This is a genomic window from Paenibacillus sp. FSL R7-277 (assembly GCF_000517965.1).
In the GTDB taxonomy this organism is placed as follows: domain Bacteria; phylum Bacillota; class Bacilli; order Paenibacillales; family Paenibacillaceae; genus Paenibacillus_AQ; species Paenibacillus_AQ silagei.
Genome location: NZ_ASPX01000002.1, coordinates 1 through 115,343, shown reverse-complemented (window position 1 = coordinate 115,343; position 115,343 = coordinate 1). Strand labels below are relative to the sequence as shown.

Below are 115,343 nucleotides of genomic sequence, written 5' to 3'. Positions count from 1 at the left end.
GTTGCAGGCACTTCAATAGGAATACCGGCTTGCAGTGCCGCCTGTCTGGCAGGATTCTGGCCCTCGCCCGCCTGTAGAACATTGCCCAGATAGATTTGCTCCACTAACGCAGGCTCTACATGGCTTTGCTGAAGGCAGGCCGTCATCACGTTCGCTCCTAATTCTGTAGCACTCAGTGTCGAAAGTCCGTTGTTAAATGAACCAACTGCAGTCCGTAAGGGACTTACCAATGCAACTCTGTTCACAAAATCTCACATTCCTTTCTGATTGTAGTGGACTTACGTGCGGGTATGATCACGATGTATGAGAGAGTATGCGTTACGGCTTAGATCGGCTTAATCAGCTTGATTAGCTTAGTCAGCTTAGTCAGCTTAGTCAGCTTAGTCAGCTTAGTCAGCTTAGTCAGCTTAGTCAGCTTGATTAGCTTAGCCGCCTTGATCGCCTTCCTCCATTCGAATATTTGGTATTTATTTACATATTCAGTGTAAGCCTAAACGCCAGTTTCCTCAACACTCAAAAATATACATAATTTTACATACAAATAGCTCTAGGCCCTTGTACACTCCCCAACGAGGTCATGCTATCATTTCCTTTGAAATTCTGGTTATTAATGGTTATTTCAGAAAAACGAATGAAAACATACCAAAAGAGTTCACACAAGCGGAAACAGCTTTGCCGTCCTTTTAAAGGACGGTACTGTTTCAGCGAGAAATAGAAGGATAATTTAAAACGTGAAACATATAAATTCTTCTATTTAAAAAAACGCCTCCGACCCTTACTTGGGTCTGGAGGCGTTATCCGTAGCTATTCAGATCCTTAGAACACCCGCTTCTTATCCTTCTCCTCAATCAAAATCTGCACCGATTCCTTGAACCGGATCGCAATCTCGTCGCTCATACAGTAGTAGACACAAGATTTGTTTGAATGAAATCATCACCAAGAATAACGGTTGTCCGTGAGTGAATTTGAGGTGTTAAAACATTTCTTATCTTTAACATTCACGTACAAGATTGAGCTTAGAGAGTTAAACCCACTTTATAAATTGGAATATAGAGTAAACTCCATCAATAAAAAAAATTTCCCCATATCAATATGTTTGTTTGAATTATAATTATGATTTCAGCATGGGAAAGGTATTTGTTGAAAATAGCGAAACAGCGTATCGATTCATTTACTCCTGTTCTTCAGTGGAAGATATAATTTTTTCAGTCCTGCATTATTTGGTGTTGTTTGAATATAAGTTTTGGAAATGCAATCATTGCGGCAATTATTTTGCCACGCAAACCTTGAAACAAAAAGACTGCAAAAGGAAAAGCCCATACAAGGAGTATGAGCATCTGGATTGCGAACGGACAGTTAGAAATATTAAGCAAAAATGTGTTCGACGTCAGGGGCATATATACGATCGTTTAAAAGATTTTTATAAAGAGAGGGTATCTGGGAAGTTTTCTAATGAATACGAATTATATAAGAGAGCAGTTGATGATTATTCATCCGTGGAAATCTTTTCGTGCTCGAACAGTTTTTGAGCAATAATAACGTAAAGAAAAAATGGTATACAGAAGAGAATAGAGTAAAGCCAACACTCAATAATAGGCGTACAACTCAATCCGAGTAATACGCCTTTATCTTCATACCTACCATAGCTTTGAAGAACTGAAGAGACCAGTTAATACTTACATCCATTTTTACAATTACGATCGTTTGCAGGCAAAACTAAACGCCATCTTTTCCATGGAAAACAGGACGAAGACCGCGTAATTGATATTTTTATTTATTGTACTGTCTACTTGATGGGGTGCAATTCACAACCCATAACGTCTCCTTTTATTTTTTCGCTTTCGCCGCTCCTATGACAATAATTGGCGGTACAGCCTCCGGCTTCTCACGCCATTCATTGTCATTCATCTACGTCGTCCTTGGCAAGAAAAAAAACACCCTTTTCCCGACAAGGAAACTCGGCAACAGTAAGGCTTGTCGAAAATAAAACGATACCCCACTGTGTCCAGCCTGGAGGCACATTAAAATGCACCTACATCCTTCGTCTTATACGGTCAATTATATCGTGAACAAAATATGTTATTTGCTCTCTAAAAACTATGACTAATATTATAATAGTTATTATAAATAAAGAAATACCTATTATCCATATTATATTATTGTTTTGATTAGGATCGGTAATATTAATCTTAAATATAAAATGATACGGTAAAGCTTTATTTACACTTGCAGGATCAACAAATAGAATATTTAAGTTTGTTGATCCTATTTTTATTGTATCTATGTTACGATATAAAGTTGAAGCGACTGTTTCATTATCTATGTATGTTATTGGTATTGTAGTTATATCCAAAATTTTTCCAATTTGCTCACTTGAGGAGTATACAAAAGGTATAATATCATTGCCACGTATAAAAACATACTTATATGGCTCCCTAGACAGAGGAATATCTATTGTATCTCCATCCTTATAAATCATCTTTTTGCCACTTTGATCTTTTAACGGATTCCCATTATCATCTTGAAACTCCACATAATAGATATCTTTAGACTCTTTGATAGACTTATCAATTGTATATGTAACAGGTTTTTTAATGTAAGATGGAATTCTTGAGTTCAAGTTCACAAATGCCTTATAATCTTTCAGAGTTTTGACTCCTAATACTTGAATAGTATTTAGAATATCGTATATATCATATATAGGATTATCTGGATTTATTGCTTCCCTTAGTTCAATAGTATCTGGTGAATTGTCTTTTAGAACATTTTTTTGCCATGTTTGAAATCCCACTGTCTTATTATCAGCTTCACTTTGATTTTTTTCAATAGAATTGTTGAATATTATAATCCCTATAATAATCATAATAAATGGAATAAAACCCAAAATTTCTTTATAATTATTCCTTAAATAATTCACACCCACACCTACTTTTTTTATTTATGGATCGGAGATACTTTTAACTACGCAATATAATAAATTCGGTTCCCAAATAAATATTTACATATCCGATAATACACCTTAAAAGCCACTGTTTCATATATACATTGCCTTAATTGAGAGTTTCTTATCACATTTGAAGAGTAGAAACTCTCTATCCTTATGATATACGAAATATTGAGGCACAAAGTAAACTAGACAAGCTGACGCCAGCTTGCAACTTAGGGCTTTTTCCAATGTCTACTAATTGGGGACTTGACCAATTACTATGGGACGGGTCAATTTTAAGGAAACGCGCTCAGTTTGGGTCTTTACCTGTATAATGGAAATAGAGGTTTTAGCGTTTGGCAAGGTAGCATTCCACTAGAATGGTGAAAAGTGTCACTCTTTTATAATGATTTTCAAATTAATCCCGTTTTCTTCCTTCGTGTAGATAATCGTATCAATAAATTCACGCAAAATATCACCCCAGAACATAAAAGACCGCTCTCTATAGTAGAGAACGGTCTTTTAAATGTACTATAATTCTTGCTCAGAACACCCGCTTCTTATCCTTCTCCTCAATCAAGATCTGCACCGATTCCTTGAACCGGATCGCATGAATGATCTCCCGCTCGCGCAGGAACTTGAGGCTGTCTTGCAGATCCACATCGTCGGTCATGTCAATCAGCCACTGGTATGTAGCCCGGGCCTTCTCCTCGGCGGCGATATCCTCATACAGATCCGCGATTGGATCTCCCTTCGCAGCGATGTAGGCAGCTGTGAACGGAACACCGGCAGAGTTGTTATAGAACAACGCATGATCCCGCTGCGCATAATTCGGACCTAAGCCTGCGGCTTCCAGCTCCTGCACCGAGGCGTCCTTGGTCAGCTTGTAGATCATGGTGGCAATCATTTCGAGGTGGGCAAATTCCTCAGTGGAAATATCCGTTAGTACACCAATTACCTTATCGGGTATAGCATACCGCTGGTTCATATAGCGCAGCGCCGCAGCCAGCTCGCCGTCCGCACCGCCGTATTGCTCCATCAGATACCGGGCCATCCGCACATCACATTTGCCGACACGCACCGGGTATTGCAGCTTTTTCTCATAGATCCACATTCGTGAACTTCCCCCTCCTTAAGGCTATTTCATTCCCGGCTTCATGTCTTAGACTTGCCAAGGCCAGGGACTCTCGCTCCATTGCCATGGAGCCTTGGAATAGGCGCGGCCGAAATTCTGCAGCGGTCCGTATAGCTCCTGGAACTGGTTCGCCAGCTTGGTGCGCTCATACGTCAGCTGATTGAACTGCTCAATCGCCTTCACATCCTGCGGATGAGTGTCCAGGTACAGATTCAGCTCTACGAGTGCAAAATCAAGTACCTGCAGCTGTTCCAGCATCTCGTAATAACGGGGCTCGCAAGGATTAGCTTCCATAGCCTACTTCCCTCCTTTGAACTTGGATTCATAAGGGCTGTATAGCGATGGCCATAACGTTCCATGCTTGAGCGCCTCCGGCAGGGAGAACTGCGGCAGATTCGGGGGCTGAAACGTGACGAATTGATTCGGCGGCACAACATACGTCTTGAACGGCACCGGCGGACAAGGATCAAACGGTCCCCTGTACGGTGTCCATACGCGATCCTGGGAGTTCAATGATCATTCCTCCTCGTAAGGTTTTGACGGCATGGCCTGATGGATGTCCAGATCTCTGATCGTTACCTTCGTAACTAACTTATGACAGTCCAAGGGTGGAAAAGAACAACTGCCCAATAAAATCGCCCTAAGCAACAAAAAAACAGGGACCCCAAAAGCCCTGCAAACCGGCTTCTGAAGTACCCTGCTCTATTTAAAAATACGAGTTACACTTCTGCTTACTCCTTCTCCTCTTCCACGGCTTCCGCATCCTCTTCGGACTCTGGCGGCGGCTCGCGGTGGATGTTGATCCGGGTGATCCGCAGCCGGGTGGATTCCTCCACCTCGAAGGTGACGTCCCCTACCACAACTTTCTTGCCCTTGGACGGATTGCCCTCCAGCTCCTTGAACAGCCAGCCGCCGATGGAATCCACCTCGTCATCCTCAATCACGACGCCTGTGAGATCGTTGACGTCTTCAATCAGCATCCGGCCCTCTACGGAGATGTAATCGCCGTTACGCTCTACGCTGGGGCGTTCATCCTCGAACTCGTCATGCAGATCGCCGACGATCTCCTCCAGAATCTCTTCAGCGGTCAGCAGCCCCGCCGTTCCGCCGTACTCGTCAACGACCAGCGTCAGCTGGGCCTTGTTCTTCTGCATCAGCCGCAGCGCATGGCTGATCTCCATCGATTCCGGCACGTTCAGAATCGGCCGGACCAGGGAAGCCAGATCATTCTGCTGCTCCGGCGGGGCGAACAGCAGATCCGTAATATGGATGAAGCCGATAATCCGGTCCTTGTCCTCGAAGGCCACCGGATAACGCGAATGCTTCGTTTCCGTAATGATCCGCATGTTCTCCTCCAGCGGAAGATTGCTGTACAGTACATCCATATCGGTACGCGGCAGCATCACCTCACGGGCCAGAAGGTCCGAGAATTCGAAGATGTTATCCATCAGCTTCATCTCATCCTGATCGATCACCCCGCTCTTCGCGCTCTGATTCATCAGAATGCGGATTTCCTCCTCCGAATGGGCAGCCTCGGCTTCACTGGCCGGCTCCACGCCGAACAATCTCAGCAAAGCGTTCGCTGACGCATTCAGCACCCAGATGAAGGGCAGAAACAGATTATAGAAGAACATCAGCGGAGCGGACAACAGCAGCGCTGAGCCTTCCGTTTTTTGAATAGCCAGAGATTTCGGTGCCAGTTCCCCCAGCACAATATGTAAAAAGGTAATAATCGAGAAGCCGATAATCACAGATACCGTTGAGATTAGCGTCTGGTCAGTAACACCGATCTGGTACATCAGGGGCTCCACCAGCAGCTCCGAGATCGCCGGTTCCCCGACCCAGCCGAGTCCAAGGGAAGCAAGTGTGATCCCGAACTGGGTGGCCGACAGATACGAATCCAGCCGCTTGTTGACCTTTAGCGCATATCCCGCCATTTTGTTCCCTTCGCTGACCAGCTGGGTCAGACGGGACTGTCTGACCTTGACCAGCGAGAATTCCGCCGCAACAAATACACCATTTAATAATACGAGCACCAGAACGAGCAAAAGATTAAGCACTAATCTTCCTATTTCAAATTCCGTATGCACTATAATAACGCCCCATTTCTACAAGGTGATCGCTTTTCTGGTTTTGAAATCGACCCCGGGATAATACATATCGGCCACGAGCAGGTTAGGCCCGCAGCAGCCTGCCGCATCGCAGTAACAATTCACTTGCTGATTCAAGGGATGCTTAGTCTGCCACTCGGTGAAAATGTCATCCAGCTTCGAGTCGCTGATATTGCCAAAGGCGGATATGTCGGCGAAGTCTGTTACAAAGACATCGCCCGTGAACAGGTTGACATTGACCCGGTTTCTTCCGTCCGGATCATTGCGCAGCGTTACATTCTTCTCGCTGCGCAGTCTGCTCAGCAGCTGCTGGTCTTCCTCCAGGAAGCTGCAGGCGAAGAACGGCAGCGTGCCGAACAGCATCCACATCTCCGTGTCACGATGGTCAAGGAGGGAATGAATAGCAATATTCATCTCCCGGAGCGAAAGCACAGGCAGCTTCGAGGCGAAGCTGGATGCGTACATCGGGTGTACCTCATGCCGTCTTGCCCCCATGTCCCCGATCAGCCGGTGAATCTCGGGAAGCTTGGTGTGTGTACGATAGTTGATCATCGACTCGGCAGAGATCAGCATTCCGTCGCTGCTCAGCCGGCGGGAATTCTCCAGCATCGTATCATACAGCCGGTAGGCGGCCTCCTTCGAGACCGGGTGCCCGCTGTTCGCGAAGCCCACCTCGTGGAAGTCATCTCCGTTCACATAATTGAACGAGATATGCATGACATCCAGGTAAGGGAGCAGCTGCTCATAACGGGAATACGGCATGGTCAGATTGGAGTTGATCTGCGAACGGATGCCCCGCGCCCGTGCATATTTCAGCAGCGGTACGATAGTATTCTCCACCGTCCCGGCACGGAACATCGGCTCCCCGCCCGTAATGCTGATAGTCTGCAGGTGCTCTACCTCGTCCAGACGCTTCAGCATCTTGGTTAAAGGCAGCAGCTCTCCCTCTTTCATCGTAAGACTGTCGCCGACGGCGCAATGCTCGCAGCGCATATTGCATAGATTCGTGACCGTCATCTCTACACTGGTCAGCACATGCTGCCCGTATTCACGGAGTGAAGTAATCGGATCCCACGGATCATACTCCGGCGACAGCTCTTTTACAGGGATTATAGATGATGGCTCTAATATACTCATTTATTAATGCTCCTTTAATGCTTATTCCTTATTATTAACCCAAAACAAAAGAAAAAGAACGATAACTTAAGCTATATCATACCACGACTACTCAAAAAAACAGCAAGGCGGAGAATACAGCTCCGCAATTCCTGCAGATACCCTATTCTCTCCTCGCTGCGCAGAACACCTATCCGGTACTTTTCACTACAGGTTCTCCCCCGTCTGTCACATCCACAATGACTACAGAGAGGGCTTTGCTGAGATCACGCTCATAGGGGGTAACCGTTTCGCCTTCGGGTCCATTCAGCACCCGGACAACAGGCCGATGTGGTGTGCTGGGGTCAATCTTGACCACCACACCGCTCTCGCCGGAGCTGAGCTTCACCGTAAGTCCCAGCGGATAGATGGCCACGCGGTCTCTGAATAACTCCAGTTGCTTCTGCTCATACAAAGTTCCTGAGCCGACATACAGCGCTTCTACCGCCTGATGGGGCAGCATGGCTTTTTTGTAAATCCGGTTGGAGGTCATCGCATCATAAGAATCGGCTACCCCCAGCCATTTCGCATATTCATGGATCTGCGGACCCGTCAGGCCGCGCGGATAGCCGGAGCCGTCAATCCGTTCATGATGCTGCAGGGCACAGTGGGCCGCCAGCAGAGGAATATTCGGCTCTTCCTTGAGAATGCGGTATCCGATCTCGGTATGCGCCTGCATATGGCGGAATTCCTCCTCGCTGAGCATACCGGGCTTCTGAACAATTTTGACAGGAATCTGCGTCTTGCCGATATCATGCAGCAGCGCACCAAGCCCAATGACCCGCAGCTCTTCTTTGCTGTAGCCGTGGGCAATCCCCAGAACCAGCGTATACAGGCATACGTTCAGGGAATGGACATACAGGTAGTTGTCAGCGGTGTGCATGTCAAGCAGCATGATCATCGGGTCCTCCTGCAGGGACATGTCATCAAGGATGGAATCCATCACCTTGGAGAACTTTTTATCCAGATGATAAAAGCCCTTGGTAATTCCCGAGGCGCCGGACATCTGCTGGAACTGGTTCCGTATGACCTTGAGCGCCTGATTGCGCGTCTCGTCCTGCAGCATTCCGGGGATCACTATATCCTCCGTGAGCGAATCCTCAATATAGATATAGCCGATATCGATTCTGGCGAGCCGCTTGATCAGGGAATCGGTAAGCTCCACTCCGTCCGCAAGCAGAACCAGCCCTTCATCATTATATATTTTTTTACCCAGCTTCATTCCGGCCTGAAGCCGATTGACGGATACTAGACGCACCTTGGCTCACTCCTGCCTTTAAACGGTAAAATTGCTTTTCTGTGATGCCAAGCTGAGAATCAACGCATAATAAACAGCCAGAAGACGGCTGCAAGGATAAAGCGGTAGATGGCAAAATGCGTCGGTCTGATCTTCTGGATCATTCTCATGAACAGAACTACCACCACATAAGCCACGATGAAGGAAATAATGAAGCCGATGACAAAATACCCGATCGTCTCACTCGTGAAATTCTTGTAGGAATCCAGCAGCTCATACCCCGAGGCCGCGCACATAATCGGAATCGCGATGAGGAAGGAGAAGTCGGCCGAGGCCTTGTAGCTCACTCCGCTCAGCATCCCCCCGGAAATGGTCGAGCCGGAACGGGAGAAGCCAGGCCAGAGGACGGAAATAATCTGGAACAGTCCGATCGAGAGTGCCTGCCCGTAGGACAGATCATCCAGATCATGCGCCGTCACGCGGATCTTGCGTTTGTTGACCCATTCGGCAATGATCATCAGAATACCGCCTGCGACCAGCGCCCAGAGGACGGTGGATGCCCCGAAGAGGCTTTTAATGAAGTCCCGGGCAAAAAAAGCTACAGCAAGCGCAGGCACAATGCCCAGCAGCACATGAATCAGGTTCAGACGGGCTGCCGGCATTACGCCCCCTCTGTCTCTGCGGCCGAATCCGAGCAGATCCACAATCCGCTGGCGGTAGACCAGTGCAATCGCCAGTATAGCCCCCAGTTGAATCACAATTTCATACGTCTTCATAATCGAATCCTGCTCGTTAAATCCCAGAAGCTTAGTCGTTAGAATCATGTGTCCCGTCGAAGAAACCGGAATGAACTCCGTGATTCCTTCCACAATTGCCAGAATAATGGCTGTAATTGTATCCATATTACTCCTCCTGATCTAGTCAATGAAACCTGGTACTGTGTTAACTATCAATTTAATAAAACATGGTGTGGATCATCAGGTGGATTGCCTCTCCCAGCGAACCGCTTCACACTCATCCAGACTCCCCGGCCGCTGCAGCTCCATCCGCAGCAGATCGCGGAGGAAATGAGGCAGCAAATATACCGCCTCCCGGCCATTGGCTATACTCTCGTAGCCTGTACGGAACGTAAACATATCCAGCGTGCCGACACTATATACCTTGGTATCCTCCAGCTGCTCCCCGCCGGCAAAAATCGCAATACCGTTATCATAAGGCATGACCCTTGGATCGTACAAGATTTTTAATCCGTCCACGGCCAGGGTGCCCAGCACCTCTCCGCGGAAGCCATATCCGTAGATGACTTTATTCCGGAACTCTGCCATCAGACTTTGTTCAAGTGCGGTGCGGATATCCTTGCCTGTCAGCTGTACAATACAAGGATTAATCGGAGAAGGACATAAGGCATGCAGCATGCCTGTGGTGATATTCCCTTCCGGCAGCGGGCCAAGCAGCTGGCCTGTATTCACGAGCGAGATGGGACTGCCTGTGAACTGGCGGACCGCCTGTGCCAGCAGGTTGCCAAACGGAGACTCCCCCTGCAGATCCAGCGGCAGCATGCGGTCGCTGATGGCAACCGTCTCCTCCAGGGCCTCACGCCCGCGCAGCAGATGGATCGCTGCCGCCGGAGCGATCAGCTCCTCCGTCAAGGCAGGATCAACTTCCGTGCAGCCTCCTTCGGCCAGGTGAAACGCTCCGTCCGGCTGTTCCCGCTCGAAGACCACCCGTCCGGCGTACCGGCCGAATTTGCCGGCTCCGCATACGGCTGTCCCGTTAATCATCTGCGGCTGCTCCAGCATATGGTGGGTGTGCCCGCCCAGAATGGCATGCACGCCCTCCAGGTTCTCTGCCAGCCTCTGGTCTGCGGGTAACCCCAGATGAGACAGAATGATCACGATATCCACCTGCGGGGCAAGCAGCTGAACCTGCTCGCGCAGCGCCTCTTCCGGGTCCAGCACATCCCAGCCGAGCAGGGAATAGAAGGAGGTGAACGCCGCCGTAGCACCGGTCAGTCCAATCTTGATGCCGTCCTTCTCCAGAACCGCGCGGCGCTGCATCCAGTGCGGCGGCTCACCGGTAGCGGACTCCAGGAAATTGCAGCATACCACAGGACACTGGATACCTGTAAATATGGCTGAGAGCATCTCCTTGGAGAAGGTGAGGCCTTCGTTATTGCCGATGGTGACTGCATCGTATCCGGTCAGATTCATAATGTCTATGTTGGCCTGTCCCATCGTGCCTTCCGTCTCTACAGCAGCGCGGTCCATATGATCGCCGATATCAAGCAGCAGCACCGGATCCTCGCCTGCCGCTGCCTTCATTGCGGATATCACTGCCGCAAGCGGACTCATCATTTCAAAGTGGCTATGTATATCATTGGTATGAATAATGGTTAATCTTTGCGGCCCAGGCTTCATAAGCTGGCTTCCCTCCCACTTGTACAGCCGTTTATAAAGTAAGCGGCAGGCTTGTTCAGTTCTAGAGTTAGCATAACATTTTCAGACCCAATATGGTATATTGTAATCATTATAAGCTGTCCTAAGCTAAGTCCAGAAAGGGTGAAGAAAGCATGCATATCTCCATCCGGCTGTTCGCCGGTCTGGCCGAAATCATCGGCTCCTCCACTCTGGTCTTCCACGCCCAGGAGTCCCCTTTGACAGCAGGCAGGCTGAAGGAACTCCTCTCCGCCTCCTATCCCGATGCCGCGCCGCAGATCAGCGTGTCTCTTGTAGCCGTTGATCAGGAATATGCGCCTGATGATACGGATATTACCGAAGGTTCAGAGGTGGCCTTCATTCCGCCCGTATCCGGCGGTTAACCGGACCGTTCCCCTTCCGCGAATCTGCATAGATACACAACAGGGTAGGACCAGCGGGTTGCACAATCTGCAAGCTACAATCAGTACTCTTACACCATTGAATATTGCGGACTTTGTTGCTATGCTGTAAAAAATTGCTATAGTAAGGTGGCCTAGTCATTGAGAGTACACGTGATGGATCTTAAACCGGGTGATCATCTGCGGATGGATACCTTCAGCTCCCGCGGGCTGCATGTACTCCCTAAGGGATCACGGCTGCAAATGGAGGAAATCGCCAAGCTGATACAGCACGGCGTGGATTATGTAGACATTGAAACGGTACAGGAAGAGCCCGCCCCTTCCAGCCGGACATCAATCATTCAGGCCGCAGCCAGCAGCTTCGATACCACGATTGACGGTTTTGAATCTCTATATATGGAAGCGCTCAGCAAAGGCAGCTTCAATCAGTCCGTAGTGGATGATATTCTGCAGCCGACCTTGTCCACGCTGGACAAACATAAGGACGTAGTGACACTCCTGCTGCTGCTGGACCGGGAAGATAACTATACCTACAATCATTCCCTGCAGGTAGGCATGCTCTCGTATTATCTTGCCTCGTGGCTCGGATATTCCAAGACAGAGTGCTACGAGATCGGGCGTGCGGGATACCTGATTGATATCGGCAAATGCCGCATCTCCCCCGCAATTCTGAATAAGCCTGGTAAGTTAACCCCTGATGAATACGAAGAGATCAAATTACATACGATTTACGGGTACGAAATCATACAGAACTCCATGAACGATCCTTTCACTGCTCTGGTTGCCCTGCAGCATCATGAACGCGAGGACGGCTCCGGCTATCCCAAGCAGCTGACCAAGACAGATATTCATCCTTACGCCCAGATCGCAGCCGTTGCGGATATTTACAGTGCCATGACCACTCACCGGGTCTATCAGTCCAAGCAGGAGCTGATTTCCGTTCTGCGTGAGATCAACTCCCTCAGCTTCGGGAAGCTGAACGGCAAACCGGTCCAGGCCTTCATCAATCACCTGATGCCTAACTTCATCGGCAAGCGCGTTCTGCTGAGCACCGGTGATATGGGTGTTATCGTGATGAACAACCCGCTGGATGTCTTCCGTCCGCTTGTACAGAGCGAAGGCAAGTTCCTTGACCTGTCCCGCGAACGCAAAATTGCCGTCGTTGAGATTTATATGGAGTAGAGAGATTTCCTCTACGCAAAATAAATCAAGCAGCCCCTCCTGCGTTACCGCAGAAGTGCTGCTTGAAGTTGAATACCAACAGAAGCCTCCCCCGGCCGGGGGAGGCTATCCTTTTATCGGATAAGTGTAAGCAGCAGCTCACCGCTAGGCACTTCTGTCCCTGTGCTCTTAAGCACATCAAGGTATTGTGCCGAGTTGGTGACAATCACAGGCGTGGCGGTTACAAATCCGGCTGCACGGATGGCTTCAAGGTCAAATTCAAGCAATAGCTGACCCTTGACTACCTTGTCGCCTTCCTGCACTTTTTTGGTAAAATGCTGACCCTTAAGCTTCACGGTATTGACACCGACATGAATCAGCAGCTCCGCACCGCCCTCCGAAGTGATGCCGATGGCATGTCCTGTCGGGAATACAGTAGTTACCGTTCCGTTCACAGGGCTGGTTAAGATGCCGGAAGAAGGCTCGATTACAATGCCCTTGCCCATGGCGCCGGAAGCAAAAGCTTCGTCAGGCAGGGTGTCAAGCGGTTGCAGCGTTCCTGCCAGCGGGCTTACAATCAGTTCTTTATCAATCAGCGTCGGTGTAGTCGTACCCGAGGTTGCACTTAAGTTAACCGATGCAGCAGCATCTGTCTCAGGCTCCTTGTAGCCAAACACCAGCACCAGTACAGCGGCCAGTACAAATGCTACCAGTATACCAATGACTACCCAGACAAATCCGGTACCGAAATAGGTCGGCAGAGCCAGCAGACCCGGCAGTGAGAAGGATAATGCTCTTGCGCCGCCTGTTGCAATAATTGCACCGCCGATAGCGCCGGAGATACACGCATAGATGAACGGTTTTTTGAGCTTCAGGGTAACTCCATAAATGGTTGGTTCAGTAATCCCGAAGACCGCAGATAGTGTAGAAGAACCGGCGAGTGCCTTAAGCTGCGGGTTCCGCGATTTCAGGAATACACCGAATACAGCCCCGGCCTGCGACAGAACGGCCGCACTGAGAATAGGCAGCATGGTATCCTGTCCCAGTGTAGCAATATTGCTGAGCATGATCGGTACGAAGCCCCAGTGTACACCGAAGATTACGAACACCTGCCAGAACGCCCCAGCTATGGCTCCGGCCACAAGCGGACTTAGATTGTAGAGCCAAGTATAACCGGAAGCGAGTCCCTCACTGATCATTGAACCTACAGGTCCGAAGGCCAGGAACGTAAGCGGAATAACAATGAGCAGTGCGAACATGGGAACAAGAATATTCCGCACGGACTCATGAATGAAGGAACGGAACCAGCGTTCCACATACGACTGCACCCATACCGCCAGAATAATCGGGATCACGCTGGAGGAATAATTGATCAGTACGATCTTGATCCCCAGGAAGTGCAGCGGGTCAGGTGAGCCTACAGCCGCAATGACTGCGGGATAGATCAAGGCTCCGGCTATGGCAATGGACACGAATTGATTTGCCTTGAATTTGCGCGCTGCCGTAACCGCCAGGAAGACAGGCAGGAAATAGAACACGCTGTCGGCAGCCGCATTGAGGATCATGTAAGTGCCGCTGGCAGCACTAATCCACTCCAGTGAAAGAATCAGGGCCAGCAAGCCCTTGAGAATCCCCGCCCCGGCCAGTGCACCCAGTATCGGCGAGAAAATACTTGAAATGATGTCCACCGCTTTACCCAGAACTCCGGTGCTTTCCGAGCTTTCGTCACTGCCGCTTTTCTCCGCATCCTGAAGCGAGGTTTCCTTCATAATCTGCTCGAATACCTGGCTGACATTGTTGCCGATGACCACCTGGAATTGCCCGCTGTTCTCAACCACTGTAATGACTCCCGGAGTCTTCTCCAGCGCTGCTTTATTGGCTTTGCTGTTATCCTTCAGCTTGAATCTTAAGCGTGTGGCACAATGGAAGACGGAATTCACATTCCCTTCTCCGCCAACGAGTGTGATAATTTGTTTGGATAAGTCTTTATTGCTCATTTGGGTTTGCTCCTTTTGAGATCTGTAATATAAGCATCGCTGCAGAGGCGAGTTGTGCCAGCCCTTCTATCTTTCCCCTCTGCAAACAAGAAAAACCTGAACTCAAGGCAAAAAAGGCGTAGAACACACGCTATTTTGCCATCAGCTCAGGTTTTGCCTGCATGACCAGTTACACCCTGACAGATGATATGAAAATATATGAAATATTGTAGTCTTACGTATGTTGCGTGTTACTCCAGGCTATTGCGTTCAGTTACACGCTGAATGTGAATCGTCAAATAGACATATTCATCCTTGCTGAGGCTCTGGCCATGGGATTTCTCCAGATATTCATTAATCTTGCCTACGCATTCGAAAGCCTTGACATAGGTTAGCCTCACCTGATTGTACAGGAACTCTTCCCCGCTGTTGTTGGTCTCCTTCTTCAGCACCCGCATGGAAAAATACTGCAGATGGGTCAGGAACCGCGAATAGTTAAGCGAGGTCTCGTCCAGCACAACCTTATAATGATAGGTAACGATGTTCAGGATATTCTGAACGATCTCCGTCATCTTGATCGTCGATCTTACCTCCGTGCCATCCATTCTGGCGTTGACCAGATGAAGGGCAATGAAGCCGGCTTCATCCTCACCGAGCGAGAGGCCGGTGGTCTGTTCAATCATCTTCAGGGCATCCAGCCCGATCCCGAATTCCTTCTGGTAAAAGCGCTTGATCTCAAACAGCATCGCATTCTTCAGCTGAATCCCCTTCTCAAAACGCTCCAGCGCGAAATGAATATGATCCGTCAGCGTCAGATAGAGATTATCGTTCAGCTCTGTGTGCAGCACTCCACTCGCGTAGGTGACGATGCCGCTGGCCAGCTCCAGGTGAGCTACCGGAATATCATTCAGCAGTTCAGTCAGCCGGGCAGTGAATTCATTCTCATTCAGCAGAAAAATCTTATCCACCTTGGCAGGATCCACATAATCACCCGCCACCTTATTGAAGGAAATTCCTCTGCCCATCACAATAACCTCCTTGCCCTTCTGGTTCTTGGTCAGGAGCACATTATTGTTCAACACCTTCTCGATAATCATCTCAATTTCACCTCCTGACGCATAGTTTGTACAAAAAAAGCCTAAGTTGATCCCAATATCATTCATAAAATGATACTCGCATCAGCTTAGGCATTGCCCGCGTTACCGGTCACAATCCTGTATTACTGTTATTGTAGCATAAATAAAAGCGATTTCAAGAACTTTTTTTATTCTAAAGATCTGAATATTCATATTAGGCTTCATTCCGGTTTGAAACCGTATTTCCAGGGTCACGCTAATAGAAGATAGTAATACAAGGAGGAGATATGATGCTTGCGGTTCATCAGCGCCTTGCCGAGCTGTACACCCTGAGTCTTAAGCGTCCGCTGGCTCCGGCGGAGCAAGACGAGCTTCAGCACTGCCTGCATGTTAACACCGTCTACTGCTGGGAAATGGCCCGCCTCCATATCGAAGCCCTGCTGGCAGCGGATACTCAAGATACCGGGTGGCAGCAGGAGATCAGTGCGCAGCTGCTGGAGGTCCGGGTAAGCGGGAAGCCGGGAAAACGGCCTTAACGGGAAGGAACTCTACGCTTCCCCTTATCATTCCAGACGCAAAAAAAACAGCAGCCCCTCCCCCACATCGGGGCCAGGCTGCTGCATGTGCTTCTATAAGAAGCGGAACTGTGCTTCTATTAATCCGTTATAAATACCGTCGTGCTTGGTCAGCTCGGCATGGTTGCCTTCTTCCTTGATCTCGCCGTGATCCAGCACCACGATCTTATCCGCATGGCGGATGGTCGAGAGGCGGTGGGCGACGATGAAGGAGGTCCGGCCCTGAAGCAGCAGCTTCAGCGCTTCCTGAATCTTGATCTCCGTCTCCGTATCAATGCTGGCGGTCGCTTCATCCAGAATCAGAATCCGCGGATCAGCCAGCAGCGCCCGGGCGAAGGACAGCAGCTGGCGCTGTCCCATGGACAGTGCGCTTCCCCGCTCCTCTACCTCGGTATCATAACCGGCAGGCAGCCTGACGATGAAATCATGGGCGTCTACAGCCTTAGCGGCCGCTTCAATCTCTTCGTCCGTGGCATCCAGCCGCCCGAAGCGGATGTTGTCGCGGATCGTTCCCGAGAAGATGAAGGTATCCTGCAAGACAATCCCGATCTGTTCGCGCAGACTCTGGAGTGTAACCTCGCGGATATCCCGTCCATCAATGGTGATGCCGCCGCTCTTGATATCATAGAACCGTCCGATCAGGTTGATGATCGTGCTTTTGCCGGAGCCGGTATGTCCTACGAGTGCAATGGATTGGCCTGCCTGGACATCCAGGTTAATGCCCTTGAGAGCCGCACGGCCCTTCTCATATTCAAACACAACATTATCGAAGTGAATATCTCCCTTAATCTTGGACAGCGGAGTTGCTCCCGGCTTATCCTGAACCGCAGGCTGTTCGTCGAGATATTCGAAGATCCGCTCGGAGGAGGCCATCGCCACCAGCAGCTGATTGTACATCTGTCCCAGCCGGTTGATCGGGTCCCAGAAGTTGCTGACATAACTGCTGAAGGCGACCAGGAAGCCGACCGTAAGTTCTCCCGACTGAATCAGGTAAGCCCCGAACCAGAAGAGAATCATCGTCCCGAAGCCGCCGGTGACTTCAATGATCGGACCGAATGCCTGGTTCATGGCTGAGGCCTTGTTCCAAGACTTCCGGCTGTCCATATTCATGGCATCGAAATAGTGCATGTTCTCTTCTTCCTGCGTGTAGGCCTGGGTGACGCGAATCCCCTGAATTGACTCATTCAGATGGGAGTTGATCCGCGAGTTCTTCATACGCACATCCTGCCAGGCAATACGGATTCTCTGCCGCAGCTTGGTCGAGATCAGGAACATAATGGGCACCGTAATCATCACGGCCAGCCCCAGCTTCCAGTTGATCAGCAGCAGAATTATCATAATGCCGAACAGCTGCACACAGTCAATCATTAGATTGACGACCCCGTTGGTGAACAAATCCTGCAGCGAGTTAATATCATTGGTCACCCGGACCAGGACTGATCCGGCCGGACGTTTATCAAAGAAGTTGAAGGACAGCTTCTGGATATGCCGGAACAGGTCCGAGCGCAGATCATAGATCACCCGCTGGCCGATCACATTCGTATATTTGATCCGGTATACACCCGCAATCCATTGAATCAGATACAGAATGATTACACTGGCTGTGAGCGTGTAGAGCAGCGTCAAGCTGGTGTTTCCGTCTTTTGGAGCAATCGCTTTATCAATCGCCATACTGGTCAGGAATGGAACCGTCAGCTTGGTAATCGTCCCCAGAATCATCATGATCGAGACCAGCGGCAGCATCTGCCTCGCATATGGCTTCATATAGCTGAATAAGCGGGTGAACTGCTTCCAGTCAAAAGCCTTGTCGATCACATCATCGTCTTTGTAGATAAAACGTTCTTCAAGCGTCTGTTCCTCTACTTTACTGTTGTCGGTATTTAATACGCCGTCAGCGGTCTGCTTGGAGGTCTCAAGACTCATGCCGGATCACCCGCCTCTCGCTTCATATCCCTGGCTAAATAATCGGCATACTGAATCCGGTACACATCCTGGTAAGGTCCCGGGACCGCGATCAATTCCTGATGGGTGCCCTGCTGGACCATTCTCCCTTCATTCATGACAATGATCTGATCGGCATGGCGCAGAGAGGAGATCCGGTGGGCAATAATCAAGGTGGTCCGTCCGCGCATAACCTCCTGGAACCCGGCCTGAATCTCATGCTCTGTCTCCATGTCCACCGCACTGGTGGCATCATCCAGAATAAGAATTCGCGGATTCTTGAGCAGTGCGCGGGCAATGGCAATCCGCTGCTTTTGGCCGCCCGAGAGACCCATTCCCCGCTCCCCGACTACCGTATCGTAGCCTTCCGGCATCTCCATAATGAAGTCATGCGCCTTCGCCAGCTCGGCGGCACGGATGATCTCATCCATGCTGACATTCTTCAGTCCATAAGAGATATTATTGCGGATCGATGAGGAGAACAGGAAGGTCTCCTGGAATACCGTCGCTATTTGCGAGCGCAGACTACGGACCTGGAACTCGCGGATATCCACGCCGTCGAGCTTGATACTCCCCTGATTCACATCATAAGCACGCATCATCAGCTGGGTAATCGTGGATTTACCAGACCCCGTTCCGCCAAGGAATCCAATTACCGCACCAGGCTCCGCATGGAAATGAATATCCTTGACTGCCGGCATTTTGTTGCCGTAAGCGAAGGTGACATGATCGAACTCCACCTCACCCTTCACTTCTGCCGCTGCAAGCTCGCGGGCATTCTCTTGATCCCGGACATCGATTGTCTGATTCAGCACTTCCAGCACACGTTCTCCAGAGGCCTTCGACTGGGTATAGTTGTTGATGTGGAACCCGAGTCCCCATACCGGGCCGATAATGTACCAGATCAGGCTGAAGAACGCAACCAGCTCACCCAGCGACATCTTCCCGTTGATAACCAGCGTACCGCCGACACCCAGCAGGATCGCTACACTGACCGAAGCCAGCAGCTCCATGAACGGGAAGAATTTACTCCACAGCTCGGCCGCAAAAATCTGATTATCTTTATAACGTTCATTACGGTGTGAGAATTTCTCAACTTCGTAGGCCTCTCTGGCAAACGATTTGACCGTTCTTACCCCGGTGACATTCTCCTGTACAGCCGTTGTCAGGGAACTTAACGCCAGGCGCATCTCCTGAAAGGCCGGATGAATCTTGGATTCAAATCTGAGTGCGACTACAGCCAGAAACGGCATTGTGATCAGAGTAACCAGCGTCAGCTGCCAATTGATGGTAAACATCATAATGGAGCCGAACAAAACCATGAAAAACACATTCAGCAGTTGGGCAAATCCGAAGCCAATGAACATCCGGATCGCTTCCAAATCCCCGGTCAGCCGGGACATCAGGTCACCTGTCTTCGCCGTATCATAATAACGGAAGGACAGAAATTGCAGCTTCTCATAGCAGGCATTGCGCAGCCGGTAGGCCAGGAAATTCCCCAGCCGTCCGCCGAAAAATCCATGGGAAAACTGCAGGCACGCCTTGACAATAATGACAGCAAGCACACTGAGAGCGAGTACGGGCACCTCAGTAAACTTTAGGGGAACAATAACATCATCGATCAATCTCCTTAACAAATTGGGGGTAATAAGCCCCACTGCAGTTGCGGCCGCCAAACATACAATCGACAGAATCAGATAGTGCAGCTTCTCCCGATAAAAGCCCCGCAGTTGCCTGAGAACATCCATATCTCTCCTCCTTAAAGCTTTACGAAGTAAAGCTGGCTCCGTAAGCATAAACTTAGCTTTACGAAGTAACCTGCTCCGTAAGCATAAACTTAGCTTTACGAAGTAACCTGCTCCGTAAGCAAAAACTTGGTCTCTAAATATCGCACCGTAAGCTAGCTTTTTTAGCGCTTCCAATTTAGTGACTTTAAGCAGTTTATCATCCCTAATTTAATGCGGCAAAGGGGAGAAACCACCGTTTTCCCTCTTTTTCCGGAATAAACCGGGCTTAAGCAGGGGCTAATGGACGCCCGTAGTTTTAAATGCTGCTATTTCCTCGCAAATACTGCTCAATTAAGATATAGCAAGATTCAACGATGCAAAGCAGCTTTTTGAAAGCCTAATAAAAGGTATTTTATGTTCCTATAAAACACAAAAGTGCCCACAGAGCTTTGACCAACCTGCATCAAAGTTCTGTGGACACTCACTGTATATCGCCTGGTTATTGAAAGAGGCAGCTAGTTACCCGATACTGCCTTCCATTTCGAATTTGATCAATCTGTTCATCTCGACCGCATATTCCATCGGCAGCTCTTTGGTGAACGGCTCGATAAAGCCCATAATAATCATCTGCGTGGCATCAGCTTCGGAGAGACCGCGGCTCATGAGGTAGAATAGCTGCTCCTCAGATACCTTGGAGACCGTCGCTTCGTGCTCAAGCACAATGTTATCGTTCATGATCTCATTGTAAGGAATCGTGTCCGAGGTGGACTCGTTATCCAGAATGAGCGTATCGCATTTGATATTGGATTTCGCGCCTTCTGCCTTGCGGCCGAAGGAAGCGAGTCCACGGTAAGTGACCTTGCCGCCGTGCTTGCTGATCGACTTGGATACGATGGTTGAGGTGGTATCCGGTGCCAAGTGGATCATTTTGGCGCCTGCATCCTGATGCTGATTCTTGCCCGCTACCGCGATGGACAATACAGAACCCTTGGCTCCACGGCCTTTAAGAACAACCGCAGGATATTTCATAGTCAGCTTGGAGCCGATGTTGCCATCTACCCATTCCATCGTAGCATTCTCTTCGGCAACCGCACGTTTGGTAACGAGGTTGTAGATGTTCGGTGCCCAGTTCTGAATGGTGGTATAACGGACACGGGCGTTCTTCATGCAGAGAATTTCAACCACTGCACTATGCAGAGAGTTCGTGCTGTAGATTGGGGCAGTACAGCCTTCAACGTAATGCACGAAGCTGTCTTCGTCTGCCAGAATCAAAGTACGCTCGAATTGTCCCATATTCTCGGAGTTGATGCGGAAGTAAGCCTGCAAAGGAACTTCACACTTCACACCCTTCGGAACATAGATGAAGCTGCCTCCTGACCAAACGGCACTGTTAAGTGCGGCGAACTTGTTGTCTGCAGGCGGAATGATTGTGCCGAAGAACTTCTTGAACAGCTCAGGATGATCACGCAGTGCGGAATCCGTATCTGTGAAGATCACACCCTGATCCTCCAGGTTCTGCTGCATGCTGTGATAGACTACCTCAGATTCATACTGTGCAGAGACACCGGCAAGGAACTTCTGCTCCGCTTCCGGAATTCCCAGCTTGTCGAAGGTCTCTTTGATCTCGGAAGGTACCTCCTCCCAAGTCTTGCCCTGCTTCTCGGAAGGTCTAACATAATATTGGATATCCTCGAAATCCAGATCATCCAGATTGCCGCCCCATTTCGGCATTGGCATCTTACGGAACTGCTCCAGGGATTTCAGCCGGAATTCCAGCATCCATTCCGGCTCGTTTTTGATTGCGGAGATTTCCCGGACGATTTCTTCCGTGAGTCCTTTACCAGACTGAAATATCGACTTGTGCTCGTCACGGAATCCGTACTGGTATTCCTCCATATCAGGCGCTTTCTTAGCCATGGTGTCAGCCTCCTTGTGTGTAATATTATTTTATAAGCTTCTTTGCGTATCTATGCCTTTGCGAAGCGCGTTCCAGGCCAGAGTGGCACATTTGATCCGCGCCGGAAATTTATTAACACCGGACAGGGCTTCAATATCTTCGTAGTCACCGAAATCTGCTTCCTCACCCTTCATTAGAGAGGAGAAGCTGTCGGCCATCTCAAGCGCATGCGCTATCGATTGGCCCTTGACCGCTTCCGTCATCATCGAAGCCGACGACATGCTGATTGAACAGCCTTCGCCGCTGAAACGGGCGTCCTGGACGACGCCATCCTCCACCTTAAGCTGAAGCGTAATGCGGTCGCCGCAGGTAGGGTTATTGAGCTCAATCTTAAGTGCGTCATCTTCAAATGAGCCGCGATTCCGGGGATTTTTGTAATGATCCATAATTACGCGTCTATATAAGTCATCCAAGTTCATAGCTGAAATACTCCTTTGCCTTAAGTAAGGCTTGAACCAGCGCATCTACATCCTGTTCATTGTTGTACAGGTAGAAGCTCGCCCGGGCGGTGGAGCTGACCTCCAGCCAGCGCATGAGCGGCTGGCAGCAATGATGCCCCGCGCGGACAGCCACGCCTTCTGCATCCAGCACGGTGGCCACATCATGCGGATGAACATCACCCAGGTTGAAGGTGACTACCCCCACCTGACGGTTGCGGGGACCATAGATCGTCAGATCACTGACCTCCGACAGCCGCTGCTCCGCATATGCTGCAAGCTGCATTTCGTGGCGGTGGATCTCATCCATCCCGACCTCCTGCAGGAAATCAATCGCTGCTCCTAAGCCGACGGCACCTGCAATAATCGGTGTTCCGCCTTCGAACTTCCACGGCAGCTCCTTCCAGGTAGACTCATACAGCCCGACATCATCGATCATCTCGCCGCCGAATTCAACCGGCTCCATAGCTTCCAGCAGCGCCTTCTTGCCGTAGAGAGCACCGATACCAGTAGGTGCAAGCATCTTGTGCCCGGACAAGGCGTAGAAATCGCAATCCAGGTCCTGCACATCCACCTTCAGATGCGGTGTGCTCTGTGCACCGTCCACCACAATTACTGCACCGTTCCGGTGGGCAATCGCTGCAAGCTCTTTGATAGGATGAGTAACGCCCATGACATTGGATACATACGCAATGGCTACGATCTTGGTCCGGGCAGTAATCGTCTGCTCGGCATCCTCCAGCGTGATCGTACCGTCCTTTTGCAGCGGCAGGAATTTCAGGGTAGCCCCGGTGTTCTTGGCCAGCTGCTGCCAGGGAATGAAATTGCTGTGATGCTCCATCTGGGTAATCACGATCTCATCCCCTTCCTTCAGGACGGAAGGACCGTAAGAGGAAGCTACAATATTGAGCGCGGTCGTTGTCCCGCGTGTGAAGATAATTTCCTTCACACTGCGGGCATTAATGAAGTTCTTCAGCTTCTCGCGGGCACCTTCATACGCATCGGTTGCCCGGCTCCCCAGGGTATGCACCCCGCGGTGTACGTTGGCATTATCCCATTCGTAGTAAGACTTGACCGCCTCAATGACCTGGCGCGGCTTCTGTGAAGTGGCCGCACTGTCCAGGTAGACCAACGGATGGCCGTTGATCTTCTGGTTCAGGATGGGAAATTGCTCCCGGATCTGACTGCTAATCATTGGCCTAACTTCCTTTCCACAAGAGATTGGAGCTGATTGCGCAGTCCCTCCAGTGGAATTTGCGATACAACAGGTGCAAGGAAGCCGTATATGATCAGTGTTTCTGCGTCATGCCGCGATAATCCCCGGGACATCAGGTAATAGACTTGCTCGTAATTGACCTGTCCTACGGAAGCGGCATGGCCTGCGGTTACATCATCTTCATCTATAAGGAGGATCGGGTTGGCGTCTCCGCGCGCTTTGGGGCTTAGCATCAAAACTTTCTCTGTCTGCTGTCCGTCAGCTCTGGTAGCACCCTTCTCAATCTTCGTAATTCCGTTAATAATCGAGGTTGCTGAATCCCGCATAACAGCACGCGTGATCATGTCACTTGGTGTATTTCTGCCGAAGTGCTGGGCTTGTGTAGTATAGCTCAGCTTCTGCGAACCGGAGCCTACAGCAATGACCTTCGCATCTGAGCTTGAGCCGTTGCCTTTAAGCACCGATTTGGTATCGCTGGCTGTATCTCCATAGTTCATCTCACCGATGATCCATTCAATGGTGCCGTCATTCTCCACAACGGCGCGGCGGTACGTCACATCCGTTGTATCCTGCCCCAGCTGATGTACGGTAGCGTATCTCACAGTGGCACCTGCACCTACGAATACTTCAACGGCTCCGTTATGCAGACCCGCTTCAGTCTTATCGGATACGTAGTTATCCACGTAGGTCAACGAACTGTTAGTATCGGCAACAATCAGAATATGCGGTACAAAGGCAGCTTCAGCGTCATCCGTGAGCAGAACCGCCTGCAGCGGAGTCTCGATGACAACATTCTTCGGAACATAGAGGAATACCCCGCCGTTCCATAGTGCTGCATGCAGTGCGGCGATGGAGTGCTCTTCCGGCAATACTGCCTTATGCAGATAACGCTGAACAAGGTCTCCATGCTCTCTGACTGCAGTCTGCAAATCGGTGAAAATAACACCTTGCGCAGCCAGCTCCGGAGCCAGGCGGGCATATACAGCCCCTGAATTCCGTTGAATAATCAGGCTGCCTTCCTCTTGTCCTTCAATCAGCCCGGCAATAGAAGCCGGTGCATCTTGAAGTGCCGCCAGCGCCTGGCTTGGCTTGTATTCCCCGTAGTTGTTGATATTCCAGCGGTCAATCCGTGTCTTCTCCAGCTTCGGCAGGTCAAGCCCTGCGGCAAGCTCCAGAGCCTTCAAACGGCTGTCCTTCAGCCAGCCCGGTTCGCCGCTGCTCTGCGATTGTGCGCCGAGCTGCTGTGCATCCACGGGAAGAATGGTTTGCGTCGTCATAAGTGATTTCCTCCTTCCAGCGTTTCTAAGCTTCTTGTCCTACAGTTTCGTCTTCAATGCCGAGCTCTTCCTTGATCCATTCGTAACCTTCTGCTTCCAGTTTCTGTGCCAGCTCAGGACCGCCGGATTTCACAATCCGTCCCTGCATCATGACATGCACATAGTCAGGTTTGATATAATTAAGCAACCGCTGATAGTGGGTAATAACAAGGAATCCGCGTTCCGGGCTGCGCATGGAGTTCACGCCATCAGCAACAATTTTGAGTGCGTCAATATCAAGGCCGGAGTCAATTTCGTCAAGAATGACGATCTTAGGGTCCAGCATCATCATTTGCAGAATCTCGTTACGCTTCTTCTCCCCGCCGGAGAAGCCTTCATTCAGATAACGGTGCAGGAATTCAGGGTTCATATCCAGTTCTTTCATCTTGGCTTCCATCTGGCGGATGAAGCGGATCAGTGAGATCTCACTGCCCTCTTCACGGCGCGAGTTAATCGCACTGCGCAGGAAGTCGGAGTTCGTCACTCCGCTGATTTCACTTGGATATTGCATCCCGAGGAACAACCCGGCGCGGGCGCGCTCATCCACTGCCATCTCCAGCAGATCTTCACCTTCGAGCAAGGCCGTACCTTCTGTAACCACATACTTGGGATGACCCATCAGAGCTGAGGCCAGCGTACTTTTACCAGTACCATTCGGTCCCATCACGGCGTGAATTTCTCCGCCCTTCATCTGAAGGTTAATCCCCTTCAGAATTTCTTTTCCTTCAATCGTCGCTTTCAGTCCCTCAATGACAAATTCTGCTGCCATAATTATTATTCCCTCCATTGATCGATTTGCGAAATCAGAAAGTTGTATTGTCACAGGTTAACCCTGATTACAAGCAATTAGATTTTATATCACATTATAATTATTATAAAGTGAATCAGGATGATTATCAATGATTCTCACTAATTTTATTACATCGGCCCTTTTTTATCAAATTAATTAATGGTTATCTTCACTGCGGGAATAGGAAAAACGGAATTTGAATACCGCTTATGTTCCCCCGCTTCAAGTACTGCGACGATCCGTTCCAGCGGACGAAGCCCGAAGGACTCACACTGCTTCCGGTCATAGACCCATTCCGGAATCCTGCGGCGCAACTGCCACCCTTCAGACCGGGCCAGCAGTTGAAAATTCTGTATCAGGCTGCACACCGCGGCATAATCCTCGTCCTGCTTGTGCGGGTCCGTCTCTTCTCTGGCTACGGCCAGCAGAAACGGCGGTGAAGGTGCCTCTTCAGAGAACTGCAGTTTGCCTGATGCCTCTGTCTTATCACCCGTCACATAGATGAACCGCCAAGGCTCCCGCATGCCGTCATTCGGTGCCCAGACCGCCTCGTTCAGCAGCCTAAGGACATTGTACGCGGAGAAAGGAGCGGCATCCTCAAGCTGGCGGCTGTCTTCCCCGATAATTGTCCATTTCCGTTCTGCCGGTGTTCTTTTTCGTCCTCGCGGCGCTTTGTCGAAGGAGCCGATTTCCAGTATCCCCGCAAACCGCTCTCCTTCACGCCAGCCGATGAGCTTATAGAACGATTCGCTCAGAATCAAGGGATCTGTGTACCACAGCATCCCCAGCCCCTGTTCCCAGCCCAGAAGCTGAACCGTTTGCATGATGCTGCAGACCGCCGCGTAATTCTCATCCCGCTCCCGCTCCGTGCCGGCGGACTCGGCGATGAAGATTACATGAGCGGGAGTACCCGTGATTTGTCTTCTTAAAAGATCTGTCATGCGGGCAGGAAGGAGCTTCCCGAGCCGGCCGCCCGTCACCTTCGCCATCATGGATTCAGCCAGCTCTTCACGGGACTCGGGAGTGCCGAAGTAAAGACAGCGCCAGTGCGGCGTATCTTCGGACTCGTATAAGCCAGCCGCCTCTTTTACCAAGGAAATAATCCGTTCTTGTTCAACCGGTGCAGCGCTGAATCTCCGTATGGTCCGCCGTTCCCTAACCGTTGTGGACACATCCTTCATCTTCATCCCCCCCAAAATATCGTTTGGCATTCAATAATTCATATTGTTTACCAGTTAACTATATTTTGAAAGAAATACGATGTCAATCTATATTATTAAATTTAATATCAGCAATTTATTATAAATAACTCGTCTGAATATTTAGTTTACACGTTAATAATTTTAAGTTAGAATAAAGGTACTTTGCAGAAAGGAGATGCTAAGCCCTATGCATTCCTCTGAAGGACTTAAGCGGCTGCTGTATGACCGTTTTCTCCACCTCTCCCATTTAGTTGAAGAGACTTTCGTAACCGAAATGGATGTATTTACGGATCTCACACGGAAGTACGGGATTACTCTCACTTCAACCAGCTTGACCAGTATTCATGTCATCGACTGCATTGGCAATAACGAGCCTGTCAACAGCACTACCATCGCGGAGAGCTTGAAATTGTCCAAGGCGAGCATCACTAAGATCAGCACCAAGCTTCTCCAGGATGGCTGCATTAAGCGGAGCCGGATGAATGACAACAAGAAAGAAATCTACTTCAGCCTTACTCCTAAAGGCAGACAGCTCTTTGAACTCCACGCCCGGATGCACAAGAACCTGGAGGAGAAATTCATTGAGAAAATGGGTGAATTCTCGGAACCGGAGCTGCAGGCTTCACTGAAATTCATTCAAATGATGATTGATGAGAATAGAATGCTCCCCCTGAATCTTAGTGAATTCGAGTAGAAAGGGCTACGCTGCCCTTTTAAAGGGGATCATGCGAAGCACATGAATCCTTATATTTTGAAAAATAAATAAAGCCTCCCTTCAGGGGAGACTTTATTCCTATATTCAAATCATTGTGCTATTTATCCCGCAATCAGCCCAGGAAAGCGCGCAGCATCCACTGGTTCTTCTCCAGATCCGTGCGGATCTTGATGAACAGGTCTGCCGTCGGCTGGTCGCTGATTTCTTCCGCCAGCTCGATGCCCTCTGTCAGTTCTTCCGCTACTGTAGCGAAATCTTCGATCAGCGCCTGAACCATACCGCGGGCATCTTCTTTGCCTGTGGCTTCCTGAATGGTAGCCAGTTCCAGATATTCTTTCATAGTTGCTGCAGGGCTGCCTTTGATGCTCAGCAAGCGCTCAGCTACCTCGTCCATTTTGAGTGTAATATCATCGTACAGCTCTTCGAACTTCACATGCAGGGCGAAGAACTGCTCCCCCTTCACATACCAGTGATAGTTATGCACTTTCACATACAATACGTTCAGGTTGGCAACCTGACGGTTCAGTACCTGTTCCAATGAAGCGGTGTTCACTTTGTTTGATGCTTTAGCCATGAGATGATCCCTTCCTTATCCATTAAATTTAGCCGGCTGCTTGTCCATTGTCCGGCCTTGCAGTTGTCTATTCTCCATTTACCCTTTTGCTTGGAGGGCGAAACAAGCCTGGCCCCGGACAAGCCCTCTTCCCCGCCGCTGGCTGCATGCTTGTGTCTTCACCCGTAGGATGAACCAAGCAAGCGCCGGTTATGCTAATTGATGCGGTTCAAGACAGAATAAAGTCAGCCAAGGGGCCGGGAAGCTCCTTGGCTGACTACACATTGCTATGTGCCTTACATCATTAGCAGCAGGGCCTCTGCACCGGACATGCCCGGAACGATTCCCAGCTTATCTGCTTCTATAGTTACGGACTCCAGCGGCGCGGCCAGCAGCTGTTGAAGCGTGCGCACCCCGACAGCCCTTGCCGCAATAATCTTCCGGTCGCTCAGCACCTCGTTCAGCAGTCCTATGTCCAGCGCCCCGCACATAATATATCCCTTGTCTGTGCTGATGCTGAGCAGCGTCGTTTTGGGCAGCCTCACCTCAACCCCCACCAGGACATGATCGCCCACCTGCATGGGCTCTATTGTTACCATCTGCAGCACCTCCTCCTTTCACATTCACGTTGTAGGTTATGCGTACGGTTCAGGCCACGTGTGGACGATTGTCCTAGTTCATGGAGAAATCGGAGGGTCAGAAGTCCTTATTTCTATACAGGAGGGTATATAATTTCCGCTTATTTAATGGTATAGTTTATACACTAATTTAAATTAAAGAAATCGTGATTAACGATTAAGCTGGGGGATTAATGGATAAGAAACTACAACACACCGACGGCAATTATCTTTTCAATGTCGACATCCTGATTAATGCCCGCACCAACCCGCTTGCGCTGCAGTTCCTGCTTGAAATGTTGAATTCAAGCGACAAAGTCACTGATTTCAACATTAACTCCGGGCTAGAGCTTGGAAGAGCCATTGATCATCTGCTGAAGTCCGCAAAAATGGCTCTGAAGAATGACAACTTCACACCTGCTCCGGTGCCAGTGAAATTGCCGGAGAAGCCGGCAGACCCTCAGGCAGCCAAGCCTGCGGAGAAGCCCGCAGCCAAGAAGCCTGCAGCAGCTCCGGCAGAAACTCCAGCAGATGTATTCGGCAAAATCAGACAGTACATTCAGAATAACCAGCTCGTCCGGCTGCGTGCGAACCGGCATGGCAAACAGGTATCCATGCCCTGCCGTATTCTGAACTTAGACGAAACGGAGAATTCGCTGAGTGTATACCATGTAGACGAGAAGCAGGTCTACACGTTCAAGCTTAATGAAATCGATGAATTTCTGTAAGAGAAAGAAGCACCAGCTCCGGGTTCCGGGGCGGGTGCTTCTTTCTCTTACGATTATTTTGGCGGATACGCAGCTCTTGCCGCACTTATTCACTTCTTGCGCGAGAAGGCCTCCAAGGCCAGGCAAATCCAGCCCGCAATGAAGCATACGCCTCCCAGCGGAGTGATTGCTCCGAGAACCTTGACACCGGAAATACTGAGGATGTACAAGCTGCCCGAGAACAGGACAACCCCGGCAACCATCAGCCGCCCTGCCCAGCGCAGACGGACACTTTCGCCCCACTGCCCAGCGGTAAGCCCGATAAGTATCAGGGCCAGCGCATGGAACATATGATACTGGACGCCCGTCTCGTACACCTGCAGATAGTGCTCACTGATTACAGGCTTCAGGATATGCGATCCGAACGCGCCGATGGCAACAGACAGCATACCCAGCAAGGCTCCCCAGCCCACCAATCTTCGTTGCATGGATATACAGCTCCTTCCCTGAGTTGAACTTCTCCTATCTTAACAATCAGCTTCGCCTTTTGCCAGCCGCATCATTCTGTAGCTTGTATTCCTGAGGACTTGCATTTAGAGCGCTGTTATGATGAAGTGGTAGTAATAACCTATTACACCCCAAGGAGTGCAGCCAAATGGACTATCATACACCTCCCAAATCGGACACCGCCGCAACCGAGCCTGCAAGATGGGGCTCTTCTGAACAAGACATGAACCCGGATTATGTATACCAGGAGAACAAACGCGACTATAAGCACTCGGGCCCCGGTATCGCTTCGTTCGTAATAGCTCTACTTACATTGGTCTGCTATGCCATTACCTTCGTGTATGTAGGAGCGCAAGCGTCTTCTCTGATGAATGAGCATAATAAACTGATTGCCGATTCGGCAGAAACGATTATGTATTTGGGCCTGACGATGCTGATCCTGGTCGCAGTGAATATCATCGGGGCGGTTACCGGTATTATCGGCCTGACCCTGCGCAGACGGCGCAAGGTTTTTGCTATTATCGGCACCATCATCAACGCCGGCTTCCTCCTTCTGTTCATGCTTCTGCTGTCCGTTGTTCTGGTGAATGCCGGAGCATCATGATAACTCGTGTACGCAAACACAGCATATCCCTTTGAACCGGGACATGCTGTGTTTTGTTGTGGAGCCTTATATACAGAGCTGGACGCTTAGATCTCGAACTCTTCGCTTGAATCGGACAGTCCGCCGTTCTGCACGCCAGAGCTGTTGGCTACCGCAAGCACGTATACCTTATACTTGGTGCCTTTGACAATCGGATTACCGTTAATATCTCTGGCTGCAGCCGCTATAGAGAGATTGCTTCCGTTAGGGACTGCTGATCTGTAGTATGAGGATTGCACGTTAAGAGCTTCTGCAGTGCCGAAGCTCTGCTTGGAAGGGACTACGAATACCCGGTATTCGGAAATATTCGACTCACGGGCAGACTTGGTGAAGTTAACCACAAGTTTGCCGTTATCCATGCCGTAGGTCACATTTGTCACGGAGGTGACTGGAAGCTTAGCCGATAAGGTAATGGCTGCCAATCCCTCCGATAATACATTAGCTCCCTGGTAGCTGCCGTTTCTGACAGTCAATACATATACCCGGTAGCTGATTCCCGGCTTGATGGCTGCGCCGCGTACGTCCTTGGCTGAGCTATCGAGCACCTGATTGGTGCTGTCCCCGGATGTACCTGCGGTTGTATAATTCCCCGCATTATTCGCATCCGACAAGCTGAAGCTGTTGTAATAATTCATAGGCACCACCAGAATCCGGTAATGGCTGATGTAGGATTCGTCTCCGGCATGATTGAACGATACTCTCAGATCACGGCCGTCTCCATAATCGTTCACATCACTCACACTCAGATTCGATATGGCACTGAGGCCGGAGGTATTCACCAGCGTAATCGCCGGAGAAGCAGCGGATACCACATTCGAACCCGAATTGTTCCAGTTGCCTGCCGCGAGCACATACACTTTGTAGCTGGTTCCGTTCCTGATCAGGGAACCGCGAACATCTCTGCTGGAAGAATTCAGGATCTGTTCGGTATAGGTTCCTGATGTGTTTACCGCCGTATAATTCGCACTGGATACGTTATTCGCATCATTTAAGCTGAAGCTGCTGTAATAATTCACAGGCACCACCAGAATGCGGTATTGGCTAATATTGGTCTCGTCTGTGGCATGGTTGAAGGTAACCTTCAAATCCCGCCCGTCATTATAATCATTCACATCGGTCACGTTCAGGTTGGATACCCCTGCATTGGCCAGTGTAAGGGCCGTTGAAGCAGGTGACAGCACATTATTCGCAGCATTGCTGCTGTCAACCGCCAGTACGTATACCCGGTAGCTGACACCCGTCTTGATCAGCGCTCCATCTGTATCTCTGGAGCCGGAGGAGAGGTTCAGGCTGATGTTGTTCCCCGTCTTGTTGATCTGCGTGTAATTGCTGCTGGAGACCGCATTGGCTCTGCCCAGGTCAAACACTGTGGAATTGGACGCTTTGACTACGAAGATCCGGTAAGAGCTTATCTTGCTCTCATCGGCCAGCTTGTTGAAGCTGACGGAGAGATCCCGGCCATCCCCGTAATCACTGGTATCCGTTGCCTGGACGGTGCCCAGTGCCGGAACTGCCTTGTTCTGCAAAGTAATAACGGCAGCTGCACTGGAGAGGGCACTGGTATTGTTGCCTTTGCCGACTGTCACTACATATACGCTATATCCCTGATTATTCTTAATCAGGTCACCATCGATCGTTCTGGCGGCAGCGTTCAGCTTCACAACAGGATTAGCTCCTGTTACCAGAGCAACGGAGTAGTTATTGGCACCTACTGCCAGTGCAGACGACAGGTTCAGTGAAGTACCGGTCTTGGCGACAAGCACTCGGTATTGATCCACCAGCGATTCGTCAGCCGCACGGTTGAAGCTGATCTGCAGATCCCGGCCGTCTCCATAATCACTGATATCCTGGGCGGTTACTCCCGATACCGGAGCCGCATTGCCGCCTACCGGAACCGGAGTGGTGATCGTGACAATCTGCGCAGCCGGATTCCAGCCCACCTCGCGGCCGAGCGCTTCACTTACGAAGCGGGTAGGCACCATTGTGCGGCCCTTCAGATTCTGGCCCGGCACATCCAGGCTGACTGCCTTGTTGTTGATGGTTGCGATCTTGGAGCCAATCTTCAGTACAATCGTTGTATCGTTCTGGGAAGCTGTTACTGTCTGTGTCTTCTGATTCCACTTGATGTCGGCATTGAAGGCTTCAAAGATAGCCCGCAGCGGAACCATGGTCCGTCCGTTCACCATTACCGGCGGCTGGTCTGTGGACAAGGTCACTCCATCAATAATAACTCTGATGGGTTTTGCTGCTGCCTGGGCCGGAGCCTGAAACAACATCGGGAACACCAATAATCCTGCTACAATCGAAATCCATAACTTTTTCACAAGCTCACCCTCCCGGATAGGAAAACAATCTCAATTTCTATCTCTTTGACGCAAGCCGGGCGGAAAAAGTTTCTCTCTGAACCGGTTACAAAAAAATAACCTTTGGAGCCGATTCCAAAGGCGGCAAAAAGAACTGCAATGGCGGATACCCATGGGGTATTCCGCCATTGCAGCCCGGGTTCGGGTTCAGGGCACTCTGCCGAATCAGTCCGCTTTGGCCAGACTGGACAATACCCGCTGAATCACGACAGGATCTTTTCCGACTATTTTTTCCACATAAGTAAATACTACAGGATCATCCATCTCAAGCCCTTCCGGCGCATCCGCTGTGCCTGCACCGAGTTCAAAGGCCGTCGGCCCTTCTTCTGTCACAATCTCCACGGAATGGGTATCCATCTGCCCGACATAAGTGCCTGAGCCCTGAATCTTCTCTGACTCTGCGGCTGCGGAAGGACCAGGCTTCAGCACCGGACTGGCGAGAGGTACCGCCGCTGTCTGTACAGGGATTCCCGATGAGCCTGCTGAGGACGATTCTCCGGGGGCTTCCGCAGGGCTGTTCCCGCCGCAAGCCGTCAGGGTGAGCATCAATGCAGCGATTGCTGTCATAGCGGGTAGCGTACGCTCTAGTCTCATGATGTGTACCTCCTCTGTTGGTTGTGTGCTGCTTACCTTACCTAAGGATTACCCCGCAAGCCGGGTAGTGTAAACTTGCCGTTACGGGCTGGGCATCAGCCGTACGCACAGAAGCGCCGGACTAATACAATAGATGAAGAGCCTTATTCAGCATTTGAAGGAGTGGTATCCCTTGAAAATCGATATCGGCTGCGGCCCTGGCAAAGAGTCCGGGTATCTGGGAATCGACCGCACACAGTACCCCGGAGTGGATATCGTCTGCGATATTTGCGAAGAAATCCCCCTGCCCGACAATACGGCTGAATTCGTTATGGCCAGCCGGGTGATGCCTTATGTGAACGATCTGTTTGCAGCGATGTCAGAGATTTATAGAATAAGCACGCACCAAGCGGTTGTGTGTATTCTCGCACCCTATGCCCATAGCTTCCCGCATGCCTCCAACCCTATGTTTAAGCAAAAGTTCGATGAGTATACCCCACGGTATTTCACCGGCCGCTTCTTCCAGCCCTATCAGAGCCCGCTGTGCCCGGAGATCCCGGATTATCCCGTGCCGCTGCCGCCGTTTGACTTCAGACTGCTGCGGATGGAGCTGTTCTATCAATATCCGTATGACGACAATCTGTATGATGCGGAAGAGCTCGAGGTTCTGAAGACGCTCCAGTCCAATGTCATTCACGAAATTATGTACCACTTCGCCGTCATTAAGCGGGAGATTACCGATGAGGAACTGGAGGCGATGAGCCGGAAGGTGCTGCCTGAACCACAGGCACTGCTAGAGCGCCGGCTTCGGCTGCAGGACAGGAAATATATGTTATAAAATTCGGGATGGACATACAAGATTGCCCAAAACGGAACATAGGTTAATACAACACAAGCAAGATGGCATATCGGCTCACACAGGAGCCGGTCTGCTTTTTTTTTTGAAAATAGAAGAATTTATTTGTTTCACATGATAACTTATCCTTCTATTTCTCGCTGAAACGGTACCGTCCTTTAAAAGGACGGCAAAGCCGTTTCCACTTGCTGTCAGAGATTCTATTCAAAAGGAGGTGAAAATTATTCCTCTAGTCGTTCGGTCTACGGTTAATGCAACAGGCGCCATCACTTTCACTGGCAACACGCTGGGACTAAGCCGCTCTGAAACTGCCGGTGTACCGGGTACACAGGACAGTATCGGAGGCTTCTCTACGATTAATACAGCTTCTGTATACGGCACCTATCCTTCTGGCACTACCAGTCTATATCAGAGCAACAGTTCAGCAGCCATTCTGGTTCTCCCTGCCGGAAGCACAGTTCTGTATGCCGAGCTGATCTGGGGCGGTTCCTATGTTAACGGTACCGTCAATCTCACTGCGGCAATCAACAACCCTGTATCCTTCACTACACCGCTAGGGAACACGGTCAGTGTAACCCCCGATTCAGCCACAGCCAATTCGGTGGATCTGGGCGGGGGTGCACTCGCATATGTCCGTTCCGCAAATGTCACCAGCACCATTCAAGCCTCCGGTGCCGGAACCTATGTCACTGGCGGTGTAGTCGGAACTATTGTAATTCCCGGAGATTCCACTGCCAACCATGCCGGCTGGACACTTGCTGTCATCTACCAGAATCCGTCGCTGCCCTTCCGCAACATGTCCCTGCGCGCAGGCGCTGTCCTTGTCCAAGCCTCCTCGGCCCCGGTGGTCACCACCATTACAGGCTTCGCCACACCTGTTACCGGCGCGCTGGGCGGACGCATCCAGTTCAGCGCCCAGGAAGGAGATGCCAACCGCTCGGGAGACCAGGCGCTTTTCGGCCCTACCTCCACCACTCAGGTCGCCCTCTCCGGGCCTAACAATTTTGCCAATAACTTCTTCGCTTCGCAGATTAACAATGATACCGGCAATCTGAATACGACCGGTACGTTCGGCACCCGCAACCAGACCAACGGCAGTCCAGGCTCTAACATTGTCGGCGGGCGGCAGGGCTGGGATATCACGAATGTGGATGTCTCTGCGCGCCTGGTCAATAACCAGTCCTCCGCACTCCTGACCTTAACTACTTCGGGCGATGCGTATGTCGTTAACGCCAACGGGCTGCAAATCGATATCAATGCACCTAAGATCTCTTTGACCAAAAGTGCAAATGTCGCCGGCACCATCGTTGGTGATCTGGTCACCTACACTGTAACGGTTAACAATACCGGTACCGCAAGCGCAGCCAGTGTTGTATTGTCAGACATCTTACCGGCAGGTCTTACTTTTGTCACAGGAAGCGTGGTGGTAGCCGGTGTTGCCAGGCCGACTTATGATATAACCTCCGGCATCCCGCTGGGTTCACTTACTCTGGGCACTTCCATAACGGTGACTTATCAAGCCAGGGTGACTTCCCTGCCGAATCCGCAATTTGTGCCCAACACGGCTAACGCTGCCTTCACCTTCCAGAGTGTAGCCGGAGGCCCGATTGTCAGCGGAGTCATTCCATCCAATACACAATCGCTGCCGGTATATTCTCCCGTTCTCGGCATTGTCAAAAGCGCCAATACGACCAACGCAACCGTCGGAGACCAGATTCTCTACACCCTGCAAATCTCCAACACCGGCAATATCGGCGCCACTACTACGCTCACGGATAACATTCCTGCCGGCAGCTCCTATATTCCGGGAAGCTTCACGGTAAACGGCACGCCTGTGGCGGGTAATCCCGCCGCCGGAATCGCCATCGGCACCATCGCGGCGGGAGGAAGCTCTACAGTCCAGTTCCGTGTACTGGTGAACAGTCTGCCTTCTCCCCCGCAGCTGGTGGACCAGGCTACAGCCGCCTATACCTTCCAGGTTCCTGACGGGCGGACCGTGAGCGGTACGGCTGCCTCCAATACGCTCACCATACCGGTCAGACTGCCGAATGTTGCCCTTGTCAAAAGCGCCAGCTTCCCGGATGTCTCCGTAGGCGATACCCTGCAGTATACGTCTGTGGTTACTAATAACGGAATCGTAGCCATCACGAATGTTGTGCTCTCTGATCCGATACCCGCCGGCAGCACTCTGGTGCCTGGAAGCGTGGTGGTAGCGGGAACCGCACGGCCTGCCGCTGATCCGGCTTCGGGGATATCCGTGGGCACCCTTGCCCCGGGAGCCAGCGTAACGGTAACCTTCCAGGTAAGTGTCACCTCTGTGCCGGGAAACGGCCAGCTCGCCAACCAGTCATCGGCCTCTTACAGCTCGGGGACATTTAACGCCATCACACAGTCCAATACAATCCTCACTCCTGTGTACCAGCCAATAATCGGTATCGTTAAAAGCTCCAGTCCAAGCAGCGCCACGGTTGGAGGAAATGTACAATACACGCTGCAGGTGCAGAACACCGGTAATCTCGCAGCGAATGTGACCCTAACTGACACGATCCCTGCCGGGTCTGCCTTCGTCGCCGGAAGCGTCACAGTAAACGGTGTGGTTCGTCCGTCAGATTCTCCGGTAAGCGGAGTCCCGCTCGGGTCCGTAGCACCGGGAGCTGCCTTGACCGTAACCTTCCTGACCACTGTCCAATCCCTGCCGTCTCCGGCAACCTTGACGGACCAGGGCAGCAGCAGCTATACCTATCAGTTGCCCAGCGGACGCTCTCTGTCCGGCGGAAGTGTATCCAATACGGTGACTATTCCAGTCTCTGCCCCCAACATCACGATTCTCAAAAATGCCAATCTCACCTCAGTGGCTGTAGGCGAATATCTTACCTACACCGTCTCTGTATCCAACCCCAGCGGCGTAGCTGTTAACAATGTAGTGCTGTCTGATCCGGCTCCGGCAGGCAGTGCCTTTGTAGCAGGAACTGTCACGGTGAACGGGACGGCCGTACCCTCTGCCAATCCAAATGCCGGGATTGCTCTCGGAACACTTGCTGCGGGTGCCACAAGCATCGTTGTCTTCCAGGTGAATGCCAACTCTATTCCAAGCCCGCCTCAACTGAGCAACCGGGCCAGCGCATCCTTTACGGCCGGCTCATTCAGCGGAGCAGCCCTGTCCAATACAGTGTCTACCCCGGTCTTCATTCCAGTCATTGGACTGGTCAAAAGCTCAAGCCCTGCGCAGGCCTCTGTCGGCAGTCTGCTCTCCTTCTCCATCCTGGCCAGCAACACTGGCAATATCTCGGCAATGCTGAATCTGACCGATTCCCTGCCGCCGCAGACGGTATTCGAGACCAACAGCGTAAGTATAGGCGGGACCCCGTTACCTGGGTATAGCCCATTAACAGGCATTCCGGTGGGGCCGCTTGCTCCCGGAGACAGCGTCGTAGTCAGTTTCCTTGTTACGGTTATTTCGCTTCCCCCAAACCAGCAGCTGCCCAACTCGGCAGCAGCATCCTATACTTTCACCCTGCCGGATGGGCGTCAGCTTGGCGGTAACACCGTGTCGAACACACTTATGGTTCCCGTCTCGGCACCGAATGTCAGTGTTGTCAAAAGCGTCAATGCCATTGATGCCGTGACCGGCGACATCCTTACATTCACCTCCGTGCTGACGAATAACAGCATTACCTCTGTCAGCAATATCATTCTCAGCGATCCCTTGCCAGAGAATGCAGCGTTCCTTCCCGGAACCGTAATTGTCGGCGGCGTCTCCCAGCCGTTGTCAGTTCCGTCGGCCGGCATCCCAATCGGCAGCCTGGGGCCTGGAGCCTCCGTTGCCGTCACATTCGAGGTGAGAATAACCATGCCGATTCCTTCACAGGTGAATAACCAGTCCACCGTCAGTTTCACCTCCGGGGTCTTCTCCGGCTCTTCATCGTCCAACGTCACCACCACACCGGTCACACAACCGCAGATCTCCCTTGTCAAAAGCGCCAGTGACCTGAACGCCACAGTAGGCGATACGGTCATCTATACCATTGTGGTCAGCAATAACGGTAACCTTGCAGCCAATGTTACGTTAACCGACAACATCCCGGCGGGTACTACATTTGACCCCAACAGCGTCATTGTCGGCGGATTCCCTCAGCCGGGGGCTGCACCGGATACCGGAATTACTGTTGGAACTGTAGCTCCCGGTGCCAGTGTATCTGTCAGCTTCACGGTCTTCATCGTGTCTCTGCCTTCACCGCAGCAGCTTGTCAATCAGGCAAACGCCACCTATACCTTCACTCCGCCTGACGGGCGGCTGCTAAGTGGAAGTGCCGTCTCCAATACCGTGACCATCGCAGTCTCTGCCCCCAATCTGGCGGTGGTCAAGAGCACAACCTCCACCTCCGTTGCCCTTGGGGATACCATTTCCTATTCCGTGAACATCACCAATAACGGGATGGACCCTGTCAACAATGTCGTGCTCAGTGATCCAACACCGGGCGGGGCCACCTTTGTGCCGGGCAGCGTATCGGTGAACGGGGTGCCTTTTCCGAATGCCAATCCGGCCTCAGGGATTACTATCAGTACGCTTGCCTCCGGGGCTAGTGCCGTCGTCTCGTACAGTGTCACTGTCACCTCTGTACCCGGGGATGCCTCCATAGACAATCAGGCTACAGTTACTTACACCTCAGGTGTATTTAGCGGATCAACCTTCTCCAATCCCGTGGCAGTGCCTGTCTTCCAGCCCAATATCGCTGCGGTCAAAACAGCCAATACCGCCAATGCAACGGTCGGCGATACCGTAACCTACACCATAAATGTCACCAATACAGGCAACTACGGAGCAAGCCTTACAGTAACGGACAACATTCCAGCCGGCACCACCTTTGTAGACAATAGCGTGCTGATTGGCGGGCTGCCTCTGCCGCAGGCTAATCCCTCCACAGGAATTGCTGCCGGAACTATCGCTCCGGGGGCGACTGTAGCTGTCTCGTTCTCGGTGGTGATCACTTCACTGCCATCGCCGCAGCTGCTGGTGAATCAGGGAACCGTTGCTTCCAGCTTCACCTTGCCTGACGGAAGAATCCTGGGAGGGTCGGTGCTCACCAACACCCTGACCATCCCTGTCTCGAACCCGAATCTGGCTGTCGTCAAAACCACTGTAACCACCGCAACCAATGTGGGCGACACCATCACTTATTCCGTGACCCTAACCAATAACGGTATTGCTACGGTTAATAATGTCGTATTCACAGATGCCCTGCCTGCCGGTACCGCCTTTGTTCCGGGCAGTGTGCTCGTAGACGGCGTGTCCCGCCCTGCTTCTTCACCGGCTACCGGGGTGACCATAGGCAGCATCGCTCCGGGCGCTTCTGTAACGGTGGCCTTTAACGTAACGGTTACGTCTCTGCCGGCTTCAGGTGTACTGAACAATCAGTCATCCGTCAGCTTCACTTCCGGCGCCCTGTCCAGTGTAGCCTTCTCGAACATTGTGACCACTCCGGTCTTCCAGCCGGTTATCGCTGCTGCCAAGAGCTCGAGCTCTCAGAATGCCACGGTAGGCGATACCATTGTCTACACCGTCAATGTCAGCAATTCAGGGAACTATGCGGCATCGGCCACGCTGACTGATACTATTCCCGCAGGTACAACTCTGGTTCCGAACAGTGTACTGATTAACGGCTTCCCTGCTCCGGGTGCAGATCCCGCTACCGGAATCCCTCTGGGCAGTGTTGCAGCCGGTGCATCACTGACCGTAGTATTCTCTGTAGTGATCGACACGCTGCCAGCCAGCCAGCAGCTCAGCAATCAGGCCATTATCGCCTTCAACTATACGCTGCCTGACGGACGCGTCTTTAATCAGTCGGCCAGCTCGAACATCAATCTGATTCCGGTATCGTCGCCGGATGTCCTGGTTGCAAAGAGTACTACTGTAGTCGATGCAGTCCCGGGGGATACCGTTACGTACAGCATCGCAGTCACCAATAACGGAATTGCACCGGTTAACAATGCAGTGCTGAGCGATCCGATTCCGGCCGATTCTTCCTTTGTAGCCGGCAGCGTGGTCGTGGACGGCACTCCGCTGCCGGGAGGCAACCCTGCGAACGGGATCTCGCTCGGCACTATCGCCCCTGGTGCAGTGGTCCAGGTCACCTTCAATATTCTCGTCAACAGTCTTCCTAATCCGGCCACACTGAACAATCAGGCTTCGGTCAGCTTCACCTCCGGGGCATTCTCCGGCGCCTCTTATTCCAACAATCTAATTACCCCGGTATTCCAGCCGATTATTGGTGTCCTGAAATCTGCGGATACCACTAATGCCACGGTTGGAGATACCGTCACTTATGCACTAAGCGTCACCAATACAGGTAATCTTGCGGCAGTCGTCACCTTAACCGACTCTATCCCTGCGGGCGCTGTATTCATTCCGAACAGCGTCCTGATCAACGGCCAACCTGTTCCGGGTGCAGATCCGACTACCGGCATCAATCTTGGCACCGTTGCAGCCGGAGCTACCGTCACCATGACAGTCACCCTGCAGGTAACGGTAGCTTCCCTGCCTTCACCGCAGCAGCTGGTGAACCAGGCGGCGGCAACCTTCACCTTCACGCCGCCTGATGGACGTCTGCTCTCAGGCTCTACACTATCGAATACACTCGTCATTCCAGTCTCTTCACCGGACGTAACGGCAGTCAAGAGCACTCCGGCTGTCGATGCTGTAGTCGGCGATATCATCACCTATACGATTGCCGTAACCAACAACGGCATTGTTCCCGTCAACAATGTGGTCCTTGTTGACCCGATCCCGGCCGGCAGCCAGTTCGTTGCAGGCAGCGTAACTGTGGATGGCACTCCGCGTCCCGGTTCAAATCCGGGCACCGGTATCGTGATCGGAACGATCGCCCCGGGAGCGACCACAACGGTAACCTTCCAGGTTCAGGTCATCGTCATATGACAGACGGCTCACAGCTCCAGCCTGTCGTAAGTAATCAGTCCATGGTTCTGTACAGCTCGGCAGAGGGCACTGAATCGGTTACCTATTCCAATACCGTCAATACGCTTGTGGTGGGCCCGGTATTATTACTGCAAAAGCAAGCAGACCGCCTGAGCGCCTCCCTGGGGGAGACGCTCGTCTATACTGTGACCGCCAGGAATAGCGGCAATACCGGGGCGGTTGTCACCATCACGGATGTGCTTCCCCCAGGCGTCTCGTTTATTGCCAATAGTGTGCTTAGAGACGGAGTCCCCCTTCCGGGGGTCACTCCGTCTTCCGGCATTCCCCTTGGCCTACTCGCCGCCCATTCGGGAGTCAGTATCGCCTTCCAGGTCATTGTTATCTCGCTTCCACCTTCACTCGCGCTGCATAACAGGGCGGTTGGCACGTATTCCTTCACTACACCTGAAGGAAGAACGGTGAACGGGGAGATCCGCTCCAATCCGGTCAGTGTCTCCCTGCTGTCCTACCAGTTGTCCTCACTGCTCTCGGCCAGCACTCCCACTACCTTCATTGGGGATGTCGTCACCTATACCCTTCAACTCAGGAACGAAGGCACCCGGCCGCTGACCGGAGTCATGGCCACGCTTCCCGTTCCGGAAGGCACCTCTATCCTTCCCGGAAGTGTTATCGCTGGCAGGATTTATCAGCCTGAGGCCGACCCAGCTTCAGGCATCGGGCTGGGCTCGCTCCCTGCAGGCGCAGCCGCCGAGGTCTCCTACCGCGCTAGGGTGGCCTCGAACCCTCCAGGATCGGCGATTATGGCGAACGCGCAGATCTCTTATGAGGTCAACGACAACAGAACCTCCACCACAAGCAACACGGTTCAGATTACAGTCATCCAGCCCGGATTATCGGTAAAGCTGAAGGTTGATCTCTACAGCGCGGCGCCCGGTGACAACTTGCGGTACGAGTTCACTGTACAGAATAGCGGTAATATGGCGGTGAACGCACTGCTGACGGACGCCATTCCGCCAAGCGTACTATTCATCTGGGACAGTGTCCGTATTGACGGGGTTCCCCAGAGGGGCGTCCGCCCCGGGGACGGAATTCCGCTGGGCACCTTACGGGCAGGCGCTGTTATGGCGGTAGATTTTCTCGTATCTATTCCAGGTGCCACCGATATCCGCCAGACGCCGGCCATTCAGAATCAGGGAGTGGTCCAGTATACGTTCTCCCTGCCGGACGGGCGCAATGTCGGGCAGCTCTCCCGCTCCAATGCGGTGACCACGTTGCTGTTCACGCCCATCATTTCCATTCAGATTGAGGGCGAGCCCCCCATCGTCGAGCCTGGAGGTATCGCGGAATTCAACATTTACGTGTCCAATAGCGGGAATTATCCGGCAGAGGTCTCGGTGATCCGAATTGTACCGCAGGGTACCGTCATTAATCCCGATATCGTTACCATAAGCGCTATCGCCGTGCCCGGTACGCCATATAGCGGAACAGTTGCTCTGGGAACGCTGGAAGCGGGGCAGACCGTCACACTCACTTACTTTGTCACAATAAATGCGGATTATATGGGCAAGGATCTTCAAGGCTCCACGGCTGCCCTGTATCTGTTCACTATCGACGGACGCCGGTACTCCGGCGAAGCCCGTTCTAACACCTACAGGCTGCTCATGGAAGAAATCAGTGAATAATACAGCTCACATATCCCCCATCTCCCTGAATATACTTTAGTTACAACCTGCTGCTTCGTCTTAGTCTCCGTAGTGACATTACCGAATAACACAGTCCATGGGAGGTGGTCATCCTTGTCCCAGCCGTCCGGTCCATACGCATTTGTCGTATCCAAAGAAGACTGGTCCCTTCACCGCAAAGGCCATCAGGATCAGGAGCGTCACCAGCAAAAGGTCAGAGAAGCCATCAAGGGCAATCTGCCCGATCTGGTTACCGAGGAGAATATTATTTTGTCAGGCGGCAAGCAGATTGTGAAGGTGCCGATCCGCAGTCTGGATGAATACCGGATTATCTATAATTTCCGCAAGCAGAAGCATGTCGGACAGGGAGACGGGGACAGCCAGGTGGGGGATGTACTTGGCCGCGATTCCCAGTCGGCCCAGCCGGGCAAAGGGGATAAGGCGGGAGATCAGCCTGGGGCGGATACCGTTGAAGCTGAGGTCGATCTGGAGGATCTGGAGGATATTCTGTTCCAGGATATGGAGCTGCCCCATCTGAAGCCGAAGGATAAGGAAGAGATTGAGGTCAAATCGATTGTCTTCAACGATATCCGCAAAAAAGGCATGATGTCGAACATCGATAAAAAGCGTACACTTCTTGAGAATCTGCGGCGCAATGCCAGCAGCGGCAATCCCGGAATACACAGCATCAGCCCTGATGATCTACGTTACAAAACCTGGGATGACATCACGGTCCCTCACTCGAATGCCGTGATTATCGCCATGATGGACACCTCAGGCAGTATGGGCACTTTTGAAAAATACTGCGCCCGCAGCTTCTTCTTCTGGATGACCCGCTTCCTGCGCCGCCAGTATGAGAAGGTGGATATTGTGTTCCTGGCCCATCATACGGAAGCCAAAGAGGTCAGCGAGCATGACTTCTTCACCCGGGGGGAGAGCGGGGGGACGATCTGCTCCTCGGCGTATCAGAAAGCACTGGAGATTATCGACAGCCGCTATCCGCCTGCCAAATACAACATCTATCCCTTCCATTTCTCGGATGGCGACAATCTGACCTCCGACAATGAGCGCTGCGTCAAGCTGATCGGCGAGCTGCTGAAGCGCAGCAACATGTTTGGCTACGGCGAGGTGAACCAGTACAACCGCAGCAGCACCCTGATGTCCGCCTACCGCCACCTGAAGCAGGAGCAGTTCATGCATTATGTGATTAAGGATAAGAAGGAAGTGTATCTGGCGCTGAAGGCTTTTTTCGGCAAAAAGGTTACTGAAGCTTAAGCAGCCTGACATTAGACTTGTCAGCCCAAGCCACCCCGGGCTATGCGCATTCTTGTTGTGAGTTCCCGCCCCGCCCTGCCGCTTATTGCGGTGTGCGGGGTTTTTTGTGCTGTCGAACTTGCACCGCATATCCCTGTTGACTATTATATCGGCAGCCGATATAATAAATGTATCGGTTGACGATATAACGACAGATGGTATAACGTCAGATGCTATAACGCCGAATGATACAAAGGAAATTCCCGGTCTGTGAAATGAAGCTCAAAGATACGCGATAAGGAAGGTGATGGCATTGTCCGGCAACAATGAGTACGGGGCGCTAACCGAAGGCGTCTATTATATCCTCTTGTCACTGCTCACCCCGATGCACGGCTACGGGATTATGCAGAACGTGAAGCTGCTGAGCAATCAGCGTGTGGAGCTGGGTGCAGGCACGTTATACGGGGCGTTAAGCACACTTGTGGAACGAGGCTGGATCAAGCTGCTGGCTGGCGGAGAAGATTCCCGCAAGAAGGAGTATCAGATTACGGAGCTAGGCAAATCGATCGTCCAGAGTGAAATGACAAGGCTTGACGAGTTGCTCACTAATGGAAGAAAACTAATGGGAGGCGAAGTGTAATGAGTCAGGTGGTGCGCAAATTTTTCATGGATTTCGAGAAGGAAGAAGCGTGGCTGAATGAAATGTCGGCCAAGGGATTGGCCCTGGTGGAGCATTCTTGGGCCCGTTATGTGTTCGAAGAGAGCGCTAAGGGGGAGTATATTTACCGGATTGAGCTGCTGGAGAAGGACCCGAAGGAGGCGGCAGGCTACTTGCAATTCATGGAGGAGACCGGAGCCGAGCGGGTGCCATCCGGGACCCCTACCAAGGCCAATCGTGCCTTCATGAACCAACGCTGGGTGTTCTTCAGAAGAAAGGCCTCTGAAGGCCCCTTCCAGATCTATACCGATGCAGATTCCAAGATCAAGCACTATCAGAGAATCTATAAAGTCTATCTGTCCCTCGCATTCATGGAGCTGATCATCGGCTCTTTAAATCTCATGCTGATTATGCTGAACACTTCTTCTAACATCTACAAAATCAACCTCGTCGTGGGAGTGTCCGTTATCATTCTGGGCCTGTTCTTCATCTGGCTCAGCCTGCCTATCCGCCGCAAGATCGCGCGGCTGCAGCAGGAGAAGCTGATTCGGGAGTGAGGAACTGCTTTACAATCTCGCAAACCAGCGGAAATAGTAGAATTAATACTCCTGCGGGCTAACCATAGCTACAGCATCCACAACCACTGCAGATAACAAGTGGATTAATGCAGCTTAATTCTTCAACGTTTGACGATTATAGGGAACTAAGTGGAAAAACAGCATCTGCTATTGCCGATTTGGCTGCTACCGGGAGAGGTATGAATATTTAAGTGTTGTTTTTCCAACTCTTGCCGGAGTATCGTCTATTTATTGGTTAGCAAGTGCCCAATATCCACCTATTTCCCCCATCACATCAAGGGGAGCCGTTTTTCGCATATATCTGGACCGCGTGCCTGCTCTCCAGCACATTGTGTTCGGTTTTTCGCATACACATACACCTGGACCCTACTTGCTCATACACACCTCGACCTACGTCAAAATTAAAGGGCTATCCCAAGCAGTCATCATGACTTTTGGGACAGCCCTAATTCCAATATTTTTCCGCTCCGACCAGGCTTATGCCTGCTCCGCTTACTGCACCTTCTCGCGGTCCTTGCCCTTGTCGGATTCCCCGGCGTTCTTGTTCGCGGCCTCGCGGTCCTGCATCATCTCGTCTACTGACTTCACCTTGAGCCGGGCGGCGCCTTCGTTGCCGGCATTCGTCGGGATCAGGTCACCGGAGGCAAGGCGTTCCTTCGCTTCTGCAATAGCTGCGCTGTACTGCGGCAGCCACTGTTCTCCGGCCACCAGCATCTCGTCAACCATCTGCCAGATCTCCTTCGGATTGCAGACGGCGCCGACCAGCGGGTCCATCATGAACGCCTGGCGCAGCAGCTTGTCGTCTCCATGCACAGCTGCTTCTACCGCCAGGCGCTGCACAGAGATGCTGACGTTGCAGACCGCCGCCGGTCCAAGCGGCAGGTCACCGACCAGCGGCATCGAGATGCCGTTGCGGTCCACGTAGCCCGGCGCTTCAATAATGGCATCATCCGGCAGATTGGAGATCACGCCGTTGTTCACCATGTTGAAGTGGCCTCTGTACACACGCCCTGTCTCCAGCCCTTCGATAATAAACGAGCCATGCTCCTCGCCCCGCTTCTCCGGGATGTACTCCAGCGCCGGGTCCTTCATCCAGTTCGGAAAGTCCGTCTCGAACCAGTTACGGCCTTCCGTGCAGACCCGCAGGTAGCCGCCCGTCTCCCCGTTGATCCATACGCCCAGATCAATCCAGTCCATGATCTCGCTCGGGCGCTTGCGGTACCAGGGCACATATTCGCTCAGGTGACCGTTCGATTCCGTGCTGTAATAGCCGAAGCGGCGGAGCATATCAATCCGTACCTTCTCGGTACGGCTGTACTCAGGATGCTTCTCGAAAGCCTCGAGCAGACCTGCCGTCAGATCCTTGCCTTCATGCTTCGCAGAGATATACCAGGTCTGGTGATTGATCCCGGCACAGATAATGTCCACCTGCGATTTCTCCAGGCCGCACACCTGAGCGATTTGCTGATGTCCATGCTGTACGCCATGGCAGAGCCCGATGGTCTGCACACCGCCGTATTTATTACAGGCCCAGGTCAGCATAGCCATCGGATTCGAGTAGTTCAGAAGCAATACATCCGGCGCAGCTGTCTCACGGATATCACGGCAGATCTCCAGCATCTCCGCAATCCCGCGCTGCCCGTACATAATCCCGCCTGCGCACAGCGTATCTCCTACACACTGATCCACGCCATACTTCAGCGGAATATCCACATCGGTAGCGAAGGCCTCAAGGCCACCCATACGGATAGTACAAAATACGTACTTGGCCCCCTTGAGCGCTTCCCTGCGGTCCGTAGTGGAAGAGATGGTGATATCCAGACCATTCTCCTTAATATCCCGCTGGCACAGTTCGGTGACCATGTCCAGGTTATGGCTGTTTATATCCATGAACGAAACTTCGATATTACGGAATTCCGGCACAGTCAGCAGGTCGCGCAGCAGTCCGCGGGTGAACCCGATACTGCCTGCCCCGATAAAGGTTACTTTAAAAGACATAATAATCATCCTCCGGCAATGAATTATTGACTCCTGTCCATTGTAACAAGGGGACTGCCGGAAGCGTAACCAATATCATGACCATTTTGCCGGCATCCTGTCAACAATCCTAACTTTCTATACGCCATACCCTTCCCCGGTAGAACACGAAACTATCCTTCACTCCAGTAATGGCGTTCGATAGAGTTGCGGTATTCGATAGGAGTGCAGCCTGAATATTTCTTGAATAGCAGATGAAAATACTGCCTGCTGCTGATCCCCACATAGTCGGCAATCTCCGCTACCGGAATCTCCCCCTGTCCTAGCAGCATCCGGGCCTTCTCCATACGCAGCTGGTTCAAGTAGTCCGTCAGGGTCTGCCCTGTGTGCGTCCGGAAGATGCGGTGCAGATAACCCGGGTGAACATTCACGGAGAGCGCAACCTCCTTAACCTGAATGCTCCGGTCATAATTCTGGTGCAGGAACTCGATGGCCCGCCGCACGTAGAGCTGCGAGGGCTGCTGGCTGGACGGGAGCGACTCCATGCGCAGCCGGGCCAGACGCAGCAGCAGCTCCGCGAAAAGCAGATGCACCATGCTGCTCCCCTTCCGCCCGCGTTGATCCAGCTCCAGCACCAGCGCCTTCAACACATGGAAAACCTCCTCCTGATCGGACAACACCAGACTATCGAACGGATGCCGCATAAGCTCTGCCAACACCTCCTCCTCCCGGGCCAAGCTGCCAATGGACGGAACTACTCCCCCATATTCGGTAAAAGCAAATTCCACATTTAGCATCCGGCATGAGGAGCCCTCTTCCACAATCAGCCGGTGCGGCACCTCCGCATCCAGCAGAATCATCTCTCCCCGCTTCAGCCGGAAGGGCGTATCGCCGCCCGCTTCATCCCGCACCTCCACTACACAGCTGCCCGAGATAAGATACATGATCTCCGTGGAGTTGTGATGATGGTAAGCCATCGTATAATTGCTCCATTGCTTATAATAGTAAGCCAGAAAGTGCGGGCTATAATCCCGCTCCAGCAATCCCTGCTCAAAAAGACTCCCGTTCATCTCCGCCACACCGCCCGCCTCCCCTCTGCCAGTATCGATAGCACAAGTGTATCGCTTGAGCGCAGGCAGGACAAGAAGCGAGTTGCCCCCTCCCCCCATCCACAAGCCTACGCACCCCTCGCCAGCAAATTGTGTTCGGTTTTTCGATTACATTCCGCCCACGACCCTCTCGCCAGCAAATTATGTTCGGCTTTCCGCATACATTCCGCCCACGCACCCCTCGCCAGCCGATTGTGATCGGTTTTCCGATCACATTCCGCCTACATGCCTTCATACCAGTCTGGAGCTTACATGCCCAGATTCCCCGGCGCAAAAAAAGAGCAGAAGGCCCGCGCCCTCTGCTCCCGTTCATCATCTTCAATGAATCTTTGTCAATATTCCATTCACCAGACTGTACACCGCGCCACCCTCTATCTCTTCGGGCTGTCCATTCAGCAGGTAGATGCCGGTCTCTTCGTCAATTCCGTAATTCGGCAGCTCCCCGAGGGTACGGACCGCTGTCCGCAGATGCTCCTCCTCATCCCACTGGGTGAAATGGACGGATAGCAGCAGATCAGGAATCAGATTAAGGCCCTTGCGGTGTTTGAATTGTCTGCTCTCATTATCCTTGGCGGAAATTACACAGCACTCCGGGCTAATCAAGGCTCCTGCCGAGAAGCCGGTAACCGGCACACCGGACTCATACCGCTGTCGGATCACCTCCCCGATAGCTGTATCCACAATGAGGTCGGCATACAGATCCGTATCCCCGCCTCCGATAAAGATCCCGCCGCAAGCCCGCAGACTCTCCATAGCTGTCTCCACCGCTGTGGATTTCAGCGGCAAATAACGGATCTCGGATATCCCCGCGTCAACCAGCGGCTGCATGCAAGCTGCCATATAGTCCGGCCAGTCTTCGCCTTCTTCAAATAATACAGCGACTGGTCCTGCTGCCATCACGCTTACGAACCTCCGTGCCAGTCCACGGGTAAACGGAGGACCGCCGCCGTTCAGAAATAAATGCTTGTCCATGACATCACCTTCAGTATTCAAGATATCCTGCATCTTACCTCATCCATCTTATAGAAAAGCGCAGGTTCCCGCAATACGCTTCCTCGCCCGCTCCCCCTCAGCCTTTTATCCCTTCAGCCCTGAAAAGAAATCATCGACTGCTTCAGCTGCTCCGCCAGCTCCTCCAGCCTGTGCGACAGGGCGACCAGCTCCCTGCTGACCGTGAATTGCTGTGAGGACATGGACGCCACCTCTTCCGTAGAGGCGCTGGTCTGCTGCACCACCGAGATCACACTCGCCATGGATTGTCCCACTTGCTGCTGGTATTCGGCCAGCTCGGAGACCGCCGCCGAGGATTGGTTCAGAACTCCGCTGAACACCTCCATCTCGGCCCTCACACTCCCGAAGATGAGCGAGGATTCCCGGACCGAGGCCAGCTGGCTGTGGAACATCGGCGCAGCCTCACTCACAACCTTGACCGTGTTCTCGATATGGCCGCTGATCTCCTCGGTAATCCGGGAGACAGAAGCAATCGACTCACTCGATTGATTGGCCAGCCCTCTGATCTCATTGGCAATGACTATGAAGCCTCTCCCGGCGGCGCCTGCGCGCACGGCTTCAATTGAAGCGTTCAGCGCCAGAATATTCGTCTGCTTGTTCATCGCAATCATCGGGGAGAGAATGCTGCGGATCAGCACCGTGCTATCCCGCAGCATGGCTGAATTCTCCTGAATCAGGTCCATCAGCTTCAGCACATCCTCACTCTGCGATACCAGCCTCTTCATCCGCTCCGCTCCCTGGTCACTGACCTCCATGACCTTCTCAGCGGAAGCGGCCATCACTGCATTCCTTTCTGCTACTTCGCTGGTCTTGCCGCCCATCAGCTCCACCTTGGCATTGCTGCTCTCGGCCTCGGCTGCCAGACTGGCGGCTCCCCCGGCGATTTCGCCGGTAGCAGTTGCGACCTCACTGGCCTGGCCGCTGATCGCGCCGGAAGCGGCAACGAGCTGCTCCGAGGTCACCAGCACTTCAGCAGCCGAGTTGCTGCTCTGCCCGGCCATCCGGGAGATCTGCTCCATCATCCGGTTAAAGCTGTGGCCCAGCCGTCCGATCTCATCCCGGCCCTTGAAGCTGGTCCGCACCTGCAGATTGCCCTGCTCGCCCTCTTCCATCAACCGGGCCAGCTTGCCAAGCGGACGGCCGATCAGCCGCACCAGAACGTAGCCAATGATCAGAGCAATCAAGGCTGCAGCCAAGACTACCAGCAAGGTAATATAGAGCAGCCTGTCGGCCGATTTGGTGAAATCGCTCACCGGCGCATAACCCAGCAGCGTCCAGTCCGCTGTACTCAACGGCTGGTAGACTACCAGCTGCGCACTCCCCTGCTCATCCCCGGCTGTGAAGGACCGCTTCCCGCTCTCCCCTTGCCGTGCTCCGGCCGGCTCTTGTCCCTCATTCTCCCGTTTTCCGGTCAGCTCCCGCTCCTCACTCTTCACTGCCCCAGGCAGCTTCTGCTCCTCACCCTTTTGCACTCCCGTCAGCGCCCCGTCCTTTAACGCTCCAGTATGTATGTAAGAAGCCTGCCCGAGCAGTGCATCGTCAGCACTGTATGCAACCCGGCCCGAAGAATCGAGGATGCGGATCTCCCCACCCAGCCCGATATGCAGGTTGGACAGCACATCTGTCAGTGCCTGTCCCTTCACCTCGATCAGCATATAATACTCTGCCGCCGGATTCTGAATATTCCGCAGCAGACGGCCCATCGTCATAGCGGACTCGCTGTACGCGTCGAAGAAGCCTTTAGCCCGGACGGGGAACCAGACCGGATTGCCTTTACCGTTATCAATCTCCTTCATCCGGGCCAGGATGCCTTCATCACTGCGCACTCCGCTAATCCCCGTCGATTTGTAGGATTCGGCGTCCACCATGCTTCTTGCGACCAGCCGGACTCCGAGCAGCCGCTCATCCGATCCTCTGACGGAGTCCAGCTTGCGGCGTATCCGGTCCTCTGCGGCTGACCTTGCAACCGTACCGGCGGACGGGCGATTAACCGTCTCCATATCAGCCTTTAACGCCGGATCTACAGCGAATTGCCTGGAGAGCGCTTCATATTCAGCGAACAGGAAATCCAGCTTGTCCGCCGCCTGGACAATGGACTGTGAGGAGGCTGCTGCCACCTCATCGGTAATGATCCCTTTTGCCGCATAATAGGAGGTTAAGCCCAGAACTGAGGACAACAGGACAATAGTACAGAACAGAATTACGAATAACTTGACGCCAACCGAGCTGAAATTAATGAATCGCCGCCGTTTCATTACACTCTCCCCTTATCATGCAGATTACGATTTCTCCTCCATAAAAGAAAGGTGCAGCCCCTCAGAACTGCTTCAAGGCCGCACCCGTTATTCGTACATACATTGTCTAATTACTATTTCCTATCCCTTGCTTGCCCCCGCCGTCAGGCCGTCAACCAGCAGACGCTGCAGGAAGGCGAAGAGAATCATTATGGGTACAGAAATCAGCACGGCTCCCGCCGCGAACAACGTGAAGTTGGAATTCTGCATCGTATTGACCATATCCCACATCCCCACGGCAACCGTCCAGTTCTCCTTGGTCCGCAGAATCAGCTTGGCGAAGATGAAATCGACCCACGGGCCCACAAACAGGGTCAGCGCTATATAAGTGATCATCGGACGGGATAAAGGCAGAATAATCCGGGTGAAAATCCCAAAGTTGCTCGCCCCGTCAATCCGCGCGGCTTCATCCAGCGAACGCGGAATCGTGTCCAGGAAGCCCTTGGCGATCAACGTCCCTCCGAGCGGTGCTCCGGCTGCATAGACGATAATAAGGGCCAGATGAGTATCCAGCAGATTGAACTCCTTCAGCAGCAGATAGATGGCAATCATGCTCATGAAGCCCGGGAACATCCCGAGAATCAGCAGTGTGGACATGGTGGTCTTACGGCTTTTGAACCGGAACCGGGATAAGGCATAGCTGGTCAACAGCGTCAGCACCACCCCGATCAGCATCGAGAACACCGCAATCTTAAGCGTATTCCCATACCAGGTTCCAAACATATAGACTGGTGAGGTGAACAGCTCCTTATAGTGGGCGAGGGTGAATGTCTCGGGGATCAGCGTCTTGCTGTACAGGGATTTACCCGGACGGAAGGATGCAAGCAGGATCCAGAGTGCAGGATAGATTGCAGCGACCGCCAGGGCAACGAGAACAATATAGCTTAAGCAGAGGCGAATAAAGTGCGCAGCTTTGCGTCCGATAATCATTGAATCATATCCTCCTCTTGGAACGATTTGGTCCGGCGGTAATTGTACAGGGAGAACCCGGCAACAATGATGAACAGGATGATGCCTATTGCCGACGCCATATTATTCTTGTTCTGATCCAGCGTCAGCTTATACAGCCAGGTGACGAGCAGGTCCGTCGAGCCGGCGTACTGGTAGTTCCCGTTCACCGGGTTCCCTCCCGTCAGCAGGAAGATCGCATTAAAGTTGTTGATGTTACCCGCGAACTGCATAATCAGCGTAGGTGCGGTAGAGAACAGGATCATCGGCAGAGTGACAATCCGGAATTTCTGGTAATTTGTCGCGCCGTCGACTTCAGCAGCCTCATACATATCGCGGGGAATCGTAGTCAGCACCCCCATAATCAGCAGCATCGATACCGGAATTCCTACCCACATGTTGACGACAATAACCGTAACCTTGGCCCAGAATGGATCGGTCAGCCAAGGCAGGCCGCCTAGTCCGAAATAGCCGAGATACTGATTGATCGGGCCGAACTGCCCGTTGAACAGGTTGCGCATCAACAGGAGCGAGATCATCTGCGGAATAGCGTAAGGAATGATCAGGAGCATTCTCCACATGCCTTTGAAGCGTATGCCTTTTTGGCTGATCAGCAGGGCAACCAGCATCCCGCCGAAATAAGTAGTTACAGTCGAAAGAACCGCCCAAATAATGGTCCAGGTAAGTACACCGTAAAAGGTATGGCTCCAGGATTTCAGCACCAGCAGATTGCGGAAGGTCTCGAACCCTACCCAGTCTACAAGCTTCGCCGGAGGAATGTGGTTCGGTGCAGCATAGTTGGTAAAGGCCAGCATGATCATAAAGATGATCGGCATAATGGTGAAGAACAGAATGCCCATACCCGGGAGCAGCAGGAAGCTCTGGGCGAATTTATAATCGAGGATATAACGTACAGATTGTTTAAATGTATTGGACGGACGGCCGTTTTCGCGTTCTGCTCCGATTTTATAGGCATCCCTAATATTCATATACCAGACGATCAGGAATAACACAAAGAACAGCAGGGTGATCAGGCTTTCAATCAGAATGACGATGGAATGGTCCCCGGGAACCATTTTGGCAATCCCCTTTACCTTTTCCAGACGGCTTGGAGATTCCCCGAGCGTAGTAATCCCCCAGAAGGCTCTTCCCAGATTGCTAATGAAATAGATAAGTGCCACAGCTTCTACAGCTATGAACATAAGCCCTTTGATGAATTGGCGGTTATATATTTGCCCGAGTCCCATAAAAATGGCCGACAGTATTCCAGCTCTCGCTTTGTGTCGCTGCATTTCCCTTCCGTTCTCCTCTCCGTGCGGAATTCAAGGAAACTGCCCGCCGCAGGCTATGCGGCGGGCAACTCTAATTCCACGGTAAGCTGTTGATTGTGTAGTTACTGGGCAGAAGCCCCGTTGTTCAGGTCTTTAATCTGCTCTACGGCTTTGTCCATGGCTGCCTTCGGATCAGTATTGTTATCCCAGATGGCCGGAAGTGCAGCATTCACCGGGCTCCAGACGTTCCCCATCTCAGGAATCGAAGGCATCGGCTGGGAGTTCTTCGCCTGTTCTGCGAACGCGGATACGAACTCGTCACCCGTAATCTGCGGATCTTTCAGCGCTTCGAGGTTCGTCGGCACGGAGCCGACCAGCTTGTTAAGTGTCAGCTGCGAATCTTTGCCGGAAGCAAAGTGTGCATAGAGTTTAGCCGCATTCGGATACTGAGTGTAGGCGTTGACGGTGAAAATTTTGATCCCGGAGAAGGTAATGGCGGTTTTGCCGTCAATAGTAGGAACCGGAGCAATTCCGAGGTTGTCGCCCAGCGCTTCTTTATATCCCGCAAGCTCCCAAGGTCCTGTAATATCCATGGCGACATCACCGCTGTTGAACAGGCTGCGCTTGATGTCCGGGTTAATGTCACCGCTCTTGATCGGCAGGACTTCCTTCAGCTTGGCAAATTCAGTCAGGCCTTTGATCGCACCTTCATTGTTCAGGCCGATATCGTCCTTGTCGGTACCGTCTTTGCCGAACAGGTAACCTCCGGTAGTGGCGATGAACGGATAGTTGAAGTACATGTTGCCTACTTCCCACATAATGCCGTAACGGTTCTTGGCTTTATCCGTGAACGTTTTGCTGAAGGCAATGACGTCATCGAAGGATTTGGGAGCTTCTTTGACCAGAGACTTGTTGTAGAACAGCGCATAGGTCTCCGCCGCTCTCGGATAGCCGTACAGCTCGCCGTCATAGGAAGAACCCACGATGGAAGCCTCAGTGTTCTCCGCCTTGGTCTGTTCTGCAAAAATATCATTAGGGAGCAGCAGACTCGCGCTTGCCGCCTTGCCGAGATTATCATGAGGAATGATGATGACGTCCGCAGCCAGGCCGGAAGGGCCGTCCTGGGTGAGCTTGCCAACCTGATCCGGCGGGGCTACCTCTTCAATTTTGACCGGAACGTTATACTTGGCAGTGAACTGCTTCGCAACTTCTTCAGCGAACTGTCTTTCTTCCTTACTCTCCCAGATCACAAGTGAAGCGCCCTCTTCCGGGACGATCTCACCTGCTGCCGGTGCGTTGTCGCTGCCTGCCCCCGCATTATCGGTAGCTGCTGCATTATCCGCAGGAGCATTAGTCGCTGCCGCATTTCCTCCGGCATTGTTGTTTGAGCCGCACGCCGTAATTGACATTGCCATCGAGCACGCTGCGGTGAGAACCATAAGTTTTTTGAGATTCATTCCTTTTAACCCCTCCTGTGTGTGTATATCACTTGATTTGACGATGATGCTTCTTTTGACTTGACTGACTTGACGTTGCTGCTCCCTACTTTGCGCAAACGATTTCAGAGGATTCAAAAAAAATTCTGCTTTCTCCAATTGCCTCTTCCGAATACGTTATACCCGGTTTAGAAAGCGCTTCATTCCTGAATCCATAATACATCAGCTAACTCGCAGTTGTAAAAACGTTTGCACATAGTAAATTCAATAGAATTCAGCCGTTTATTATGGATAATGTTACCTTTACTCTTTTTATCACATGATTTCTTTAAATAACTTGAATATACTTCGGTTTAAAAATTCTTTTCTGCATTTTTTGTCGTATTTAGACGAATATTGTTGTATAATTGCTAAATATTATCAATTTACAGACTTTGGAAATCGGTTTCCCCTTCCTGAAACTTTGTGCAACTGTTTGTACAAACCTCTTGAACCTCATTTTGTTCCGTGCTATAATCCAAACCATCATGAAACACCTCATTCTTCACCAATCTAAAGGCACTGTCCCTTCTCGGGTACAACCTCGGCGTAATCTAACCGGCGGTTGTGCCTTTTTGTTGTGTGCAGAATCGGGTGTGTAGTCTATATAAATTGAACCACTGTTTTTTATGTTTTGGGATTAGCCGTGACTCCAGAGAAGTTTTGGACTTCCGGCCGCTGTTGTCTGCAGATTTCATGATTTATACCGCTGTTCGCGGTCGAAATCCGCAGACAAAGGCGGTCGCTACCGCTCCTCCAGTTCCAAAATTCCCCTCCGCCACTTTTCCCTTAACTTAAATTTTTAAGTTCAATCTATATAGCCAAACTAAATCTAGGAGGAATTAATATGTTATTAGAAGCCGTGTATCATCGTCCCCGTCTGAACTGGTCGTATGCCTATGATCACAACACCATCCACCTGCGGCTGCGTGCCAAGAAGGGGGATCTGACCGAGGTCTTCGCCTGGGCGGGTGATAAATATGCCTGGGACACCACCAAGGAATTGATCCCGATGACCCTGTTCACTTCCGATGCAATGTTCGATTACTGGGAATGCGAATCGGTTCCGCTCTACCGCAGGCTGAAATATGGCTTCCTGCTGCAGCAGGGCCAAGAACGGATCTGGATGACAGAGAGTGATTTCCAGAAGGAGCGTCCCGCGAACCCCAACCGGCTGTTTGAATTCCCCTACATAAGCCGCGGTGATGTCTTCACACCTCCGGCCTGGGTCAAGGATGCGGTGTTTTATCAGATTTTCCCGGAACGGTTCGCTAACGGCAATCCCGGCATAAGCCCTGCTAATGTGGAGCCTTGGGGCGGAACCCCCCGGCCGGATAATTTCTTCGGCGGAGATCTGCAGGGTGTCATAGATCATCTCGACCATCTGACGGAGCTGGGCATTACGGGCATTTATTTCACACCGGTCTTCACTGCCACCACCAATCACAAATATGACACGGAGGACTATATGCAGGTCGATCCGCATTTCGGTGATGTGGACACGCTGAAAAGATTGGTCGATGCTTGTCATGAGCGCGGCATCCGTGTGCTGCTGGACGCGGTCTTCAACCATGCGGGCCGTACCTTCGCTCCGTTCGTGGATGTACTGGAGAAGGGCGAGGATTCGGAGTATAAGAACTGGTTCCATATCCGGGAATATCCGCTCCAGGTCGTGAACAACATTCCGACCTACGATGCCTTCGCCTTCGAGCCGTTGATGCCGAAGCTGAACACAGAGCATCCTGAAGTGAAGGAATATTTGCTGAAGGTCGCAGAGTATTGGATTAAGGAGGTCGGCATCGACGGCTGGCGTCTGGATGTGGCCAACGAGGTGGATCACGAATTCTGGCGTGATTTCCGCAAAGTCGTGAAGCGTGCCAACCCCGAGGCTTACATTCTGGGCGAGATCTGGCATGAATCAGCCCCTTGGCTGGAAGGCGACAAATTCGATGCCGTCATGAACTACCCGTTCACAGATGCAGTGCTTGACTTCTTCGTCTACGGAACGCTGGATGCGGAAGGCTTCGCCCATTCGATCGGCAGACAGCTGTCCCGGTATCCGCTCCAGGCCAGTGAGGTCGCCTTCAATCTGCTGGACAGCCATGATACTGCGCGTCTGCTGACTGTAGCCGAGGGCGATAAGAACGTCATGAAGCTGGCTGCACTGTTCCAGTTCACCTTCATGGGCACGCCCTGCATTTACTACGGGGACGAGATCGGAATGGATGGCGGAGGCGACCCGGACTGCCGTAAATGTATGGAGTGGGACCCGGAGCGGCAGGACCGCAATTTATTCAACTTTTACCGTAAGCTGATTGAGATCCGCGGCAGCCATCCGGCGCTGCGCACCGGACGCTTCACCTTCCTTGAAGCCGCAGCCGGGGGCAGCAAGCTGGCCTACGAGCGCAGTCTGGGTGATGATCTGATTATCGTACTGATTAATACGGAGGAGACGGTGCAGACCTTCCGGCTGGACGTCCAGGAACGCAATTGGGAGAATCTGTGGACCGGCGAAGCGCTCCATGCCGAACGCGGAAAGCTGTCACTGAGGTTGCCTGCATACGGCTTCGCTGTGCTTCAGGCCAATATGTCCTAAACTCTGATCGGTTTCTTATGGGCTGATCCAGAACATTTTGGCGCAAACGTTTGTAGAATGAAATAGAGCTACTACTTAGTATAGGACACAATAGAATCAATTCTGTTGTGTCCTCTATATAATGAGTATTTATAGGTGTCTGCTGAAATTTTTGAACCAGCTATTCTTCCGGAAAAGTAATGTTCAACTGCTTACTTTTTAGAGATTGATAAGACAAACTCTACTCTATTTGCACTAATTTTGCACAAAATCCCCTTGTTCATTGCACAGATTTGCATCCCCCTCTGCTCCACTTCCAGATTCACAATAGCTTAAGCCGTATCGCAGTGTAGTGCTCAGAACGTAGAAGCCACGGGGATTACGCCCTATGCGAGGTTTCACTATTTACAATCATCCCCACTTCGATTAATATTACTGTGTAAAGCAAACGGTTCCATTAGGAGGTTTCTATGACAGTTACCATTAAGGACGTTGCCAAGAAAGCGGGGGTCTCACCCTCCACGGTGTCCCGGGTGTTGTCAGGCCATCCCAGAATCAGCTTAGAAACTTCCCGTAAGGTCAAAGTGATTATGGAAGAAATGGGCTACACCCCGAATATGATGGCCAAAAGTCTGGTATCCAAGACCACTAACAGTATCTGCATCATTCTTCCGAAACCGGCTGAAGAGCTGTTCTCCAATTTGTTTTTTATGGAATTAATCCGCGGGATCGTCACTCAGTCCAGCCGTTCCGGCTATGATGTGCTGATCAGCTCCGGGGCGAACGAGAAGGAGGAGCTTGAAGCTGTCTCCCGTCTGCTCAAGGGACGCCGCGTGGACGGCGTTATTCTGCTGTATTCCCGTAAAGACGATGCGGTGATCGATTTCCTGCAGTCGGGCGGTTATCCCTTTGTCCTGGTGGGACGGAGCGACCGCTACGAGGATATTCTGTCAGTGGACAATGATAATATCATGGCCGCCTATGATGCGACGAATCATCTCATCTCCATGGGGCATGAACGCATCGGCTTCGTCAGCGGGCCGCCGAACCTCATCGTCTCGCGCGACCGGCTGGAGGGTTACCGCAAAGCCATGCAGGGCAAGGGTCTGGAAATGAAGGATGAATGGATCGTTGAAGGCGAATTCCTGCAGGACAGCGGCTATAGGGCAATGTCCTTCTTCATGAATCTTCCGAACCGTCCGACAGCGCTTGTCGCGGTGGATGATATGGTCTCATTCGGGGTACTCCGCGGATTGAACGAGCTGAAGTACAAGGTCCCTGAGGATCTGGCGATTGTCAGCTTCAACAATATCCCGCTCTCCGAGCTGTCCAGTCCTCCGATCAGCAGCATTGATATCGGGATTTATCATCTTGGCTATACGGCCTCTCAGGTGTTGATCCAGAACATTCAGAAGCCGGATAATCAGGACGGATATACGAATCGTTTTGTCATTCCCCACCGTCTAATTGTACGGGAGTCCTCTATGCATACTCCGGGAAATTAAGGCATGTACAAGAAAATGAATGAAGCAGAGTTACGCTTCATTTATTTTTTGGAACTTTGTACAAACGTTTGCGCTAAAGTTCAGAATGTTGCTGGTAGGGGGATTCCCGCCTGCGGCTACTGGCGGTGAGGCTGGGGCTGATACACACTTTTTTAGTTTTCACTGTTCGGCCCTCGTGTGAATAGGAATTGTTGCACATTTTGCAGGAATTCCACCAGCAGGGCACGATTCGCAGAGAAATGTTGCATATTTTGCAGGATTCTTGCCCAGTTGGCGCGATAACCACATCTAATTGTTAACTAATCATATTAGGAGGTTCAACATGTCATATATCAAAGCCTGCCTGTTCGATCTGGACGGTGTTCTCGTGGACACTGCCCGGTATCACTATATTGCCTGGAGGGAGCTGGCCGAAGAGCTTGGATTTGTCTTCACAGAGCAGGATAATGAGCGGCTCAAGGGCGTCAGCCGGGCTGCTTCGCTGAATATTCTGCTGGAGATCGGCGGCATCACACTTGCTGAAGACGAGAAAGCCCGGCTGGCCGAGCAGAAGAATAACCGCTATGTCGAGTATATCGCCAAGATGGACAGCTCGGAGATTCTGCCCGGCGCCCTGGACTTTCTGCAGGAATGCCGGACCGCCGGCATCAAGGTAGCCCTCGGCTCCGCCAGCAAGAACGCCATGACCATCCTGAACAATACCGGCCTGACCCCATACTTCGATGCCATCATCGACGGCACGCATACCAGCGCGGCCAAGCCTGACCCGGAGGTCTTCCTGCTGGGTGCGCAGGCTCTGGATACCGTTCCCGCACACTGCGTCGTCTTCGAGGATGCCGCTGCCGGTATCCTGGCCGCTTCCCGTGCCGGTATGCGCAGCGTGGGCATAGGCTCACCCGAGACGCTAGGCGGAGCCACACTAGTTGTCCATTCCCTGCGGCAGCTCACTGTTGCCACACTGAAGGAATCTTTTGCCACTGTATGACGAATAGTAACAGAGCCTGTGAGCCTAGCCGTGAGCCCTTCCGCTCAAGCGGCATCTCTAGTCCGCCGGACAGCCTAACTGTACTTTGTACAACTATATTGCCAATTTATCCCCCGGGTATCGGCTTAGTTGTACTTTGTACACCTATGCTATCCCTTTTAAGCTGATATGACCTTTTAGGGCAGATTTAGTTGTACAGACTACAGTTATACGACTCAAGTCCCTCTAATCGCACCTTTTAAATGCACAGAATACAACTAACTCTAAGTCTGAACCTCTGAGCTTCGCTCATGGTGCAGAAAACATCCACTGCTCTATACATTTATCAGTTCAATTCATCAGTTCAATTAATCAGTTCAGTTCATTAATCAAAATCATCAGCAGATCATCAGTCAGATCAGATGCTGCACTTGCATCTTCTACCCTACCATCAGTAAAAGAACGGTGTGTGAAATCTCCTAGGTGCGTGATCAGCGCAGAAAGCGAAAGGAATGTGCAGAAGCGCCAGCGTTCGCCTTTGTCCCCGGATGCTTACCTTATAGCTTGAATACAGGCATCCGGGGACAACAGCGATCGTAACATCCTTTCGCATTCGGAGTGGCCTGCACGTACCGGCAAGACTGAGGCACACGGTTCATTTTATATCCCCATCCCCCCTTAAAGGAGCCAAAATCATGAAACAATACTTAACAATCAACGAATGGTCCATTATCGAAGAATCCTTTGATCCGCAGACCCAGGAAATATCCGAAAGCGTATTTAGTATCGGGAACGGATACATGGGCGGAAGAGCCAACTTCGAGGAGCAATACAGCGGGCACAGCCTGCAAGGCAGCTACATGGCCGGGGTCTATTACCCTGACAAGACACGGGTCGGCTGGTGGAAGAACGGGTACCCGGAGTATTTTGCCAAAGTGCTGAACAGCACCAACTGGATCGGAATTAACATCGGGCTGGACGGAACCCCGCTGGATCTGGCTACCTGCACAGTTACAGAGTTCCGCCGCGTACTCAATATGAAGGAAGGCACGCTCTCACGCAGCTTCACCGCAACCACTCAAGACGGCAAAGAAGTGAAGGTTGAGAGCATCCGCATCGTCAGCATGGTCCGTCAGGAGATCGGGGCGATCCGCTATTCGCTCACTCCGCTCAATTTTGCAGGGAATATTACCGTAACCCCCTACCTGGACGGCGATATCAAGAACAAGGACTCCAACTATGACGAGAAGTTCTGGAACGAAGTGGAGAAGAAGGCCGGACCAGAAGGCGGACATTTGACCCTGAAGACCAAAAAGCTTGATTTCCATGTCACCTCCGCCTTCGTCTTCGACATTCTGCTGAATGGGGAGCCGGTTGCGGCCGAAGCAGAGGTACTGGAGCAGGACAAATATGTGGCCAGTACAGTGAATGTTCCGGTACAATCCGGCGAACAGCTGGTTATTTATAAGTATGCTGCGAATGTCACCTCCCGCAATTACGGGCTGGGACAGCTCGTGGATGCCGCCGGGTCGGCACTTCAGAGTGCGCAGGAAGCTGGATTCGTGGCGCTACTCACGGAGCAGGCAACGGCTTGGGGCGATAAGTGGAAAGAGAGCGACATTATTATTGAGGGCGATGTGTCGGCGCAGCAGGCGATCCGGTTCAATATTTTCCAGCTGAATCAGACGTATACGGGTGAGGATGACCGGCTCAACATCGGGCCGAAGGGCTTCACCGGGGAAAAATACGGCGGCAGCACCTACTGGGATACGGAAGCTTATTGTGTGCCGTTCTATCTCAGTACCGCCGACTCCGCGATTGCCCGCAATCTGCTGATCTACCGCTACAAGCACCTGGAGAAGGCCAAGGAGAACGCCCGTAAGCTCGGCTACCGCAAAGGCGCGCTCTATCCGATGGTCACGATGAACGGTGAGGAGTGCCACAACGAGTGGGAGATTACATTCGAGGAGATTCACCGCAACGGCGCGATTGCCTATGCCATCTATAACTATGTGAATTATACCGGCGACAAGGCTTATCTGGGCCAATACGGCCTGGAGGTGCTGGTGGAGATTGCGCGCTTCTGGGAGGAGCGTGTGAACTATGTGGCGCATAAGGACAAATACGTGATGCTGGGCGTCACCGGCCCGAATGAATACGAGAATAACGTCAATAACAACTGGTACACGAACCGGATGGCCGCCTGGACGATGGAATACACGCTTGAGGCTCTGGCCTATGTACAGGAGAATGAGGGTTCGCGTTACGCTGAGCTGGCTGACAAGCTGGAGCTGCTGGAGAGCGAAACGGCCAAGTGGAGTGAGATTATCGCCAAAATGTACTATCCGGCTGACGAGGAACGCGGAATCTTCCTCCAGCAGGACGGCTTTCTTGACAAGGAGATCATTCAGGTCAAGGATGTGCTGCCGGAGAACCTGCCGCTGAACCAGAAATGGTCATGGGACCGGATTCTGCGCTCGTGCTTCATCAAGCAGGCAGATGTGCTTCAGGGACTTTACTTCCTCGGCGACCGCTATGATCTGGACACCAAGAAGCGCAACTTCGACTTTTACGAGCCGATCACCGTGCATGAGTCCTCCCTCTCCCCTTGCATCCATTCCATTCTGGCCAGTGAGCTGGGTTACAAGGAGAAGGCGTATGAGATGTACCTGCGGACCTCACGCCTGGATCTCGACAATTACAATAACGATACGGAGGACGGCTGCCATACCACCAGCATGGCGGGTACATGGATGTCCGTTGTTCATGGCTTCGGCGGACTTCGCGTGCTGAACGACCGGCTGGTTCTGAACCCGTCCAATCCGGGACACTGGACCTCCTATTCGTTCAAAATTATGTTCCGCGGCTCCCGGCTAAAAGTGACCGTGACCGATGCACAGGTTACCGTCAGCAACGAAACCGAGGTTCCAGCCTCCCTCACCATTCACGGCAAGGAGTATATGGTGAACGGACTAGGCACTGTCAGTGCCGGGGGCGCTTCTGTCACGGTGTAAGCTTATCAGCCCCGAAGATGTATGGCTTCTTCGGGGCTTCTTTCAATAAGAGCTCCACTAATTCTGCCAAATCATCAATGACTGCATCCGCTTCGGCCACTGTGACAAACTGTTGATTCCTTTTCCAGACGGCCTTCATTCCCGCTTCGCGGCTTGCACGTATATCGTTATCCGGATGATCGCCAACAAAAAGAGCGTTGCCCGCGTCTACACCTAATCTTGTTAATGCACGATGGAAAATAGCCGGATCTGGCTTGCGGAGTCCTTCCCATTCGGAGATAAGCACCTCATCGAATAAATGCGCGATGTTCAAGGCCTTGAAATTATCGTATTGAAATTGACCATAACCGTTCGAGATTAGCGCAATCTTCAGATCATGATTCTTCAGTTCAGTAAGCATACTTAATAAATTCGGGAAACCTGTACAGTGTTGCTGGAAGTTGTATAAGTAATCATCCAATAGCAAGTTCCAGTCCAGCTTCGAAATAGAGAACTCTTGTAAGATCTGTTGATATACTTTGTCCTTCCACAGGTAGCCGTGATTATCAAGCTCGATAAAGCGCTGAACAAACAGATCGTGATCAACAATCTGAAGCTCCGGGTAACGCCGGTATTGATCTTGTACGAACTTTAACAGGGATGTATCCCGGTCTAGCAATGTTCCATCCAGATCAAAAAGAACCGCTTGAATTGTCAATCCAATCCCTCCACTCCCTTGTAATCTATAAACCTAATATACCATGGTAATGGAGCTACATTTATGAAAAGAACCTTTTGGAAAGAAGCCGTAGTCTACCAGATCTGCCCGCGCTACACCGAGATTAATGGGGAGCAGGCACTGGCTGATGCGGACTCGGTATTTTATTATTATCAAGAATTGATTCGTCTGCGTAAGCAGCATCCCATTATGGTCTATGCCGATTATGAGCTGCTCTTGCCGGAGCATGAATATATCTATGCCTATACCCGCACCCTGGAAGGTGAAAAGTGGCTAATCCTAGAGCCTGCCGGATCGGGTAGTCTAACGGATGCTGACAAACCCCTTCAAGTATGACATCATAGGTGGATAGGACGCAGGCAGAACCCTGTCATGAATGAGCAGAGAATAACAGGAACATCTGTGCGGTGGTATGATAGGATGATTTCAGAAGGAGATGGGGAGCTTGGAATGGCTGATCCGAATGAAGAATGCACTGGACTATATGGAGCTGAAAATGACTGAAACGCTGCGCATTGAGGAAGTGGCTGAGGTGGCCTTTGTCTCACCGTTCCACTTCCAACGCATGTTCAGTATGCTGACCGGCTTCACCGTGGCCGACTATATCCGCAAGCGCAGATTGACGCTGGCCGCCCAGGAGCTGGCCGTGTCCAAGGTCCGTGTGCTGGATGTGGCGCTGAAATACGGTTACGACTCGCCGGAGTCCTTCGCCAAGGCGTTCCGCAAAGCCCATGGGATTACCCCCTCGGAAGCGCGTAAGTCCGGCGTACAGCTCAAAGCCTTCCCCCGCATCTCGTTCCACCTATCATTGAAGGGAGATCAGGACATGGACTACAAAATCGTGGATAAACCAGCTTTTACCGTCATCGGCAAATCAATAGAGGTAACTACCCGGGACGGGGAGAATCTCCGGAGAATCCCGCAGTTCTGGGACGAATGCAATGAGGACGGCACTTCCGATAAGTTGATCGAGCTTGCGTCTTCCCGCGAATGGCTTGGCATCTGCACGGATATGGATATGAAAAAGGAACAGCTTACCTACTGGATCGGGGTGGAAGGAACGCCGGAGACAGATGCACAAGGGTATGAGACCACTGTCGTTCCGGCCGCCAGCTGGGCAGTCTTCCGGTCCGAGGGTGCTTTGCCGCATGCCATTCAAGGAGTCTGGCAACGCATTTTCCAGGAATGGTTCCCGGGAACCGGCTACGAGCATACCGGCGGCCCTGAGATCGAGTTATACCCGCCCGGCGATACGAGATCAGAGGATTATGTCTGTGAAGTATGGATTCCGGTGATGAAGAAATAAGAACAGTGCTGATATTTGGGGAACGGCTTCGCTGTCTGCTTGGACAGTGGAGCTGTTTTTTTGTTTTGAGATTCTTCCCAAGCTTGGTATAATAAATAGATTATAGTTTTCATAATCTAGTGTATTCTCATCCGAGATCGGTGAAGGAGATATTCATGTCTATCGTAAAAATCTTTTCAGACAGCACTTCCGATTTGCCGCAAGGCTGGAAGGACACATATGATATCGGCATTGTGCCGTTATATGTAGTTTTTGAGAACGGTACCTTCAAGGACGGGGTCGAAATTACCCCCGAGGAGGTCTACCGCCGGGTTGCTGCGGGCGGTGCCCTGCCTAAGACCGCTGCGCCTTCCCCTGCTGATTTCATCGCCGCGTTCCAGCCGGTGATCAGCAGCGGCCATGATATTGTCTATATCAGTCTATCCTCTGCTCTATCTTCTACATATCAGAATGCTCTACTGGCAGCGGGTGAATTCCCGGAGGGCCGGGTGCATGTCGTAGATTCTGAGACCTTATGCGGCGGAATCGCGCTGCTGGTCATGAAGGCTGCACGTGCCGCAGCCGCAGGCGAGAGCGCTGCCAACATCGCAGCAATGATTACCGAAGCCCGTAACCGGGTAGAATCGGAATTCGTTGTCGATACGCTGGACTACTTATACATGGGTGGCCGCTGTTCTGGGATGCAGAACTTTATCGGCAGCCTGCTGAAGATCCGTCCGGTTCTCCGGCTGGTGGACGGAGCCATTGTCCCCGTTGCCCGCATCCGCGGCAAGAAGGAGAAGGCCGTGGAACAGATGCTCCACCATGCGCTGGCGAATGCCGCCGATATGGACAAGGAGCTGCTCATTATTGCCCATACGCTGGCTGAAGAGGATGCCAAAATTCTGGAGACCGCGCTGCGCGCGCAGACCGGTGTTGAGGAAATCGCCGTCATTCATGCCGGCTGTGTCATCGGGAGTCACTGCGGACCTGCTACGGTGGGTCTGATGTATATGCGCTAGAACGGTTGGACCCCGCAGCAGGCATCAGGTCCGGTAGTTGCCGGATCAGGCAACTGCCGAACAGCCACAGCTTACCACAAGAAACAGCAAGTCTCCTGGCGGGGACCTGCTGTTTGTTCGTGTTCATGGGTTGTCTGACGTCTCTGCAACAAGCAAGCGTCCGCAATTGTATGCGGTTTTCCGCCTACATTTGGCCCATGTGCCACCGCGACAGCAGCAAGTCTCCGGGGGACCTGCTGTTTTTCTTTTGCATGGGATTGTATTACGTTTACGTTGTTGTATCGGGATATAACGGGCTCAGCGGCCCCTCAACAGCATCGGCAACCAGCGTGTAGAATTCGGGGAATCCCGGGTGCTCGGCACTCTTGATTTCTTCGAAGGTACGGATATATAATCCTTGCGAAGCGACAGAGGTCAGGATATCCCCCAGCGTCCAGCTCCGCACCACCACTTGTCCTAAGCCGGAACGCTCCTCTTCAGGAAGCAGCTTGGCGAACGCAACTTCACTTTCTCTAAGCGTATCGTCAAAATAATTGCCGGTGGGATGCTGAAGCGTCTTCGTGGTCAGCCATGCCCTGGCGAACGGGTGGAAGTCGGTCAGCAGAAGTCGTCCATTTACCTTCAGCCGTCTGCGGACCAAGGCAAACACCGCATTCAAATCAGTGAAATAATGCAAAATCCCAAACTCCATCAGCACCACGTCGAACGTTCCCAAGGCTTCTTCTCCGGGGATATTCATTGCGTCTGCACAGATGTAATCCAGCTTCACCCCCGCTGCTTCCGCTACCTCGCAGGCATATAAGCGGTTCTCTTCCGAAATATCCACGACGGTAACATCAGCGCCAAGCAACGAGAAGCAAATGGCCTTCCTGCCGTGAGAGCCAAGCAGATTCAGCACCTTCAAGCCTGACGGATCGCCCGTGTACTTGAGCCAATACCGCAGTGTATGTGCGGGATCCTGCTGCAGCTGCACTGCAAGCTCCTCAGGTGAACCATGGTACTGCGTCCAAGCCTGATAGGCTTTTGTCTCCCAAGCCGCCTTATTCGTACGTGACATCTGTTCTTGCATGTTACTCCCCCTTGTAAGAAGAATTTGGAAATGGCACTTTCTGATTTTACTACAATCCGGTTATAATGCAACAAGCTGAAATCCAATAGTTTGCGCTACCCATGCGTTAAAGTCGATATAACGAACAGAAATAACCCGCCCCACTGTATCTTGGGGAACGGGTTGTCTGGCTTGATAGTTGAGAATACAGGTGATTGTCCTCGATATACGAGAACACAAGTGAGCGTCAGCCCCCGGCTCCGGTTAACCCTCAGGAGAGTAACTCCGGCTCCAGCTCCGCCTCTTCCTTCATAAAAGGCAGCATGAACCGGAAGATCGATCCCCGGTCCTCCTCGCTCTCCACGAAGATCGTTCCGCCCATCAGCTCCACGAGCTGCTTGCAGATGGCAAGTCCCAGTCCGGTTCCGCCGTATTTGCGGTTAATGGACGGATGCAGCTGGGAGAAGGACTGGAAGAGCAGATTCAGCTTGCTGTCGGCAATGCCTACACCGGTATCACGGACCGAGAACTCCAGCAGATATTCCGGTGAGGCAGGCAGCGGGATGTTCTTGACTGACAAGGTGACACTGCCCCGATCGGTGAATTTCAGCGCGTTGCCTACCAGATTGACGATAATCTGGCGCAGCCGGCTCGGATCGGTCGTGACGATGTCCGGCACACTGGTATCTGCCCACCAGCGCAAAGAGAGCTTCTTCTCCTCCGCCTTTGGAGTGAACAGATCAATAATGCCCTCCAGCATCTCCCGCAGATCGAAGCGTTCGGATTGCAGCGGCATCTTACCCGCCTCCATCTTGCTGAAATCAAGGATGTCATTGAGAATCTGCAGCAGGCTGTAGCTGCTGCTGCGCAGAATCTCGGCGTAGCTGCGCTGCTCCTCCCCAAGCTCGGTCTCCAGCAGCAGGTCGGCCATACCAATCATTCCGTTCATCGGCGTACGGATCTCATGGCTCATCATTGCCAGGAAATCCGACTTGGCCTGTGCGGCCCGCTCTGCCGATTCCTTGGCGCGGAGAATCTCCCGCTCGTTCGTAATATCGCTGAAGGAAATAACCACACCGCAGATCATCCCTCTGTCCAGCAGCGGAGCGATCCGGTAATTCACGAAGAAGCTGGTCCCATCCTTGCGCCAGAACACTTCATCCGCCTTGCTGCGGGTAACTCCGTCTTGCAGGGTAAGCGTGATGGGACACTCCAGCAGAGAATGGAGGGGCGCGCCTCCATGCATGTAATGGATCATCTCCATCATCGGCAGCCCGGTCAGCTCTGACGGCTCGTAGCCCAGCATCTCTGCCCCTTCACGGTTAATGAATATGGTCCGGCCGAGGTTGTCCAGGCCGAAGATTCCGGCAGAGACGGAGTTCAGAATGAGGCTAAGCCGTTTGTCCTCGGCCATCTCGAACACGAATTCGGCCTGCGGCAGCTCCTCGTCATCCTTCGCGGCGGCCACTTCATCCGCATACGCAGAACACTCGTCTCCTGCCTGCACATTCCGCTCAGCACCTGCCGCAAGACTGCTGCTCATGCTCACCCAGCTATGCAGCAGACTGGACAGGGGGCGGTTCCCGGGATCATGGAGGATAGCGAATACACCGGCAATGCCTTCGTCTGTGTGAAGCGGCACATAGCGTACCGTAACCCCTGAACCGCAAGCATTTCCCGTTCCCTTGGCACTTCCAGAACTTCGAGAACTTCCAGCACTCTCAGTACTTCCAGCACCAGCACTTACCACATTTCCAGCACTGGTACTTCCCGCACTTCCAGCACCATAATTCCCCCCAGGCTCAGCACCGCCGGCCCCTCTCCCCGTCTCTTCATGTCCTTCCGAGGCTTCCACGGCCAGCTCGAAGCTCGATGTAATCCCGGCCAGGGCAGCTGCGAAATGAGCCTCACCGGGCGGATGGATCCGGCAATCGTTCAGTCTGCCTGCCTCCTCGGCACTTAACATCCGGTTACTGTCCCTGTACCTTCCCTGCCTGTCCAGCACAATGATGAAGTCCGGATGATGATCGAACAACGCCCTATAAGCACTTTCACCAGATAGCGCGTTGTCCAGAATAGAAGCCCAGTCCTTAAGCATAGCCCACCTCCTCCGCTGCTCCTTCAACCCTGCTATCGTTAGCGTCCGAAGACTGCAGAAACGCTCTGATTATGTAGAACTCTCTGAATTAGTTCCTATTATAGCAAAAAAAACGTTAGCGGTCGCCAGAAAAACATAGCACTAACCGGGCTGTACAACAACAAAAACAGTGCAAGTCCTTCAGGAGGACCGCACTGTCTGCTTCATTTCTAAGAGTGGACCGGCTTCGATTCCGGCGATGTCAGCTTATATCCTGATGCTCGATCTTGCGGATGGAGAGGTAGGCAATAGCCGCACCAGCCAGGGCAAGCGTGATCGAAATCCCGAACAGATCACCCATGCGGAAGCCGCCGAAGCTGTTGCCGGAGGATATCAGCGAGACGATCAACACGGCGGAAACAATCGTGGCCGTTACGGATTTGCGGCGCATTCCGAAGTATAACGGAATCAGCCCGATGCCTGCCGCGTATAGCGCATCCGTCCCCGCGCTGAGCAGATGAGTAGTAATCAGCTCCCGGGTCAATGTCTCCTGAATAACATTCGGGAACACATACAAGCTTCCTGCTAGAAGGCTGCTGATGGCAACATCCGACAGCAAAATACCGAAGAAGGTAAACAAAAAGACAATGATCAGCTTGGCGGCCATGAGCATTTTGCGCGGCACCGGGTACGTGAACAACACAGTAATCGTATTGTTTTTGTATTCGTCGATGACCAGCTTGCTAAGCAACACAGAGGCGAAGACGATATAAGTCGCTTTTACAAATATGAATACTCCTTGAAAAATCTCGCCATAAGTATCGAATTCCCCATCATCCATCCCTGTAAAAATCAGCAAGATCATAGCAGTAAGAATGGCCAGATCCGCAATCAGCACGCCCTTAAGAAAAGTGAATTTACTCTTGCGCAGCTCCAGCCGAATTAACTTAAACATGGTTGACGCCCCCCATCAGTTCCACAAAATGATCCTCCAGCGAATGATGCTTCTTGCTCATACTATCCAGCTCCACCTCTGCTGCGGACAGGGCCCGGCTCAGCTCTAGCTGCGGGATGTCTTCATAGACACGAATGGTCCGCGGGTCAAGCACCTTGTAATTGCGGAGACCCAGCTTCCCCTCCAGGACGAAGACGGCCTTCGTGCACTCGCTGGTCACCAGCTCGATATACTGGGTTTGCTGGCTCCGGATCGTATCCATTGCCACCTGCTCCACCAGCACCCCTTCACGAATTACGCCGATCGTGTCGGCAATCTGCTCGATTTCGCCCAGAATGTGGCTGGAGATCAGCAGGGTCATGCCATAATCACGGCTCAGCATACGGAACACCTCGCGCAGCTCCTTGATTCCAAGCGGGTCCAGCCCGTTAATCGGTTCGTCAAGAATCAGCAGCTCCGGCTTGGTCATGACCGCTCTGGCAATGCCCAGCCGCTGCTTCATCCCCAGGGAGAAATTCTTCACCGGTTTGCTGTCCACGGCTCTCAGCTTCACTAATTCGAGCGCTTCCTCTATCGCATTGGCATCATAAAAGCCCATATATTCCCCATGCAGCGCCAGATTCTCGCGGGCACTCAGCTTGTCGTAGAACACCGGGTATTCAATAATGCTGCCCATGCGCTTAAGCATGTCGTAAGAGCGGTGGGTCATCTTCTCCCCGGCAAATTCAATCTCGCCCGCCGTCGGCTTCACCAGATTCGTGATCATTTTCATCACCGTTGTTTTGCCGGCGCCGTTCGGTCCCAGGAATCCGTAAATTTCACCCTGCTTAATCTCCATATTCACACTGCTAACAATTTCCTTATCCTCATAGACCTTGGTCAGATCCCATGTCCGGAGTATCGTTGTCATTTTCCGTTATCCCCTTTAGCATCGTCATGTTCTTCCTGGTATTTATTCTACAGGGCGGAATTTGCTTTTTTCTTACTGAAATCTTACTTAATTCTTAAGAAGCTTCAGAAGGACTGTCTGGGAAAAGAGAGCGTAAATGCCGTACGCACATTCGGCTGGCTGCTCAGGGAAATAGTCCCGTTCATCTGCTCGGTCAGCCGCTTCGTAATCGTCAGTCCCAGGCCGCTGCCCTGATAGTCGCGGTTACGCGAATCCTCCAGGGTGTACAGCCGCTCAAACACCTTATCCTCGTGGCCTTCGGCGATGCCCTTGCCCCGGTCCCACACTTCTATGCAGACCCGTCCGGCGTCCGGGTACAGCTTCAGCCCCAGCACTCCCCCTGCATTACCGTAGGTAATCGCGTTGGAGAGCAGATTCGTCAGAATCCGGTCCAGTGCCTCATCGTTGCCCATGATATGAAGCGGCTCTTCCGGGATCTCGATCTGCACATCCGTGCCGCTCTCACTAAGCAGATCATAGAAGGAGAGTATATTCCGGCGGCAGACCTCGCCCAGCTCTACCCGCGAGAGCGGGATATCCCGGTCCCCGGACTCCAGCTTCGCCAGATCAAAGAACCGGTTCATCAGCACAATGACCTCACCGGCCTTGGTATGAATCGTCCGCAGCATCCGTTCCTGCTCTTCCTTGGATATCGCCTCATCATGCAGCAGCGTCTCAATATAGCCCAGCACCACCGTCAGGGGCGTCTTCAGATCATGCGACACATTCGCCAGCATTCCGCGCATGGATTGCTCCAGCTTACTCCGCTTAGCCGCTCCCTGATGATTGACATCCAGCAGCCGGTTCAGGTCGGTCAGCAGCTGCTGCACCTGCGGACTACTGCTCATCAGCAGCAGCCGCTCATGCGATCCGCCTTCTATAATGCTCTCCAGCTTATAGTGAATGTAGTCCATCTGGCGGGCATGCTGCCGTGATTTCAAGAACTGTAACGTAGTGACCACAAGCAACAGTACAAGCAGAACCAGCAACAGAATGATCACAGCAGCACATCCCCCAGCTTGTAGCCGATCCCCCACAGCGTTTTGATATACTCCGGATGGGAGGGATCATCCTCAATTTTCTCGCGCAATCTGCGCATATGTACATTAATTACGTTCTCATCGCCATAATAATCCTCTTCCCAGACTTGGCTGTAGATCTGCGCCTTGGTGAATACCCGGCCCGGACTGCTCACGAACAGCTTCAGGATGTGGAACTCCTTGGCGGTCAGCTTCAGCTCTTGCCCGTTCTTCCGCACCGAGAAATTATCCAGGTCCACGCTCAGCCCGCGCAGCTCGATTCCCTTCGGCTTCTCCGGCTGTGTCTCTCCGCCATCCTGCACCCCGCTCCCGGCAACAGCTTGGCTTCCAGATGCAGCATACCCCGCCCGGCGGATCGCCGCCTTCACCCGGGCTGCCAGTTCAATCATCGAGAACGGCTTGGTAATATAATCATCCGCGCCGAAGCCCAGCCCCAGCGCCTTATCCACATCGCTGTCCTTCGCCGACATAATCAGCACCGGCACAAGGCTGCCGCTGCGGATCATCTGCAGCACATCCGTGCCGCTGCGCTTGGGCAGCATCAGATCCAGCAGTACCAGATCGTAAGTAAGCCCGCCCAGGAACTTGCTCACCGCCATGTCCCCGTCATATGCGATCTCCACCTCATAGCCCTCTTTGGTCAGATAAGAATGGACCATTTCGCTAATCGCTTCATCATCCTCGATCAGCAGCACCCTCTGTTGCATAATGAACCTCCCGTACTCCTATTTGTTAAAGTATATCAATGCTGCAGACGAGATTCTACTAAAAAGAGCTAACCATACATACGGTTGTGTACTGAATGACTATTGAATAAGGTTTACATGCAACAGAGCAGCGGCTCTCCGGCAATGGGAGAAGCGCTGCTCTGTTTTCCTGATCATCTGCTGTATTCGGTTATTATTCCTTAGCCAAAATAATATCGAGGGGATCAACAAGCAAGCCCTCTTCAACTTTAAATTTACGATTTATATCGATTCTCTTTTGATGCTCAGCATCCCAATAGAATAATACATCGTATTCCCCATCCGGCAGATAAAAATCAAAATTGCCATTGGTAACTGTTGCTGCATAGGAAAGCGGAGAATCCGTGCCGGCCTCAGTAATCATTAGCACTCCATTAGCATGTGGAGTTCCATCCTCATTATAGATCTTGCCTGATATTGCTAAAGGTACCTTGATATCAATCGGTCCGGCGGCAGGTTCACCATTGACAATTGTTATCTGTGTGCGTAAGGCTATACTTTCTGAATTCTTAATGTTCAGCAGCTGTATGTTATAGTCGCCATCCGGTAAATAAAGATCAAACTTACCTGCAACCACAGGGACCCTGTAAATTCCGTAATTCTGAGCATTCATTTCTCTAATTTCCAGCCATCCGTCGTCAATCGGGGAGCCATCCACAAAGCTAATATTCCCTTCAATTTTTGGAGGCAATTTTATATCCAGATTGCTCTTCCCGTCAATGACCTCAAATAAATAATTAATTCTTAATTGATTGTTGGTTTCGCCATAGATTAACATTTCTACGTTATAATGACCGTCGGGTAAATTAAAGTTAAACCTGCCTGCTTGGATTTCGGCACTATACCAGCCAAGCGGTCCGCTGTCTAAGCGCTGTACAATAATTTCCCCATTCTCAAATGCGGTCCCGTCCGAATACTGGATCGTACCGGCCTGCTGCTCAGGAATGAGAATATGCACTTCCCGATCTGCCTTGCCATTCATAACGTAAAACGTATAGTAGAGTGAAATGCTCTCTTGTGTAGTTGTGGAACGCAGTGAGTAAATCTTGTACGGCCCATCCGGCAAATCTATAGAGAATTCTCCTTGTGTCAAGGGCGTACTGTACATCATATAATCGCTATCCCGTTCTAGGTACAAGATGCCTGTATCAACAGCCTTCCCGTCTGCACGCTCAATGAAACCTTTTACAACCCCATGATTTACAATGGGCGGTGTGGGTGCCACCGTTGACCCAGGTGTTACTATGGGTGTTACTACCGGCCACGAGGATGGGGATGGCGACGGTGAATTCACCGCTGTGGGTGCTACTGTAGCTGTTGGTATTGGTATTGGTGTTGCTATTGGTGTCGGCGTTGCCGTTGATGCTGGCGTTGCTATTGGTGTCGGCGTTGCCGTTGGTGCTGGCGTTGCTATTGGTGTCGGCGTTGCCGTTGGTGCTGGCGTTGCTATTGGTGTCGGCGTCACTGCTGGCGCCGGTGTCTCTACCGTACTGCCACCTCCATCGCCTCCACCAGCTCCTCCCCCTCCGCCGCCAACTAGTACAGCCGCTGTTGGGGCCGCCGAAGACGCAGCAACCGTTAGATCAGAACCGGCTATATTTACTTTCACATCTGCCGGAACATCTGTGCCGATCGTAAGTTTACCTGGAGCATTCTCCATCGTAATGCCCGAAGCGTTGACAACCGCATTCCCGATGTTGCCCTTACCTGATATTTGTATACCGGCGTTCATTGTCATGGACTTGATATTGCTGCTATTGGACAATTTATTACTGCCCGCTGTTTTATCAACATTGAATGTCTCGATAGTGCCCCCGCTGAGTTCGATGTTAAGGCGTGAGGCAAGAATATTTACAGCCTTGAAGCTGCCGTTCAACAGAATGCGGGCATCCGCTGGAATTTCAGGAGATAACGTGAGAGTGCTGATCTCAGCTCCGGTGAGGGATTCAACGGCAGCAGCGGACTGAATCTCAAGGTTATGGATTTGGGTCTTTCCTTCAGCGACCACTCTTACACTGCCATCTTCCTTGTCAACACGTACAGAACCCAGTGTGGAATCGGCAAGATGAATACTGTTCACCCCGCCGCCTTCAATTGCGGTATTGCCTCTTACTGTTACATTCTGGAGCCGCACATCGCCTTCAGCTATGCCTTCTCCTAGCAGCAGATTTCCAGTGATATTCATATTACGGAGTGTGATACCCGGCACGCTGACCACTACATCACTGTCTACTTCCGACATTCCTGACAACGGACCATATATACCTGGTGTTTCATAGATGATTACATATTCATCGGAATCTGCATTTAGCACCGATAGAGCCCTATCCAAAATGACTACGGTCTCTGCCCGGGTTGTATAAGCGAGAGGCCGAAAGTTCCCATCACCGGAACCCTTCATGATACCTTGTTCGCTGACAGCCCCGATCGCACCTTTGCTCCAAGCTGCACTCTTAGTAATATCCTTGAACTCAGGAGCCGCAGCCGGTGCTGTCAGCTTGAGCAGCTTGCTGATGATCACAGCCAGCTCTTGCCGGTTGATCTTCTGATCAGGCTTAAAGGTCCCATCCTCGTAGCCTTGAATGTAACCTGCAGCATTAGCCTGCAAAATACTTGAATAATACCATTTACTGCTGGAGATATCGTTAAAATTAGCTTTTTTCGTCTCAGTGAATCCAAAAGCCCTATTAATCAAAACTGTTAATTCCGCCCGGGTGACCGGGTTATCCGGCTTGAATTCCCCATCCGGGTAGCCGGAGATCAGACCTTGATCCATCCACCTGCTGATTTGATCCTTCGCCCAGTTTCCTGCCAGATCCGGCGCATTACCCGCAAAAGCTGCGCCTGCCGGCAATATCGCAAGGCATATGGCTAGTGCTCCAGCGACTACTTTTTTGCTTACACTTCTTTTGATAAACAAACTGATTCCCCCGACTATGTAGTTATAAAAGCATACAAATTATAAATTTCCTTGCTCTAACTAATCCTTAAGCCCTATGAATCCGTTAAAATTATAGCATGATTCCGGTAAAAGATTGGTATATTTCCGGATTTTATTTTCTAACCGGGAAAGTGAAAATACCGCCTAATGACTGCCCGGTTCTAGTCATATCATCCAGTCTATGAATTCTGCGAACCTGACAGGCTGTCGTCCAGTTCCTCCTATTATAATGAATGATATAATCTCTTATTCAATCTGACAGACAAGGTGGTATGATCATGGCAGCCAAAACCAACAAGCAGCTCATTCTTGAATTCGAATCCTTCATCCCCTATATTCAATCGCTGGACAGCATGGAAGATGCAGACTGGGAGGCTCCGCTGGAGGCCGGAAAATGGTCCCTGCAGGATGTCCTTTGCCACATCATGCTGTGGGACAAATACTTTTATGAGGAGGCTTTGGTCAAAATCCAAGAAGGCCTGCCGCTGACAGCCGCACATCTGGACTTCAATGCATTCAATGCCAATGCGGTTCTATACGCCAGGACAGTAACCCGGCAGGAAGCCATCCGGCAATTCGTCCTGTACCGGACCAAGATTACCGGACTTGCGGCCTCCTTCAGCGATGCGGCGCTAGAACAGAATCATCCCGATGGGGACGGCAAGAAATTCAGTATCCGCAAGTATCTGAGAGATTTCATCTCCCACGACAAGCATCACAAGAAGCAGATAGAGAAATATGCAGCAACGGTTGCGGTCACTAAAGCATAAAACTGCGGCCCCGTCTGTCCTCTGAAATCTGGATAGATGGAGCCGCAGCTTTTGATCATTCTTTTGGATATAAACGATGCTTAATCTTGATTCCTAATCACAATATCGAACCTCTCATGAACCGGATGCATGAATAATTCATACTGAATTCTACGCTGTTGATGGGACTTTATTATTGCCCGGCAACGTACCTCTCCACTTCAAGAGAAGCCAGCAGCAGCGGCGCAACACCCATAGGTACATCAGATACAACTTCTTCGGAAATGTAGTAATCGTAGGAGCCGTTGCGGTCCTTACTGAGCCCTGCCCCGTGACAGATCTGATGCAGATGAACGCCTTGTTCATCTTCGGTCACCAGATGCTTAAGGATTCCCTCGTAGCCGCTTAACATCGCTGCCTTGAAGGAAGGCTCCAGATAGCGCAGCCGCAGGGCTTTGGCCATCGCATAGACGAACATGCAGGAGCCTGTCGCTTCAAGGTAGTTGCCCTTACGTCCCGCCTGATCCAGCACCTGATACCAGAGGCCGCTCTCCTTATCCTGCACCTCAACCAGCGCACCGCACATCCGCTGAAAAATCCCCATCACCGTTCCCCGCTGCGGATGGGTCAACGGGAAGTGCTCCAGGCAGTCCACGGCGGCCATCGCATACCAGCCCATCGCCCGGCTCCAGAAATGGGCCGACAATCCGGTGGAGGAATCCGCCCACTCCTGCTCCCGGGATTCATCCCAGCCGTGATAGAACAGGCCGGTACGGGGATCACGGGTTCGGCGCTCAATCAGCAGCAGCTGACGGGCAGCTTCATCGATCAGCTCCGGGCGCCCGAAGACTGCCCCGTATTCGGCCAGGAACGGCGAAGCCATGTATAATCCGTCCAGCCACATCTGGAAGGGATATATTTTCTTATGCCAGAAGCCGCCTTCGGAGGTCCGGGGCTGTCCGATGAGCTGCGCTGCCAACAGATGAGCGGCTTCCGCGTAGCGCTGCTCACCCGTCTGACGGTACAGCCAGAACAGATTCTTGCCCTGATTGATCTGATCCAGGTTATATTCCTCCAGCGAATAGGAGCGGATGCTTCCGTCCTCCCCGATGAAGCTGTCCATATGCCGCTGCATGAACGAGAGGTACTCAGGCTCGTTATGCTGCATCCCGGCCCGGGCCACTGACATCAGCAGCATACCGGGGACATACGCCCAGCGCTCCATTACATACTCGTGTTCCCCTTGTTCATTGCATTGTCCGATGAAGGTATCCGCGATTCTGCGGGATAAGCCTGTGCTTACTGCTTCTGATATAGACATCTCTATTCCTCCTGTCATTTGCGCTATCTGTTACCCTACTCCTGCGGACCGGCAAGCTGCTTAAGCAGCCAGGCATACGCCGGTTCCCCATGAATCTCATGACCCCCTGTGAAAAAATCCGCCGCAAGCCGCCCGTCATGGCCCTCTGCCGCATAAATCAGCTCCAGCCGGTCCAAGGCTTGCCTCGCGGCGGCGGGACCAAACAGATGGTCCGCGTCCCCCGCCTCCAGGAACAGCCCGCGCGGTGCAATCAGGCCCAGCAGGTCCGGCATCTCCGCTTCCAGCAGAATGCCCGGAATGTAATTGTCCAGACAATGATTCCGCGTGAGAATGCTGTCTTGGAACGTATTGGCGTAGCCGCTGACCACCGCACTGCTGATCCGTTCATCCAGTGCAGCCGTGAAGCCTGCCACCAGCCCGCCGCCGGAAATGCCCATAATGCCGATCCGCTCACCGTCCACCTCATCCCGCTGCTGCAGATAATCCAGCGCCCGCATCGTCTCATAGATGCGGAAGCCTGCCATCGTCTGCCCTGTCATCAGCAGCGCCGCGGACAGGCGGAAGCAGGAATTACGTCCGGGCTCGCCGCTGGCAAGATCCTCAGCCAGACGCCTGTCTCCGAAACCGAGTACCTCGGGAGCCGCAACGACGAGACCTTGCTTCACCAGGGAGACGGCAAAATCCTTATGCAGTCCCGGGTCCCCCGTCCGCTCCGACCCGTCCGGGTTCAAGCCGGTAATCTCGCGGCTGCCGTAGCCATGCCCGTGAATAGCCAGCACAGCCGGGCAGGGAGAGCCTGCCGGCTCTTCCGGGATCAGGAGATACAGGGCCATTCTAAGTCCTTCATAGGTGGTGATCTCTATACGTTCACGGATATATCCGCTGCAGACTGTACGCTCCAGCCGTACCGGTTCAAGTGCCGCCCTCTGAGCAGGGAATCCGCCCAGCCGCTCTATGAACCTCGCGGTAAGGGATGCCCGCCATTGTCCGAATGGAAGGTCTGCGCTGAAGGCAGAGCTGCGCGGTGCAGACGCCGTCAGTTGATTGATATATTGTTCAAGTGATTCCATCAGGGAAATCCTCCAATCCTGAATGCCTGGGTCCGGGTGTACCACGGTCCAAGTGATTAATAGCCCTCGGGATGCCAGCCGTCCAGCACAGACAGGATCCGGTACTGTGCGGCTTCCTCCGCAGTTAACTGGCGAGACCACGCCACCCGGCCTTCGGGGCAAGCGCCCGGGCCGCTGCTGCCGTACTCTTCATAGCGGCTGGACTGCTCCCGGTCCGGCTGCCCCCAGTTATGCCAGCCTTCTCCGGTCACCGATCCGTCCATCACCGTGCGGATGAAGGCGACATGCGCGTAAGGGCGCCAAGGGCGTCCGAGATAGCACTCACTTACCCCTTCGCCGCCGGTAATCCGGCAATCCAGGAACACATAACCGAAGGCGGCTCCCTCCGGCGTTGAAGCCGCTGTGATATACCCTCTGGAGCGCTTGTTATGGAGATGGCAGCGGTCAAACAACGCAGTGGCCGGACCAAAAATATAATCCACATCTCCCTCAATGTAGCAATCATCATAATATTGCCGCCCCGGCCCGGTATATAGAGTATCCTGGTCCCCTAACAGACGTACACGCCGGAACACAGCCTGCCCGGCATCCACGAACGCCGCGACCGCCTGTCCTGTTCCCGGGCCGGAGGTGTTGCGGATGGTCAGATTCTCGGCAGTGAAGCCTTCTGCGAACACATTAAGCGTTCCGGTGCGGAAGGTACGCAGCGGTTCACCGTCCGCACCGAGCGTATGGGCATTATCATTCCACGAGATAATCGTGGAATGCTGATCCTCTCCCAACAGCAGGATGGGCGGGGCTTCGCGGACAACCGTAACCTTTTCCTCATAGATCCCGGGCTTAATCCGTATGGTTACGGCTTGCATCTCCCCCGGCGGAATGGAATCCAGCGCCTCCTGCAGACTGCTAAATCCTTCTCCGGCATTCTTCGAGACTATCATTAACATGGACGGCTCCTTTCACAGCAACCTGAATGTATTCTATAATAACTGTAACAGCTTCCAGGAGAAGAGGAGATGTATGAACAGCGTATCTGGCCCTAATCCCAAATATTATCTTGAAGACGGAAGCTTCAGCATCCAGCATATGAAGCGCAAAGGCATCACTGCGATGCCGCGCCCCCACAGCCATGAGCTGACTGAGCTGTATTACCTGACGGACGGGGAGCGTGTATATTTTGTGGACGACCGGGTCGTTACGGTTCACAAAGGCGAGCTGATTCTGATTCCCGGCCGCGAGCTCCATTCCACGGCTAGCTCCGAGAAGGCCGAATTCGAGCGGATTCTGATCAATTATGACCCGCTGCTGCTGCCCCCGGTGCTGAGGGACGAGCAGCAGTGGTTCCAGAGCCACCGCTACCGCTTGTTCCGGCTGACTCTGCGCGAGCAGAATGAAGCGGAGTCCCTGCTGAACCGCATGCTGGAGGAATCCCGCCTCCGTCGGCCCTTGTACGAAGCCTGTGTCACCGCGCTATTGACCGAGCTGATGATTCTCCTCCAGCGTTCGGAGAGCACGGCCCAGTCCGGCGGGACCCTCCATCCGCTGCACCATCTGGTAACCGATGTCGCTACCTATATCCGTGCCCATTACCGGGAAGCGCTTACGTTAGAAGAGACAGCCAAGGACTTTTTCATCAGTCCGTCCTATTTGAGCCGGGTATTTCATCGCCTGACCGGCTTTCATTTCCGGGAATATATCGTCCATATCCGGGTCCGCGAGGCCCAGCGCCTGCTGGCCGGTACCCCCGCCAGAATCCAGGAGATTGCAGGGGCAGTCGGCTTCGAGCATCTGTCCCATTTCAATAAAACTTTCAAGAAATCAACCGGCCTGACCCCGCTCCAGTACCGAAAGGAAGCGGGGGCACTGCCTGCACCGGAGTCTGGAGGGTAGTATCCGTTCCGCCCCGCACCTCTGCTTAATGCTCTGTGATGGCCAGCTCTCCTGAACGGACAAGCTCAACATCACTGCACTTATGCATCTGTACCTGCGGCTCCTCCTGCGTCTGCAGCCTGATCCGATCCAGCTTCAGACCTGCGGCATGGCGCAGGATGATTCCCCGCCTGCTTATGGCGCTGAAATTCTCCACCGTAAGCGCAGCAAGCGGCATTTCCGGCAGCCCGTTCACCAGCAGCGCGGTTGCCGCCCCGTGGCAGGCCATATTCCGCAGCGTAATGTTACGGAACTGCGGAGTCTCCTCCGTGACCGGGACCTCCTGCTCATCATAGCCCTCAGACCCCTCAACCCCGGCATAGAACAGGTGGAAGGAGACCGCTTCATGGACGATGCCTGACATCTGTATATTTTCTACCCGGATATCCTCTACTACGCCGCCTCTTCCCCGGGTACTCTTGAAGCGCAGCCCGATGTCCGTACCCATGAACACGCAGTCGTTCACCCGGACCGCATGTACACCGCCCGACATTTCACTGCCAATCACTACCCCGCCATGTCCGTGATAGACCGTACAATGGCGGATCGTAATGTACCGGCAAGCTCTTCCTGCCCGGCGGCCCTCCTCATCCTTGCCCGATTTCAGGCAGATGGCATCATCGCCTACATCGAACCCGCAATGCTCGACCAGCGCATGTGTACAGGACTCCAGATCCAGCCCGTCCCCGTTCTGGGAGTACCACGGATTGCGCACTTGAATATGTCTGATCGTAACCTGCTCACAGCCCATGGGGTGCAGACACCAGGCAGGAGAATTCTGAAAGGTCGGCCCCTCCAGCAGCACTCTACGGCAATTCCGCAGGCTCAGCAGCGCTGGACGCAGATACGCACGGGCAGGGAGGTAGGCTTCCATTGCTGTCTCGCCTTTTTTCTTCAGGCTCAGATAACAGGCTTCTCCCGCAAGCGCTTCCTTGGAAGGCCACCAGATCTCACCCTGTTCATCCAAGGCCCCCCCGGAGGCAAGCAGGCTATTCCACTCCAGTTCCGTCCGCTTGAAGCGCTTCACCGGACGCCAGGCCTCACCGCTGCCATCGAAGATGCCTTCACCGGTAATGGCTACATCGCTCAGATCCTCTCCGTCCAGCGGAGCCTGGCACCGCCAGCCGGCAGTCCCTTCGTAATGGGAGAACAGCAGGGGATACCGCGAATAGTCGGGTTCAAAGCATACCAGTGCCCCCCGCTCGGCACACAGATTAATTCGGCTGTGCAGCGTCAGCGGCCCGGTACGCCAGATTCCAGGCGGGATGACCACCGTTCCTCCTCCCGCAGCTGCGCAGGCATCCAGGGTATCCTGTATAGCAGATGTACAGAGCAGCCCTTCAGCTTCTGCCCCATAGTCTGTAATACGGAAGGTCCGCTGCGGAATCTGCGGCAGCTCCGGGATTGGATAAACTTCGGAATCATATTTATTATTCATCGTATTCCTCCATCTCTGTCTAATCAAGATCTATTCAAGCTCTTCATAGCTGAACCAGCCGTAATCCGCAACATTGCTGCTCTGTGCTCCGCCCGCACTGGCATACATTCCGATATAGGCCCCCGTAAATCCTCCGGCCCAATCCGTGCTCAGCACCCGGCCGTCAGCCTGTTCATACAGTGCGGTCCAGGTGTCTGATCCTGAAGCTCTATAATAAAAGCTGTAATCCTGCCCCCTGGCTTCTACCTTAAGCTGTACGGTATCCAGCGGATAAGGCGCAGAGGCCAGCAATTGCTCAGCTCCTCTGCTGCGCACGGTCAGCTTCAGCAGCTGCCTGCCATCCTCTGCCACCCGTTCATAGCGGAAGTGGTTATCCGCATTCTGGATCAGGGCCAGTCCGGCGCTCTCGCCTGCGGCCTCCGGCTGGAAGCGCATCTCCGCTGCGGCTCTGAAGCTGAGATGCTGCTGCCGTCTTCCGATATATGCCGGATTGCCGGTTTCCGCCAGCACCTCCGGCTTCAGCCGCAGCCGCAGATGTCCCGGATGCTCGCTGAGGCTCCAGAATTCACCGCGCGGCGTGCGCAGGAAGTTCCAGACGGGGCTAAGCTCCCCTTCAGCAAAATCATCACGCACCGGCAGCAGCGGCCACTGCGTCACCGGCAAATCCGGTGCTGGCCCCTCAAGCTCAACTACGCCCTTGCCGGGATTCACTACCGGCCATTCGTCCTCCCATTTGACCGGTGCCAGGAAGGTCTCCCGGCCCAGGTTGCGGTAATATCCCCCGCAGGTCCGGGAGGCCAGGCAGAGCATCCACCACTCCCCATGCTGCGTCTCGACAAGTTCCCCGTGACCCGTATTCACGATGGGGTACTCCCTGCCGAGATGGCGGTGGGTCAGGATCGGGTTGGCCCGGTGCCCCTCATAAGGTCCCGTCACGTTCCGGCTTCTCGCAACCGTCACCGCATGGGTATGTCCGGTGCCGCCCTCAGCGATCAGCAGATAATACCATCCTCCTATGGAATACAGATGCGGCCCTTCCTGGGCATGCGCAGTCTTCAGCGCACCTTGCCAGAGACTGTGCTTCGGGCCGGTAAGCCTGCCCTGTGCCAGATCAATCTCCTGCAGCCAGATGTCCATATGCTTCGGATAATCATGGCCCCCGGGAGGCACCCGGTTACCGGTGTAGTAGACCTTACCGTCCTTATCGAAGAACAGGGAGGGATCAATGCCGGGCGCATCCTCCAGCCAGACCGGATCAGACCAGTCTCCCGCCGGATCAGCAGAGGTTACGTAGAAATTATGTGGTTCCTTGTCATTATCAACAAATGTCGTGATCATATAAAAGAGACCCTGATGGTACCGGAGAGTCGGTGCCCAAATCCCTCTCGACGGGAGAATTCCGTCCAGATTGAGCTGGGACGGACGGTCCAGCACATGGCCCAGCTGACGCCAGTGGACAAGGTCCCTGCTGTGAAAGACCGGAACCCCGGGGTAGAATTCAAAGCTTGAAGTAACCAGATAATAGTCCTCTCCTACACGGATGGCCGAAGGATCAGGGTAGAAGCCCGGCAGCACCGGATTACGGAATGTTCTCAAATTCGGAAGTCCTCCTTCATACGGGCAATAGGTACGAATACTTAATCAACGATAGGTAAGCATAACCCATTATAGTTCGGATAAGTTTAATTTTCTTGCGCTTTCTATGTTCTTTTTCTTTTTTTTTATACTTTCTTGTCCTGCAAACAGAAACAGCGACAGCAGAGGACGGATAACGTCTCTGGCTGTCGCTGTATTATGGAAGCAGAATTCACTCTGGCAACGGCTGCTGGAATGACTGAATCAGACTGAATCAGATTGCATTAATCAAGTGTTTTAGCATACTCTCTCAGCTGTTCAGGCTCACTTGTGTGATAGACCATTTGTTCATGATCAAAAATTACAATTACGGGCCGTTTCGCTTCCAGGCCCAGTACCTCCAGCCACTTCAGCTTCTTCTCCTCTGTATGCACAGTCACATGCGGGATATGCTCCACGAGCGCAGGCTCGGAATTAAGTACCTCATTTACTTCGTCATCCCAATCCCGTGAATTGGAGAACATATGCATGTGAAGTACGTTCTCTTCCTTGGACACTAGCTGATCAATGACATCTGCTTTCGTAGGGCCGCAGCCTGCTACAAACAACAAGAATACTGAGACCAGTAAGAATAATCTAAATCTGTGCTTAAGCATACAATTCCCCTCCCTATTCCATCTACATACCCATATATTACTACAATGATTCGGCCCTACTTCCTCACATAGAGCGAATAGGTCTCTGGAGCGGCAAAATGTAGTTTCTGCGCTAATCGGATAGAGGCAGTATTGTGAAGGCCACAGTCCCATCTTGGCGTGATCTGACGTTCTAAGCACTCCAGGATAAAAGCTTCGGCAACACATTGAGCCACGCCCTTTCCCCTAAACAAAGGATTTGTCACTATATCAATTTCAGCGTACTGTTCGGACGAGAATATAGAGACACATTCCCCAGCAAATACATCGTGTTCCGTAACAAAGAAACCGAAGCCCTTGTCCGCAAAACGCTCCACCGATCCCCAGTATTTCCGGATGTACGCTGCATCGAACTCTCTATTCACCTCAAGCGATTCCTTGTTTGTCCTGTTCAGCCGGAAGCCATCCGGTATACCCGCTCTTTGCGATTGCATGAAACGGTGCTCATTGAATGTAAAAGAATACCTCGGCATCCGCTGCAGCTTCGCCCCTAAAAGCTCATTGATTCTGCGATCCCATCGTTCAGAGGATGAAAATAACGTAAATCTCTGATTAAGCATCTCTCTGCGCTTGAATTCATGCATAAGCATGGGTGCAAAATCATCATTCGTCTCATCGCCCATCACTGCATAAATGCCTGAAGAAGTACCGATCAGCGCCGAAGACTTATCGATGATGATGTCCCCGTCAATATAACGATCTAGTACCGAATACGCAAATGTGGGATAAGGGGTGATGACAGAAGCATCTATTCTCATTACCATTCAATCCTTTCTACAGAACAAACCATTTAGTTCACAACAAATTAGATAAATAACTAATTACATATTAGTATAATATGCTGAAATATACAATTGTTATTCATTACACACGGTGCAGCTTACGGTACCGGGATGGCGTTAATCCCAGCTTCGCTGTGAACACCCGGCTTAGGTAGAAGCCGTTCTCGTAACCGCACTGCTGGGCGATCAGTTCAATGGGCAACCTTGAATCCTCCAAGAGCTGGCAGGCGCGTCTGAGCCGGAGTCCAGTTACAAAGTCTGAAGGGGCCGTCCCGAAGGCCGCACGGAATCGCCGCGTTAATTGTACCGGAGTAATATCAAGGGTAGCGGCCAGCTCCTGCAGGGTCATAGGTGTACAGGCATGCTCCAGCAGCCATTGCTTAGCCTGTTGCATCAGCGGGCCCGGGCTTGTCTCTCCAGAGCGCAGCTCCTCGGATGCACTGCTGCGCTCGATTTCAAGCAGCCTCCACAGATCCTCCAGCATATGCTTCATCCGGCTATAGCCCGGCTCCTCCTGAATCCCTCTTCCGATACTCCGCATATAGCGGTAGGTAGACATCAGGCGCTCCACATCCCTGACAGTCCATCTGCCTCCAAGCGTTGCGGCGTCCTCCGGTCCCCCCTCTTCCTCCCATTCGAATTGTATGAAATGAAAGGTCAACGGACTAAGCGTTCTCCGGTAAAAGGTTGTCCCCGGCGGACATACAATGATGTCCCCGGACCCTCCTTCCCCTTCGTGGTCTCCGAAGCGGTAAGCGAATTGTCCCTGCTCCACCGCAAATAAGGTCCACACAGGGTAGGTGTCGTGCTCCAGCAGGAACTGTTTTTTCTGCTCCCAATAGATGTGGGCTGCCGGACGAACCGACCAATTCATGCGCATGTTCTGACTCCCCTCAGATGCATTATTCAATGAAATAAAGTGTATAAATCAAGAAATTATATGCATGTCATTTGATTATTGATTATTCTATCATGAAACTACGGATATATTAACACACCAAAGGAGAGGTTCAACAATGCGTAGTGAAACGGTCAACACGGATGTAACTGTGGTAGGCGGCGGACTGGCAGGGGTATGCGCGGCGATTGCGGCAGCCCGTCTGGGCCAGCGTGTGGCGCTGATTAATAACCGTCCGGTGCTCGGCGGTAACTCCAGCAGTGAGGTGCGGGTATGGGTATGCGGTGCAACCTCGCACGGTATCCACCGGTATGCCCGTGAAACGGGGATTATGGGCGAGCTGTTTGTGGAGAACCAGTACCGCAACAAAGACGGCAATCCGTATCTCTGGGATATGGTTGTGCTTGAAGCGGTTAAGGCCGAGCCGAACATTCAGCTGTTTCTGAACACGGATGTTCATGAGGTCGATGCTTCCGAGGATGGCAGCGGCCAGCGGAGCATCCGGTCCGTGACCGGGTGGATGATGGGGTCGGAGCGGAGAATCACTTTTGAAAGCGCGGTCTTTCTGGACTGTACGGGAGATGGCCTGGTAGGCTTCCTGGCAGGGGCAGAGTACCGGCTGGGCCGTGAAGCACACGCAGAATATAATGAGGAATGGGCGCCGCTGGTCGCAGATGATATTACGCTCGGCAGCACACTGCTCTTCTATACCAAGGACGCAGGTCATCCGGTCAAATATATCGCTCCAGCCATGGCAAAGGATATTACACAAACCTCTATTGCCGAGCGCCGCATCATCCGCAGCGGCGACAACGGCTGCGCCTACTGGTGGATCGAATTCGGCGGCGAGCAGGACACTGTTCATGACAATGAGGCCATCCGCGACGAGCTGTGGTCTGTGATCTACGGGATCTGGGACTATATCAAGAACTCCGGCAAATTCGACGCGGACAACATGACGCTGGAATGGGTCGGTTCGACTCCGGGCAAGCGGGAGTACCGCCGGTTCATTGGCGATTATGTCCTGAATCAGAACGATATCCTGGCCCAGTGCGAATTCCCGGACCGCGTAGCGTTCGGCGGCTGGTCCATTGACCTGCATCCGCCGCAGGGAGTGTACGCTACAGAGTCAGGCTCGAAGCATATGTATTCGGACGGCAGCTATCACATCCCGTTCCGTTCGCTGTATTCGGTGAACGTGAACAATCTGCTGATGGCCGGCCGCGACATCAGCGCCTCGCATGTCGCGTTCGGCACGACCCGCGTCATGGCTACCTGCGCGGTCATCGGCGAAGCCGCCGGTATCGGCGCGGCACTCTGCGCCGCCAAGGGAATATCGCCGCGCGAACTGCATGCGGCCCACCTGAACGAGCTGCAGCAGACGATGCTGCGCCAGGATGCTTCCGTCCTCGGGCTACGCAACGAGGACGATGCTGATCTGGCGCTGAAGGCTGCGCTCAGTGCTTCCAGCGAGCGGAGCTGGTTCGGCGTGGAGCAATCCGCATTCAGCGTCCCGCTCACAGCGAACATCGGCATCACCGTTGCGGCCGATCCGGGGCTGGACGGAATTGAGCTGCTGATCGATGCGGCCGAAGTCGCAGAGCTGACGGTCGAGCTATGGGAGACCGGACGGCCCGAGAATTATATTCCCCATACGCTGATTCAGTCCGCGTCAGCTCCCGTTCAGGCCGGAGCCGCCCAGTGGGTGAAGCTCCCGGTTCAGTGGAAGCCGGAGTCACCGCGCAATGCATTCTTGATCGTCAAGGCCAACGCTGTACTGTCGCTGCATATGGCAGATGAGCCCGCTTCAGGAATGCTCGCCTACGGGCATAGTGACACCCCCGCAGCCTCGCGGGACTTTGGCGAGAATCCGCCTGCACAACCCGTAGTGCAATGGGACAAAAAGAAATTCGACCACAAAGCCCCGTGTCTCCGCCTGTCCGGGATAACGAGTGCCTTCGCTGCGGATAAAGTTATCGACGGCTACCTCCGCCCGTACGGCGGTCCGCATATGTGGTCCTCTGACCGGATGGCCTCCGATCAGCCGGAATGGCTGGAGCTGGCCTGGAACGAGCCGGTAACTCTGCGCGAGGTTCACGTTACCTTCAACGACGATGTCAACGAGGACCTGATCAACCTGCATCATCATATTACGCCTTACGAAATCCTGCCAACACTCGTTAAGGAGTATCGTATTGAAGCTTACCTGGACGGCAAATGGACCTCAGTTGCCGGGGAACGTGACAACCACAAGCGCAAGCGGGTACACACGCTGAACGAAGCTGTGACAACCGGCCGCCTGCGCGTCGTGATTGAGTCAACTAACGGAAGCCAGTATGCGGAGATTATTGAGGTGCGGGTGTACGGTTAAGGGAGCGGACTAAATTTAATACATTGAAATTTGAAGCGGAAGGCTATAGCATTTAAAATGTAGACTTCGGTAATACAGCTAAAACAAGTACGGATGGCAAACATGGTCAGTTAAGAATATCTCGCTTAATGCTGGAACCGCTGTAGGAACCCATACGGTATATGTTACTTTTGTGAAGTCCGATTCAACCACAATTGCAAATTCAACCTGGTTCCAGTTCAAATAAAATGCAAACTGTTTGATGGATGTTGAGCGGGGCCTGACTGCGGTCAGGCCCTTTTGACGCTGAAGGAGCTATTGATCCGTCCACTGCTCAAAGAGGTTGTACAATTCATCAAGGTGTTCCTCGTCTTCGGCCGCGAACATTAGCAGATGGCCACCGTTGTTGTTCATAATCATAATCAATTCACCCGGCCGGCCAAAAAAACGTACGCCCGTGTACAAATCTGAATCGGCTTGGCGGGATGGAAAGTTCTGCTCAATTCGCTCCGCAACAGCCTCATCGATATCCCAATATTCTTCGCTGCTATACTCCATCGCCAGCACTGCCTGCAAATGGGCCATGGCCAGCAAAAATTCCTTAACAGACGAACGCAGGCGCTCCCATTCGGCTCCGCTGCGCACATAGACGGGAGGATTATCAAGCTTCATATCCGCTGCACGGATTCCCCACACGCAGGCTTCTTGATTTTCGGTATAAAAGATGCAGTAATCTTCTTCCATATAACGCGGAAAATTGTGAGGCTGAACCAGAAAATCCTGAGTCGCGTTCAATGCAGAGTGGGCCCCAAGCTCCGTATAATACGCCCGCAACACCTGCGGAATATGCCCGTAGCGTTCCATCCACGGCGTTAATGATTCATGATCAAATCCGCACGGTTCCGTAATATGGAACAGGTCTCGAATCACTGTAAAGTCTGTCATTACTTATCCCTCCCCGTTCGTCGATATCCAAGTGTTAATTAACGTAATCTTAACATAGTTTATTGTGAAAAAAGCCTAATCCTTTGCTCAAGGATTAGGCTTTTTGCCGTTTAGTTTAACGCTTCATATAAAGCAATAAGAGCCAAGGACTGTCCGTACGCCATAGGTCTGAGGGCAATGTTCTTGTAATGCTCCTTATCCATCCCCATACCGGTTCCGGCCGACACATTCAGCACGGTTCCATCTCCGCTAATATTTTGACATACCGATTGAATGGCCTTGTCTGCCGCAGCCTGATAGGAGGAATCCAGAATACCGGCCTTAATGCCTTTGATAATCCCTGCGGCAATTGCGGCTGACCCGGATACCTCTTCATAGCTGGATGGGTCCTGCAGGACGGTATGCCAGAGACCGGAAGCTGCCTGGAGGGAGATTAGGGCATTGACCTGAGCCTTATACGTATCAATCAGAAACCGGCGGAACCCCGGACTAATCGATTCCTGGCAGGCTTCCAGGTAATCGACGATCCCATAGGTAAACCAGGAATTGCCGCGGCACCAGAAGATACTGCCGAAATTATCATTGCGTTCGAAGCTCCAGCCGTGGAAGAATAAGCCGGTATGTTTGTCGAACAAATACTTGATATGGAGCAGAATCTGGTGTTCAGCTTCGTGTACCCACTCCGGCCGGTTAAACTTGCGTCCCGCCTGGTTCAGGAACAGAACCGCCATGAAGAGCGTATCAATCCATAACTGTCCATTGTGCAGGTGAATTCCATCCCGGTTGCCGATGGCAGTGACCGTATGCTGAAAGCCGCCTTCTTTGGTTTTGGGCAGCTCATGAATGAGCCAATCCGCATGTTCCCGGCATAGCTTTTCCAGTTCACTGGAAGACTCAAGCTGATCCAGGAGCAGCACCAGAGGCAAATAAGGAGCGGTTGTATTAATGTTTTTGGAAGGGAGTCCCGCCTCCAGATTACGGGAAACCCAATTCCGGAAAAATTCCATGTAACGCGTATCGCCATAATACTTTTGCAGCTTGTACAGACCATAAAGACCTACGCCCTGAGGCCAGTCCCATTCTTCAATGCCGAAATCACGCTGCACAATTCCTACTCTGGTATCGGCCTGAACCACGGTTTTATCCTTTTCATAGTCGCTGCCGCCCAGATTCATTAGTCTGTCTACTACCAGCCCGATCTTCTCAAGCAATATTTCATTTGTCATCGATTATCAGCTCCTTATTATTCCCTAGGTCCGCTTAAATGGTCCGCAGATGCCACTGATCGTTAATTTCTTTAATTAATGCCAGATCGCATTTAGGTGTCCGGTCATAGGCCAACAGGCCGTTAATCTCCTGCTCCACATCCGTTAACTGCGTATAACAATATCCATAAATAATCTTGGACGCGTATACCGCCTTCATAATTCTTCCGTATTCCAGAACAAGATCCTCTGCAGATTGTGCACTGGTATATCCCCAGCCATCGTCAGCGCCAGCCTTGTAGCTTATACCACCGAATTCAGTCAACAAGATCGGCTCGCCCCGATGCTCATAACCGTCTGCATACACACTACGGGCTGATGGATTGGAAGCAAGCATCGTATCTTTTGTAGAAAGAATCCGCTTGAACTCTTCATACTTATCAGGCTCATCTGCTCTGCCATGCTGATAATTGTGTACCGCACAGATGTCAGTCAACGTCATTTCCCATCCGTCATTCGATATGACTAACCGGGTATTATCCAATGAATGAATAAGACTATACATGGCTACGCTGTGATACTGCTGCTGCTTATCCGATTTCACCATCGGAATGCCCCAGCTTTCGTTAAGCGGGACCCAGGCTACAATCGAGGGATGATTGAAGTCACGGTCAATAATCTCAATCCATTCTTTGGTTAACCGGGCTACAGCATCATTATTGTAAGAGGCGTTCGCCGCACATTCTCCCCATACCAGGAACCCTATCCGGTCAGCCCAGTATAAAAACCGCGGGTCCTCGACCTTCTGATGCTTACGGCAACCGTTGAATCCTAATTCTTTGGCTAACTCAATATCCTTCTTCAGATGCTCATCCGTTGGCGCTGTAAGCAATCCTTCCTGCCAATACCCCTGGTCCAGTACAAGCTTCTGGTAATACGGTTTGTTATTCAGGTAGACCATACCATTCTCTGTATGAACCTTCCGCATGCCAAAATACGATTGAATAGAGTCCACTTCAACCCCGTGATCGTACAGCTTCATTTCAACATCAAACAAATTAGGAGCTTCCGGGCTCCATGTCCAGCCGGCCCGATGAAAGTTTGTGCGGAATATTTTTAGACCAAACAGATCTACTATTCTGCGTGTTATAGGCTGTAATAATCGTACACGGTCCTGAATAACAGGTACTCCGCCAAAAGAAATACGAAGTTCCAAATCTAATTCTTCTGATCCATGCCCCTCAGACTTCACTTCTATTCCAATACTCCCTTGATCCAAATCTGGCGTAAACTTCACCTGCCCAATATGCACAGGGTTTACCGCCTCCAGCCACACGGTCTGCCAAATCCCGCTCGTTCGGGTATACCAGATGCTTTCGGGCTGCTCTAACCAGAACTGTTTGCCCCGGGGTATGGTCTCGTCTGTTGATGGGTCCTCCACGTGAACAGTTACCTGTTCCTCTTGTCCGGTTAAGGCATGGGTAATATCAAACGAAAATGAAGTGTGTCCGCCCTCATGCATCCCGATATATTGACCATTCACATACACCCAAGCTCTATAATCTACCGCTCCAAAATGTAATATCACCCGCTTCTGATACCAGTCCGGATCGAGTGTGAAATTGCGTTTATACCAGACATAGTCATGAAAAGTGGTATCATGTATTCCGCTGGCAGGGGTCTGAAAAGCAAAGGGAACCTGAATGGTCTGACTGAAATTCTCACCTGGATCAAACCATCGCTGTGCGGCTCCCTCATTGCTGTCATCAAATTCAAATTGCCACGTTCCATTCAAGTTAAGCCATGCGTCTCTGACGAACTGCGGACGCGGATATTCTATCCTGTGTGTCATTTAGCTTCAGCTCCCATCTTAGTAGTCACAACAATAAAAGTTAACTTTTTGTAGTTTAGATAGTAAATCTTCCTCGCGGGCAAGCAAATACTACCATGATGAAAGCGTTCTTTCAAGCTTATATCAGCGTTATTATTGATTTTCAACTTTGTGGTATACAAATAAAAATCCATACTTAAATAGATCGTTTATTGTTAACTAAAAAGTTAACAATATGTTATACTATTCAACAATCGGCGGAAGCCACAGATATGACAAGGAGGTATAATTATGTTCTTAGAACTCGACGATCATGGTATTTCTGTTCTGAAAGCACTGGCATCGGACACCAGAGCTTCGATTCTCAGACTATTGTTACATACACCGCTTACTGTCAGTGAGCTGGCCGCAAAACTTAACTTAAGCAAAGCAATCGTCTCACGCCATATCCGGTTACTGGAGGACGCCAGGATCATCAAGCTCCAGGACAACTTGGAGGCTGCCGACAGCCGAAAGAAGAATTTCATTGTTGCGGTGGATCATATTGCCCTCAACTTACCGCAAAAGCTCCATCTTCCTTTTAAAGTCATTACGAATGAAATCAAGCTGGGATACTACTCTAATTTCTCAGTCACCCCTACCTGCGGATTAGCCAGCCAGGCTAAAATTATCGGCAAGTTAGATGATCAACGGACCTTCGTCTCCAATGACCGGATCGATGCATCCTTACTTTGGTTTGCCGAAGGCTTCGTTGAATATATGATTCCGAATGATTTCAACCATAATTTCACTGCAGAATTATTAGAGTTATCCTTAGAGCTCTCTTCAGAGTTTCCTGGTTCCAACAATAATTGGCCCAGTGATATCGCTTTTTATATCAACGATGTTTTTTTAGGCACCTGGACGGCTCCGGGGAATTTCTCAGATGTGCGCGGGAAATTAACACCAAACTGGTGGGATAACGAACTAAGCCAGTATGGCCTTTTGAAGCATTTAAGAGTCACCAAGAAAGATACGGGAATAGACGGTCAAAAAATATCATCGGTTACACTCGCCCATTTAAAGATCGAAGATTCCCCCTTCATCAAGCTGAGGATTGGGATTGACGGGAATTCCAAAAACAAAGGCGGACTTACCATCTTCGGGGAGCACTTTGGAAACTATCCGCAGAATATTCTGCTTAAACTATTTTATACGGAAGCGGAATAAGGGGAATCTTCGAGGGGCTGGGCTTCGACTCGCCAACATGCGCACGTAAAAAGGCTCTCCATGAACGATGCAGGATCGTTTTGGAGAGCTTTTTATGTCCAATAATCTGATAAAATAAAAGGACAAACCCAACCGGAGGTGCCAGCCATGCAATGGGAAGAGGTTCGTAGGATTTATCCCAATCAATACGTCAAGCTGCAAATCCTTGCAGCACATATCGAAGGCAACACCAAGTATATTGATGATGTCGCCCTAATACGTGCTATCCAGGACCCGCAAGAAGCTACCAAAGAATTGCTGCGATGCAAGGATGGCGTAATTGTATCGCATACTGAGAATGAGGAGCTGGAGGTTGAAATTCGTACTCTTCGTGGATTGCGGGGAGTCGTGCAGAATGAAAATTGAGTACGTAGATGGGCTACTGCAAACGTCTCTAACCTTAAATTATAAAGGACAAGTTCTGACTATTGAAAAACTTGTAATTGATACAGGCGCATCTCATACCTTGTTATCCGCTGACGCTATAGCAGATATTGGAGTATACTTTGAGACTGGTGATGAGATTATTACTGCATTCGGTATCGGTGGAGAAGAAAGCTGTTTTCGCAAAGTATTCGACTCCATTCAGTTAGGCAACTTTCATATTGAAAATTATAAGCTGGATGTCGGGTCGCTTCACGAGAAGCTCGCAATCAACGGTCTGTTGGGACTAGATTTCTTGATGAAAGCTAATATTGTTCTCGATTTGGCGGAGCTTGTTATGTATTCGGCAAAAGAAAAAGATTAGGTTTAGAGACACCTAATCTTTTTCTTTTTTGAATTTATTCCTGTAGACTATCTATCAGAAGCGATGCGGCACTTTCATCAGTTGATTCATTTGTACCCAGCTCACCACGAAAGGCTTTAAACAAAACTGAGCTAATTAAAGATTCCAAATTCTCATTAACATTCAGGCTCCCAAACACTAAATCTTCCTTTTCAAAGAGATTTCTTACTACTTTAACAATTTCTTTTTGTTCTTCAAAAGGAGCTATTGGAATAACAATTGATGATAATTCCTCGATATTGATATTATTTATTCCGGCAGATGATTTAGATTTTCTAAATAATTGGTTTCTAACTCTTTGAGATTTTAGTAACATAAGTACAAACTCGGGTACAACTCCAATTGGTCTAAGTCGAATTAAGTAAGACGCATATGCAAATCCATCACAATCTTCGGTAACAACAGAACATTTGCCCACCAAATCTTTACTACCATTAGAACGTATTATTAATATATCCCCATTACTTACAAGATGACTCTCGGATGTTATAACTCCTTCAGAATACTTCATATCATTTAGATTAAATGTAAAATCTTCAACGTTTGGAATACGCAATACAGGAGTTCCGTTATTTGCATAATCACTTTTTGATGATGTTCCATATTTAAAACTTTCAATAATATCTCCAAGCCTACAAAAGGCCCATCCTTTTGGTAAATCCGAGTCATCGATTTGGAAATTTAAATTATACTGTGTTTCCTTCTTCTTATTACTTTTCTTTTTCTCATTTATTTCTATAAGTAATTCTTCAGCAGAAACGCCCCCTATATTACCAATTCGCCACTTCGAAGTCAAATCCCCACGAAAAGCCTTATTCAAAATTGCTGCTCGGCGAAGTTCAAATGTTTCCTTGGCTTCTTCGATGAGTTCTTTGGCTTGATTAATCTTTAACAAAAGGCTTTCCACTTTTTTGACTATGCGTTTTTGCTCCTCAAATGGTGGAAGAGGTATTTTAAGATCTTGGATACGATGAAGGGCAAGTTTTGGTTGGGATGTAGCCTTCATTGATAAATTGATCTGCTTTAATACTGATTCACTATTAAGTAACAAGTAGATGTATCTGTTATATGACCCGTTTATATTTGTTATTTTAGCTGCATTTTCAGTTAAATTCGATCCATCTAAATGTTCAGGTACGATGCCTGACCTGCCAATTGTCCCTGCAATGGTTATATATACATCCTTACTTGAAATAACATATCGTGAGATTAGTTTATATGTTTTCTCAGAGATATAGCGCAAATCAGAGTCGTTAACGGTACCATCTTTAAGATCTATTACCCTCAGGTATGCATGGTTGGTCTCATCTGAAACAAAGTCATGCCCTGAAGGTAATCTCTTTCCACCTTTAACTTCAGCAATGGATTTAATAGCAGTCCACACCCAATTCTCAGGCACCTTATAAGGTTGCTCCTCCACAGGCACCAGCGCCTCTTGCAGCAATTCCTCTGCCGTCTTCCCTTTATTCTTGCTCATACGTTATACTCTCCACGCGTTTCCGCAACCTGAAGCAGCTCTTGACGTTCTTCAGCTGCATACTCCGGCTTGTTTTCCACCGCTTTAAGCTCAGCGACAACCTCAAGCAGCAGGGTCATGGCTTCATCCAGCTTGGCGATTGCCAATTCTGCCGAATCAATCGGATCAGGCAGGTTGTCGTAGGCGGACAGCGATTCATCTGCAATCAGTCCAATATCCAAACTATCATCCTTTTTGCGGATATCCTCACGAGTAAACATGTTAAATCTTGCATCCTGCACACTGCTACGATCCTCAGCTTTATAAGCCTCCACAAACGCATCAAAATGCACAGTAGTCAACGGAGTCCGTTTCCCGAAGCTAGGCATATTTGTCCGCAGATCGTACACCCAAACATCTTTTGTACTTTCCTTATCCATTTTCTCACGCGTGAAGAACAATACGTTCGTCTTAACCCCTTGCGCATAAAAAATCCCCGTAGGCAGCCGCAGAATGGTATGCAAATTACACTTGTCCATCAAATCCGCGCGAATCTTTGCTCCCACTCCACCTTCAAACAAAACGTTATCAGGTATAACTACCGCTGCGCGAGCCTTCCCGTTTGCTTTTAACGCCCGATAAATATGCTGCATGAAGTTCAACTGCTTATTGGAAGTCGTAAAAGTTAAGTCGTCACGCGTAAGTCCTTCTCCGCCTTGCTTGGTACCAAATGGTGGATTGGTCAGAATTACATCGTAATTCTTCAAGCTCTTTCCGAGATCAGAAAGGGTATCTCCAAGCATAATATCTCCATGCAGATCATGAAGCATTGCGTTCATCATCGCCAGACGATGGGTATCCTTAACCAGTTCAACACCTGTGAAAGCTTCGTTTCTTTGAAACTCGGCTTCTTTTTCACTCAGGTCAAAGTAATCGTCAGTCTTGCTCCGAATGTGGCTATCCGCTGCAATCATAAATCCAAACGTCCCTGCGGCAGGGTCATTGCAGCGCTCGCCTGGCTGAGGATCAGCCAGCTTTACGATTACATCAATCAATGGACGCGGGGTAAAATATTGCCCTGCTCCCGACTTGGTTTCACTCGCATTCTTCTCCAGCAGTCCTTCATACAGATCCCCAAGACCTTCTTCCTTAGCAGAATACCAGTCGAGCTGATCAATCGAACGTACGATTTTCTCCAGATTCTTAGGTTCATCAATATTGGAGCTGGCATTCATATAAATCTGCTTTATGATCTCGTTACCTTCTTTGCCAAGATCGAGCAGCAGCTGGCGGTAATGCTGGGTTAATTCCAAACCATGCCGCTCCTGCAACGAATCCCAACGATATTGTTGGGGCAGAATGCCCTCATTATTCGTTTCCTTCATCATTTTAAGAAATAGAAGATAAGTCAGTTCCGTAACATATTGGTGATACGTGATGCCGTCATCACGCAGTACATTACACAGATTCCATAGCTTTTGTACAATTTCCTGATTCTTCATGGTTTAAGCTTGCTCCTTCTGTCTGGTTGGATATAGCGCAACATTTATTGTAGCAACAATCTCGTCCAATTGACCATCAAAAATTTTATTCAACTGCTTATAGCCGCCCTTACTGCGGAAAGGTTCCACATCGAATGCCTTCTCGGGATTCGGGTCCAGCACAGATTCTTGCAGCAATTGCTTCTCTATCCGCTTCAGCCAATCCTTCTGCACCTTCGGCCATACCCGCATCTCATAGATCTTCTTCATGGCATTCTCGATCCGTTCTTCATGGCTGAGGAGCGGGTCACCTAACGCCTGCTGGCGGATAAAGCTGATGATGTCTGCGGCGATGTCCTGCTGCTTCACATCACGCCATGCGGTTTGCAGGTTTTTCTCGGTAAAGCCTTTCTGATCCAGCGCCACCCGAAGCTTCCGCAGCTCTTCACGGGTCAGATCATTTGGGCGGGTACAGATGATGTTGAGTGCCGGAATCAGATTCAGGTTTTCACGGATAAATCCGTTGAATCCTTCTAAATAGTCCTCAGGTTTGTTGGCTGTCCCATAGCCGCGTGTTACTTCTATCAGTTTATCCTCATGCTCCGAGATGAACTGGCGGTTATGCCTCCCTCTATTCTCTTCAATGAACTGAAGCAATTGTGGTTTGCTTAATAAAGCTTCGCTAACCTGCTCTGCACTTGCTTTTTTCACCTCATCAATGAACTCATTAATAGTCTGCCCTTCAGATAAAGCTTGGAAATCCTCATGATCCTGAGGCGTCCAGCGTTGTTTCTTCCGCTGCATCTTGGCCACAATCTCTTCCTGATGTGACTTAATGTGGTGTTCACTCTTCATCTGCTTCAGCTCATCGACCAGAAGATCCAGGCTGACCTGGGGTCTCGTCACAACGGGCTTCATATCTGTATAGGGCTTAAGTGACTCATAGATTCCTACAGCATCATAGATTGTAAAATGATCCTTATCAATCTCATCACAGCGGCGGGTAGCCCGTCCCAGCATTTGTTCATACAGAATACGGGAGCGAACACGCCTTAGGAAAACTACATGGGAGATACTCGGGATGTCAATTCCCGTTGTAAGCAAATCCACAGTGACCACGATATTCGGCCGCCGTTCATTTTTGAAGAGCTTAATGGCATGCAGTGGATCTTTGATCGAACCTGTAATTTTTAGAATAGCTCCATCATCTACTGGGCCGTAGACCTTCTCCAATTCTTTTTTAAAGATCCGAACCACCATATCCGCATGATCATCCGTTGCCGCGAAGATTAAGGTCTTCCCATCCGCTTCAGGGTCGATATATTCAGTGAGTGCCTCCAGCACCACACGATTGAAATTCTCCGTGATCACCGACTTATTAAACTGGGTGACTTCGAGATTGACCTCGTCTTCCAGCATTTCCTTCTCCACAGTTCCCAGATCCACATTATACACAGATACTTCCTCACCGATCTGCCATTTGATGCCGTGCTTCTTCAGTTCCGTTTCAAACTGGACAGGCGGTTCATGGTCGATTAAATAACCGTCAATTACAGCTTCACGGTAGGAGTAGTTAAAGATCGCCTTGTCAAAAATCTCAACCGTATGAAGAGCTGGAGTAGCCGTAAGCCCGATTCGCACAGCATCAAAATAATCCAGTACCTTCCGGTACTTACTCACATAGTCGGCATGATCCCGAAACTCCAGTTCGATCTCTGTCATTTCCTTATCGAGCGTATAACCACGGTGAGCTTCGTCCACGATGATGCAATCATACTGATCTACAGAAGGAATGCCTTTATCATCTTCGCTATAAAAAAGCCGCTTCACCATACCCTGAACGGTAGCAATCTGTACCTTCGTTTCCACATTCGGTTTCTTGTCGTCCAGTGTCTGAAGCTCAAAAATCTCTGTAAACGAATGATAGCTTTCCAGCTTGGAATCCTTAAACGCCGCCTCAGCCTGACGGCCTAATGCTGAACGGTCCACGAGAAACAGTATTCTTTTGAAACGATTATGTTTGATCAGACGATAAATTAAGCCGATGGCCATTCTTGTCTTGCCTGTGCCTGTCGCCATAGCTACCAGAATTCTGCGTTGTCCTGCTTCTATCGCATGTTCCACAGACAAAATGGCATTCTCTTGATATTCACGCAGATGCAGATAATCCAGTGATTCATCACGGAGATCCTTTGTCGCCTGATCGATGTCCTGCTGTAAAAGAGCCTTCAGCCCTTCTGGTGAGTACCAGGTTTGCAGCACTCTGGCATGATTCGTAGGCTTGCGTGCATCCAGAAACCAGATTCCAGATTTGTGTTCAAGCTGTTTTAAATACGGGCGTCCATTTGTTGAAAACAAGAACGGCACCTGATAATTCCCCCAGGGTCCATGAATGATTTCTTCACCATGCTTAACTACATAAGAGGCGTACTTTTTTGCCTGTTCAATGTCGGCTTGAACATCCTTGCTCTGGCGTTTGGCCTCGATAATACCGATCAGTTCCATTCCATAGAAAAGAGCATAATCCGCAAAACCATTTTTTAAAGGCCATTCTGCTATAGCGAGATACCTTCCTTTTTCAGGACGAGTTCCTGCGCTAAAACGCAATTGTAATGTATCTGCTTCCCATCCTGCCTGCCGCAGCTTCTCATCGATGATCATTCTTGTCTCAGCTTCAGTCAGTTGGAGGGCACTGCCGAGCTTCCTGGCCTTCGAATGACGTTTCTGTTTCTCTTCCTGAGTCTTGGAATCCTGAAGTTCGGTCAGCCGCAGGAGCTCCTGTTCCAGTTGCTGCACTTTGGCGTCGTAGGAAGCAGACAACTGCTGGAGCTGCTCTTCATTGTATGCAGTGTCATCTGCCTCTGCCGGCTCCACATACTCTGGCGCTGTAAAGTCCCATTCCCCATAGACCTGCATAAACCAGACGGCTAGACGAAAAGCAAAATGCACAAGCGCCTTGGCCTCTTCGGTTGTACCATAATTGCCCTGATGTGCAGCTTTGTTGCCTTGTTTACGGATAGCGTGCAGCATATCCAGCAACTCTTCCGTAAGCAAATCTTCACGGCTCAGAAAGTTCAAACGATCTATTTGATTCAGTCCCTCAGCCTGTCTCATTTCTTCAAGAGCACAGATGAATTTCGTCATCGTCTCTCCAAACATACGGAGCTTCATTAAGGATGTATTGGGATCGGTATACATATTCCGTTCAGCCATTTCGGCCAGATTGGACAGAATATTCCAATGATTCGACAAGAAAGTGAAATTGCTATTGTTCATATCATTCACCTCTGGATGTTTTATTCGTAAAATGTAAAATGATTCATAGGAAAATATTCCTAAGTTCATAATAGCATTTTCTACATTCTTTAAGAATCAGATTTTATAAAATGTTATAATTGCGAAAAGGCGGTGAGTTGAATGTTAATTTCAGAAGATCTATCTGAGCAAGATGATAGGAATACTTTTTCAAAGGAACGGAAGAAACAATTGACCTCGGTCATATTCAAAGATGAAGGTGTCCTCTCTCAACTTCAACAAGCTCAAAAGGATCGCAGAGATGGAATTTCCACTTACAGTGACAGCGAAGAGGATTTTGCCCAGTTACTGAAAAATATCCAGAACGAATAAATAGCCTAACCCCTTAGCATATTCGCTGCGGGTTAGGCTGTTTTTGTACAATAACTCATCCGCCCTCTCATGCCGCGTTCTTCCCCATCATACTCCCTACCCTCCCCCCATATACATAGGAAGAACGGTTTACAAGCTGGAAGGAGAGATGGATGCATGCCCGGTGATGATGAGATTAAAGCGCTGGAGCGGTCGATTGCCGAGATTACGGAGATTGCTTCCGGGTTCGGGCTCGATTTTTATCCGATGCGTTATGAGATATGTCCGGCGGATATTATTTATACCTTCGGTGCGTACGGGATGCCTACCCGGTTCGGGCACTGGAGCTTTGGCAAAACCTTTCATAAAATGAAGGCCCAATACGATTTTGGCCTGAGCAAAATTTATGAGCTGGTCATCAACTCTAATCCGTGCTACGCCTTTCTGCTTGACGGCAACTCCCTGGTGCAAAATAAGCTGATTGTCGCGCATGTGCTGGCGCACTGCGATTTCTTCAAGAACAATATGCGCTTCTCCATGTCCAACCGGGATATGGTCGAGAGCATGGCGGCCACCGCCGACCGCATCAATGATTATTCCGTCACTTATGGCACAGACACTGTAGAAAGCTTCATTGATTCCGTGCTGGCGATCCAGGAGCATATCGATCCCAGTCTGATCCAGCCGCGCAAGCTGGGCAAGACCCATCTGCTTGAAGCCAAGATGAAGGAGCGCAAGGACTCCCCTCCCGGCGGGCCTGGACCGGCTAATGCTTACAGTGAGCTGTGGGACTTGGAAAAGAGTGATGACGTCCCGCCAGTGCCGGAAACTGCTGGTAAACGCACCTTCCCCCCGGAGCCGGAAAAGGACATCGTCTGGTTCATCCAGCAGTATTCCACCGCTCTTGAGGACTGGCAACGCGACATCATGACGATGCTGCATGACGAGATGCTCTATTTCTGGCCGCAGATGGAGACCAAAATCATGAACGAAGGCTGGGCCTCCTACTGGCATCAGCGGATCATGCGCGAGCTGGACCTTACCCCAGAAGAGACTGTCGAATACGCCAAGCTGAATTCATCGGTGGTCCAGCCCTCCCGCCAGAGCCTGAATCCTTACTATCTGGGGCTGAAGATTTTCGAGGATATTGAGCGCCGCTGGGACCGGGACAAAATGTTCGAGGTGCGCGAGCTGGATTCCGACATCTCGTTCATCCGCAGCTATCTCTCAAAGGAACTGGTGAACGACCTGGACCTCTATGTATTCGAGAAAAAAGGCCCGGAGTGGAAAATTACCGATAAGGCATGGGAGAATGTGCGCGACCAGTTGGTGCTGGCCCGGGTGAACGGCGGCTCCCCGTACCTCGTCATCCAAGATGCCGATTATGAGCGGAACGGCGAACTCTTGATTGCCCACCGCTACGAGAGCATTGAGCTGGATCTGAAATATCTGGAGCGCACGCTCCCGCATATTTACGCCCTCTGGGGCCGCACCGTTCATCTACAGACCGTTGTGGAAGACAAAAATGCCCTGTTCACCTATGACGGCAAAAAGGTGCAGCGGCGGTTTATGTAAAGAAACATATGGGTTCGCACAATAAGCCGCAGTGTAGTTGCTATGTGCAATTACGCTGCGGCTCGTTTTTGAAAATATAAGAATTTATACGTTGCACATGATAGCTTATCCTTCTATTTCTCGATGAAACGGTACCGTCCTTTAAGAGGACGGCGAAGCCGTTTCTACTTGTTGTATCAGATTTGCAGGTCAAACAGCTTGCCCAGCGGCAGCTGAAAATCCTTAAACACATTTGACCGCACGCTATCCTGCTCCGAATATAAGTCCCTCACCTGATAGACGCCATCCTGCAGTGCATATACATGAACCGTGCGGTTGCCGGGGTCAACGATCCAATATTCCTGGACGCCGTATTTCTGATATAGATTAAACTTCTCATTGAAGTCCTTAAGTGCAGTGGATGGTGAGAGTACTTCGATAATCATCGTCGGAGCGCCGTGGCAGCCGTTCTTGAAAATCTGATTCTTTGAACAGACCACAGACAGATCCGGCTGTGTCACATGATCAGGCATCGAAGAAGCAGAATCATCCTCGCTGAAGAATACATCGAACGGAGCGACAAACACATGACAGCTCTTATTTTCCAGGTGCGTACGCAGTGCAAAATATAGCTCTCCTACAACATACTGGTGCAGGGCTGTAGGCGCTGGTGACATATTATAGGCTTTGCCGTTAATTAATTCCCATCCACCGTCCCATGACAACCAATCCTGATACGAATGCTGCTTCTGCTCATCCGGATTCGACACTTGGATCTGCCTCCTTCGCTTCCTAGCGGATTACGTGTAAGTGAATTATAACATGAATCACTGCCAATACTCAGCGCCCTCTCCCCCATATCCCCTGCTGCAAAAAATACTTAAATATAAATTATCCCAATTTTGTTTTAATAGTATCCGAATGGGTTAAATATCTCCTGTGATTTATAATGGGTAATTCTGGATGGTCCATAATTACCCTCATACAGAAACCAGACGGGAGAGGACGTAAGTGAAAGTGAAACAAATGGCAATACTGCTGCTCATCATGTGTGTGATTCTGACAGGCTGCATGGGGGGAAGCAAAGAAGGAAGTCCAGCGCCTTCATCCAGCCCGGCCGCCACGGCAACTGCCGAGACGAAGAACACTTCGGGGAACCCTCCGCCGGAGGCTTCACAGACCGTGTACGATCTGAAGCAGAAGTATGATTCGGATGAAGCAGATCACAATCCGGGCATCATGCCTATGTATAATGTGGAGCAGGATATGGAATTCATCTTCAGATTCAATACCGATCTTGGCTCAGAAGCCATTGGCAAGACGTTATCCGTACATACCGATATCGAGGCGCTGCCGGAGAGCAAGGTCGCGACCCTTGAGGATTCACAGCTCGTAGACGGCAAAAGCGTGTACTCCATCAAGCCGCTCGGCTTCGGCGTCCTTCCCTCCGATTCTCTGCGTGCCACGGGAGACAGTTCCTGGGGGAACGCCCCGGTCTACTACATCCGGCTCAACTATGACCTGGACGCCAAGTCGCCTACTCTGCTGAAGCAGCCGGTGATCATCCCGTTTACGGTGAAATCGGATCTGCCCACGCCGACGCTGCAAGCCGACATCAGTCCTGACGGAAGACTGACTCTGGTGTGGAATGAAGTTCCGGGCGCGGAAAGCTACAATATTTACAGCGCCTCCCATATTACAATGGAGAACATCAATGAGCCGCTCAGCGGCGCCGAGCAGGGCTATGCGGATCAGCGTCCGCTGAAGATTGCAACGGTACAGGGCAATGCGTATAACGACTTCATGAAGGACGGCCGCGGTGCGCTCGGCATTGTGGATGAGACCATTACAAGCGTCCAGAACAACAATGTGCAAGGGGAATATTACGTTACTGCCGTTCAGGGAGACAAAGAATCCAGATTCAGCCGCTCGGTGGACACCGTGGCATTATCCAAACGGCTGCCGCGCACCGTGGCTCCTGAGGATAACATCAACCTGAAATTGTACAAGAATGCCAAAGAGCTGCCCAAGACCGTTCCGGTCCAGTTCATTGACGGCTCCAAAGCCTCAGTAACAGTGATGTACGACACCGGAGCTGTGACTCTTAAGGCTTCCGGTCCAACCGATGTCCCGTACACGATACAAGGTACTGCGCTCAAAGGCTATGTCCAGGTTACCCAATTGACGGAAGCGGATATTACCAGTCTTGCAGCCGCCCAGAGCAACAAGGCGAATCCCGGGTATGTGGAGCCGCAGAATGACACGGATTATGTACCTGCACCGGATGTACCGACCATCATTGACAATAACGATAACGGGAACGCCAGTGAACCTGGAGATAATGTCATCGACCAGCAAAAAGAAAATACCAAGAGCAAGGTAGAGGAAGGCAACAAACAGGCGGTTCCGGGCACCACGATACGGGCAGATCTGATTCATGCAGACTCTGCGCTAGAGGAATATCTCGCGTTGACCCTGATGAACGGCGACACCGAAATCTCGCTGCAAGCCTTCCCGGAGGCGCAGAATGCCCGTACCCTGGTGGATGTAATTGAGAAGGTAGTCTACCAGAACCCGCTCATTCTCGGCTTCCGCGGCTATGGCTACGATTATGAGAAGCTGACGCTGAATGTGAAGTACGATGATTCTGCCGAGATCATCCGCTCCAAGCAGAAGGAGATCCTTGCCGAGGCAGATAAAGTAATCGCTGCGGTGATCAAGGAAGGCATGAGCGCGGATGAGAAACAGATGGCGATCTACGATTATCTGAATGATAACACCGCTTATGACGATGCTGCACTGGAGAATGCCATGGAGCAAGAGTTCAAGACAGTAGATGCGAAGTATAACGATTCTTTCAATACCTATGGCATTCTGGTTAAAAAAGTCGGGGTATGCATGAGCTATGCCCATACCTTCCAGCTGCTCTCTGATCTCGTCCAGGTCCCTTCGATGGTCGTCACAGGAACCATGAGCGGCGTGAATCACGCCTGGAACAAGGTGAAGATCGGCGACGAATGGGTCAACGTTGACCCCACCAATAACGCCACCAATACCGGACTTCCTTATCTGCTCTATAACTCCAATGACGCTACAGCCTCCGATGTAGAGTATGTGATGGACAAGGGCTACTGGCTGGACCATGAGCTGCCTCTGTTCAAGTCCACCAGCAATGCCTACGATTATTACGTGACACAAGGACTGGAAGTAGATTCCTTGGAAGCCTACAAGACCAAGCTGGCCGAACAGCTGAAGAAAGGCGAGACGCTGGTAGTCCTGCGCGTTCTGGGCAATACCGACAGCTCGGAGCTCATGCAGAAAACCGCCGAGGTCATCAAGCAACACGATGCCGCCAAGCTGGATAGTGCAGGCATGGTTGAGCTGGGAAGCTACGTTGCGGTTCAATTGGACGCCGCAGCCGGGCAATAATAAACGGACAAAAGGCAAGCCCCGCAGCAGGGGCTTGCCTTCTTTGCTGTTAGGGAATTATGATTTACGCCTGCCCATTGGATAGGTGCTCTTACGAATGAGGGATCCAAAATGTAGACGAAAAACCGATCACATTGAGCAGTGGCACAGGTATGTGGCCAAATGTAGACGAAAAATCGATCACATTGAGCAGTGGCACAGGCATATGACCAAATGTAGACGAAAAACCGACCACATTAAGCAGTGGCGCAGGCATATGGCCAAATGTAGACGAAAAACCGATTACATTGAGCGGCCGCAAAGGTGCATGCACCGGAATACAGGCAAAAGGCAAGCCCCGATACAGGAGGTTGCCTTTCTTGTAGAATCACACCGCCCTCTGTCTATTCCTCTTCATACGGATAGTAGATATCGCTCAGCTTACCTGCCTGATAGTAGGGGTAATCCAATCTTTTTTGCACCAGGCGTGCAGTGTCTGTATCCACTAAGCACTCAATCAGGTACAGACCAAGATCGATCGAGGACGTTACTCCGCCTCCGGTGAAGGTGTCACCGTCCCGGACGGCCCGGGCCTTAATGACTTCCCCGCAGTAAGGGGCAAGCAGATCGTAGGCTGACGAGTTCGTGGTCGCTTTTTTCCCCTCTAAGAATCCTGCCGCCCCTAAGAGCAGTGCCCCCGTGCACACCGACACTTTATAACGTGCGCCTTCTGCCGTTCGTATCCAGCTCATAAAGTCCTCGTCATAGCGGAGTGTCCGGGTCGGCATGCCGCCCGGGAGGAAGACCAGATCGAAGGTGCCCAGATCAGGCAACACCTCATTGGCTTTCATGGTCAGCCCCCGGTCATCCGTCACCTCCGCTTTGTTGGCGCAAAATGTCCAGGATACGTTCTCCTTCGCCTTCAGGATCGCTACCCAGCTCACCGCTTCATAGAACCCCATAACATCCATGCTGGTCATGCCGTCGAACAGAACAAATGCCATTTTCATAACCGTCACCCATCCTCTCTGAATAGAAGATCAAGCACTCATTGCCAGAAATACTGCATCTTCTTATACCCCACATCCCATACTTTCAAGTCCCCCTTAACCGTGAGCTTCAGCTCATCCCCCGGCTCAACCGGCATCTCATATACCACAGGGTACTGTTCAGGATTAGTACGCTGAAAATCTCCAGTATAATTCAGAATCTCCTGGCCATCCCGGGTAATACTGATCTCACCGGAATAATCCGTTGGTTCTGGGTTTCCGAAAGTGAAGGAGAAAGTCGTCTGTCCCTCAGACTTGTACGTGAATGTTCTGGAATCTCCGCCTTCAGCGCCATGCAGGCTAGAGCGGAGCGATATCTTCTGTCCGTTGATTTGAATACTGTCCGGTTTGTCTGCGGATGAATTGCCCGAGGTGTCCGTCCATTCCGTGATCGCCGTAAACGGACCCTCTACTTTAGTTAATATTTTGTCTACCGCCGCGCCTAGTCCCCATAAAGCTATAAAAAGAACCAACCCTGATATAGCTGTTGCCACCAGATTGCGCCCGAGGCTGCGGTAACGGAAACCAAGCTTGTACGCCCCGAAGCCGAGGGCTGCACCAACCGAATTCTGAAGAGCGTCGTTGATATCGAAGCTGCCCAGGAAGGTAAGAGCCTGGATCGTTTCAAGCACAAGAATCGCGATGAAGAATAAGGTGATGAACCGGACGAAGCCGACCCGGTACAGCCATGGAATCAATATGCCGAAAGGAACAAACGCAAGCGTGTTCCCGAAACCCACCATACTCATGAGGCTGGGATGTAGAAGATCAGATGGATACGGCAGCAGAAGGAAGTTATCGGGCATGAAAATAAAGGTGTAGACGGTATGATCCGATGCCTCACCTCTGCCGAAAGCAAAGAACATAAAATAAAGAACAAACAGTGTGTACAATATAGTTACCGTTAGCAAATTCTTGCGTTGTTTGACCATGGTTAACTCCTTCACTCTATATTTCCACTTATTACAATTAAACGGTTAGTGGTTTCATGAAACCCGTTCCCGTACAGGGACATAAATCTCCATCACGGAATCCACGCGGGCGTGACAGCGTTCGTCGTAGAACTCAAAGTTCAGTTTATCTTCGTCATGCATGTAGCCGCTGCCCGGGAACCAGTCCTCGAAGATATATCTCCAGGTACTCTTGACCACCTCGGCAAAAGTCTCCGGTCTCGCCTCATCAGTAGCGTCCACCGGAGGTGTCGTGAATACCACGTACTGCGCCGCCGGTACAGCAGCCGTAAGCATGTCAGGAGTGACCTTACTGAAGTCCTCCACTATAACCCCCAGCAGATACACAGCATTACCGCCAGCGTCTGACGGTATACATAAGCCGACCTCCCCGTGCTTCGGCGGATTCAGCTTTGCGTACATCTGATCCTCCAGATTGTCGCCCTCATAGTAATACCAGAAGGAAGCGACATCCTGCGTAGCATTCCCGGCCTCTACATCCGTCTCGATTCCATACCCCGCTACGTTAAAAGCAGGCTTCGTCACCAATACAGGCTCCGCGATGTATTCCTTGATGTCATACGCCAGCCGGTCCCGGACATAGCCGTTCATCCGCGCCGCATACTGGGAGGGGCTGTAGCCGTAAGACTTGCGGAAGGCTTTGGCGAAGCCGCCGGGAGTCTCGAACCCATACTCCAGCGCGATGTCCGTAATTCTCCGCCCGTTGAACAATTCAACGGCAGCCCGCGACAATCTCCGGGTGCGCACATATTCCATGACCGGCATGTCCTGAGACTGGCTGAACATCCGGCAAAAATGAAACAGCGAATAACCCGCATACGCCGCAATCTGCTCCGCTGTCAGCGGGTCCATGAGATGCTCCTCAATATAATCAATACTCCGCCCGATCTCTCTGCTGTAATTCAGTGACTCCACCGGCCTTTCAGTATACATAGGTGCATACATTATAGCAGATGGCGGCCTCCGGGACTGATCCAGTCTTGCTATATACTCAGCTTTTCAGACAATCTTGTCAAATATAGCGGCTGCGAACAGGCGGGCTTTCTCAACATCCAGCTCATCGGGATGCCCTTTTTTATCCAGATTGAAGCCCAGCGGGCTGAACTCCCCGGGACAATGGAACTCACCGATCACGTTACTGCCCTTGGCCGCCAGTTTGGCCTCAACCAGTGCCTGATTCTTGAATTCTCCAGAGCCGGATGTGCAGAAAATAAAGACATTTTTGTCCCGGAGCGGCATTCTCTTGATGAATTTGAACATCCTGCGGTGAATTTTGGAGGCGTAAATGCCTGAACCGAGGCCAATCAGGTCATATACGGACAGCATCTCAGGCTTAACGTCCTCCACTTTGGCCAAATCTGCCCCCAACACTTCAGCCATAGCGGCTGCAATCTTCTGTGTGTTCATGCTGCGGCCGGATCGGTAAATAATGATAGTCTTCATAATGGCGCCTCAATTCGTTATATTTAAAATATGAATGAACTTAATTAAATTCATTCATTTCAAGCCAAAATAAAATGCCCAGGATATCCACTGAACATTTAATAGTGTATTCTGCCGCCAGCAAAGCGATGCCGGAGACCTTTGTCAATGCTGTGTATCCGTCAAGCCTTTCATTATAAATTCGACCAAATAGTCCAGGATCTGCGGAAAATAGCTAACCCCGATCTCTTCCTTGTGAATGTCGATATACGGCACGGAGTTGAACAAGGCAAGAATCATCCCGTCCTCCAGATCTGTTCTGATTTTCCCCCTGGACTTCCAGTGCCGGATTAATTCCAGTGTGCCGCTGTTCATCATTTCATGAATACCCTCTATTCCGCCATGCTCATAGAATTCCTTCTCCAGCTTGCTGAAAAGAGCTTTGTTGTACCATTCCTTCAGGATTGGATTCGTATTGATCCCGCTGTAATTAAGCGCCATGATTTCTTTGAGCACTTTGGCAGGCTCGTCGTCCAGATTGACCGAAGATTGCAGGATACTCCGTTTCAGCTTCTCGTTCTCCTGCAGATAAATATCGATGAAGAGCTTCTCTTTCGAAGCGTAATAATTATAGAACGTGCCTACGGCATATCCGCACATTTTGGTGATGTCGGAAATATTGGTGTCCTTGAAGCCCTTGGAGCTGAACAGCTCTTTGCCGCATCTGAAAATCTCAGCCTTCTTATCTTCCATCTGTAAGCCCTCCGCGCCTGAGTGAATAATATATAATTCATTCATAATGTAGCATAGCCTTGCAGGCATTACAATGCACTTTTATATTCAGCTGACACGAATCACTTCCCATTTCGGTGAATAGGCTATTGTAATGACTTCAAGAATGGAGGGTTCCCGCATGAATTACAGGAACGAAGATTCGAACAGCTCAGCTCATCCGTCAGGCTATCGGCATCTGCCGCAGCCCTACCCTTATTCGCATTACCACTACCTGGTACGTTCGGAGTCCACTGAGGAGACCGCTCCGAGGATTGCTAAGAATTCAGCAACTGCCGGGAATACGCAGACTGTCAGGGCCTCCGAACCTCCGGCCGCTCCACATAAGCTCGAGAATGACCATGCGGAGGACAACATGGACGGCTGGCAGCAGATTCAGAATGCCAGCAAGCCGCAGACGGTCCTCGAAAGTGGACATCCGGCTGCCGCGAACAAGTCGGTGGATGGCCATCCCGGGGCAAGTCAGGCCGGCGGAAAGGGAATTCATGTCGATGTAGGAGGCGAGTTAGGGGGTAAACACGGCATCGGCATAAATGCCGGAGGAAACCTGGCGTACAGCGGCGCAAGTATGCAGGCAGACGGCCATATCGGCAGCAGCTCCTACGGGATCGAAGCGCAAGGCGATACCCATGTGAGCAACGGGCAAGGTCTCGGAGTGAACGCCGAAGCCCAGGCCTTCGGCAAATACGGGGTGGCTGCACAAGGCAAGGCCCAGCTCGGCGGCGGGCAAGGCGCAGATGTCAAGTTGGGCGCACAGGCCGGGGGCGATCACGGGCTGAATGCAGATGCGGGTGCTCATCTGGGGCTTAGTCAAGGTGCAGGCTTTGACTCTCATGTTCAGCTCGGCGGCAACAAGGGCATCGGGGCTGAGGCCAAAGCCCAGTTCGGCGGCGGCGAAGGCGCAGGCATCGGCGTGGGCGGACAGCTCGGCAAATATAACGGCCAATTAAGCTTCAAGATTGGCGGTAAGGAGCAGGAGCCTAAGGACTCTCAGGAGGATTAGAAGAATTAGTTATCCAGTCCGCACGGATTCGCCGATCAGGCGCTTCGCTAGACTAAAGGGAATATCCCTAAGCCATCACCATGGCCTGGGATATTCCCTTTTGGCTGAGCGTACAAGTCTTAATTAGCTCCGGGACAGACAAGAGGACTGCCTGATGGCAGTCCCCGGTCCCCAGTATCCGTGAAGCTGCCTCCGTCAGCGGTTCAGCAGGCTTCCGACATATTTCAGCAGCTCATTGGCACAGATCGGGCAGTAGTTGTGCTCGTCGATCAGGCGGCGGCTGACCTCGTTGATCCGTTTGAGCTGGCTTTCATCCGGTGTCTTGGAGGAAGTGGTGATTTTGACGATATCCTTGAGATCCGTGAACAGCTTCTTCTCGATGGCTTCCCGCAGCCGGTCGTGATTGTTGTACTCGAACTTCTTGCCCTTGCGGGAGTAGGACGAAATACGGATCAGGATCTCCTCGCGGAAGGCCTTCTTCGCATTCTCCGAGATGCCGATCTGCTCTTCAATGGAGCGCATCAGCCGCTCATCCGGCTCCATCTCCTCATCGGTAAGCGGGTCGCGGATTTTGGACCAGTTGCAGAAGGCTTCGATATTGTCGAGATAATTCTCGAACAGCGTTTTGGCGGATTCTTCAAAAGAGTAGACGAAGGCCTTTTGCACTTCGCTTTTGGCGAGAATATCGTATTCCTTGCGGGCAATAGAAATAAAGTTCAGATAACGCTCGCGCTCCTCCTTCGTAATCGAAGGATGCTGATCCAGACCGTCCTTGATTGCCCGCAGCACATCCAGCGCGTTCATGCACTGCAGATCGCCTTTGATCAGGGCGCTGGAGATGCGGTTAATGACATAACGCGGGTCGATGCCGGACATGCCTTCATCTAAGTATTCGGTCTGCATCTCCTTCAGATCCGCTTCCTTGTAGCCCTCGACCTCTTCGCCATCGTACATACGCAGCTTCTTGATCAGATCCATCCCCTGCTTCTTGCTCTCCTTGAGCCGGGTCAGGATTGAGAAGATCGCCGCCGCGCGCAGCGCGTGAGGGGCAATATGCACATGCTTCATATCGCTCTGGCCGATCAGCTTGGCGTAGATCTTTTCCTCTTCAGAGACGCGCAGATTATAGGGAACCGGCATGACGATCATGCGGGACTGGAGCGCTTCGTTCTTTTTATTGGAGATGAAGGATTTATATTCGGTCTCATTCGTGTGGGCAATAATCATCTCATCCGCCGAAATTAACGCAAACCGCCCGGCCTTGAAATTGCCTTCCTGAGTCAGCGACAGCAGATTCCACAGGAACTTCTCGTCACATTTCAGCATTTCCTGGAATTCCATGATCCCGCGGTTGGCCTTGTTCAGCTCCCCGTCGAAGCGGTAAGCCCGCGGATCGGACTCCGAGCCGAATTCGGTAATGGTGGAGAAGTCGATACTGCCGGTCAGATCCGCGATATCCTGCGACTTCGGATCGGAAGGGCTGAATGTACCAATCCCTACCCGCTCCTCTTCCGACAACAGCACCCGGGTAACCGCCACACGTTCAATATCCCCGTGGTAGTCATTCTTCAGCCGCATCTGGCAGGACGGGCAGAGATTGCCTTCAATCCGTACATCCAGCTCGCGTTCGATCTCAGGCCGCAGCTCCAGCGGTATCAGATGCAGCGGGTCCTCATGCATCGGGCAGCCCTCAATGGCATACACCGCACCCGCATCCGTGCGCGAATATTGCTCCAGGCCGCGCTTCAGCAGCGTTACCAAAGTGGACTTTCCTCCACTGACCGGTCCCATCAGCAGCAGAATCCGTTTGCGCACATCCAGCCTTCGGGCTGCGGAATGGAAGTATTCCTCGACCAGCTTTTCCACCGCACGATCCAGTCCAAAGATCTCCTGTTCAAAAAACTTATACCGTTTACGTCCGTTAATGTCCTCGACGCCGTGTGACTTGATCATGTCGTATACGCGGGAATGAGCCGTTTTGGCGGGAGAGGGGTCTACTCTAAGCAGTTCTATATAGTCCTTGAAAGTGCCGCTCCACGCCAAACGGTCGTTCTCAGCCCGATGCGTTGCTATACGCTCAAAAATATCCATGGCTCGCTGCCTCCTCTTGCGCTCCTACTTGCTCCACCAAGCTTAGAAAGTGTATTACATACCTATGCGGCGAGCCCGGAATAGTTGACCTCTTTTTTGCTGTGCTATAATAGAGAATCATAAATTCTCTATTATAATTACGCTGCAATTCAGGGCAGGAGTGAATACGAATGGCAATCAAGCAGGAGACGGAGCTGTATGCTCCTTTGAAGAGTTTTTTTGAACGGCAAGGCTATGACATCAAGGGTGAGGTGCGGACCTGTGATCTGGTGGGCATCCGGGAGGACGAGGCGCAGCCACTCATTGTGGAGATGAAAAAATCGTTCAATCTCGCCCTGCTGCTGCAGGGGATTGAACGGCTGCGGCTCAGCCCTAACGTCTACCTCGCGGTAGAACGCGTCAGGGAGAAGAAGGGCGCGGTCAACCAGCGCTGGGGCGAGCTCACCGGGCTGTGCCGACGGCTCGGCCTCGGGCTGATCACCGTCGTCTTCTACAAGACGAAGGCCCCGCTCGTCGAGGTGCTCGCGGAGCCGGGCGACGCGCCGCCGCAGGCCCGCAGCGCGGTGCGCCGCCGCGAGCGCTTGCTCTATGAGTTCCGCGAGCGCAGCGGGGACTACAACACCGGCGGCAGCACGCGCGTCAAGCTCGTGACTGCCTACCGCGAGAAGGCGCTGCGCGTGGCCCTCGCGCTGCAGGCCCTGGAGGCCGAAGCCGCCGGAGCGGCCGGCCTCGGCGGAGGGCGCGCGGCGCTAAGCGGCGCGCCGGGCACTGCCCTGGCCGCCGGGGAGCCGGCGGCCGCGGGTACGGTAGCAGCGGCGGCGGGTGATGCCGCTGCGGGTGCGGGCCCGGCGGCTGCGCACAGCCGGGCGGAGAGCGCGCGCGGCGTCGGCGTCACGCCCGCCGCGCTGCGGAAGCGCAGCGGCGTGCCCGGCGCCGCTGCGATCCTGCAGAAGAACTACTATGCGTGGTTCTTCCGGGTGCAGCGCGGCCGCTACACGCTCACGGCCACCGGACAAGCCGCGCTGATCGAGTATGCAGCGGTCGCGGAGATCAGCGCGGGCAAGCTGTAGGCCCGCGCCCGGCCGGAGCGGATCTCAGCGGATTCTGGCCGCCCTCAGCCCAGGTCCCGCCGATTCGTTCGCAGCTCCTCTGCCGGACCTGGGCTGCTGCGACAGCCTATCCGTTCGCAGCCCCAATAGCCGGACCCAGGCCGCCGTGTCTGCCCATCTGTCCGATCACTGCTCCACCTGCCGAACCCGGGCCGCGCGCCTACCCATCCGCTCACTACTCCACCTGCCGGACCCGGGCCGCGCGCCTACCCATCCGCTCACTACTCCACCTGCCGGACC

At 51.6% G+C, this 115,343-nt stretch carries 92 protein-coding genes (1 of these 92 running past the window's edge); 31 read left to right on the top strand and 61 right to left on the bottom strand.

Annotated elements, in window-relative coordinates:
- Nucleotides 1-245, bottom strand: the 5' end (the start) of a protein-coding gene (locus C173_RS00990; RefSeq protein ID WP_036721468.1) for an acetyl-CoA C-acetyltransferase. Its footprint begins 940 nt before the window's first position; 245 of the gene's 1,185 nt are visible here — the first part of the coding sequence; its start codon is at nt 243-245; its stop codon lies off the left edge, out of view.
- 1,363 nt (nt 246-1,608) lie between these two features.
- Between C173_RS00990 and C173_RS35590 the strand changes: the two genes are divergently transcribed.
- A complete protein-coding gene (locus C173_RS35590; protein ID WP_155991180.1) occupies nt 1,609-1,761 on the top strand; it encodes an IS3 family transposase in 153 nt (50 codons plus the stop codon).
- A 271-nt stretch (nt 1,762-2,032) separates the two neighbouring features.
- Here C173_RS35590 and C173_RS00985 read toward each other — a convergent pair whose 3' ends face one another.
- The 9 genes from C173_RS00985 to C173_RS00945 form a co-directional block, all read right to left on the bottom strand.
- The gene (locus C173_RS00985; protein ID WP_036721465.1) at nt 2,033-2,917 is read right to left on the bottom strand and encodes a hypothetical protein; all 885 of its coding nucleotides are present in this window, start codon (nt 2,915-2,917) and stop codon (nt 2,033-2,035) included.
- A gap of 553 nt (nt 2,918-3,470) precedes the next feature.
- Complete coding sequence (locus C173_RS00980) at nt 3,471-4,040, bottom strand: manganese catalase family protein (RefSeq protein ID WP_036692823.1); 570 nt, start codon at nt 4,038-4,040, stop codon at nt 3,471-3,473.
- A 48-nt stretch (nt 4,041-4,088) separates the two neighbouring features.
- Nucleotides 4,089-4,355 carry a spore coat protein CotJB gene (locus C173_RS00975; protein ID WP_036721463.1) on the bottom strand — a complete coding sequence of 89 codons (267 nt, stop codon included), beginning with the start codon at nt 4,353-4,355 and terminating at the stop codon, nt 4,089-4,091.
- Nucleotides 4,356-4,358: 3 nt separating this feature from the next.
- On the bottom strand, nt 4,359-4,574 hold the full coding sequence (locus C173_RS00970; RefSeq protein WP_036692819.1) for a spore coat associated protein CotJA: 216 nt from the start codon (nt 4,572-4,574) through the stop codon (nt 4,359-4,361).
- 218 nt (nt 4,575-4,792) lie between these two features.
- A complete protein-coding gene (locus C173_RS00965; RefSeq protein WP_036721461.1) occupies nt 4,793-6,151 on the bottom strand; it encodes a hemolysin family protein in 1,359 nt (452 codons plus the stop codon).
- An 18-nt stretch (nt 6,152-6,169) separates the two neighbouring features.
- Entirely contained in the window at nt 6,170-7,309 is a 1,140-nt protein-coding gene (gene yfkAB, locus C173_RS00960; protein WP_036721459.1) for a radical SAM/CxCxxxxC motif protein YfkAB, read from the bottom strand.
- Nucleotides 7,310-7,478: 169 nt separating this feature from the next.
- Entirely contained in the window at nt 7,479-8,585 is a 1,107-nt protein-coding gene (locus C173_RS00955) for an HD-GYP domain-containing protein (RefSeq protein WP_036721458.1), read from the bottom strand.
- 59 nt (nt 8,586-8,644) lie between these two features.
- On the bottom strand, nt 8,645-9,466 hold the full coding sequence (locus C173_RS00950) for an undecaprenyl-diphosphate phosphatase (protein ID WP_036721455.1): 822 nt from the start codon (nt 9,464-9,466) through the stop codon (nt 8,645-8,647).
- A gap of 75 nt (nt 9,467-9,541) precedes the next feature.
- Nucleotides 9,542-10,981: a bifunctional metallophosphatase/5'-nucleotidase gene (locus C173_RS00945; protein WP_036721453.1), complete on the bottom strand. Its 1,440-nt coding sequence runs from the start codon at nt 10,979-10,981 to the stop codon at nt 9,542-9,544.
- Nucleotides 10,982-11,133: 152 nt separating this feature from the next.
- Between C173_RS00945 and moaD the strand changes: the two genes are divergently transcribed.
- Nucleotides 11,134-11,382, top strand: coding sequence for a molybdopterin converting factor subunit 1 (gene moaD, locus C173_RS00940; protein WP_036721451.1), 249 nt, complete (start codon nt 11,134-11,136; stop codon nt 11,380-11,382).
- Nucleotides 11,383-11,541: 159 nt separating this feature from the next.
- Complete coding sequence (locus C173_RS00935; RefSeq protein WP_036721450.1) at nt 11,542-12,582, top strand: HD-GYP domain-containing protein; 1,041 nt, start codon at nt 11,542-11,544, stop codon at nt 12,580-12,582.
- Nucleotides 12,583-12,695: 113 nt separating this feature from the next.
- On the opposite strand, the gene C173_RS00930 is transcribed toward C173_RS00935, so the two are convergent.
- Both C173_RS00930 and licT read right to left on the bottom strand, forming a co-directional pair.
- Nucleotides 12,696-14,558: a beta-glucoside-specific PTS transporter subunit IIABC gene (locus C173_RS00930; RefSeq protein WP_036721449.1), complete on the bottom strand. Its 1,863-nt coding sequence runs from the start codon at nt 14,556-14,558 to the stop codon at nt 12,696-12,698.
- 230 nt (nt 14,559-14,788) lie between these two features.
- On the bottom strand, nt 14,789-15,634 hold the full coding sequence (licT, locus tag C173_RS00925; protein WP_036721447.1) for a BglG family transcription antiterminator LicT: 846 nt from the start codon (nt 15,632-15,634) through the stop codon (nt 14,789-14,791).
- Between the two features lie 269 nt (nt 15,635-15,903).
- Here licT and C173_RS00920 point away from each other — a divergent pair, with 269 nt between their 5' ends.
- Nucleotides 15,904-16,149, top strand: coding sequence for a DUF7667 family protein (locus tag C173_RS00920; RefSeq protein ID WP_036721446.1), 246 nt, complete (start codon nt 15,904-15,906; stop codon nt 16,147-16,149).
- Nucleotides 16,150-16,242: 93 nt separating this feature from the next.
- Here the strand turns inward: C173_RS00920 and C173_RS00915 are convergent, their stop codons facing one another.
- The 8 genes from C173_RS00915 to C173_RS00880 form a co-directional block, all read right to left on the bottom strand.
- Complete coding sequence (locus C173_RS00915) at nt 16,243-18,111, bottom strand: ABC transporter ATP-binding protein (protein WP_036721445.1); 1,869 nt, start codon at nt 18,109-18,111, stop codon at nt 16,243-16,245.
- Nucleotides 18,108-19,877, bottom strand: coding sequence for an ABC transporter ATP-binding protein (locus tag C173_RS00910; protein WP_036721444.1), 1,770 nt, complete (start codon nt 19,875-19,877; stop codon nt 18,108-18,110). The genes C173_RS00915 and C173_RS00910 overlap by 4 nt, the downstream gene beginning before the upstream one ends.
- 498 nt (nt 19,878-20,375) lie before the next feature.
- Nucleotides 20,376-21,773: a Fe-S cluster assembly protein SufB gene (sufB, locus tag C173_RS00905; protein ID WP_036721442.1), complete on the bottom strand. Its 1,398-nt coding sequence runs from the start codon at nt 21,771-21,773 to the stop codon at nt 20,376-20,378.
- Nucleotides 21,774-21,803: 30 nt separating this feature from the next.
- Entirely contained in the window at nt 21,804-22,232 is a 429-nt protein-coding gene (sufU, locus tag C173_RS00900; protein ID WP_036721441.1) for a Fe-S cluster assembly sulfur transfer protein SufU, read from the bottom strand.
- On the bottom strand, nt 22,219-23,445 hold the full coding sequence (locus C173_RS00895) for a cysteine desulfurase (RefSeq protein WP_036721439.1): 1,227 nt from the start codon (nt 23,443-23,445) through the stop codon (nt 22,219-22,221). The genes sufU and C173_RS00895 overlap by 14 nt, the downstream gene beginning before the upstream one ends.
- On the bottom strand, nt 23,442-24,743 hold the full coding sequence (gene sufD / locus C173_RS00890; RefSeq protein ID WP_036721436.1) for a Fe-S cluster assembly protein SufD: 1,302 nt from the start codon (nt 24,741-24,743) through the stop codon (nt 23,442-23,444). Before sufD ends, C173_RS00895 begins: the two co-directional genes overlap by 4 nt.
- A 25-nt stretch (nt 24,744-24,768) precedes the next feature.
- The gene (gene sufC, locus C173_RS00885; protein ID WP_036721433.1) at nt 24,769-25,551 is read right to left on the bottom strand and encodes a Fe-S cluster assembly ATPase SufC; all 783 of its coding nucleotides are present in this window, start codon (nt 25,549-25,551) and stop codon (nt 24,769-24,771) included.
- Between the two features lie 173 nt (nt 25,552-25,724).
- Nucleotides 25,725-26,753 carry a nitroreductase family protein gene (locus tag C173_RS00880; protein WP_036721430.1) on the bottom strand — a complete coding sequence of 343 codons (1,029 nt, stop codon included), beginning with the start codon at nt 26,751-26,753 and terminating at the stop codon, nt 25,725-25,727.
- Nucleotides 26,754-26,961: 208 nt separating this feature from the next.
- Here C173_RS00880 and C173_RS00875 point away from each other — a divergent pair, with 208 nt between their 5' ends.
- On the top strand, nt 26,962-27,468 hold the full coding sequence (locus C173_RS00875) for a MarR family transcriptional regulator (protein WP_036721427.1): 507 nt from the start codon (nt 26,962-26,964) through the stop codon (nt 27,466-27,468).
- Between the two features lie 133 nt (nt 27,469-27,601).
- Here C173_RS00875 and C173_RS00870 read toward each other — a convergent pair whose 3' ends face one another.
- The gene (locus C173_RS00870; protein ID WP_036692784.1) at nt 27,602-28,063 is read right to left on the bottom strand and encodes a Dps family protein; all 462 of its coding nucleotides are present in this window, start codon (nt 28,061-28,063) and stop codon (nt 27,602-27,604) included.
- Nucleotides 28,064-28,338: 275 nt separating this feature from the next.
- Nucleotides 28,339-28,641, bottom strand: coding sequence for a YunC family protein (locus C173_RS00865; protein WP_036721424.1), 303 nt, complete (start codon nt 28,639-28,641; stop codon nt 28,339-28,341).
- A gap of 212 nt (nt 28,642-28,853) precedes the next feature.
- Between C173_RS00865 and C173_RS00860 the strand changes: the two genes are divergently transcribed.
- Complete coding sequence (locus C173_RS00860) at nt 28,854-29,387, top strand: hypothetical protein (RefSeq protein WP_036721422.1); 534 nt, start codon at nt 28,854-28,856, stop codon at nt 29,385-29,387.
- An 89-nt stretch (nt 29,388-29,476) separates the two neighbouring features.
- On the opposite strand, the gene C173_RS00855 is transcribed toward C173_RS00860, so the two are convergent.
- Nucleotides 29,477-29,854 carry a DUF423 domain-containing protein gene (locus C173_RS00855; RefSeq protein WP_036721421.1) on the bottom strand — a complete coding sequence of 126 codons (378 nt, stop codon included), beginning with the start codon at nt 29,852-29,854 and terminating at the stop codon, nt 29,477-29,479.
- A gap of 167 nt (nt 29,855-30,021) precedes the next feature.
- Between C173_RS00855 and C173_RS00850 the strand changes: the two genes are divergently transcribed.
- On the top strand, nt 30,022-30,477 hold the full coding sequence (locus C173_RS00850) for a hypothetical protein (protein WP_036721420.1): 456 nt from the start codon (nt 30,022-30,024) through the stop codon (nt 30,475-30,477).
- An 86-nt stretch (nt 30,478-30,563) separates the two neighbouring features.
- Here the strand turns inward: C173_RS00850 and C173_RS00845 are convergent, their stop codons facing one another.
- Nucleotides 30,564-32,840 carry a copper amine oxidase N-terminal domain-containing protein gene (locus tag C173_RS00845; protein WP_051477735.1) on the bottom strand — a complete coding sequence of 759 codons (2,277 nt, stop codon included), beginning with the start codon at nt 32,838-32,840 and terminating at the stop codon, nt 30,564-30,566.
- A 204-nt stretch (nt 32,841-33,044) separates the two neighbouring features.
- Nucleotides 33,045-33,473: a hypothetical protein gene (locus tag C173_RS00840; protein WP_051477734.1), complete on the bottom strand. Its 429-nt coding sequence runs from the start codon at nt 33,471-33,473 to the stop codon at nt 33,045-33,047.
- 172 nt (nt 33,474-33,645) lie between these two features.
- Between C173_RS00840 and C173_RS00835 the strand changes: the two genes are divergently transcribed.
- The 6 genes from C173_RS00835 to C173_RS00810 all read left to right on the top strand — a co-directional run bounded on the left by C173_RS00835 (nt 33,646) and on the right by C173_RS00810 (nt 45,393).
- Entirely contained in the window at nt 33,646-34,290 is a 645-nt protein-coding gene (locus C173_RS00835; RefSeq protein ID WP_051477733.1) for a methyltransferase domain-containing protein, read from the top strand.
- A gap of 241 nt (nt 34,291-34,531) precedes the next feature.
- Nucleotides 34,532-41,242: a DUF7507 domain-containing protein gene (locus C173_RS00830; RefSeq protein WP_036721628.1), complete on the top strand. Its 6,711-nt coding sequence runs from the start codon at nt 34,532-34,534 to the stop codon at nt 41,240-41,242.
- Nucleotides 41,239-42,924 carry a DUF11 domain-containing protein gene (locus tag C173_RS00825; RefSeq protein ID WP_036721419.1) on the top strand — a complete coding sequence of 562 codons (1,686 nt, stop codon included), beginning with the start codon at nt 41,239-41,241 and terminating at the stop codon, nt 42,922-42,924. The genes C173_RS00830 and C173_RS00825 overlap by 4 nt, the downstream gene beginning before the upstream one ends.
- Before the next feature lie 114 nt (nt 42,925-43,038).
- Nucleotides 43,039-44,199, top strand: coding sequence for a sporulation protein YhbH (gene yhbH, locus C173_RS00820; protein ID WP_036721417.1), 1,161 nt, complete (start codon nt 43,039-43,041; stop codon nt 44,197-44,199).
- Between the two features lie 286 nt (nt 44,200-44,485).
- On the top strand, nt 44,486-44,818 hold the full coding sequence (locus tag C173_RS00815; protein WP_036721415.1) for a PadR family transcriptional regulator: 333 nt from the start codon (nt 44,486-44,488) through the stop codon (nt 44,816-44,818).
- Nucleotides 44,818-45,393, top strand: coding sequence for a DUF2812 domain-containing protein (locus C173_RS00810; protein ID WP_036721413.1), 576 nt, complete (start codon nt 44,818-44,820; stop codon nt 45,391-45,393). Before C173_RS00815 ends, C173_RS00810 begins: the two co-directional genes overlap by 1 nt.
- Nucleotides 45,394-45,906: 513 nt before the next feature.
- On the opposite strand, the gene C173_RS00805 is transcribed toward C173_RS00810, so the two are convergent.
- From C173_RS00805 to C173_RS00775, 7 genes are all read right to left on the bottom strand, one after another.
- The gene (locus C173_RS00805) at nt 45,907-47,412 is read right to left on the bottom strand and encodes an alpha-glucosidase/alpha-galactosidase (RefSeq protein WP_036721409.1); all 1,506 of its coding nucleotides are present in this window, start codon (nt 47,410-47,412) and stop codon (nt 45,907-45,909) included.
- A gap of 152 nt (nt 47,413-47,564) precedes the next feature.
- Complete coding sequence (locus tag C173_RS00800; RefSeq protein ID WP_036721626.1) at nt 47,565-48,461, bottom strand: AraC family transcriptional regulator; 897 nt, start codon at nt 48,459-48,461, stop codon at nt 47,565-47,567.
- A 357-nt stretch (nt 48,462-48,818) separates the two neighbouring features.
- Nucleotides 48,819-49,493: a Type 1 glutamine amidotransferase-like domain-containing protein gene (locus C173_RS00795; protein ID WP_235191718.1), complete on the bottom strand. Its 675-nt coding sequence runs from the start codon at nt 49,491-49,493 to the stop codon at nt 48,819-48,821.
- A 92-nt stretch (nt 49,494-49,585) separates the two neighbouring features.
- Nucleotides 49,586-51,766 carry a methyl-accepting chemotaxis protein gene (locus C173_RS33445; RefSeq protein ID WP_036721405.1) on the bottom strand — a complete coding sequence of 727 codons (2,181 nt, stop codon included), beginning with the start codon at nt 51,764-51,766 and terminating at the stop codon, nt 49,586-49,588.
- Between the two features lie 120 nt (nt 51,767-51,886).
- On the bottom strand, nt 51,887-52,735 hold the full coding sequence (locus C173_RS00785) for a sugar ABC transporter permease (protein ID WP_036721403.1): 849 nt from the start codon (nt 52,733-52,735) through the stop codon (nt 51,887-51,889).
- Nucleotides 52,732-54,045 carry a sugar ABC transporter permease gene (locus C173_RS00780; RefSeq protein WP_036721402.1) on the bottom strand — a complete coding sequence of 438 codons (1,314 nt, stop codon included), beginning with the start codon at nt 54,043-54,045 and terminating at the stop codon, nt 52,732-52,734. The genes C173_RS00785 and C173_RS00780 overlap by 4 nt, the downstream gene beginning before the upstream one ends.
- A gap of 101 nt (nt 54,046-54,146) precedes the next feature.
- The gene (locus C173_RS00775) at nt 54,147-55,481 is read right to left on the bottom strand and encodes a sugar ABC transporter substrate-binding protein (protein WP_036721401.1); all 1,335 of its coding nucleotides are present in this window, start codon (nt 55,479-55,481) and stop codon (nt 54,147-54,149) included.
- 865 nt (nt 55,482-56,346) lie between these two features.
- On the opposite strand from C173_RS00775, the gene C173_RS00770 reads away from it, so the two are divergent.
- The 4 genes from C173_RS00770 (at nt 56,347) to C173_RS00755 (ending at nt 63,557) form a co-directional block, all read left to right on the top strand.
- A complete protein-coding gene (locus C173_RS00770) occupies nt 56,347-58,095 on the top strand; it encodes an alpha-glycosidase (protein WP_036721400.1) in 1,749 nt (582 codons plus the stop codon).
- A gap of 449 nt (nt 58,096-58,544) precedes the next feature.
- Complete coding sequence (locus tag C173_RS00765; protein ID WP_036721398.1) at nt 58,545-59,579, top strand: LacI family DNA-binding transcriptional regulator; 1,035 nt, start codon at nt 58,545-58,547, stop codon at nt 59,577-59,579.
- A 322-nt stretch (nt 59,580-59,901) separates the two neighbouring features.
- Nucleotides 59,902-60,564 carry a beta-phosphoglucomutase gene (gene pgmB / locus C173_RS00760; protein WP_036721397.1) on the top strand — a complete coding sequence of 221 codons (663 nt, stop codon included), beginning with the start codon at nt 59,902-59,904 and terminating at the stop codon, nt 60,562-60,564.
- A gap of 674 nt (nt 60,565-61,238) precedes the next feature.
- Nucleotides 61,239-63,557: a glycoside hydrolase family 65 protein gene (locus tag C173_RS00755; RefSeq protein ID WP_036721395.1), complete on the top strand. Its 2,319-nt coding sequence runs from the start codon at nt 61,239-61,241 to the stop codon at nt 63,555-63,557.
- On the opposite strand, the gene C173_RS00750 is transcribed toward C173_RS00755, so the two are convergent.
- A complete protein-coding gene (locus C173_RS00750; protein WP_036721392.1) occupies nt 63,547-64,254 on the bottom strand; it encodes an HAD family hydrolase in 708 nt (235 codons plus the stop codon). The genes C173_RS00755 and C173_RS00750 overlap by 11 nt on opposite strands.
- A 63-nt stretch (nt 64,255-64,317) precedes the next feature.
- Between C173_RS00750 and C173_RS34580 the strand changes: the two genes are divergently transcribed.
- From C173_RS34580 to C173_RS00735, 3 genes are all read left to right on the top strand, one after another.
- Nucleotides 64,318-64,611 carry an alpha-amylase family glycosyl hydrolase gene (locus C173_RS34580; RefSeq protein WP_036721390.1) on the top strand — a complete coding sequence of 98 codons (294 nt, stop codon included), beginning with the start codon at nt 64,318-64,320 and terminating at the stop codon, nt 64,609-64,611.
- Nucleotides 64,612-64,720: 109 nt separating this feature from the next.
- Nucleotides 64,721-65,581, top strand: coding sequence for an AraC family transcriptional regulator (locus C173_RS00740; RefSeq protein ID WP_200869495.1), 861 nt, complete (start codon nt 64,721-64,723; stop codon nt 65,579-65,581).
- A 155-nt stretch (nt 65,582-65,736) separates the two neighbouring features.
- Nucleotides 65,737-66,582, top strand: a complete 846-nt coding sequence (locus tag C173_RS00735; RefSeq protein WP_036721385.1) for a DegV family protein — start codon at nt 65,737-65,739, stop codon at nt 66,580-66,582.
- A gap of 268 nt (nt 66,583-66,850) precedes the next feature.
- Here the strand turns inward: C173_RS00735 and C173_RS00730 are convergent, their stop codons facing one another.
- The 7 genes from C173_RS00730 to C173_RS32605 form a co-directional block, all read right to left on the bottom strand.
- Complete coding sequence (locus tag C173_RS00730; RefSeq protein ID WP_051477731.1) at nt 66,851-67,651, bottom strand: class I SAM-dependent methyltransferase; 801 nt, start codon at nt 67,649-67,651, stop codon at nt 66,851-66,853.
- Nucleotides 67,652-67,901: 250 nt separating this feature from the next.
- A complete protein-coding gene (locus tag C173_RS32610) occupies nt 67,902-69,728 on the bottom strand; it encodes a PAS domain-containing sensor histidine kinase (protein ID WP_051477730.1) in 1,827 nt (608 codons plus the stop codon).
- Nucleotides 69,729-69,969: 241 nt separating this feature from the next.
- A complete protein-coding gene (locus C173_RS00720) occupies nt 69,970-70,662 on the bottom strand; it encodes an ABC transporter permease (RefSeq protein WP_036721383.1) in 693 nt (230 codons plus the stop codon).
- Nucleotides 70,655-71,572 (bottom strand): ABC transporter ATP-binding protein, encoded by a 918-nt coding sequence (locus C173_RS00715; RefSeq protein ID WP_036721380.1) that lies wholly within the window; start codon nt 71,570-71,572, stop codon nt 70,655-70,657. The genes C173_RS00720 and C173_RS00715 overlap by 8 nt, the downstream gene beginning before the upstream one ends.
- 104 nt (nt 71,573-71,676) lie before the next feature.
- Nucleotides 71,677-72,612, bottom strand: coding sequence for a sensor histidine kinase (locus tag C173_RS00710; RefSeq protein WP_036721377.1), 936 nt, complete (start codon nt 72,610-72,612; stop codon nt 71,677-71,679).
- The gene (locus C173_RS00705; RefSeq protein WP_036721374.1) at nt 72,609-73,358 is read right to left on the bottom strand and encodes a response regulator transcription factor; all 750 of its coding nucleotides are present in this window, start codon (nt 73,356-73,358) and stop codon (nt 72,609-72,611) included. The genes C173_RS00710 and C173_RS00705 overlap by 4 nt, the downstream gene beginning before the upstream one ends.
- 193 nt (nt 73,359-73,551) lie before the next feature.
- Complete coding sequence (locus C173_RS32605) at nt 73,552-76,317, bottom strand: S-layer homology domain-containing protein (protein WP_051477729.1); 2,766 nt, start codon at nt 76,315-76,317, stop codon at nt 73,552-73,554.
- A 299-nt stretch (nt 76,318-76,616) separates the two neighbouring features.
- Between C173_RS32605 and C173_RS00690 the strand changes: the two genes are divergently transcribed.
- Complete coding sequence (locus tag C173_RS00690) at nt 76,617-77,108, top strand: DinB family protein (protein ID WP_036721371.1); 492 nt, start codon at nt 76,617-76,619, stop codon at nt 77,106-77,108.
- A 172-nt stretch (nt 77,109-77,280) separates the two neighbouring features.
- Here the strand turns inward: C173_RS00690 and C173_RS00685 are convergent, their stop codons facing one another.
- The 3 genes from C173_RS00685 to C173_RS00675 are packed head-to-tail and all read right to left on the bottom strand — an operon-like array spanning nt 77,281 to nt 80,425.
- Nucleotides 77,281-78,408, bottom strand: a complete 1,128-nt coding sequence (locus tag C173_RS00685; protein WP_036721368.1) for a glycoside hydrolase family 88/105 protein — start codon at nt 78,406-78,408, stop codon at nt 77,281-77,283.
- A 35-nt stretch (nt 78,409-78,443) separates the two neighbouring features.
- Nucleotides 78,444-79,478 (bottom strand): dienelactone hydrolase family protein, encoded by a 1,035-nt coding sequence (locus C173_RS00680; RefSeq protein WP_036721364.1) that lies wholly within the window; start codon nt 79,476-79,478, stop codon nt 78,444-78,446.
- Nucleotides 79,479-79,534: 56 nt separating this feature from the next.
- The gene (locus C173_RS00675; protein ID WP_036721362.1) at nt 79,535-80,425 is read right to left on the bottom strand and encodes a pectinesterase family protein; all 891 of its coding nucleotides are present in this window, start codon (nt 80,423-80,425) and stop codon (nt 79,535-79,537) included.
- 73 nt (nt 80,426-80,498) lie between these two features.
- Between C173_RS00675 and C173_RS00670 the strand changes: the two genes are divergently transcribed.
- Entirely contained in the window at nt 80,499-81,368 is an 870-nt protein-coding gene (locus C173_RS00670; RefSeq protein ID WP_036721361.1) for a helix-turn-helix domain-containing protein, read from the top strand.
- Nucleotides 81,369-81,393: 25 nt separating this feature from the next.
- Here C173_RS00670 and C173_RS00665 read toward each other — a convergent pair whose 3' ends face one another.
- The 5 genes from C173_RS00665 to C173_RS00645 all read right to left on the bottom strand — a co-directional run bounded on the left by C173_RS00665 (nt 81,394) and on the right by C173_RS00645 (nt 86,777).
- On the bottom strand, nt 81,394-82,845 hold the full coding sequence (locus C173_RS00665) for a glycoside hydrolase family 28 protein (protein WP_036721360.1): 1,452 nt from the start codon (nt 82,843-82,845) through the stop codon (nt 81,394-81,396).
- A 30-nt stretch (nt 82,846-82,875) separates the two neighbouring features.
- Complete coding sequence (locus C173_RS00660; protein WP_036721358.1) at nt 82,876-84,441, bottom strand: glycoside hydrolase family 43 protein; 1,566 nt, start codon at nt 84,439-84,441, stop codon at nt 82,876-82,878.
- A gap of 263 nt (nt 84,442-84,704) precedes the next feature.
- Nucleotides 84,705-85,076 (bottom strand): hypothetical protein, encoded by a 372-nt coding sequence (locus C173_RS00655; protein ID WP_036721357.1) that lies wholly within the window; start codon nt 85,074-85,076, stop codon nt 84,705-84,707.
- Between the two features lie 56 nt (nt 85,077-85,132).
- Nucleotides 85,133-85,873: a GNAT family N-acetyltransferase gene (locus C173_RS00650; RefSeq protein ID WP_162174661.1), complete on the bottom strand. Its 741-nt coding sequence runs from the start codon at nt 85,871-85,873 to the stop codon at nt 85,133-85,135.
- A 106-nt stretch (nt 85,874-85,979) separates the two neighbouring features.
- On the bottom strand, nt 85,980-86,777 hold the full coding sequence (locus C173_RS00645) for an AraC family transcriptional regulator (protein ID WP_051477728.1): 798 nt from the start codon (nt 86,775-86,777) through the stop codon (nt 85,980-85,982).
- A gap of 136 nt (nt 86,778-86,913) precedes the next feature.
- Between C173_RS00645 and C173_RS00640 the strand changes: the two genes are divergently transcribed.
- Entirely contained in the window at nt 86,914-89,166 is a 2,253-nt protein-coding gene (locus tag C173_RS00640; RefSeq protein WP_036721352.1) for an FAD-dependent oxidoreductase, read from the top strand.
- Nucleotides 89,167-89,460: 294 nt separating this feature from the next.
- Here C173_RS00640 and C173_RS00635 read toward each other — a convergent pair whose 3' ends face one another.
- From C173_RS00635 to C173_RS00625, 3 genes are all read right to left on the bottom strand, one after another.
- A complete protein-coding gene (locus C173_RS00635) occupies nt 89,461-90,090 on the bottom strand; it encodes a hypothetical protein (RefSeq protein ID WP_051477727.1) in 630 nt (209 codons plus the stop codon).
- Nucleotides 90,091-90,200: 110 nt separating this feature from the next.
- A complete protein-coding gene (locus C173_RS00630) occupies nt 90,201-91,316 on the bottom strand; it encodes a glycoside hydrolase family 88/105 protein (protein ID WP_036721351.1) in 1,116 nt (371 codons plus the stop codon).
- Nucleotides 91,317-91,350: 34 nt separating this feature from the next.
- The gene (locus C173_RS00625; protein ID WP_036721348.1) at nt 91,351-93,147 is read right to left on the bottom strand and encodes a glycoside hydrolase family 2 protein; all 1,797 of its coding nucleotides are present in this window, start codon (nt 93,145-93,147) and stop codon (nt 91,351-91,353) included.
- A gap of 270 nt (nt 93,148-93,417) precedes the next feature.
- On the opposite strand from C173_RS00625, the gene C173_RS00620 reads away from it, so the two are divergent.
- The 3 genes from C173_RS00620 to C173_RS00610 all read left to right on the top strand — a co-directional run bounded on the left by C173_RS00620 (nt 93,418) and on the right by C173_RS00610 (nt 95,122).
- On the top strand, nt 93,418-94,335 hold the full coding sequence (locus C173_RS00620) for an ArsR/SmtB family transcription factor (protein WP_036721346.1): 918 nt from the start codon (nt 93,418-93,420) through the stop codon (nt 94,333-94,335).
- 147 nt (nt 94,336-94,482) lie between these two features.
- Nucleotides 94,483-94,740, top strand: coding sequence for a hypothetical protein (locus C173_RS00615; RefSeq protein ID WP_036721344.1), 258 nt, complete (start codon nt 94,483-94,485; stop codon nt 94,738-94,740).
- Nucleotides 94,730-95,122 (top strand): retropepsin-like aspartic protease, encoded by a 393-nt coding sequence (locus C173_RS00610; protein ID WP_036721338.1) that lies wholly within the window; start codon nt 94,730-94,732, stop codon nt 95,120-95,122. Before C173_RS00615 ends, C173_RS00610 begins: the two co-directional genes overlap by 11 nt.
- A 34-nt stretch (nt 95,123-95,156) precedes the next feature.
- Here the strand turns inward: C173_RS00610 and C173_RS00605 are convergent, their stop codons facing one another.
- The 3 genes from C173_RS00605 to hsdR are packed head-to-tail and all read right to left on the bottom strand — an operon-like array spanning nt 95,157 to nt 101,374.
- The gene (locus C173_RS00605) at nt 95,157-96,638 is read right to left on the bottom strand and encodes a restriction endonuclease subunit S (protein WP_036721335.1); all 1,482 of its coding nucleotides are present in this window, start codon (nt 96,636-96,638) and stop codon (nt 95,157-95,159) included.
- Nucleotides 96,635-98,119 (bottom strand): class I SAM-dependent DNA methyltransferase, encoded by a 1,485-nt coding sequence (locus tag C173_RS00600; RefSeq protein ID WP_036721333.1) that lies wholly within the window; start codon nt 98,117-98,119, stop codon nt 96,635-96,637. Before C173_RS00600 ends, C173_RS00605 begins: the two co-directional genes overlap by 4 nt.
- 3 nt (nt 98,120-98,122) lie before the next feature.
- On the bottom strand, nt 98,123-101,374 hold the full coding sequence (gene hsdR, locus C173_RS00595) for a type I restriction-modification system endonuclease (RefSeq protein WP_036721332.1): 3,252 nt from the start codon (nt 101,372-101,374) through the stop codon (nt 98,123-98,125).
- Nucleotides 101,375-101,515: 141 nt separating this feature from the next.
- On the opposite strand from hsdR, the gene C173_RS00590 reads away from it, so the two are divergent.
- On the top strand, nt 101,516-101,725 hold the full coding sequence (locus C173_RS00590) for a hypothetical protein (protein ID WP_036721330.1): 210 nt from the start codon (nt 101,516-101,518) through the stop codon (nt 101,723-101,725).
- 156 nt (nt 101,726-101,881) lie between these two features.
- Nucleotides 101,882-103,279, top strand: a complete 1,398-nt coding sequence (locus C173_RS00585; RefSeq protein WP_036721329.1) for a SpoVR family protein — start codon at nt 101,882-101,884, stop codon at nt 103,277-103,279.
- 176 nt (nt 103,280-103,455) lie between these two features.
- Here the strand turns inward: C173_RS00585 and C173_RS00580 are convergent, their stop codons facing one another.
- Nucleotides 103,456-104,028 carry a Uma2 family endonuclease gene (locus C173_RS00580; protein ID WP_036721328.1) on the bottom strand — a complete coding sequence of 191 codons (573 nt, stop codon included), beginning with the start codon at nt 104,026-104,028 and terminating at the stop codon, nt 103,456-103,458.
- A gap of 241 nt (nt 104,029-104,269) precedes the next feature.
- On the opposite strand from C173_RS00580, the gene C173_RS32600 reads away from it, so the two are divergent.
- The gene (locus tag C173_RS32600) at nt 104,270-106,687 is read left to right on the top strand and encodes a transglutaminase domain-containing protein (RefSeq protein ID WP_051477726.1); all 2,418 of its coding nucleotides are present in this window, start codon (nt 104,270-104,272) and stop codon (nt 106,685-106,687) included.
- A 383-nt stretch (nt 106,688-107,070) separates the two neighbouring features.
- Here the strand turns inward: C173_RS32600 and C173_RS00570 are convergent, their stop codons facing one another.
- From C173_RS00570 to C173_RS00550, 5 genes are all read right to left on the bottom strand, one after another.
- Nucleotides 107,071-107,676, bottom strand: a complete 606-nt coding sequence (locus C173_RS00570) for a DJ-1/PfpI family protein (protein ID WP_036721326.1) — start codon at nt 107,674-107,676, stop codon at nt 107,071-107,073.
- 38 nt (nt 107,677-107,714) lie between these two features.
- Complete coding sequence (locus C173_RS00565) at nt 107,715-108,647, bottom strand: VanZ family protein (RefSeq protein ID WP_036721324.1); 933 nt, start codon at nt 108,645-108,647, stop codon at nt 107,715-107,717.
- A 54-nt stretch (nt 108,648-108,701) separates the two neighbouring features.
- The gene (locus C173_RS00560) at nt 108,702-109,619 is read right to left on the bottom strand and encodes an AraC family transcriptional regulator (protein ID WP_235191717.1); all 918 of its coding nucleotides are present in this window, start codon (nt 109,617-109,619) and stop codon (nt 108,702-108,704) included.
- A 66-nt stretch (nt 109,620-109,685) separates the two neighbouring features.
- Nucleotides 109,686-110,129 (bottom strand): flavodoxin domain-containing protein, encoded by a 444-nt coding sequence (locus C173_RS00555; protein WP_036721321.1) that lies wholly within the window; start codon nt 110,127-110,129, stop codon nt 109,686-109,688.
- A gap of 144 nt (nt 110,130-110,273) precedes the next feature.
- Nucleotides 110,274-110,861 carry a TetR/AcrR family transcriptional regulator gene (locus C173_RS00550; protein WP_036721318.1) on the bottom strand — a complete coding sequence of 196 codons (588 nt, stop codon included), beginning with the start codon at nt 110,859-110,861 and terminating at the stop codon, nt 110,274-110,276.
- A gap of 160 nt (nt 110,862-111,021) precedes the next feature.
- Between C173_RS00550 and C173_RS32595 the strand changes: the two genes are divergently transcribed.
- Entirely contained in the window at nt 111,022-111,903 is an 882-nt protein-coding gene (locus tag C173_RS32595; protein WP_051477725.1) for a hypothetical protein, read from the top strand.
- A gap of 195 nt (nt 111,904-112,098) precedes the next feature.
- Here the strand turns inward: C173_RS32595 and C173_RS00540 are convergent, their stop codons facing one another.
- Entirely contained in the window at nt 112,099-113,994 is a 1,896-nt protein-coding gene (locus tag C173_RS00540) for a PrkA family serine protein kinase (RefSeq protein WP_036721316.1), read from the bottom strand.
- Between the two features lie 170 nt (nt 113,995-114,164).
- Here C173_RS00540 and C173_RS00535 point away from each other — a divergent pair, with 170 nt between their 5' ends.
- Nucleotides 114,165-115,064 (top strand): DUF2161 family putative PD-(D/E)XK-type phosphodiesterase, encoded by a 900-nt coding sequence (locus C173_RS00535; protein WP_036721314.1) that lies wholly within the window; start codon nt 114,165-114,167, stop codon nt 115,062-115,064.
- The last annotated feature ends 279 nt before the right edge of the window (nt 115,065-115,343 follow it).

Coding starts and splice junctions, on each gene's coding strand:
- licT (WP_036721447.1), bottom strand. CDS start 15,634: ATGATTATCGAGAAGGTGTTGAACAATAATGTGCTCCTGACCAAGAAC.
- C173_RS00665 (WP_036721360.1), bottom strand. CDS start 82,845: ATGAATAATAAATATGATTCCGAAGTTTATCCAATCCCGGAGCTGCCG.
- C173_RS00720 (WP_036721383.1), bottom strand. CDS start 70,662: ATGTTTAAGTTAATTCGGCTGGAGCTGCGCAAGAGTAAATTCACTTTT.
- C173_RS00635 (WP_051477727.1), bottom strand. CDS start 90,090: ATGACAGACTTTACAGTGATTCGAGACCTGTTCCATATTACGGAACCG.
- hsdR (WP_036721332.1), bottom strand. CDS start 101,374: ATGAACAATAGCAATTTCACTTTCTTGTCGAATCATTGGAATATTCTG.
- C173_RS00975 (WP_036721463.1), bottom strand. CDS start 4,355: ATGGAAGCTAATCCTTGCGAGCCCCGTTATTACGAGATGCTGGAACAG.
- sufU (WP_036721441.1), bottom strand. CDS start 22,232: ATGAACTTGGATGACTTATATAGACGCGTAATTATGGATCATTACAAA.
- pgmB (WP_036721397.1), top strand. CDS start 59,902: ATGTCATATATCAAAGCCTGCCTGTTCGATCTGGACGGTGTTCTCGTG.
- C173_RS00620 (WP_036721346.1), top strand. CDS start 93,418: ATGTTCTTAGAACTCGACGATCATGGTATTTCTGTTCTGAAAGCACTG.
- C173_RS00540 (WP_036721316.1), bottom strand. CDS start 113,994: ATGGATATTTTTGAGCGTATAGCAACGCATCGGGCTGAGAACGACCGT.
- C173_RS00705 (WP_036721374.1), bottom strand. CDS start 73,358: ATGCAACAGAGGGTGCTGCTGATCGAGGATGATGAAGCGATTAGCGAA.
- C173_RS00920 (WP_036721446.1), top strand. CDS start 15,904: ATGCTTGCGGTTCATCAGCGCCTTGCCGAGCTGTACACCCTGAGTCTT.
- C173_RS00630 (WP_036721351.1), bottom strand. CDS start 91,316: ATGACAAATGAAATATTGCTTGAGAAGATCGGGCTGGTAGTAGACAGA.
- C173_RS00610 (WP_036721338.1), top strand. CDS start 94,730: ATGAAAATTGAGTACGTAGATGGGCTACTGCAAACGTCTCTAACCTTA.
- C173_RS00785 (WP_036721403.1), bottom strand. CDS start 52,735: ATGATTATCGGACGCAAAGCTGCGCACTTTATTCGCCTCTGCTTAAGC.
- C173_RS00930 (WP_036721449.1), bottom strand. CDS start 14,558: ATGAGCAATAAAGACTTATCCAAACAAATTATCACACTCGTTGGCGGA.
- C173_RS00550 (WP_036721318.1), bottom strand. CDS start 110,861: ATGGAAGATAAGAAGGCTGAGATTTTCAGATGCGGCAAAGAGCTGTTC.
- C173_RS00535 (WP_036721314.1), top strand. CDS start 114,165: ATGGCAATCAAGCAGGAGACGGAGCTGTATGCTCCTTTGAAGAGTTTT.
- C173_RS00645 (WP_051477728.1), bottom strand. CDS start 86,777: ATGCGCATGAATTGGTCGGTTCGTCCGGCAGCCCACATCTATTGGGAG.
- C173_RS00910 (WP_036721444.1), bottom strand. CDS start 19,877: ATGGATGTTCTCAGGCAACTGCGGGGCTTTTATCGGGAGAAGCTGCAC.
- C173_RS00600 (WP_036721333.1), bottom strand. CDS start 98,119: ATGAAGAATCAGGAAATTGTACAAAAGCTATGGAATCTGTGTAATGTA.
- C173_RS00800 (WP_036721626.1), bottom strand. CDS start 48,461: ATGAACGGGAGTCTTTTTGAGCAGGGATTGCTGGAGCGGGATTATAGC.
- C173_RS00680 (WP_036721364.1), bottom strand. CDS start 79,478: ATGGAATCACTTGAACAATATATCAATCAACTGACGGCGTCTGCACCG.
- C173_RS00555 (WP_036721321.1), bottom strand. CDS start 110,129: ATGAAGACTATCATTATTTACCGATCCGGCCGCAGCATGAACACACAG.
- C173_RS00655 (WP_036721357.1), bottom strand. CDS start 85,076: ATGCTTAAGCACAGATTTAGATTATTCTTACTGGTCTCAGTATTCTTG.
- C173_RS00605 (WP_036721335.1), bottom strand. CDS start 96,638: ATGAGCAAGAATAAAGGGAAGACGGCAGAGGAATTGCTGCAAGAGGCG.
- C173_RS00570 (WP_036721326.1), bottom strand. CDS start 107,676: ATGAAAATGGCATTTGTTCTGTTCGACGGCATGACCAGCATGGATGTT.
- C173_RS00685 (WP_036721368.1), bottom strand. CDS start 78,408: ATGTCTATATCAGAAGCAGTAAGCACAGGCTTATCCCGCAGAATCGCG.
- C173_RS00865 (WP_036721424.1), bottom strand. CDS start 28,641: ATGGTAACAATAGAGCCCATGCAGGTGGGCGATCATGTCCTGGTGGGG.
- C173_RS00870 (WP_036692784.1), bottom strand. CDS start 28,063: ATGGCTAAAGCATCAAACAAAGTGAACACCGCTTCATTGGAACAGGTA.
- C173_RS00755 (WP_036721395.1), top strand. CDS start 61,239: ATGAAACAATACTTAACAATCAACGAATGGTCCATTATCGAAGAATCC.
- yfkAB (WP_036721459.1), bottom strand. CDS start 7,309: ATGAGTATATTAGAGCCATCATCTATAATCCCTGTAAAAGAGCTGTCG.
- C173_RS00825 (WP_036721419.1), top strand. CDS start 41,239: ATGACAGACGGCTCACAGCTCCAGCCTGTCGTAAGTAATCAGTCCATG.
- C173_RS00810 (WP_036721413.1), top strand. CDS start 44,818: ATGAGTCAGGTGGTGCGCAAATTTTTCATGGATTTCGAGAAGGAAGAA.
- C173_RS00980 (WP_036692823.1), bottom strand. CDS start 4,040: ATGTGGATCTATGAGAAAAAGCTGCAATACCCGGTGCGTGTCGGCAAA.
- C173_RS00565 (WP_036721324.1), bottom strand. CDS start 108,647: ATGGTCAAACAACGCAAGAATTTGCTAACGGTAACTATATTGTACACA.
- sufD (WP_036721436.1), bottom strand. CDS start 24,743: ATGACGACGCAAACCATTCTTCCCGTGGATGCACAGCAGCTCGGCGCA.
- C173_RS00945 (WP_036721453.1), bottom strand. CDS start 10,981: ATGAAGCCTGGGCCGCAAAGATTAACCATTATTCATACCAATGATATA.
- C173_RS00805 (WP_036721409.1), bottom strand. CDS start 47,412: ATGTCTTTTAAAGTAACCTTTATCGGGGCAGGCAGTATCGGGTTCACC.
- C173_RS00850 (WP_036721420.1), top strand. CDS start 30,022: ATGGACTATCATACACCTCCCAAATCGGACACCGCCGCAACCGAGCCT.
- C173_RS00650 (WP_162174661.1), bottom strand. CDS start 85,873: ATGAGAATAGATGCTTCTGTCATCACCCCTTATCCCACATTTGCGTAT.
- C173_RS32610 (WP_051477730.1), bottom strand. CDS start 69,728: ATGCTTAAGGACTGGGCTTCTATTCTGGACAACGCGCTATCTGGTGAA.
- C173_RS00875 (WP_036721427.1), top strand. CDS start 26,962: ATGCATTCCTCTGAAGGACTTAAGCGGCTGCTGTATGACCGTTTTCTC.
- C173_RS00640 (WP_036721352.1), top strand. CDS start 86,914: ATGCGTAGTGAAACGGTCAACACGGATGTAACTGTGGTAGGCGGCGGA.
- C173_RS34580 (WP_036721390.1), top strand. CDS start 64,318: ATGAAAAGAACCTTTTGGAAAGAAGCCGTAGTCTACCAGATCTGCCCG.
- C173_RS32595 (WP_051477725.1), top strand. CDS start 111,022: ATGAATTACAGGAACGAAGATTCGAACAGCTCAGCTCATCCGTCAGGC.
- C173_RS33445 (WP_036721405.1), bottom strand. CDS start 51,766: ATGAAACGGCGGCGATTCATTAATTTCAGCTCGGTTGGCGTCAAGTTA.
- C173_RS00855 (WP_036721421.1), bottom strand. CDS start 29,854: ATGCAACGAAGATTGGTGGGCTGGGGAGCCTTGCTGGGTATGCTGTCT.
- C173_RS00615 (WP_036721344.1), top strand. CDS start 94,483: ATGCAATGGGAAGAGGTTCGTAGGATTTATCCCAATCAATACGTCAAG.
- sufB (WP_036721442.1), bottom strand. CDS start 21,773: ATGGCTAAGAAAGCGCCTGATATGGAGGAATACCAGTACGGATTCCGT.
- C173_RS00675 (WP_036721362.1), bottom strand. CDS start 80,425: ATGTTAATGATAGTCTCGAAGAATGCCGGAGAAGGATTTAGCAGTCTG.
- C173_RS00915 (WP_036721445.1), bottom strand. CDS start 18,111: ATGAGTCTTGAGACCTCCAAGCAGACCGCTGACGGCGTATTAAATACC.
- C173_RS00775 (WP_036721401.1), bottom strand. CDS start 55,481: ATGAATCTCAAAAAACTTATGGTTCTCACCGCAGCGTGCTCGATGGCA.
- C173_RS00585 (WP_036721329.1), top strand. CDS start 101,882: ATGCCCGGTGATGATGAGATTAAAGCGCTGGAGCGGTCGATTGCCGAG.
- C173_RS00860 (WP_036721422.1), top strand. CDS start 28,854: ATGGATAAGAAACTACAACACACCGACGGCAATTATCTTTTCAATGTC.
- C173_RS00895 (WP_036721439.1), bottom strand. CDS start 23,445: ATGATTAGCAGTCAGATCCGGGAGCAATTTCCCATCCTGAACCAGAAG.
- C173_RS00780 (WP_036721402.1), bottom strand. CDS start 54,045: ATGCAGCGACACAAAGCGAGAGCTGGAATACTGTCGGCCATTTTTATG.
- C173_RS00770 (WP_036721400.1), top strand. CDS start 56,347: ATGTTATTAGAAGCCGTGTATCATCGTCCCCGTCTGAACTGGTCGTAT.
- C173_RS00730 (WP_051477731.1), bottom strand. CDS start 67,651: ATGCAAGAACAGATGTCACGTACGAATAAGGCGGCTTGGGAGACAAAA.
- C173_RS00715 (WP_036721380.1), bottom strand. CDS start 71,572: ATGACAACGATACTCCGGACATGGGATCTGACCAAGGTCTATGAGGAT.
- C173_RS00950 (WP_036721455.1), bottom strand. CDS start 9,466: ATGGATACAATTACAGCCATTATTCTGGCAATTGTGGAAGGAATCACG.
- moaD (WP_036721451.1), top strand. CDS start 11,134: ATGCATATCTCCATCCGGCTGTTCGCCGGTCTGGCCGAAATCATCGGC.
- C173_RS00735 (WP_036721385.1), top strand. CDS start 65,737: ATGTCTATCGTAAAAATCTTTTCAGACAGCACTTCCGATTTGCCGCAA.
- C173_RS00765 (WP_036721398.1), top strand. CDS start 58,545: ATGACAGTTACCATTAAGGACGTTGCCAAGAAAGCGGGGGTCTCACCC.
- C173_RS00670 (WP_036721361.1), top strand. CDS start 80,499: ATGAACAGCGTATCTGGCCCTAATCCCAAATATTATCTTGAAGACGGA.
- C173_RS00625 (WP_036721348.1), bottom strand. CDS start 93,147: ATGACACACAGGATAGAATATCCGCGTCCGCAGTTCGTCAGAGACGCA.
- C173_RS00590 (WP_036721330.1), top strand. CDS start 101,516: ATGTTAATTTCAGAAGATCTATCTGAGCAAGATGATAGGAATACTTTT.
- C173_RS00690 (WP_036721371.1), top strand. CDS start 76,617: ATGGCAGCCAAAACCAACAAGCAGCTCATTCTTGAATTCGAATCCTTC.
- C173_RS00560 (WP_235191717.1), bottom strand. CDS start 109,619: ATGTATACTGAAAGGCCGGTGGAGTCACTGAATTACAGCAGAGAGATC.
- C173_RS00815 (WP_036721415.1), top strand. CDS start 44,486: ATGGCATTGTCCGGCAACAATGAGTACGGGGCGCTAACCGAAGGCGTC.
- C173_RS00840 (WP_051477734.1), bottom strand. CDS start 33,473: ATGAGACTAGAGCGTACGCTACCCGCTATGACAGCAATCGCTGCATTG.
- C173_RS00880 (WP_036721430.1), bottom strand. CDS start 26,753: ATGAAGGATGTGTCCACAACGGTTAGGGAACGGCGGACCATACGGAGA.
- sufC (WP_036721433.1), bottom strand. CDS start 25,551: ATGGCAGCAGAATTTGTCATTGAGGGACTGAAAGCGACGATTGAAGGA.